This is a genomic window from Sphingomonas pruni NBRC 15498, assembly GCF_001598455.1.
Classification (GTDB): domain Bacteria; phylum Pseudomonadota; class Alphaproteobacteria; order Sphingomonadales; family Sphingomonadaceae; genus Sphingomonas; species Sphingomonas pruni.
On the sequence record NZ_BCYZ01000009.1, the window covers coordinates 1 to 100,903 of the forward strand.

Consider the following 100,903-nt stretch of genomic DNA (forward strand, 5'->3'; position numbering starts at 1 on the left):
GGGGGGGGCGGACGGCAACCAACTATCGCCGGTGCTTCCTCCCCCTCCGCCACGCTTCGCGTGCCACCTCCCCCTGGCGGGGGAGGATTTATTCTACCAAACAAAAAGGGCCTGGGAAGGCGATCGCTTCCCACGCCCTTTTCGTTTCAACGAGCAATCAGCGGCGGATCGTAACCGGCCGCCCGTCATAGGCCACCTCGCGCGCCGGATTGGCGGTGAAGTCGGGAGCGGTAGCGCCCTTCGGCCCATAGAAGCGCACCGAGATCGACCGCTTCGCCGCCATCCCGTCATAGCCGCCGGCCCGCGCGCCGATCGTCAGCGTGCCGCTCTTGTCGTCCCAGCGGATCGGGATGCGCGCATATTTGCCCTTGGCATAGCCGTCGCTGAGGCCGTCATCCTCGTAGAGCGAATAGGTGCCGTTCGCGCCGGTGAAGACCTGGAGCACGATCGGCCCGCCCGGCTGTTCGCTGGTCGTCTGCACATCGGGGCCGGTCGGCACGATCGCGCCCGCCCGGACGAACAGCGGCATGCGCTCGTACGGCGCCGCCGCGGTGATCGACTGGCCGCCGGCGTAATAGGTGCCGCGATTGAAGTCGTACCAGTCGCTCCCGGCGGGCAGGTAGACCCGCCGGCTGCGTGCCTTGAATTCGGAAACCGGGGCGACGAGGAATGACGGGCCGAACATATATTCGTCGTTGATCGCCCAGGTGCGCCGGTCGGCTCCGAAATCCATCACCAGCCCGCGCATGATGCTGCCGTCGGCGAACCAGGTGTCCGCCGCGCTGGTGTAGATGTAGGGCATCAGGCGATAACGGAGCTTGTCGTACCAGATCATCGACGCCTGCATCGCCGGATCCTTGGCCGAGATCTCGTAGATCTCGCGATACGGGAATTCGCCGTGACTGCGGAACAGAGGCGAGAAGGCGCCGAACTGGAACCAGCGCAGGTTGAGCTCGCGCCATTCGGGCTGATCGGCGGGGCGCTGCTGGGTGTAACGGTCCTCGACCGCGAAGCCGCCGATATCCTGGCTCCAGTTCGGCAGCCCCGACATCGACAGATTGACCCCGGCCGAGATCTGGTCGCGCAGATTGTCCCAGCGCGCCGCGACATCGCCCGACCAGACCGCCGCGCTCGACCGCTGGATGCCGCCGAACGCCGAGCGCGTCAGGATGAACGGCCGCCGTCCCGGTTCCACACGGCGCAGATTGTCGGCCACGCCCTCGACATGGACGAGCGGATAGGTGTTGAATTCCGCCGCGCCCGGCCCGCGCACGGTCGGGCCCATCTGGAACGCGCGTTCCTCGATCGACAGGTTCGAATGCCAGTCGGGCTCGTCCGAATCGAGCCACCAGCCGTCGAACCCCTTCGACACCAGCTTGTCGTTGACCTGGTCGAAGAACAGGTCGCGCGCACCCTTGGTGTAGGGATTGTAGAAAGTGTTGGCATAACCGGGGCCGACCCAGTCCTTCTGCCCCGCCTCGAGCGGGCGGCGATAGAGATAGCCCTTGGCGTCGAGTGCCTTGCCGTTGGCGGTGTTCGGATAGAATTTTCCCCAGACCGAGATCATGATGTGCGCGTCCATCGCATGGACGTCGTCGACCATCTTCTTGGCGTCGGGGAAGCGGCTGGTGTCGAAGTCGTGGCTGCCCCATTGGTCGTCGACCCAATAGCGCCAGTCGAGCACGATATTGTCGAGCGGGATGCCGCGCTTGCGATATTCGCGCACGACGCCGACCAATTGGTCCTGTGTCTCGTAGCGCTGACGGCTCTGCCAGAAGCCATAGGCCCATTTGGGCAGCAAGCTCGCCTTGCCGGTGAGCGCGTGATAGCCGGCGATCGCGCCATCGATACTGCCGCTGCCGCCGACGAAATAATAATCAACGTCCTTGCCGACATCCGAGGTCATCCACAGCGAATGACGGTCGGCGGTGGGCAACGGGTCGTTGTGGACCAGCCCGATATAACCGGCATTCGGGTCCCATTCGACGCGGATCGCGACCGGCTTGCCTGCGGTCATCGGCAGATCGAAATTATGGTACCAGGGATTCCAGTTCTGCCGCCAGTGCGACATCACCAGTTTCCCGTCGGCATAGACCTTCATGTAGCTCGATGCGTAAAGCCTGAACTTGTGCATGCCGCTCTTGTCGGCGGTCACATTGCCGGTCCACACGACGCGCTGCTCCTCGGTGTTGACGCCGGCGGTGTTCTGCCCGCTCTCGCCTGATGCCTTGGTCGTCGCCTTCGCTGCCGCGGGCCATTTCTTCTGGTCGCGGATATATTGATAGTTGATCGTCGCTTCCTGGCGGCTGACCGCGAGCTTGCCGCCCAGGTAATAATCGGCCTTCCAGCCGGGCTTGCCGCCGCTCGTCACCTTGAGCTCGTCATTGCCGACCAGCGCGTAGGAGCGCGGATTGCCGAACCGGGTGATCCCGTCATTGTCCCAGAGCAGCCCGTAGCCGCGCGTCGACACCAGGAACGGGATCGCGATATCCATATTGTGCTGGGCGAGTTCGACGTCTTCGCCATTGTAATTCATCTGGCGGTTCTGGTGCTGGCCCAGCCCGTAAAAGCCTTCGTCGGTGCCGCGGTTGAATTGCTGGCTGACCGAGAAATAGGGTTTGCCCTCGACCGATACCGGCCGGAACGGCCCGCGCGGCGCCTCGGCGAGCAGGGGCTTGCCGGCGGCGTCGAGGAAGCTGACCGAGCCATCGGTCAGGCGAATCCGTGCGCTGGCCTTGGGTAGTTTTAGGGTAACATAGCCGCCGGTCGTGGAGACCACGGGGTCGCCATCGGGTTTGGCGATCACCATCAGGCTGTTGGGGACGTCGTCGAAATCGGTGCCGGGTACGGCGGTCACGCGAAAGCTCGCGTCGCCATAAGCGAGCACGCGAACGCGCTTCGCCGGTCCGGATAAGGGCGTGACCACGACGCCGTGATCGACTTTCGTCACCGATCCATCCGCCGCCGCTGCTGCCGCGACTGCGTCAGCCGCCAGCGCCGCTACGCTTCCGGCTCCCGCCAGCGCGAGCGCCGCCGAGCTCATCATCAACCAGCGCATCGCCGTCATTTCCACGTCCCCATCGTTACCTTGAGCCACACCGGCGTGGCGGTGAAGTTGAGCCCGTAATCGGTCTGATCGCCGTTCCAGACGCGCTCGAACACCCAATTGCCCTGCGCGTCGAAATGGCCTTCCTCGACCCGCAGCATCATGCCGTTGCCGCCGCCGGCATCGTCGACGCGCAGGCGGACATCGGATCCGGTCAGCAGGAATTGGTCGGGGCCCAGCTGCGCGACCAGCGCGCCGCCGACCGGCTTGCCTGTGGTGGGCGCCGGCCCCATCTTGATCCAGGTCCAGTCGCGTTCGCCGAACTGCCATTGATCATACTGGACGGTGATCTTCCACCGGCCGAAGCTCGTCGTCTGATCGGCGGCGTCGTCCATCTTGGCCGCCCCCCAAACCGGGTGCTCGAACGCGACTCGCGCCCAGCCCCGAGCCGCGGGTGCCAGCAGGCGATATTTGGCGGCAAAGGCATCGATCGTCGCGTCGTCTAGCTCCTTGGCGCCGAGCGGATAATTGACGTAGCCGGTGGCGTCGAAGCCGAAAGGCGAAAAGCCGATCGCGCCCTTGCCCAGCACCGGCCACAGGAAGCGCGCATATTCCGCGGCGTTGCCGGTTTCCGGCACCATCAGCGGATTGTCGGGCCGCGCATAGAGATCGAGATATCTCGCATAGGCCTTGGGGTCGCGATTGTAGATGTCGGGCGCGACCAGGGCGATGTGCGGTGCGGCGGCACGCCACACGTCGATTACCGGCCAGTCCGGGCCGCCGCTGGCGCCGCCCGAAACCGCGGGGCCGAACGGGTCGCTGAGCGCCGCGTTGCAATACATCGGCAGGTTCTTGATCGCCTGGCCGGCGGCGGCGACTTCGTCGACATAGCGCGCGACGTACCAGGCGTTGAAGGCGGTATCGGCGAGCTTGCCGAACGCCTGCGACCACGTCCCCGATTTGCCGGTCTTGGCGGCCAGCGCCGGCGGGATCGGCTGCGCGAACAGCTTTTGCGCCTCGGGCGAGTAATCGCGAGCCGAGCGGTAGCTGCCACTTTCGTTCTCGACCTGCACCATGATCACATTGTTGTCGGGGTCGTCCGTCTTCAGTCGCTCCATCAGCGCCATGAACGCGCGTTTGTCTGCGTCGAGCGTGGCACGAGCATGCGGGCTCAGCGCATAATGCGCCTTGCCGTCACTGGTCCGCATCCGCGGAAAACGAACATTGTTGGTCTTGACCCAGGCCGGCGCATAGTTCGGCGACGTGTTCTTCCACGCGCCGAACCACAACAGGACAAGGCGGACGTGGTGCTCGCGGGCGCCCTTCAGCAGCGCGTCGAGATAGGAGAAGTCGAACTTGCCTTCGACCGGTTCAATCTGTTCCCAGGCGACCGGGATTTCGAGCGTATTGGCGTTGAGCCGCTCCAGCATCGGCCACACCTTGGGCAGGGCCGCCGGATAATTGCTCGAATTGTTGGCTTGGGCACCCAGCATCAGCCATGGGGCGCCATCGACGAACAAGGCCGAGCGCCCGTTCTTCGTCACCACGCGCGGCAATTCCCCGGTGGCGTGCGCCGGGAACGTCAGCCCCGCAAGCAGCAACGGCAGGACGCGAGCCAGGCGACGGTTCATCGCGCCGCTTCCGGGCACACAGCGCCGCTGGGGTCGCTGGCGAGGTGAATGTCGGCGACCGACAGCGTAAACGGCGCGCTCGCGGCAAGCGACCACAAGCTGGTCACGCCGGTCATGTCGGCGCCGCGGTCACGCAGGCATTTGAGCCCGATGCGCACCGTCCGCCATTGCGGACCAGGAGCGAAGAAGGCGGTAGCATCGACCTTTGCGCCGCCGAAGCCCATCGTCACTGGGCCGGTCGGCGCAGCGTCGACGCGATAGGTCATTTCGAGCACCAGGTCGGCATTCGTTTCGCGCGTCAGGTTGAGCGCCGCGCCCTTGATTGCGACCGCCGCGCTACGCCCGGCGGGCCAGATCAGCCGGGCCGCGCCCTCCTGGGTGTGCGGCCCGTCGACCGGCACGGGTACTACGCCCGAATCCGGTGCCCAGGCGAACGGCGCCGGGACCTTGCCCTTGGCGAAGAATTGGCTGGTATTGGCGAGGCCAGGGTCGATCCCGGCCACTTCGCCGAGCATTCCGACCTTGCCGGGCTTGGCGTAGCTCAGCCCGTAGCCAAAGGCGAACAGCGGGTGGTAGCCCGGTTGTCCGGTGTTGAGCGTGAATTGACCCGCGGTCTTCGGCCAGCTGTACGACAGGCGGCCGGTGAAATCCTTGCGGGGCTTGCCGTCGCGCGTGCCGATCAGCACGTCGGCGATGCCGCCACCCTCGCTGCCCGGCAGCCAGGCCGCGACGAACGCGCCCGACTGGTTGAGTTCGGGATTCACCCAGAGCGGCCGGCCCGACAGGAACACCGAGACGGTCGGGATACCCGCGGTGCGCAATTTCTTGAGCAAGGCCAGCGCCTGCTTGTCGCCAGGCTGGAACTCGAGCGTCTTCACGTCGCCGCGCATCTCGGCATAAGGCCGCTCGCCGAACACGACGATCGCGGCGTCGGGCTTTTTGCTGAAGCTGCCGTCGATCGACAAGGTTGCCGATCCGCCCCCCGCCTTCATCGCTTCGGCGATCCCCGAATAGATGGACTGCGCGTTGGGAAAATCGGCATTGGTGTTGCCGTCGCCCTGCCAGCTTAACGTCCAGCCGCCCGACTGCATCGAGATGTCGTCGGCCCCCGGGCCCGCGACCAGGACGTTGGCCGACGCCTTGAGCGGCAGCACGCCGTCATTCTTGAGCAGCACCAGCGTTTTGGCCACCGCCTCGCGCGCCAGCGCGCGGTGCTCGGACGAGCCGAGCACGCCGGCGCGCCCTTCCCACGGCCGCGCGGCGTCGAACAGGCCGAGCGCGAATTTGACGCGCAGGATACGGCGCACCGCGTCATCGATCCGGCTCATCGGGATGACGCCCGATTTTGCTTCCTTCAGCGTGTTGTCGAACAGGTCGCGCCAGCTGTCCGGCGCCATCGCCATATCGAGTCCGGCGTTGAACGCGATCGCGCAATCGGTGTTGCTGCAGCCGGGGACTTGGCCATGGCCGTTCCAGTCGCCGACGACGAAGCCGGCAAAACCCATCCGCCCTTTCAGGACATCGGTCAGCAACGATTTGTTGCCGTGCATCTTCTGGCCGTTCCAGCTCGAATAGGACGCCATCACGGTCATCGTTCCGGCGTTGATCGCAGGCGGATAGCCTTGCGCGTGGATGCGGATCAGCGTCGCCTCGTCGATCTGGTCGTCGCCCTGGTCGATCCCGTCCTTGGTTCCGCCGTCGCCCAGGAAGTGTTTGGCGCTCGCCGCGACATTGCCCAGCTGGATGCGGCCCTTGCCGGGTTTGCCCTGCAGGCCGCGGATCATCGCGCCGGCATAACGTGCGGTAATCGAAGGATTCTCCGAATACCCTTCATAGGTGCGACCCCAACGGTCGTCCTGCGGCACCGCCAGCGTCGGCCCGAAAGCCCAGTCGATGCCCGTCGCCGCCGTCTCCTCGGCGGTAGCGCGCCCGATCCGCGTCATCAGCGCGGGATCGTTGGCGGCGCCGAGACCGATATTGTGCGGAAACAGCGTCGCGCCGACCACGTTCGAATTGCCGTGGACCGCGTCGATGCCGAACATCAGCGGGATCGCGACATGGTCAGACCGCGGTTCGTTGGCGACCGCGGCGAACGCCCGGGAGGTCGCGACCCATGGCCCCTGCGGCGAGCGGTCGGGACTGCCCAAAGGCGGCGAGCTGCCGCCGGCGAGGATGCTGCCGAGCGGATATTTCCTGAGATCCTCGGGTTTGATCGAGCCGATATCCGCCTGGATCATCTGCCCGATCTTTTCCTCGAGCGACATCTTCGCCATCAGCGCGGTGATTTTCGCCTCGGTCGCGGGGTTCACCAGCCCGCGGCTTCGCGCTGCCGGCCATAGCGCCGGGTTGGCAATACCCGGCGCGTCCGGCGCGTCCGGCGCGCCAGCAACCGCGGTCGCGCCGATCATCGTCGCGGATAAAAACGCCACCAACCCGATCCTTGCCCTCATCTTGATCCTCTGCACCGACTGTTCTTTCCCTGAATTCATTGGCTGGTGGCGATGGCGCGGAACGAATGCGGCGGCAGGTCGAGCACGAAGCGCGTCCAGCCCGGCTGGGCGTCCTTGCCGCCGGGCACCGGCGCGGCGGCGGCGATCGGCTTGTTGCCGGCTAGTTCGACCGCTTTGACGCTCTCGCCCTTTACGATCAGCGTCGCCGAGACCGGCTGGTCGCGGAAATTCTCCACGACGTACGATCCGTTGTCATAGGCGAAGAGAGAGACATTGGCCGGCGCCGCGAGATGGGCGGGGAAGTCCTGCATCGTCATCGCTCGGATATGGTCGAGCGCGGCGGTCGGCAGGGTGTAGAGGTCGCTGGGATTTTCGGGCGTCGCCAGCATCATCAGCGTGCCTTGCGAATATCGGTTCATCAACAGGATCGGGAATCCCTTCTGCCCCGACACCCCGCGCACGACCGCCCAACTGTCATTGGTGTAGAAGCGCATATCGGGGAACAATATCGGCCGCGCCGCACCGCCCGGATCGTCGAGCAGGCGGCCGTTGCCGGCGCCGAATCCCTCGACGAAATGATCGACTGCGACGATCCGCCCGGTCGGCGTCCATTCGGCGAGATCCGCGAAGCGCGTGCCGAGCGCGGACACGAAGCCCGACGTCACGACGACCGTCGCGCCGCCTTTCAGGCTCGCTTGTACTTTCGCGACGATCGCCGGATCGGCTGCGGCGGATTCGGTCAGCAGGATCGTCCTGGCTCCGGCGGGATAGGTCGGCGCCAGCTCGATCGGGATGCCGATATTGCCGAGATAATTGTGCAGGAAATCGTCGCCGCTCGATTGATAGGGCTTGTAGCTCGCCACGCCGATCGGCTTGCCGAGCGACCCGAGCACCGAATCGACAGCGTCGAGCGACAGCCCCGCCGCGCGTGCCCAGCCCGCCGGCGTGAGCGATCCCGACTGTCGCCAGGCGCGCATGGCCGCCGACCAGTCGAAACTCGTCCCCATCGTGGCCCAGGGCCGCTCACCCTCGTCGGCGCCAACGTCGGACGCCATCGGGCTCCAGTTGAACAGCGTGATCTCCGGCGCCTTGGCCAGCATTGTGTCCCACAATTGCTCGGCATAGCGGTCGAGGTAGCGCGTGCTGAACGTATCGACCCAGCCGCCGCCGTTCGCGCCCGGACGGATGTTCGCGTAATAGCGATAGACCGAATAGCTCTCATATTGCTGGAGCAATTGGTCGGTGATCACCGGGTCGCGCGTCTCGGTGCCGGTATAGATGCCGTCGAACGCCTTGGCTTCCTGGTCGAGGTCGTAGCCCAACCCCTGAAAATGCTCGTACCAGTTCGGATATTTGATGATCATCCGAACCTTGGGGTTTTCCGCCTTGGCGGGGCGCAGGACGAGATCGCGCGCGACGCCGCGCATCGTGTCGAGCCGGTATTGCGTCCAGCTGCGCTTGCCCTTGGCCGCGATGTTGGCGTCGCTCTTCGAGGTGAAGAAGAAGAAGTCGTCCAGGATGACCTGATCGAAATGCCGCGCCGCGAGCCGGACCGCGCGCTCGCATTCGGCGCGGTCGTCGCGATCCTCGTAATCGAACGTGCCGAACTGACCGTTCTTGCCCCCGGCCGCGAGCGTGATGCCGCCGGCGACCTCAATGCCCTGCTCGCGGAAATAGGACGACACCTTGGCCAGTTCGTCATCGGTCGCGAATTGGTGGTCGCGATAGGCCTCGACATAGACCTTGTCGAAATGGAGCTGGCTGGCGACGCGGGCATATTCGCGGTCGAAGGTCGCACGGTCGGCGAGTGCGCGGACGTTGCCGACGACGACGTAGATCGCGACCTTGAAGTTGCGATACGGGGCGGGGGCGGAGGAAGGCGCCGCCTGCAACAGGGGAGGTGTCGCGGCGGCCGGTGTTGCGCTCAATCCCGCGGCCGCGGCGAGCAAGATGGCGCGCGCGATCGGTCCAGAGCGTCGCCGGCGGGCAATTTCAGGCACGCATATCTCCCCTCAATGCCGGGTTTTCCCCGAGTCATTGGGAGCGCTACCATAAGAATTGTGCCGCTGGCAATCGGGACGTGTCGGAATATGGCGAAAGGATTTTGTCTGGGCTTGGCCCGTCCTGCTGCGCTACACGCCCGCGGATGAGCGCGGGAACAACGCAGAAGCGCAAGGGCCGTGGCGGCGATGCGCCGAGGATCGAGGACGTCGCCAAGCGGGCCGGCGTTTCCCCGATGACGGTGTCGCGCGTGATCAACGGCGCGAGCCATGTCCGCCAGGCGGCGCGCGACGCCGTCAACGAAGCGATCGCCGCGCTCAATTACGCTCCCAATCGCGCGGCGCGGAGCCTGGCCGGCGGCGGTCAGGTGCGCCTCGGGCTGCTCTACAGCAATCCCAGCGCCGCCTATCTCAGCGAATTCCTGGTCGGCAGCCTCGATCAGGCGAGCCGCTCGGACGTTCAATTAGTGGTCGAGAAATGCGACCGCGGAGAGGGCGAGGAGACGAGCGCGCGCCACCTGATCAAGAGCGGGATCGACGGCATCCTGCTGCCGCCGCCTTTGTGCGATTCGCAACCGCTGATCGATCTGCTCGCGGCCGAGAACGTCACCGCCGTTGCCGTCGCCACCGCCCGACTGGCGGACGGGATTTCGACCGTCTCGATCGACGATTTCGCCGCGGCGGAGACAATGACCCGCCACATCATCGCGCAGGGCCATCGGCGAATCGGCTTCATCATCGGCAATCCCGATCAGACCGCGAGCGCGCGGCGGCTCGAAGGCTATAAGGCGGCGCTGGCCGAGGCCGCGATCGCGGTCGACGAGGCGCTGATCAGGCAGGGGCTGTTCACCTATCGCTCCGGGCTCGAGGCGAGCGAGGCGCTGCTCGATTTGCCGCAGCCGCCGACCGCTATCTTCGCCAGCAACGACGACATGGCGGCCGCCGCGGTCGCGGTCGCGCACCGCCGCGGGCTGGACGTACCGGGTGACGTGAGTGTGTGCGGGTTCGACGACACCGCGCTGGCTACCGCGATCTGGCCCGAACTCACCACCGTGCGCCAGCCGATCGCGGCGATGTCGCGCGCCGCGATCGAGATGCTGGTCGCCGAGGTCAATGCGCGGCGCCAAGGCAAGACGCCGGAACCGCGACGGCTGGTGCTCGACTTCACATTGGTCGAGCGCGAATCGGACGGGCAGCTGGGGGCCTAGGTTCGCCCTATTATCGCCCGATCGGTAAGCGGAACCCTGTCGCGGGCAGGCCATCCGGATTGTAGAGGTTCACAACTGGGCTCGCCTGCCACAGATAGCGGACCTCGCTGGCCTTGCCGTCGTCGGGCACCAGCACCGTGTCGCCGCTCGCGACCGCATCGGCGTAATGACACTGTCCGCCGGCGTCGCACAGTTCGAACCCGATGACCTGACCGCCGCCGACCGTCACCAGCGGGCCGTGCGCGAAGCGGATCGCGATCTTGCCGTCGCGGCGGACCACCGTGGTCGGGGCCGGCCCACGCGCCTCGACCTTTTCGCCCAGGGCAATCGCGCGCGCGCCGAGCGCTAGGCGATGGCCAACGTCCTCCTTGTTGGTCGGGTGGATGTCGGCGACCTGGCCGATATCGAGCGCGCTGGCCAGCCCCACCTCGGGATCGGCATCGGCGACGCGGCGCTGCACGTCGCGCAATTGCGCCCAGGGGTCGTCGACGGGTTGCGAGGTCAGCGGCCCGAATCCGGCAAGCTGGACCATCAGGAACGGCTCGGCACCGAAGCGCTTGCGCCAGTCGGCGATCAGCAGCGGCATCAGCTGGGCATATCCTGCGGCGTCGGTGACGTTCGCCTCTCCTTGATACCAGGCGAAACCCTTGAGCGGATAATTGTCCAGCGGCGCGATCATACCGTTGTAAAGCGTGGTCCGCCCGCTGCCGCCGAGCCAGGGCACGCTGGGCGGCATACCGGTCACAGCCAGCGCATCGCCGCGGGCGAACTGCCAGTCCTTCAGCGGCAGGACCGTGCCGTCGGCGAGCGTCAGGGTGCGCGGCGCGTCGCCCCACAGTCCGCCGCCCCCGCCGGTATCGATCGCGGCGACCTCGATCACATTGTCGCCGGCATGAAGCAGGCCGGGAGCGACCGGATAGCGGCGCGGCGCGTCCCATCCCTGGAGCGCGCCGACCGTGGTTCCATTGACGCGCGTAAGGTCGATATCGTCAACCGCGCCGATCGCCAGTTCGGCCTTGCCCGCCTGCGCGGTGGTGAGCGACACATGCGCCCGATAATAGCCGATGCCGTCGAAATTCGTGAGCGCGGCGTCGCCCCAAGTCTCCCACGCCGCGGTCGAAGGGGCCGGACGCCAGGAGGCATCGGCCGGTGCAGACGCGCGCGCGCCGAGCCATTTTTCGACCATATTGCGCCATTGCAGCGATGCCGCCGCGGGGTCGCGTCCGTACAGACCCAACAAGTCTAGGTCCGGGCGATAGCGCGGCAGCGTGGCCAGCGATCCGCGGCTGATCCAGTCCTCGATCACCGACCCGCCCCAGGCCGAGGAAATCAGCCCGACCGCGATCCCCTGTCGTTGCTGGAGGTCGCGCCCCATGAAATAGCACGCCGCCGAGAAGTCTGCCGCGCTGGCGGGCGCCGAGACCTGCCAGCCGACCGGCGCGCCGAAGCCCATCTGCGGCGTCGCGCTCGACTGGCGCGGTACGTTGAACAGTCGCAGCAAGGGATGAGCCGACTGCTGAACCTCGGCATCGGCATTCGTCGCGTGGCGGAGCGTGAACTCCATGTTCGACTGGCCCGAACAGAGCCAGACGTCGCCGACCATGACGTCGCCGAGCGTCGCGCTCGTGCCGCCGCTCGACGCGACGAGCGAATAGGGACCGCCGGCGGGCTTGGCCGGCAAGGCCGCGCGCCAGGCTCCCTTGGCGTCGGCCACGGTGCGGACGGTCGCGCCTGCAAAGTTCAGCAGGACCTCCGCCTTGGGCGCGGCATGGCCATGCACCGCGATCGCACGATCACGCTGCAGCACCGCATGGTCGGTGAACGGCGCGTCGAACGTCACCTGTGCCGCGGCCGGCACGGCGGCCAACATGCCGAATGCCCCGATAAACCAACGCATCATCTTCCCTCTCCCGATTATTTCGATTGCAGCACCGCGGCGATCATGCGGTGCAGATCACGTCGCATTTCGGGCGAGATCGGGCCCATTATCCCGCGCGCGTGCTCGGGCAGGTGGGCCGCCTGTCCGGCATCGTCGGCGAACACGAGATGGTCTAGCAGCGCGCGCCACGCAGCCCGGCGTGCTGGTGGCAGATCGCGGAACGCCAGCAAGGCGTGCAGCATCGCCTGGACCGGCGCGGTCGGCAAAGCGTGATCGCTCCACCAATAATTGACCAGGATACTGACCGGATCGAGCGACCGCACCGCGTGCCACCAAAGATAGGGAATGAAGATCGCGTCGCCCGGTCCGAGCTCGGCGGCGCGCGCATGTTTCTCCGCTTCGGCGTAGCGCGGATAGAGATCGCGATCGGGCGCATCGACGTCGACCATGCTGACCGGCGTGCCCGCCGGGGTCAGCTCGAACGGCCCGAGATAGAGATTCGCCGCCTGATCCGGCGGAAACAGGGTGAACCGTCGGCGACCGGCGACGACGCAGGCGACATTGTCGTTCGAATCGTAATGCGTGGCGACCGACACGGCGTTGCCGATCCAGATCCGCGCCGCAACCGACCGATCGAGCAACGGCATCGGATGTCGCTCGGCGAATCCTGGGAGCACCTCGCACACCGGGGCCGATTGCATCGCGATCGCCAGCGGGTGAGCATCGTTCGCCTGGTGCACCAGCTGGTCGAGCAGATCGCCGACGGTCGCGTCGCGGCGCCCGAAATTGAGGCCGGTCATATCGCGCGTGTAGAAAAAGCGGCCGCGAATCGATGGGTGACCGGCAACGCAGCTGGCGACGCCGCCGCGATCGAACGCCTTCAGGAAGGCGACCAGAGCGGCGCTCCCGTCTCCCGCCGCCGCCACGACAGGCCAATCGCGCACCAGTCCGCGCAACACCGCCGGCTCTGCTGCTGCTACCAGGCCGGCAAACTGCTCGCCCGCAACGTTGTCGTCGCGGTCCAGCACGATCTCGCGGATGGCGGCCGTCACGCCTTCCGCCCGCCTCGACGCCGATCGGTGCTGCCCTCCATGTGCCGACTCCTGCCCATCGCATTGTTTAACAAGGAAATGCCGATTCCGACGGTGCGGCGCCCGGAAACGCCTAGCATTCAAGAAGCATAAAAAAAATTGGTAGCGCAAACATTTTTGGTTGAGGTAGCGTTATCACAGTGATATTCACACAATCAGCCGAGGCACCAGACCACGGCGGCAGAAGGCACCTGGGAGGTGCACGTGGAGGGGAACCGGATGCTATCCGATCTGTCATTCACGCGCTTCCCTGATCTGCGTTCAGGAAGGGAAGTTTGATGTTCCAGTCGAATATGCTTGAAGGCGCGACGCAGCCGGCCACCGATCGCCGCAACTTGCGCGGGGGGGCTTCGGTCCTCGCTTTGGCCTTTGCCGCAATGCTCGCCGTCCCGGCACATGCGCAGACGACCGTTAATGCCAGCGCGCCGGTCGATGCGGCTGGGGCCGACAAGCCCGTGGACGGTCAGGCGACCGGCGACGAATCGACGATCAACACCCAGACCAAGGGCGATATCATCGTCACCGGCATTCGCGCGTCGGTGCAGAACGCGACCCAGCGCAAGAAGAACTCGGAACAGATCATCGACTCGATCACCGCGACCGATATCGGCGCGCTGCCCGATCGCTCGGTGTCGGAGGCGCTGCAGCGCATCGCCGGCGTCACGCTCCAGCGCACCAATGAGAATCGCGATCCGGCACGCCTTTCGTCCGAAGGCGGCGGCGTCTTCATTCGCGGGCTTTCCTTCGTCCGCTCGGAGCTCAACGGCCGCGACGTCTTCTCGGCGAATAACGGCCGCGGCCTGTCGTTCGAGGACGTCTCTTCCGACCTGCTCGCCGGCGTCGATGTCTACAAGAACCCTTCGGCCGAACTGGTCGAAGGCGGGATTGGGGGCATTATCAACCTGCGCACGCGCAAGCCGTTCGACTCGAAAGGCCTGGTCATCGCCTTCTCAGGCGATGCCAATTATGCCGACCTGCGCAAGAAGACCTTCTTCTCGGGCAATATCCTCGCCAGCGACCGCTGGCAGTCTCCGCTTGGCGAAATGGGCCTGCTGGTTTCCTACAGCCTCGGCAATATCGGCAACCGCACCGACAGCATCACTGGCGGGCGCTATGACCCGCAGCCCCTGACCGCGCCGCAAGGAGGGTTCGCGACGGGCACCAATGTGTACGTTCCTGCCGGAATGGGATTCCGTCGGATCGATTGGCAGCAGCGCCGCACCGCGATCGACGCGGCGTTCCAGTGGAAGCCGAGCGACACCCTGCTCATCACGCTCGAAGGGTTGATCGCCAAGGCGACACCGCAGGATATCGAAAATGCGGTCGGCGATTACGATACGCCCAACGCCAACGACACGGTCAACAACACCAATCTAAGCTATGGTCCGCAGGGTCAGCTGCAATCTGGTACGCTGGCCAATCGCAACCTCAACTTCGATACGCGGTCGGGCAAGCAGACCAAGAAGACGCAGGACTATTCGTTCAATCTGCGTTGGACTCCCAATGCCAATTGGGCGGTCAGTGCCGATGTCCAATATGTGAAGTCGACGGCTCAGGTTTACAGCATGACCGCCTTCACTCAGGTCGGCATTCCATCGACGATCAAATTCGACTTCAGCGGCAACGATCCGTCACTCACCATCTCGCCGACCGCCGGCGGCAGCTACAGCGACAAGAGCGCTTATTGGTGGGCGGCCGCGATGGATCACATCGAGGACAATGAGGCGCATGAATGGGCCGAGCGCGCCGACGTCGAATACACTTTCACCGACTCGCCGTTCCTCAAGTCGTTCCGCCTCGGCGGCCGGGTCACGGACCGTAACGCGATCACACGCCAGACCGGTTACAATTGGGCCTTGCTGTCGGCGCAATATTGGGGCGGCGGCGCGCCGGTCTATCTCAACCAGACCGGCTTCGACGCGACGCACCAGAACGCTTTGCTGCCGCAGCAATCCAACCTTTTCAATTACACCAACTTCTTCCGTGGCAAGGTGCCGTCGGTCGGCGGATATTGGTTCCCAACCGCGGCACTAGTGCAGAATGGCACCGCCAATGCCTATAATTATCTCAGCAACACCGAGTCCGCCGGCTGGGGCTGGACGCCGCTGACCGGTGATTATTCTCAGGCTGCTCCGGGAGCCGACAATGTCAGCGGCGGCATCAACAATCAGACCGAGCGCACCTACGCCGGATATGCCTTGCTGCGTTTCGGCCAGGACCAGGGCAGCGGCTTTCATTTCGACGGCAATGTCGGCGTGCGCGTCATCCGCACCGAAACCGGCGCTTCGGGATCGGCGATCCGCGTGGCCGCGCCAGCGACAGGGTGTGGGCCTACCACGACGGCGGCCAATTGCGCGATTATTACACAAGCGATAGCGTTCGCCGGGGGTAACATCGGCGGGCTCACCCAAAGGTCGAGTGGTTCGTATACCGACGTGCTGCCCAGCCTGAACCTGCGCTTCTTCTTGAATGACCAGGTCCAGCTCCGCCTTGCTGCGGCGAAGGCAATCGTTCGCCCGACCTTCGCGCAGCTCAATCCATTCACGTCGCTGGGCTTCAGCTTCGACGCGAACGGCGCACCCAACGGTGTCGGGGTCGGTGGGCGCACTACGGCCTTCACCGGGACGGCGGGCAACCCGGATCTCAAACCGACCCGGGCGAACCAGTTCGATGCCAGCCTCGAATGGTATTTCGGCAAATCGAACAGCCTGACCTTGGCCGCCTTCTACAAGGATATCAGCAACTACATCTTCGCCGGCGTCGCATCGCAGACCTATACCAGCGGCGGCCAGACGCTCACGTTCGACGTGACGCGTCAGACCAATGGCGCGCACGGCAAGATTAAGGGGTTCGAGCTCGCCTATACGCAGTTCTTCGACGGACTGCCTGGTGCGCTCGGCGGCCTCGGCTTCCAGGGCAATCTAACCTACGTCGACTCCAGCGGCGGTGCCAACACGGCCGTCAACGTGTTCGACGCCAACCAGACCACCAACGCCAAGATCTCCAACCTGCCGCTCGAGGGCCTGTCGAAATGGTCCTACAACATCGCGGGAATATACGAGAAATACGGTGTGTCGGCACGCGTCGCCTATAATTGGCGCTCGCATTACCTGCTGACCACGTCGGCGGCGAATATCAATTATCCGGTCTGGTCGGAAGCCTATGGCCAGCTTGACGCGTCCGTGCTCGTGACGGTGTTCAAACACTATAAGGTCGGGGTGCAGGCAACCAACCTGCTCAATTCGCGGACGTATCTCGACGTGGGCGATTCCAATTTGCGGCCGCGCTACAGCTGGACCGATACCGACCGCCGGTTCGCGTTCATCCTGCGCGGCTCGTTCTGAGCTTCGCTGAAGCCATCGAGGTTCCCACATCTTGCGGGAACCTCGCTCTTCGCCGATGAACATTCATCGGCCGGCGGCAGAACGACATGAATGAAGCGGCGCTCAGGAAGATCGTCATCGTCGGCGGAGGTTCCGCGGGGTGGATGGCTGCCGCGATCCTCGGCCACTTTCTTCCCCCGCCTGCCTGCGAGATCGTGCTGATCGAATCCGACGAGATCGGAATCGTCGGCGTGGGCGAGGGCACGGTGCCCCTGATGACCCATTTCAACGGGCTGCTGGGGATCGACGAGCGCGACTTCGTCGCGGCCACCAACGGTTCGTTCAAGCTCGGCGTGGAGTTCCGCGATTGGGGCGAAGTCGGCAATTCGCATTTCAACGGCTTTGGCGATTACGGCGATACGATCGAGGGGATCTCGCCGCACCATCACTGGCTCAAGCTCCATCGCTTGGGCGACCCGCGACCGATCGAGGATTGGTCGATGCCTTGGGCCGCCGCCCGGCGGGGGCGCTTCGCCCCGGCCGAGACGCTGCCGGCCGAAGATGCGTTCTTCAAGCACGCTTATCATTTCGACGCCACGCTCTACGCCCGCGTTCTTCGCGCCCATTCCGAAACCCGCGGCGTGCGTCGCCGCGAGGGCCGTATCACCGGCGTCGATCTCGATCCCGAGTCCGGCTTCGTCAAGAGCGTGACGATGGCCGATGGCGAGACGATCGGGGGCGATTTCTTCATCGATTGCTCAGGCTTCGTCGGGTTGTTGATCGACAAGGCGCTCGGCATCGGCTTTCGCGACTGGTCGAGCCTGTTGCCCTGCGACCGCGCGGTCGCGGTGGGATCCGAGCCGGTCGAGCACCTCACGCCGTTCACGCGCTCGACCGCCAAGGCGGCGGGCTGGCAGTGGCGCATCCCGCTGCAGCATCGCACGGGCAACGGCCATGTTTATTGCAGCGATTTCATCTCCGACGACGAAGCGGCGGCGACGCTGCTCGAAGGGCTCGACGCGCCAGCCTTGGGCGAACCGCGCCTGCTCAGGTTCAAGACCGGGCATCGCCAGCGTTTCTGGGAAAAGAACGTCGTCGCGGTCGGACTGGCGGCGGGGTTCATGGAACCGCTCGAATCGACCAGCATCCAGCTGATCCAGACCGCGCTCGCGCGCGTGATCGAGTTGATTCCGGATCGGCGGTTCGACCCGGTGATGATCGAGGAATATAACCGGGTCACCCAAGCCGAGTGGGAGCGGATCCGCGATTTCCTGATCCTGCATTATTGCCCGACCCGGCGGTCCGAGCCGTTCTGGCGGCACTGTGCGCAGATGCCGATTCCCGACACGCTCGCCTATAAAATCGCGGTCTTCGAAAGTTGTGGCCGCGTCGCCTTGTTCTCCGAGGAATCGTACCAGGAACCCAGTTGGGTGGCCATCTTCCTGGGCAACAACATGCTCCCGCGCCGCTACGATCCGTTGGTCGACCGGCTGCCGCTCGAGCACCTGCGCGGCGGCATGAACCAACGCGCCAATGCGATCGCACGCGCCGCCGAGCATATGCCCGTGCAGCGCGCGTTCATTGCCAGTTGCTGCGCGGCGCAGGCGGCATGAACGAAACGCCCGCCCCGATCCGCTCGATCGTCATCGCCGGTGGCGGCACCGCGGGTTGGATGGCGGCGGCCGCACTGTCGCTGGCGATGGGCGCGAGCGACTGCACCATCACGGTGGTCGAATCCGAGGAGATCGGTACTGTCGGGGTCGGCGAGGCGACGATCCCGCCGATCCGGCTGTTCAACGGCATGCTCGGGATCGACGAGAACGAGTTCGTCCGGGCGACCGGCGGCACGTTCAAGCTGGCGATCGAGTTCGTCGACTGGACCAGGCTGGGGCATCACTATTTCCACCCGTTCGGCCGGTTCGGCGACGATTTCGGCATGACCGCATTCCACCAGCAATGGCTGCGCTGCCGCGCGGCGGGGAACGATGCACCGCTCTCGGCCTTCTCGCTGACCGAGCAGGCGGCCTTGGCGGGGAAGTTCGACCGGCCACCGGGATCTCCCGGCGTCTTCTCGACCTTTTCCTATGCCTATCATTTCGATGCCTCACTCTACGCGCGCTTCCTGCGACGCTATGCCGAGGCGCGCGGGGTCACGCGGATCGAAGGCAAGATCGCGGACGTCCGGATTGGGTCTGAAAGTGGGCTGATCGAGCGGCTGACGCTCGACGATGGGCGTGAGGTCGCGGGCGAGCTGTTCATCGACTGCACTGGCTTTCGTGGGCTGCTGATCGGCCAAGCGCTGGGCGAGCCCTATGAGGACTGGAGTCGCTGGCTGCCGTGCAACCGGGCATTGGCCCTTCCGAGCGAACGATTGGCCGATCTGCCTCCCTTTACCCGTTCGACCGCGCGCGGCGCCGGCTGGCAATGGCGCATTCCGCTGCAGCACCGGACGGGCAACGGTCATGTCTATTGCAGCGACTTCATCTCCGATGACGAGGCGGCACGCGTTCTGATCGAGGATATCGGTGCCGCCGCCACCGGCGACCCACGCCCGCTGCGCTTCACCACCGGGCGCCGCCGCAACACCTGGGTCGGGAATTGCGTATCGCTGGGGCTCGCCTCGGGCTTTCTCGAGCCGCTCGAATCGACCAGCATCCACATGATCCAGACCGGCATCACCAAATTGCTCGCCTGGTTTCCCGATCGCGGCTTCGATCCCGTCAGCCGCGCCGAATATAACCGCCAGGTCGGCGCCGAATATGAGAGCGTGCGCGACTTTCTGGTGCTCCATTACAATCGCGTCGAGCGCGACGATTCCGATTTCTGGCGGATGTGCCGCGCGATGGAGATTCCCGACACGCTCGCCGCAAAGATTGACGCGTTCGAACGCACCGGGCGGTTGCTCGATCGGGGCAAGGATCTGTTCGAGGCGCCGAGCTGGCTTGCCGTGCTGCTCGGGCAGGGCGTGACGCCGCGTGCCTACGACCCGATGACGCTCGCAGTGCCGGAAAACGACGCACAACGCGTGCTCGCGGCGATGCGCAAGGTGATCGCCGACACCGTGACGCAGATGCCGTCGCAGGCCGCGCATATCGACCGCCATTGCCGGATGCCGGCGGGCCAGGCGTGAAAGGAGACTGGAGATGAGGATCGCACTTCCCCTCGCGGCGCTGCTGGCAATAACCGTCCCTGCCGCCGCGCAGGACGTCGCGCCGGTTGACGGCAAGCCCGGCACCGACATCGTTTCCGCCGGCACGATCGGCGACGTCCATGTGGTCGCCGAGACCACTTTGGCCAAAGGCCGCCTTGTGCTCCATGTCGTCGCGGTCAACCGCGGCAAGGCGAACGCCCCGTTCGGGCCGGAAAACATTGCGCTCGCCGCAGCCGACGGCACCGCTATCGCACTCCTTCCGCGCGACAGGCTCCTCGCCGAGGCCGGTGCCCCCGGGCCGGTCGCCGGCAGCACCGCTTCGTCGGGCTATGCCGCGCCAACGCTGTCGACCAATGGCGCCGGCCAGCTCGATACGACCGGTTATACCGGTGGGATGGGCGCCGTGTCGGCGAGCGGCGTGCCCCAGGATACGCTCGATCGGTCCCGGGCAGCGCCGCCGAAGGTCGATGTCGGCAAGCTCGACGAAGTATTGCTCAAGCAGGTCGAGGTGAAGCCGGGCGCCGTTGAGGGCGGGCAGGTGGTGAGCGACAAGCTCAAGCTGCGCGGCGACCGCATCGTGGTCGTGACCGTGAATTTCGCCGGCGAACGCCATATCGTTCGCCTGCCTGCGCCCAAGAACTAGAGTGCGCACGCCGGCGGCGCTAAGCGCGGGACCTTGGCAGGCAGGGCTCCTTCCCGAATTGGGCGGCACGATCGCCTATCTGACGCGCGATGGCCGCGACGTGCTGCGGCGCGCGCCGGATGGTGTCGATGATCCGCTTGAGACCGGCTGCTTCCCGCTCGTCCCTTATGCCAACCGCATCGCGCATGGACGCTTCTTCTTCGCCGGCGAAACGTTTCGGCTGCCGCTCAACTTCGGCGACCATCCGCATAGCCTGCACGGCATCGGCTGGCAGTCGCGCTGGACGCTACGCATGGAGGGGAGCGCCGACGCGGTGATGGACTTGCGGCATGCCGGCGGCGGCGGCTGGCCCTGGCCGTTCCGCGCCGAGCAGCGCCTGGCACTGGACGATGATGGCCTGACGATCAGCCTGGCGCTCGCGAATGAGGGTGATCGGGCGATGCCCGCGGGCCTTGGCCTGCATCCCTATTTCCCGCGCGACGCCTCGACGCGGCTGACGATGGCGGCGGAGCGGATGTGGGAAGGCGACGAGACGATGATCCCAACCCGGACGGTCGCCGCCGGCACGTTCGGTGACTGGCGCGCGGGCGCGGGTTTTCCCGATCGCCTGATCGATAACAGCTTCGATGGCTGGACGGGTCAGGCCGTGATCGACGGCGCGGGCGGCGTCACCCGGATCGGTGCGATCGGCGCGCGCGCCGTCCATCTCTACGCACCGCCGGGCGAGCCCTTCTTGTGCGTCGAGCCGGTGTCGCATCTGCCCGATGCGCTCAACCAAGGTTTCGCGATCGATACGCTCGAGCCAGGCGAGACGCTCACGCTGACGATGCGCATCACGGACTGAGCCATGACATTGCGATCGATCGTCCTCGGCGTCGTGCTGGCGCTTGCGTCGCTGACGCCCGCCGCGGCCCGCGGCCCGGCGCCGGCGCCTTATCGCTGGACCAACGTGACCGTCGGAGGCGGAGGGTTCGCGCCGGGGATCGTGTTCAGCCCGGTCGTCCGCGGGCTTGCCTATCTGCGCACCGACATGGGCGGTGGCTATCGCTGGGAGGACCGCGCCGGCGTCTGGGTGCCGCTTATGGACGGTTTCGCGCAGGGCAGCTTTTTCGGCGTCGAGAGCATCGCTCCCGACCCGGTCGACGCCGATCGTGTCTATGCCGCGGTCGGCATGTATGCGCGCGATCCTGCGGCGATCCTGCGCTCCGACGATCGCGGCGCACATTGGACGATCGTGCCGGTGCCGTTCCGCATGGGCGGCAATGAGCCGGGCCGCGGTCTCGGCGAACGGCTCGCGGTCGATCCGCGTCACCCGCGCTCGCTGTTGTTCGGCTCGCGCCACGACGGATTGTGGCGGAGCGACGATGCCGGTGCGCATTGGCGGCGCGATACCGCCTTTCCTTATGCCGGCGGCGGTTCCCCCGCCCCGAGGACGACGCATCCGGGCATCGCGTTCGTGCTGTTCGATCCAACGTCGCCGCGCATATTCGCCGGGATCGCCGATGCCGGCGGCGCCGGGTTGCTCCAGTCCAATGACGATGGCGCGCACTGGGTGCGGGTAGCGGGCGGGCCGGAAGGGCTGGTGCCGGTCAAGGCTGCGCTCGACGGCGCCGGACGGCTCTACGTCACCTGGGCCGACGGCATCGGCCCGAGCGGCGTGACGCGCGGCGCGATTTGGGCTCTGGAGCGCTCCGGCACGTTCCATGACATCACCCCCGAGCGCAGCGCCGCGGCACCGCCGGGAGGCTATATCGGCATTGCCGCCGATCCCGCGCGCGACGGCGTCGCCTATGCCTCGACCTTCAACCGCTGGAAACCGGGCGACACCTTGTGGCGTACCGCCGATGGCGGCCGGCACTGGACCGACCTCGGTCCGCTCAGCCGTCGGGACACAAGCGCGACGCCGTTCCTCAACTGGGGCCGGCCGGAGGCTGCCCTCGGACATTGGATCGCCGGGCTGGCACTGGACCCGTTCGATGCCGGACGGCTGGCCTATACGACCGGCGACACCGTCTATGTCACTAACGACGCTCCCAAGCCTGCGTTGCTCTGGATGCCCTGGACCAAAGGCGTGGAGCAGACGGCGATCATCACGCTGACCAGCCCGACCGCTGGTGCGTCTTTGGTGTCGGGCTTCGGCGATCTTGGCGGGTTCGTGCATCGCGACCTTGGTCGTTCCCCACCGGGCATGTTCCTGTCGCCGCGTAACACCAACACCAATACGCTCGATTATGCCGGCCGCGACGGGCTCGTGCTGGTGCGCAGCGGCAATGTCCATGACGGGCAGGCGGTCGAGGCCGGCCTCGGTTGGTCCGATGATGGCGGTGCAAGCTGGCATCCGCTGCGGACGCCGCTGTGGAACGATGGGTATGGTCGGGAAGCGGAAGGCAAGGCGCCGATCGCCGTCTCGGCCGACGGCCAGCGTTTCTTCGTCGCCGCGGAGCGTCCGTTGCTGACGCGTGATCGCGGCAAGAGCTGGGTCGAGATCGCGGGGTTGCCCGGCAATATCCGGATCGTTGCCGACAAGGTCGATGCGCGGCTTGCCTGGGCGATCGATCCCGATAGCCGCCGGATCTTCGCCAGTGTGGATGGCGGCGAGCATTTCGCGCCGATGGCGACACGCGGCCTGTGCCCCGATTTGTCGCTCGCGCGTCCCCGTAACCGCGAAAGCCAGTCCGCCTTGGTCGCTTCGCCGTTCGCACCGGGCGACTTGTTCATACTATGTGGTACCGAACTTTACCGCAGTCGCGACGGTGGCCCAACCTTCCAGCGGCTCGCGCCAGAGCTCGATATAGCCTTGTTCGGCTTGGGGCTCGGCAGCTCGCCCGCAAGCCCTGCTGTCTATGCCGTCGCCACGCACGCCGGAAAGACCGGCATTTGGCGATCAGCCGACGGCGGCGCGCGCTGGTCGCGGATCGACGATGATGGGCACCGCTGGGGCGGCAGGTTCCGCGTCATTTCGGGAGATCCGCGCCGCCGTGGCCGCGTCTATCTGGGAACTGACGGCCGGGGCATCTTCTACGGCGACCCAGCGCGCTGATCAGGCGGCGGCCGCCGGTCGAAAGGCGAATTCGGCGAGCGTCCCGGCTTTCATCTCGATCGAATAGCCGGGCGCTTCTGGCACGCGATAGGCGCCGCCTTCCACCATTGTCGGGGCGACGAAATGCTCGTGGAGGTGATCGACATATTCGGCGACGCGGCCGTCTTTCGTGCCGGCGAAGCAGAGATAGTCGATCATCGCCAGATGCTGGACATATTCGCACAATCCCACGCCGCCGGCATGCGGACAGACCGGCAGATCGTATTTCGCCGCCATCAGCAGCACCGCCAGCACTTCGTTGACGCCACCCAGCCGGCACGCATCGATCTGCACCACGTCGATCGCGCCACGCATCATGAATTGTTTGAACAAGATGCGGTTCTGGCACATTTCCCCGGTCGCGACCTTGACCGGCGCGATCCCTTCGCGAATGCGCCGGTGCCCTTCGATATCGTCGGGGCTGGTCGGTTCTTCGATGAACCAGGGCTTGGCGAAAGCGAGCCGACGGACATGCGCGATCGCCTCCTCGACTTCCCAAACCTGATTGGCGTCGATCATCAGCTGGCGATCCGGCCCGATCGCCTCGCGCGCCAGAGTCACCCGGCGGATATCCTCTTCCAGCGAGCGACCGACCTTGAGTTTGACGTGATTGAACCCCGCGGCGACCGCTTCGTGGCAGAGCCGGACCAATTTATCATCTGAATAGCCCAGCCATCCGGCGGATGTCGTGTAGCAGGGATAGCCGTTCGCCTTGAGGTCGGCGACCCGCGCCGCCTTTCCCCCCGCGCGCTCGGTCAGCAACGCTACCGCTTCCTCGGGTGTGATGCAGTCGGTGATATAGCGGAAATCGATCAGCCCGACGATCTCTTCGGGACTCATCTCGCCGATCAGCCGCCACAAGGGCTTGCCGGCCTGTTTCGCCAGCAGATCCCATACCGCATTGACCACGGCGCCGGTCGCGAGATGGATCACGCCCTTTTCCGGCCCGATCCAGCGGAGCTGGCTGTCGCCCGTCACGTGCCGCCAGAAGCGCGCGCCGTCGGCCCGGATCCAGTCCAGGTCCAGCCCCTCGACCAAAGGCGCCAGTGCCTCGATCGCGGCGCAACAGATATCGTTGCCGCGGCCGATCGTGAAGGTCAGGCCGTGGCCGGTGAGGTCGGGCCGGTCGGTCTCGAGGATGCAATAGGCGGCCGAGTAATCGGGATCCGGGTTCATCGCATCCGAGCCGTCGAGCTGCGACGAGGTCGGGAAACGGATGTCGAGCACACGAAGCTTGACGATGCTGGTCATGGCGTTCGCGTTCTGCCCCCGAGGTGTTGCCGACCGATGTTTTGCTGGTGTAGTGTATTTTCATATGTGCCAATTGCCGCCGGTGCAAGTGCGCTTTACGGCTTTTGGGCGCAAGCCGGCGCGGAAGCGGCTGTCAGGAGGGAAATGTGGAAAGTAGCGATCCACCCATGTCCGCGGCGGGCACCCGGCGCTTTTGCTACGCGCTCGACCTGATCGACGACGCAGCGCTGATCGCCGAATATGAAGCGCGCCATGCGCCCGGGTCCGCTTGGCCCGAAGTGGTCGCGCATATCCGCGCGCAGGGCGCCGAGCATGTGGAGATCTGGCGTGCGGGCGATCGCCTGATGATGATCGTCGAAGCGGTGCTCGACTATCCGCGGCCGCTTCCCGCTCCGCCCGAGATCGACCGCTGGGAACGTCTGATGTGGCGTTTCCAGCGCCCGCTACCGTTCGCGCCCGCCGGTGAGAAATGGGTGCGGATGACACAGATCTTCGACCTGGACGCGCAATGACCGGACTGACATTGCCCCCGATCGGTTTCGGCACCGCTCCGCTCGGTAATCTCTATCGGCCCGTCGATGACGAGACGGCCGAGGCGACGATCACCGCCGCCGTCCGGGCCGGGCTGCTTTATGCCGATACCGCCCCTTATTACGGCTTCGGACTGGCGGAGACGCGTTTGGGCCAGGCGATCGCCGGCAACCGCGACGTCGTAATCTCGACCAAGGTAGGCCGAGTGCTGGAGCCGCTGGCCGGGTCCGCCGAACGCGAGCGCCACGGTTTCGTCGACGCGCCCGCCCTCGCGCCCGTCTATGACTATTCGCGCGACGGCATCTTGCGGTCGCACGAGGCCAGCTTGAAACGGCTGGGCCGCGATCACATCGATATCCTCTATGTCCACGACATCGGGCGCCGCGTCCATGGGGCAGCCCATGACGCCCGAATGAGCGAATTGCTGGACAAGGGCGGCTTCGCGGCGCTCGAGGAACTCCGCGAGCAGGGAGCGGTGTCGGCGATCGGGGTCGGCGTCAACGAGACGGCAGTGTGCCTCGAACTGATGGAACACGTGTCGCTTGATATCATCCTGCTCGCCGGCCGCTACACCTTGCTGGAGCAAAGCCCGGTCGACGAGCTTTTCCCGCGCTGTGCGGCCACCGGAACCGCGCTGGTTCTGGCCGGCGTCTACAATTCGGGAATCCTCGCGCTAGGGGCAGACGCACCCGCCGCGCATTACGATTATGCAGGCGTGCCGGAGGCGATCCGCCAGCGCACGCGTGCGATCGAGCGGATATGCGCGGCGCATGACGTCGCCTTGCCCGCCGCCGCGTTGCAGTTCGTCCTTGCCCACCCTCAGGCGGCGAGCGTGATCATCGGCCTCGCCAGCGCCGATGAGGTGCGGGCGACGATGACCAATATCGCCGCGCCCGCCCCCGACGGGCTGTGGAGCGATCTGAAAGCGGCGGGCTTGCTGCGGGCGGATGTGCCGGTGCCCGCGACGACGGAATAAAGCGGGATCGGCAGCTCAGACGCGGCTGTCGCCCTCGACCAGTTGTTCGGAAATCGCCTCCGCCGCCTTGCGCACCAACGCTGCCGTCTCGCGCGCGGACACCGACGGCAGGATCTTCTTCAGATAGGGAACGGTGAGCGCCGCCGCCGCGCTGCCGCCGCGCATAATGGGTGCGGAAATGTCGGTGATCCCGGCGACGAAATGGCTTGGTGTGTGTTCGACATGGCGTTCAGCGATTTCGTCGGCGCGGGCGCGCAACGCCGCCATCTCGGCTTCGGGAATCGGCGGGTCGAACATCGCTTCCCAACGGCGGCGCACGTCCTTGGGCTGATGCGCGTAGAGGATCATCCCCGACGCCGTCTGCATCAGCGGTCGGCGATAACCGACGCGGACCGAAAAACCGATCTGCTCGCCCGATTCCATCCGCGCCACGACCACCATCTGCCCGCGCGTATGCAGCGCGAGGTGACACGACTGGCCGATCTCGAGCGCGAGCTGACGCATCACCGGTAAGGCGATTTCGATCAGGTTGGCGGTGCGCGGCTGCTGCATGCCGAGTGAGAACAGCCGGTCGGTCAGGCGATAGCCGTCCTGGGCCGGATCCTGTTCGATATAGCCGCGCTGTTCGAGGACCTGTACCATGCGGAACAGCTCGCCGTGGGAGCGGCCCAGCGCATGGACGATTTCGGTCAGCGTCATCGCGTCGGTTTGGGCCGCGAGCAATTCCAGCACGTCCAGGCCCTTTTCGAGCGCCGGTGCGCGGTACCGCGAATCTCCGCCGCGATCCTCATCGTCAGCCATCGTTAACGTCCTCGCCCCTTCATGGCTGTCTTTGGCATGATGGCTTCCTCGCGTCGATCCATCTATCTTTATTCACTAGTAAAAAACATCTTTATCAGCAGAAAAATTGCTCTAGGTTCTCAGCTATAGATCGAAGCGAATACGCTCGTATTGTGCTGCGGATCGACGGGAGGGGATTGGTATGAGCGACGAACCTCCGGTGCCGACGACACGCCTGCTGCCTTTTGCGCTGATCGTCGCATTGTTCTTCCTGTGGGGAATCGCAAACAATCTCAACGATATCCTGATTGCCCATTTCAAGAAGCTGTTCGTTCTCGGCGACCTGCAAGCCGGTCTCGTCCAATCGGCCTTCTATCTAGGATATTTCTGCCTCGCCATTCCGGCCGCCTTGTTCATGCGCGCTTACGGCTATCGCGCTGCGGTGTTGCTCGGCCTGTGCTTCTACGGCGCCGGTGCATTATTGTTCTGGCCGGCAGCCAGCCTGCAGAGCTATCCGTTCTTCCTGGCCGCCTTGTTCGTCATCGCCAGCGGCCTTTCGTTCCTCGAAACGTCGGCCAACCCGCTCATCGCACGGCTCGGACCGCCGGAGAGCGCGGCGCGCCGGCTCAACCTCGCCCAGGCGTTCAACCCGCTCGGCTCGATCACCGGGATCGTCATCGGCAGCCAGTTCATCCTGTCAGGCGTAGCGCACAGCCCCGCCGAGATCGCCGCGATGCTGCCGGACGTACTGGCCCGGTGGCGCGCGGGCGAAGCCGCTGCAGTCCAGCTGCCCTATCTGCTGATCGGCCTCGGCGTGCTCGCCTGGGCAGTGCTGATCCGGTTGACCGCTTTTCCCGTGATCGCGACGCAGCGCGACGTCGAGGAAGATGTCGGCGCCCTCGACGATTTTCGCGCCCTGCTCCGCGATCCTCGCATCCTGCTCGGCGTTCTGGCGCAGTTCTTTTATGTCGGCGCGCAGGTTGGCGTGTGGAGCTTTCTCATCCGTTACGCCGAAGTCGCCGTGCCCGGCACGCCCGAGCGCGTCGCGGCGGGCTATCTCACCATCTCGCTCGTCACCTTCATGGCGGGGCGGTTCGTCGGCTCGGCGCTGATGGGCGTAGTGCGCGCGCCGTCGCTCCTCGCCATTTTCGCGGTGGCGGGCGCCTTGCTGTGCCTCTTCGCGACGATCGCGGGAGGCATGGGCGGTATCATTGCGCTGATCGCGTCGAGTTTCTTCATGTCGATCATGTATCCGACCATCTTCGCCGAGACGGTCGAAGGCCTCGGAGCGCGGACCAAATCTGCCGCCGCGCTGCTGGTCATGGCCATTATCGGAGGAGCGGTCTTTCCCGCAGTGATGGGGTTGGTGTCCGATCGTACCGGGTCGATGGTCAACGCGATGGCTGTGCCGGCCTGCTGCTTCCTCGTCGTGCTCGCCTTCGCATCAAGGGTGCGGAAGCCTGTGTGATCGACGCCCATGTCCATCTCTGGCGGATCGGCGAGCATGGCTGCACTTGGCCACCCGCCGACCTCGTCGCGATCCATCGCGATGTCGAGCTGGCCGAGTTGCGCGCGCTGGCGGTCGCCAACAGGATCGAGGGCGTCGTGCTGGTCCAGAGCCAGGATAATGCCGTCGACACCGAGTGGCTGCTGTCGCTTGCCGATGATCCGCTGGTGTTGGGAATAGTCGGCTGGAGCGATCTGCGCGGCACGCTCCGGTCGCACCCCAAGCTCAAGGGTCTGCGCCCGATGGTGCAGGACCTTGCTGCGGACTGGTATGACGATCCTGCGATCGAAGCCGCCCTGATGGCCATGGCCGATCGCGGACTGGTGCTCGACGCGCTGGTCCGTCCGCGACACCTGGCCGCATTGCGTCGTTTGGCGGCGCGGCATCCGGCGCTGCCGATCGTCATCGATCATGCCGCCAAACCCGATGCCGGCGATCTCGCCGGATGGGAAGGCGCGATGCGCGCGATCGCCGAACGGCCCAATGTCGCGTGCAAGGTGTCGGGGCTGGTTACCGAACCCGGTCTGACACCCCGCCTCGACGAGGTCGCGGAGATAGTGATCGACGCATTCGGAACGGACCGCCTGATCTGGGGGAGCGATTGGCCTGTCCTCACCTTGGCCGAGGATTATGCGGCCTGGCTCGATCGGGCGCAGGGCCTGATCGCGGCGAGCGACCGGGGCGCAGTGTTCGGCGGTAATGCACAACGTATCTACGCCCTTTCCGGTAATTCCACCTCTTCCTGACAACGAAACGGCGCGCCCGGCTTGGTGCCGGACGCGCCGTCAGGATGCGGGCCGCGTGCTATCCGGGGGGTGCGACCCGCACCGGTGACTATTGAGCGGCGTCCTTGACGTCGCCCTTGCCCATTGCGGAGACCAGCGCGCTACCCGAGCCCGAGAAGTTGGCGGCCGGCAATTCCGCCGTCTTCTTGCCGACGCGGACCAGCACGCTTTGCACTTTCCCCTGCGCTGTCGAGCGCACGGACTGGACGGTCCCGATCACTCGGCCCTTGGCGTCGGTCACCGCCATTCCTGGGTTCACCGGGAAAGCCCCCGCGCTCGCCGCGCCGCTACCGGCCAGGGCCAGGTTGCCCGCGCCCGACGCCGTACCGCCAAGTCCGGAGAGCGTGCCTGAGCCGGCGGCGCTGCCGCTGCCCGACGCACTGCCGCCGAGCGACTGAGCGCCGGACGATAGATTGCCGACGGCACCGCGCGCGCGCCCGGCAGCCGCACCAGTGGCGTTCCGAGCGCGTCCGGCCACATTGCGGGTCGCCTCGGTCGCGCGTGAGGCGGTCCCGCGAACGGCATCCGTGCCGACCAGTTGCGCGTCGACACCGGTGCCGGCGCTGCCCGCTGCCGATCCGCTGCCGGTCAGTGCGCGGTTGCCGATCAGGCTGCTGTTGCTGGCGGTCGTATCGGTCGAGCTCGAATTGGACGCGCTGACCTTGCCCTTGCGGGTATCGACGCTCTTGTGCGTCCTGCTCGAACTGTGTGTCGAAGTGGCGGTGTCGGTATCGACCGGCATGCGATCGATCATGCCGCCCAACGACCCGTTGCCCGCGCCGCCGAGCGATCCGGTGGCCCCGCCGAGCGTACCCCCGAGCGTACCGCCCAGACTCCCGCCGAGACCACCGCCGCCGCCCAGCAGCTGCGCCGAAGCCGGGGTCGCGGCGACCGCGATCGCGAGCGTTGCCGCACCAAACAGGATCTTCATCATGACCGTTTCTCCTTGTTTCTGCCCGGAGAACGGAGCCCGACGCGGTTTTAATCCCGAGGCGCGGAAATTATTTCGCGAGCGTCCGGCAATCGCCGCAGACCAGGCCGCGGCCATAGATCCTGTCGGGCCCGCGCGGTCCAAGGTCGCGGGCGAGCGCGTCGACGCGTTTGAGCGCGGCACCGACGGCGGCGGGCGAGGGCGATGGATAGAAGCGCGCTGTCGTCGCCGCGACCAGGGGCGCCGCAAAGGACGTCCCCCGCACCCGGAAGACCCGGCCGGCTATACCCGCCGCCAGCATGTCCGCACCGGGGGCCGCATAATCGAGGTGGCTCGCGCGCCCGGCTTCGATCAGCGCGCGGTTGCGCCCGTCGACCCCGGTCACGGCGATCACGCCCGGATAGGAGGCGGGAAAGCCCGGCGGCGCGGCGGGCCCGTTATTGCCGACTGCTGCCACGATCACGAGTCCACGCGCCTGTGCCGCCGCCACGACCTTGGCCAGCAAGGGGTTGGCGGGGCCGACCAGGCTGATCGTCACCACCGACACGCGCTGTTGGACCATCCAGCCCAGTGCTTTCGCGATCGCGGTCGCGTTGCCGCCGGCAGGATCGCTGCCATAGACATCGGCCGAGGCGATCCGCGCGCCAGGCAAGCCGCCGCGTACCTTGCCCGAACCGCCGATCAGCGATGCGACGGCGGTGGCATGGTCATTGTCGCGCGGCGCGCCGATTGCGAATCCGGTCGAGATGGCCGCCCCTGCAACGCCGCCATCTATCACGCCGATCAGCGTGCCGCCGCCGTTTGCGACCGAGGCGGGTCGACCGTCCGTAGCTCCACTCGGCATGTGGAGTTGGTCCGCGCTCACCTCACCGCCAAGCTTGCGAATTTCTCTAATCGCCGATGGGAGAGATTGTTGGCCGGGAACCGCAAGGCGAACGTAACCCACGCCCAGCACGTCGCCCCGCTCGATCACCCGATACCCCTTGGCGACTGCGGCGGCGATCACGGCATCCTTGGGGTCGTCGATGACGACTTCCCCGGCGCGCGCCGGAAAGCCTTCCGGGTCGAGCGCGATGCTGTGGGGATTATCGCGGACCAACCGCGCGATCGCGGCGCGGCGCGCCTGATCGAGCATGCGTGCCGCGTCCGAAGGCGCGCGGAGTACGTCGTCGGCCAGGCCGCGCGCGGCCGGCAGGCCCGGCACGTCGATCGGCAGGGCCGGAAGCCGGGGCACGAGTTGCGCGCCCGCCGCTGTCGCGCCGACAAGCACGATCAGGGCAATGAGCATGGGACGGAGCACGCAAATCCTTTCGCCTGGCAAAAATCACTCTGCGTGGATTAAACGGGCGGTGCCATCCGTTTCATCCATACGAAGAAGGAATTGGCTTGGCCGCTTTCGAAAACGAGATGCTCGCCTTGCTGCCGCGCCTGCGGCGGCTCGCGCGTGCGCTCGCCCGCGACGCGGCGGACGCCGACGATCTGTGTCAGATCACGGTCGAGAAGGCGTTGCTGGCGCGCGGATCATGGCAGCCCGGAACGAGATTGGACAGCTGGATGTACCGGATCATGCGCAATGCCTGGATCGACACCGCCCGTGCGCGCGGCCGGGCGTCGGAAACTTTTGTCGATGCCGAGGCCGGGGTGGGAATTGGCAGCGACGGTGGGGGCGAGGCGCGCGTCGCGCTTGGCGAGGTCGAGGCAGCGATGCGTCGCTTGCCGGATGAGCAGCGAGAGGCGGTGGCGCTCGTGCTGGTCGAGGGCCTTGCCTATAAGGAAGCGGCCGAAGTGCTCGATATCCCGATGGGCACGCTTACCTCGCGGCTGGTGCGTGGCCGCCAGGCGCTGATGCTGGACCTGGGAGAAGCGGCGTGACGATCGAGCCTGAAATGTTGATGGCCTATGCCGATGGCGAGCTCGATCCGCTCAATGCCAAGCGGGTCGAGCGCGCGATTGCCGGCGATCCGGCGCTTGTCCAGGAAGTCGAACGGCATCGCGCGCTGCGCAAGCGGATCGCGGACAACTTTGCGCCTGTTGCCGACGAGCAGGTTCCCGATCGCCTCGCGGCCTTGCTGAAAAGCAGTGTCGTCGACTTGCCGTTGCCCAGGACGCGTCCGATCGTGACGCGGTGGCGCGAGGCGACGGCATTGGCGGCGTGCCTTGTGCTTGGTCTGGTGATCGGCATTGGGCTGCCGCATGGTCCCGTCTCTGGAGGAGCAGGTGGGCTGTACGCCTCGGGATCGCTTGCCAGAGCGCTTGACGATCAGGTCGGTGGTGCCGATGGAACCGTGAAGGTGGCAGTCAGCTTCCGCGACAAACAGGGCTCCTATTGCCGGGTGTTCAGCGCGCGCGTGACGGACGGCATTGCCTGTCGCGACGCCTCCGGCTGGGTGCTGCGCCGCACCCAGCAGGGATCGTCGACACAGCATGGCGACTATGCGCAAGCCGGATCGCCCGATCCCGACCTCATGGCAGCCGCGCAGGACATGATGGCCGGCGAGCCGCTCGACGCGAAGGCGGAAGAAGCGGCGCGGGGCGCGGGCTGGCGCTGAGCGCGCGCCGGGAACACCGCGCCCTTCTTAAGCGGGCGGCAGCGGCGGCGTGTCAGTTGCGCCGCACTGCGACCAGCCGCGCGCCGCGTACGGTGGGAATACCCGACACCTTGTTGAGCAATATTTCCGCGCGCGCTTCCTCCAGTCGACCCAGGTCGATCGAGAGCTTGAGGCCAGCCGGAAACCGGGTGAGCGCGATACCATAGGGAATTTGGTCGAATTGCGCGACGAGGCCGAGCAGGCGCGGCAGCAGATTGGGACAGACGTCGCCGCTGACATGCAGTCGGACGAGCGTCGGACGAACGGTTTTGGGCGCACGTTGGGCGCGAGTTTGACCATGAAGCACGCTGAATGACTTTCGAGAAACTTGGCAGGAACGGCGGGGGCGTTCGCTCACGCCCGGCCGACGAGGCGCCGGATCAGCCGATCCGGCTGATGCTAATTCGTGCCAGAGAATCCCGCATTCGCGCGCTAGCAAGGTCCGGGCGAAGGCGCCCGGCCGTTGCATCGAGACTCGCGCAGATGGTCATAGCGATCGTGTATAACCGCGTTTTGGTTTTGGCTAGCCGGACTAGCAGGGCAGGGCGGACCATGGCCGATCATCCGATCCTGATCGGCCTCGACCTGCTCAGAAAAAACAGGAAGATTGCCGCGATCAGGACCGATGACGCGCCCAGTCCAAAGAACGATGTCGCCGGTATGACGCCCCAATAGGCACCCATTGCGCCGGCGAGCAGGCTGCCCAGGAACTTCGCGATATACCAGGCGCCCATCGCCATGGCCGCGACCTGAACGGGCGACAGCGCGCCGACCAGGGTCAGCCCTACCGGAATGACGAGCAATTCGCCGATGGTCAGCAGGACGAAATAGGCGGTCACCCATTCGACTCCGACCGGGCGGCCGGTCCTGGCGTTCAACGCCGCCGCCACTACCATCACTACCATCGACAGAGCGGCGATCGCGCAGCCCAGGCTCATCCGCGCCAACAGGTTCGCCGGTCCGTTGCGCGCGGCGCGCTTCGCCCAATGGCGCATCAGTAACGGCGTCAGGACGATGATCAGCAATGGGTTGATCGACTGAAACCAGGTCGCGGGAATTTCCAGGCGCTGACCGAACAGATCGACGCTGCGGTCGGTCTGGTGCTCGACCCATAGCGCGATGACGTTACCGCTCTGCTCGTACCCGATCCGAAACAGCACGACGACCGCGATGATCGCGACCAGCATGCGCAGATTGCCCCAATCCTTGCTGGTAAGCGCGATCCGCGCGCTGGTTTGGGTCTGCGATCGGCTGGGCGGGTCGGCCGGCAAGAGATGCCTGAAGCGGAGATAGATGACGAGCCCGGCGAACATCCCGACTCCCGCTGCGGCGAAACCCCAATGCCAGCCATAGAGCTCGCCGAGCGTGCCGCACACCAAGGGTGCCAACAGGCCGCCGAGATTGATCCCCATATAATAAGCGCTGAACGCCTGGGCCTGGCGCGGATCGTCGTCGGCATAGAGCCCGCCCACTTGCACGGCGAGCGGCGGCATGAAGAGACCATTGCCCAGCGCGACCAGCGCCAGCGCCGGGAACAGCAACGGCTCGAACGCCATGGCGAAATGGCCGCACATCATCAACACGGCGCCGGTCACCACGCTGCGCGTGCGCCCCAGCCAGCGATCGGAGATGATCCCGCCGAAAAAGGGGCTGAAAAAGGCCGCCGCCCCGTACGCGCCATAGATCAGCGACGACTTCGCCTGGCTGAAGCCGAGATGCTGGGTCATGTAATAGACCAACAGCGCTTGCAGGCCGAAATAGGAGAATTCGGCCCACATCTGCGTCATGAACAACACCGTCAGGCCCGGCGGATGGCCGAACAGCGCCTTTGGGCGAACCGCGGGTTCCACGCCGGCCAGCGTCCCCGTGGCCATTACCGGACCCGCATCGTTTGACGACGGCGACCGAGCTCTTGCAACGGGTGGCGGCGATCAATTGCCATGCTCAGAAATTCAGGCTCGGCGTCAGCGTCCGCATGTCGAACATCACCCAGACCAGGAACAGCGCGGACAGTGCCACGACTACCGCCCAGCCGGTCCTGAACCACCGGCTGTCAGGGCCGGTCGCAACCACCCGGACGTTCCAGATCGCAAGCCCCGTGCCGATGATCGCACCCAGCGACAGGAGCTGAAGTAGCCGCATCCAGATGTCGAGACGCCCGTCGAAATTGCCGACATCGCTGCTCAGCGCGGCAATCATCGCCATCCAGCCGGCCGCCACGATCACCATCAGCCAAGCCGTGAGCCGGCTCGCGCGGTAGAGCATCAGCGAGCGCTTCGCGATCGTCGGATGATAGCCATAGCGGCGGCGGGCCAGCGCCACGATCGGCCAGCCGAGCGCAGTAATCAGCATGACTGCCAGCGCCGCCAGCAAAAGCGGCATGATCCAGCCGGCGTTCATCCCGGTCGATGCGGGGACGAAGAGGATGATCGGCGCAAACTCGGCCGGCGCGAACGCCGTCACCTTGCCGTCCTTGACCGCCGCGCCCAGGCGATCGGTTCCCCCGACTTCCTGCCATTGCCACGGCGCCACCTCCCGCCATTTCTTGGGCACACCGGCGGGATCGGTAAGGGCGGAAACGGTGATCGTATTGTCGTCGTTCAGCGACACGACGGGCTGGCCGATGAGATTGGCGATGCGCAGCCAGTTGGTCACCGAACCACGGCTGCTGACATAATTGCCGGCCATCGCGCGGCCATGTTCGGCCGCGGTGGGAAGAGTCGGCAGCGCCGGCGCCTTCTGCGGGAAGTAGCGGTCGGTGAAGCTGTCGAATATCCGCTGGCGCAGGACATGCGCCGCGCCGTCCTTACCCGCGCTGTTGAACGACAGATACAGCCCCACGCCCTTGTCGAGATAGAGATGCAGGTCGGAATGGAACCAGTCGGTATCGCCACCATGGCCGATGATGTTCAGCCCGTTGCGATCCTCGTGATAGAAGCCCAGCGCCATGCCCGGGAGGCCGGGGATGGGGGTGTTGGCGGTCGCATACATCAACGCCGCGGTCTTCCCGTCGAGCAGCGGATTGGTCGCGGACAGATGCGCGATCATGAACTTGGCCATATCCGCGCCGCTCGATGACAAAGCGCCGGCCGGCGACAGCGGGATGATCTCATAGGGCTGAGGATCTTCCGAGCCACGGGCATAGCCGCTCGCGAGCAGTGGCCCGAGACTAGACGGCAAGGGTTGCACGAAGCTGGAGTGCGTCATGCCGAGCGGGGCGAAGATGTGGCGCTGCACATATGCCTCGAACGGCTCGCCCGACACTCGCTGGACGATATAGCCGGCAAGTGACGCGCCATAGTTCGAATAGGACGCCGTGCTGCCGGGGGCGTAGATCCGCGCCGGCACCGACCGCTTGAGCGCGGCATCGAGCGGCCGGTTATCGGCCAGCTTTGTGGCGATCAGATATTTCGCCGTTTCTTCGAACCCGGCGGTATGCGTCATCAGGTTGCGCAGCGTGATCGGCTTGCCGAAAGCGGGCGGAATCTTGAAATCGAGATAATCGTTAATGTCTCGATCGAGGTCGAGCTTGCCCGCCTGGACCTGTTGCATGACCGCAGTCCAGGTGAAGAGCTTGGAGATCGAGCCGGGCCGAAACAGCGTGGTATCCGGGTCGACCGGCTTGCGCGTCTTCATATCGGCATAGCCAAAGCCGCGCTGGGTCAGTACCTGGCCGTCCTTGACCACGACGATGACCGCGCCGGCAATGTCGCCGGTATCGAGTCCGTAAGGGATCAATCCGTCGAGCCAGCTGTCGACATCGGCTTTGGTCAGGGTCGGCGCACCGGTCGCCGTCGCCAGCGCGGCCGTTTCCGCCTGGCCGCTTTTCACCGACGCGACCGGGCTGGCCGGGTTGAGCGTTGGCGTTTGCGCGGCGATCGGCACCGCCACCAGCAGAAATGACGAGAATACGGCCTTGAACAGGCGTGTCGGGCGGGCAATCCATCCGGTGCGCATCAGAATTCGACCCCCGCTGTAAGGCCTATCGTCCGCGGCCGAATGGTCGCGACGTCGATCAGGCCGGCATAACGCCCACCATAGGGACCGGCATAGGTTTGTCCGCCCGAATTGGTGATATTTTTCGCGTAGATACTCAACGTTACCGGTTTCATTTCGATGCCCGCGCGCAGATCGACCGTGGCATAACCGTCCAGGATCAGGCGGTGGCCGAACGTGGCCTGATACGCGGCATCGAAATCCGCCGGCCGATCGCTGACCATCGAGACCGACCCGCCAACAAAGGCGTTGGTTTTGCCGCCGAGCGACCAGTCATAGTCCGCGGAAAGACTGGCGTTCCAGCGCGGTGCGTAGGGAAGCTGGTCTCCGTCCGACCCGCCGACCAGGATGTTCCCCTTGAGCGCGGTGTCATTGTAGGCGACCGACCCGAGCATGACCAAGCCCCGGATCGGTCGCAGCGTCAGCGTGACCTCGCCGCCATAGCTCTTGGCGCCCTCTCCATTGCCGTCCGCTGTGACCGGACCGATCGAGGTCTGGAATGTCGTCGTGATCTGGGTGTTCTTCCAGTCGAGATAATAAATGGAAGCGTCGATGCCGAACGTCCGGTCTTGCGTCTCGGCGCGGACGCCCGCCTCGTAGCTGATCAGGGTGTCGGCCTTGAACTGCGCCGGATAATCGGCCGGAGCTCCCGGCGGGACGACATTGGGGCCGCCGGGCCGATAGCCCTTGGCGATGCGCGCGTAGATCGCGACCCGTTTGCTGATCTCGTATCGCGGCGACACCGACCAAGTCCACACGCCTTCGGAGGACTTCCCGAGCAGCGTGCCGTCCGCGCCCTGGACGACGACGAAGCCCCCACCCAGGCTCTGGGACGTGCGCTGTTCATTGCGGCTGTACCGGATGCCGCCGGTGATATCGAAAGCGCTGGTCACGTGCCAGGTCGCACTCCCGAACCCGGCATATTCCTTATAGGTCGAGTCCAAGCTCGCGGTCAGGAAATGGTCAAAGGGAAAGGGCGCGGCGGGCACGCCCGGGCCGAGCAGGTCCTGCGGAATAGTGCCCGCTTCGGGCAGAAGGGCGCCGGTGGCCGGATCGAAGGGCCGGTAGAGCTGGAAAATCCGGCCGGGTTCGCGGGTATAATACCCTCCGATCAGCCATTCGAATTTGTCCGACTTCGCCGAGGTCAGGCGGATTTCCTGGGCGAACTTCTTCTGGCTGATGTTGGAAGGCTCGTCCGTGCCGAAGGGCGTGGTCGCGCCGTAAAAGGGACTGATGTCGCCCAGTTGGGGCGTCACGTCGATATCCTCATGCTGGCGCAGCGTCGCGTAGCTGGTGACCGAGGTCAGCGCCACCGGCCCGAAATCATATTCGATCGTGCCCGAATACAGGCGGTAATCGACATTGTTGCGTTCGGGCAGCGTTTGATAGCGAAGCAGGCCGGTGCCCGTCGCCCCGGTGAAGGGATCCGCCGTAATCGGCGACAGCGTCGCCGGATCGACGTCGATCGTGTCGCGGCCATGCGCGCGGATGTTCTGTGCGATCGCGGTCAACCGGATCGAGAAACGGTCGCTTGGCTTGAACAGCAGGGAGGCGCGGCCGCCATAGCTGTCGGAATAATTGGTGTTGTGGGCGGGAATGCCGACGCTGTCGATATAGCCCGGCGTGCGGCGATAAAAACCGCTCGCGCGGAACGCCAGCGTGTCGCTGAGCGGCACGTTGATCACGCCGTTGCCCGACCAGCCGGTGCCGCCGCCATCGACCGTTTCCACGCCGGCCTGGGCGCGCAGCGAGAACCGGTCGAACTTGGGCGGAGTGGTGACATATTTGAGCAAGCCGCCCAGCGAATTCGCGCCGTACAGCGTTCCCTGCGGGCCGCGCAGCACCTCGATGCGCTCGACGTCGAAGGAATCGATGTCGCCCGCCAGATGTGCCGCATTGGTCTGGCTGGTGCTCGATCCGAACGGCGTGTCGTCGATATAGACGGAAACGGTCGGGCTGGCGCCGCCGGTATTGATGCCGCGCAGGATGATGCGCGATTCGCCCGCATTCTGCTGCTGGATGCTGAAACCGGGAACGAGTGACGCATAGTCGAGCAAGGTGGTGGCGTGGCGCTGCTCGAGCACCTGGCTCGACACGACGGTGATCGACTGCGGAACGTCGATCAAATTCTGGCTGCGCTTCTGGGCGGTGACGATGATGTCGTCGTCGAAATTCGCGGTACCGCTTGTCTGTGGTTGCCCGGTAGCGACCGGAGCGTCGCTTTGCGCCTGCGCGGCGGGCGCCCATATCGCCATCGCGGCACCGGCCAGCCACAAAGTTCTTGATCGAGCCACGATCGCCATCGCCAAACCCCTTGAAATGCTCCGGCATCATGAACACTGTTTCATAATTAGCAACTGTTTTCTCGAACGTGCACGGCGGTTCCCTGAGGCAGAGCTTTGCGCTAGGCGGGGGCGGGGAGAGACTATGACCAAGACCGCTCGCGACAATCATCCCGGCCGTCTGCTCCGTGCGGCACGCATCGAGCAGGGGCTGACGCTCAGAGCGCTTGCGACGCGACTGGACATGCCGTTTTCGACGCTGTCCAAGCTCGAGAACGGCAAAATGGCGATGACCTACGACAAATTGGTCAGGCTCGCACAGGCTCTCGGTCTTGATCTGGGCAGCCTGGTGGCCGGGGCGGTTCCGGCGGAAAAGCCGCCCGCCGCGCTCGGCCGGCGCAGCGTGTCTCGCGCCGGCGAATGGCAGGGCGCCACTACCGAACGTTACACGCATCTCTATCCGGCCGGCGACTTGCTCGACAAGATGATGGTGCCGATCATCATCGATGTAAAAGCCCGCAATATCGACGATGTCGGCGGCCTGATCCGCCACTCCGGTGAGGAATATCTGCACGTATTGTCGGGCGCGATGGAACTGCATTCGGATCTCTACGCGCCGCTGCCGCTGGCTCAGGGCGATTCGGTCTATTTCGACAGCGGAATGGCGCATGCCTATGTGCGAGTCGGCGATGAACCCTGCCGAGTGCTGTCGGTTTGCGCCGGGCCGGGCATGCAGCGCTTCGCCGAACTGGCTTCGCGGAGTGCCGATCCCGCCGCGGAAGACGTTTCAGGGCACTAGATGGAAACATGTTTCTTATATTGAAACATTGCTGAATTCGTGTGATGTGGCGGTCATGACGACCGCCCTGACGCTCAGCCATCGCCGCGATGCCATGGCATTTCGCGAACCCTTCCGGATCTCGGGCTATCTCTTCGAGTCGATGCCGGCGGTGATCGCGACGATCTCTGACGGAGACGTCACAGGGCGAGGAGAGGCGGCGGGGGTCTATTATCTGGGCGACGATCCCGACCATATCGAACGCGAATTGGAGCGGTGCCGGGCACAGGTCGAAGCCGGAATCGACCGCGAGGAGTTACGTGGTCTGCTCCCGCCGGGAGGGGCGCGCAACGCGCTCGATTGCGCATTGTGGGAACTGGAGTCGCTCCGCAAGAATACGCCCGTCTGGAAGCTTGTCGGTGTGGCTCCGCCGAAGCCTCTGGTCACGACGTTCACGCTTCCGGCGGAAGATCCGGCTGAGATCCTTCGCAGGCTCGCCGACTTGCCGGCGTTGAAGGCTCTCAAGCTGAAGTTAGAGGGCGATCTCGCCGGCGATTCCGAGCGGGTCCGAGCGGTGCGCGCGGCGCGACCGGATGTCTGGCTCGGTGTGGATGCCAATCAGGGTTATGGCGGTGACGATCTCGACGAGCTGGTCGCGATGCTCGTCAGGGAAAAGGTGCTGTTGCTGGAGCAACCCGTTCGTCGCGGCGAAGAGGCTTTGCTCGACAATTGGCAGTCACCGATCCCGGTGGCGGCCGACGAGAGTATCCAGGACTTGGTCGAACTAGAAGCCCAGCACGCTCGCTTCCAGGTTTTGAACATCAAGCTCGACAAATGCGGCGGCCTGACCGAAGCGCTGATGATGGCCAAGCGCGGGCGACAGCTCGGGATGAAGATCATGGTCGGCAACATGGCGGGCGCCACGCTTTCGACCGCCCCCGCCTTCGTCCTTGCTCAGCTGTGCGATGTCGTCGATCTCGACGGTCCCTGGTTCGTCGCTGACGATCCACTCGCGGCGAGCCTCTATGCCGACGGCGAGATCATGCTGCCTGCAAACCTTTGGGGCGCGGGCTAGACACGCGCCCAGAGAGGTCAATGGCGGCTGCCGGGATCACCAATGCGGAAACGGTCGCCCGCGTCACCAAGCTCGTGGCGCAGAGCCGATGCGTGCGGCGACCGCTGCCTCGATCTCATTCAATTGTGCTTGCGACAAGGTGCCGGCCAGCAGCAATCCGCGCATCAATTCGTCAACCAATGCGGCCAGAAAATGCACCTCGGCACGCTCAGCATGCGTGTCTTCGCCATCCGCGTTCACGTCACTAGCCATGCATCTCTCCTCCGGTGCAGCGTCCACGCACGCGTGAACGATCGACCCGCCCCATTCGACGCAAGCCGTTGGCCCGCGGTTCTTCGGGTAAGGCGGTGCGCCGGCATATCAGCGAAAAACTACCCGTTTCTTCCATGAGAATCTCGTAAGTCTGGCGCACAACGGCCGACGGGCGGCATCGCCCTTTTGATAATCATCCTGGCTTATAATAGTCGATCGGCAAGGAGATTGCTGATGATGGATGGGCGGGGGCCGATTCTCGCGATGACGATGCTGGTCGCGCTGGCGGGATGCGCATTGCGTGCAGGCGTGGAGCCCGCAGTCGCGATCGCGCCAATCGCGGTATCGGGCAGCACCGCGACGATCGAGATCGCGCCCGTCCTGCTGGCGGCGCGCGATCTGTATCCGGGCGCGATGGTCAGCAATGGCGGCATCCCCAATCTGTTCGAAGCGGGCGGCACTGCCGATATCGCCACGCATGCCGAGACCCAGGCCTTGCGCTATTCGGTCGCGCATCCCGACCTCCGTATCATCCTGACCGTTACCGAAGGCCGCTACCGCATCGTCGCGCGTCGTTCTGCCGGGATCCGGCGGATCGCCGATCTCAAGGGCAAGAGGATCGCGACGCTGGCGACGACGTCAGCCGGCTATTTCCTCGCGCGCATGCTCGCGCAGGAGGGATTGAGCTTCGCCGACATCACGCCCGTGCGCATCTCTCCGCTCGAGGGTATCCCCGCTGCGCTCGCACGGCGCGAGGTCGATGCGGTGGCGATCTGGGAGCCGCATGGCGGTAATGCCGACCGGGCGCTTGGCGACGATATCGTCATCTTCTCCGGCGATGGCGTCTATCGCGAATTGTTCAACCTCAATACCAACGCGGCGAATCTCGCCGACCCGGCCAAGCGCCGGCGAATCACCGCATTCGTCCGGGCGGTGATCGCCGCAAGCGCGCGGATTCGTCGCGACCCGGCGCCGGCCCAGGCTCTCGTCGCGGCGACTGCGGGCTTTGGTGCGGCGGAAGTAGCGCACGCCTGGCCGACACTCTCCTTTCCGGCGGCACTGCCTGCGGATCTGCTCGATGAACTAGTCGCGGAGGAGAAGTGGCTGGCCACGCAGGACAAACGTCCCGCGCGGTCACGCGAAGCGCTGTCGCGACTGATCGATTCCAGCATCTATAACGAGGCGGCGGCGATGGGGCCGATCGCGGAGTGATACGTAATAGCGAAGACGGTAAATCAGCTAGGCTGCGATTTTAGGTTGTCAGCCTGTCTTATGTGGCATAAACAACTGGCGTTCGTTAATCCGGAATGGATTGCGGACCCATAGGAAGCACCGGGCGTCACCCGGCGCGGATTGGAAACAACAAGCAAGCATCTTGCGATGCAGCGGGAGCAACGGCGCCAAAGCCGGCCTCGCAATTGCCCGGAGAGGGGAGGCTGATATGGCAGTTCTTATGAAACGTGGTCCCGCATCATGGCTGCAGCGCATGATGGTCACCACCGCGCTCACCACTGCCACTTTTGCAGGCGGCGCCGCTTTCGCGCAGACCAGCCCGACGCCGGCCAGCACGGCGCAAGCCGAGCCGGCTCAGGCTGCCACCGATAACAAGGCCGAGACGCAGGAAGGCGAAATCGTCGTCACTGCGTCGCGTACCGCCACCAATGGCCTCCAGGCACCGACGCCGACCCAGGTGGTCGGCGCCGAAGTGATCTCGAAGCAGGGTGCCACCACCGTCATGGAGGTGCTCAACCAGAATCCGGCGTTCAAGGCGACACGATCGCCAGGCGCCAACGCCACCAATACCTCGAGCCCCGCGCAGGCCACCGCCGATCTGCGCGCTCTGGGTGGCCAGCGCACGCTGGTGCTGGTCAATCAGTCGCGCGTCGTGCCCTTCGCGCCGGCCAGCAACCTCGGCGTGCCGACCACCACCGACCTCAACCTGTTCCCGACGCTGATGATCGAGCGCGTCGATGTCGTCACCGGCGGCGCCTCGGCGCTGTACGGTTCGGATGCCGTCTCGGGCGTCGTCAACATCGTCATGAAGAAGAAGTATCAGGGCGTCGAAGTCACCGCGCAGGCGGGTGTTTCCCAGCTAGGCGATTATGGCACTCGCCGCATCGGCTTCATCGCCGGTACCAGCTTCAATGGCGATCGGGGCCATATCGTCCTCAGCGGCGACTATTCGGACAATGACGGCGTCGGCGACATCTACACCCGCGACTGGGGTCGCGACGAATATATGATCGTCAGCAATGGCCAGCGGACGACTCCCGGCACGCCTGGCTTCGGCCAGCCGGCCTTCATCCTGGCCAAGAACGTCCATAATAATCTCGGCGCGGGCGGCGTCATCATCAGTTCCATTCCCGGGCTGACCAACATGACGTTCAATCCGGACGGTTCGATCCGTCCGTTCCAGCGGGGCTCGATCTCTGGCGGCTCGACGATGATCGGTGGCGAAGGCGGCTCGATCATCACCGGCACCGCGTTGGTTCCCAAGGTCGAGCGCGAGACCGCCTATGGCAGCATCTATTATGATTTTTCGGACTCGCTGACCGGCTATATCGAAGGAGGATATTCGCGCTCCGTCGGGATCCTCGATGGCGTTCCGATCCGCCTGTCCAGCCAGGTGATCCGTCGCGACAACCCCTTCATTCCGGCGCAGGTCCTCGCCTTGCTGCCGGCGACGACGCAAAGCTTCAACATCAGCCGGATCGGCATCGATATCGGCATCAATCGCTACGAAATCACCAACGAGACGCCGCACGGCACCGTCGGTTTGCAAGGTAAGCTCGGCGGGTCGTGGAAATGGGATGCGCACGCATCCTATGGCATCAATTACTATTCCTCTGCGACCTTTAACAACCCGGTCACCGCCAAGCTGGGCTACGCGATCGACGCGGTTCGCGACAGCTCCGGCAATATCGTCTGCCGCGGCGTTCGCGACGGCGTCGCCGCCGCCGCCGGTTGCCAGCCGCTCAACCTGTTCGGCGAGGGCAACACCACTGCGGCCGCGCGCAATTATATCTGGGGCGAAGGTCTCGCCAAGGTGAAGTACGACCAGTTCACCACCGCCGCCAACATCGTCGGCGAGCCCTTTTCGACCTGGGCGGGTCCGGTGTCCGTGGCGTTCGGCGGCGAATATCGCCGCGAAACCGAAAAGCTGACCGCCGATGCGGTGGGCGCCAACAACGGCTTCCTCACCGCAGGCAACGCGGTGCCCTATGCGGGCGCATTCAGCGTCAAGGAGGGTTATGCCGAGGCGACCGTCCCTCTGGCTAAGGGTCTGCCGGCCCTCCACAATCTGAGCGTCAACGGCGCCTTCCGCTACGCCGATTACAGCACCGTCGGCGGCCAGACCGCGTGGAAAGCGGGCGCGGTGTGGGAACCGGTCGACGGACTGATCTTCCGCGTCGCGCGCTCGCGCGACATCCGGGCGCCTGCGATCAACGAACTCTATAGCCCGGGCAGCAACGTCACCAACGCGGTGACGATGGTGGTCGACGGCGTCACCAAGAGCCCGGTGATCCCGCAGAACACCAGTATGGGCAATCCCAAGGTCGGGCCCGAATTCTCGAAGACCTTCACGGTCGGCGCGGCCTATCGCGGTCGCGGCGCGCTGCGCGGTCTCGGCTTCTCGGTCGACTATTACAATATCAAGATCGACGACGCGATCACCAACCTGTCGACGGCGAACATCGCATCGTTATGCAGTGCGGGCGAAGCCTATTTCTGCAACCTGTTCACCTATGGGCCCGATCTCTCCACTCCCAACCCGAACGATCGGATTCATACCGCGCTGAATGCGGGCTCGCTCAATGTCGGCGCCTTCGCTCAGAAGGGCATCGACATGACCCTGACCTACGGCACGTCGCTCGGTTTTCTGGGCTCGGGCGGCCGCGGCAGCATCGCCGCGAGCGGCACCTACGTCCTCCACGCGCTGGTCGATTCGGGCACCGGCGCCGCGCCGATCGATCGCGCCGGGGAGAATGGCTGGGCCAATCTCGGCGCGATCCCGCATTTCCGGGGCAATCTGTCGACGACCCTGGGCACCAATGCGTGGGAACTGACGCTGCAGACGATCTTCATCAGTAAGGGCGTCCAGGATGTGACCTACAATACGTTGCCGAGCAACACGATCAACGACAACAGGGTGCCGGCGGTTACCTATTTCAACCTGTTCGGAAAGATCTTCGCCGGAGAGAATAAGAAGTTCGAATTCTTCTGGGCGGTCAACAATCTGTTCGACAAGGATCCGCCGCCCACCCCGTATATTATCCTCAACGGCCCGGTGAACGGTCAATATTACGACAAGGTCGGCCGCGCCTTCATGTTCGGAGCGCGTGCGCGCTTCTGATCCGCCGCCGACAAACGAAAGGGCGCCCCACCCGAGGGGCGCCCTTTTTGCATTATGGGCAGAAAGGCTTTTCAGTGGGCGATATCGTGCGGGTGGTCCTGGTTCCGCAGGGTGCTCAGGATGCCGCCGATCGGCAGATCATGCTCGATCTGACGGTCGACGCCGGGGGCGCGGCGGTCGGCCCGTTTCCCGCCTTTGGCCGCATCGGCGATTTCAAACGGCCCGAGACGCTGTTTCCGTTCACGCTGATGGGCGACGGGCGGCTCGATTACGGCGCGCATGCCGGTCCTGCGCCGGCGGAGGACAAGCTAGCGATCCGCAATGCGGTGCTGACCCCCGGGGCCGAAATCCTGCGAACCGTCGGCGACCGCAGCGAGGCGTTCGTGATTGCGGCGGTGACGTCGCTCACTGCTTGACGCGACGGCTCAGCTGAAGTTGAGCTGGTCGCCGCCGCGGAACAGATTCTTGAGTTCGCGGAGCGTGCACAGCCAGCGCCCCTCGGTTTCGTCCCAGCGAAACGTCTCGGTCGCCTGGCTGATCCGGGTGGGCACGCGGCTTTCGAGCGGCGCCTCGCCATCGGCAGCCCATAGCAGCATGAACCATGTCGCGGTGGCACCGCCCTGGTCGTCGAATTCGGCGCGGAAATTGGTGAAGGCATGGATTGAGACGCGCGCGCCGCGGCCTTCGCGCCAACTGTAGAAACCCTGGATCGCCTCGCGTCCCTCGAGCTTGAGCCCGCCCGAGCGATAGACGGCCTCCGGGGCATAATAGTCGCTCGCCTGGCGGCCCCAATTATTGTCAACGTCATGCCAGAAATCGGCGAGGCCCATTTCGAGCTCGGCGGTGGCGATGGCGCGCTCGCGACGATTCATGGGATGTGGCTCCGTATGTCGAAATAAAGGTCGAGTGCAGTGGCGTCGATCGCCCGGCGGGTTGCCGCGTCGGGGACGAGGCGATGATACAAAGCCAGCGTGTCGGCATAGCTGGTATCCGCCTCATGGTTCACGAACGGCGCGTCGCTGCCCCATAACAGGCGCTCCGGTCCCGCTTCGGCGAGCAAGCGCGCGGCGCATTCGCTGGCAATGGCAGGTGGCAGGCGGAAGCCCGCCGAAATCTTGACCCAGGTCCGGCCACCGGCCACCGCGCGAAGCAGCGCGTCGGTGCCGGCGCGGCGCTCGCCCTCGTCGCGCGACGGGACGCCAAAATGATCGACCACCAGCGGCACGCCTGCGAGGTGCGGCAGTAGCGCCGGCAATTGCGCGCTGCCGGCGAGCAACTCGACATGCAGCCCGCAGTCGGTGATCCGATTCAGGAAGCCGCGCCATGGCTCGTTCGCCAGGTCGGGAAGATCGGCAAGCCGCCGCCAGGTCAGCCGCACCCCGACCACGCCTTGCTCGGCCAGTGCCCGCAACTGCTCGGCGCTGGTCTCCGGCGTGGCCAGCACCGTCGCGCGCAGCCGGGGATGCGCCGCCAGCGCCGCGAGCGTATAGGCGTTGTCGTCATCGAACAGACTGGCCGCCGCGATCACTCCGCGGCCGATGCCATGAGCGTCGAGATCGGCAAGCCACGCTTCGACCGGATAGTCATAGTCGGGCCGCGAATGCGCGTTCGCCGCGAACGGCATTCCCCGGGTAAAGACATGGGCATGGGCATCGACGGCCGGCACGGTCGTTTCAGCCGCGCCCGTGCCCGGCCGTGATCACCTGCGGCGCGTCCTTCAGGCTCATCAGCCAAAACGTGAACAGCCCCCCGCATATCAGCGGCACCCCGAGCATCGCGAAGATACCGATGGGGCCGAAGCCTTCGCTCAGCACGAACGTGCCGAACAACGGCGCCCAGATCGATACCACGCGGGCGGCGCCATAGGTCCAGCCGACGCCGGTAGCGCGGCTGCGCGTGGGATAGAGGGCAGTGGCCAGCGCCGGGATGCTGGCCTGGCTGCCATGCTGGCACATCCCCATGAAAGCGACCGCGACGTACATGCCAATGCCCGGGGCCAGCAGGCCGACCATCGTCGCGCCCAATCCCGCGAGCAGGAAGGCGCCGGTCATCACGCGTTTGAACCCCAATCGATCGATGAAGAAGCCGATCGTGAGCATGCCGATGAAGCCGGCGGCGGTGTTGATGCCGTTGATCAATGCCACCTGTTTGAGCGACAGTCCGATCACGTCCTTGAAGATCGTCGTCTTCCACACCCCCGCGGTGATGAACACGAAGCTCGAGATCGCGATTCCCCACATGAGGAATGTGCGCAGCAATTGGCCGCGCCCGAAAATATCGGAGAGCAGGATCGCGAGCGGTGGGCGGTCGGGCTTGGGCGCGACGGTGAGTATGACCTCGGCGTCGCCGGACACCGACGGCCGCATCCGCTTGGTCAGTGCGGAAATGGCGGGATCCTGCGGGTTGCGTGCGACCAGCGACCGCAGCGATTCGGGAAGGAAGAAATAGATCAAGGGAAGCATGATCGCGGGCAGCGCGACTGCAATCCAGAACGCGCCGCGCCAGCCGAACGGGGCCAGGACAAAGGCCTGCATCAGCGAGCCAAGCATCGCACCTATCATCGTGCCGCTGACCGTGATTGTGCTGACGGTCGCGCGCAGCCGCTTTGGTGCGGTCTCGGCGGCGAGCGTGACCAGGATCGGGATCATCGCGGTACCGCAAAAGCCGGCGGCAAAGCGGCAGATCGTGAAGGGCAGCAGCGACTTGGTGGTCAGGATCGCCAGCGCGCTGAGCATCATGCCGAGATAGCAGAACAGCAGCACGCGCGGCCGTCCGATGCGGTCGGCAAGCGGGGGAATGACGAATGCGCCGGCGAGCATGCCGACCTGTTGCGCGACCAGCGCCGAAGTGACTGCCGTCGTCGCGACGCCGAAATCCTTGGCGAGCACCGGCAGCACCCAGCCCACGACATACAATTCATAACCGTCGATCGCCGCCAGGGCCGTGCACAGGACCAGGACGATCAGGTGAAAGCGGTTGAATTTGAGCCCGTCCAGGAACGTATCCACGTCGATCGGCCGAGCGCCAGTGTCCGTCATGCAAACCCCTCCCGGTGCGGCGATCGGTTGAATACCCATCCTGCTCGCCAATCGGCTTTATCATATGTCGTTCGCTATGTACAAATGCTCAAGCGACGATATATGTCAGCTTGGCTTAGGAACGAGCGGACGTCTAGGCTGGTTTTTGGATAATCCGTCGAGGAGTGAAATGCCGGCTATGGCAACCGGGACAGCGCCTGCGTTCGACGTGATGGCCGATTGGGAACGCCTGCCGGCGGGCGTCTCGCATCGCGACGTGACCGGGGTCGCCGTCGATTCGCAGGATCGCGTCTATCTGTTCGTCCGCTTTCCGCATCGCGTGCTGGTCTATGAGCGCGACGGCAGCTTCGTCCGTAGCTGGGGCGACGATGTCTTCACCATGGCGCACGGTCTGACGATCGGCCCCGACGACCGGGTCTATTGCGTCGACAATGGCGATCACAGCATTCGCGTCTTCAGCCTCGAAGGCGAGCCGATCATGACCCTCGGCGTGCCCGGCCAGGCATCGGATACCGGCTACGATCCCAAGCCCCCTTACGAAGTCCATGCCTGCGAATGCATCGCCTATCCCGGGGGGCCGTTCAATCGCTGCTGCAACCTCGCGGTGGCGCCAAGCGGCGAGCTCTATGTCGCTGACGGCTATGGCAATTGCCGCGTCCATCGCTTCAGCGCTGCCGGCGAACTGATCCAGTCCTGGGGTGAGATCGGCACCGGTCCCGGTGAATTCCACCTGCCGCACGGCATCGGCTGCGACGCGGCCGGGCGCGTATTGGTCTGCGATCGCGAGAATGACCGTATCCAGGTCTTCACCGCCGACGGCGACTATCTCGAGCAATGGACAGACGTGCAGCGTCCGTGTGACATCGCAATCGACCGTGATGGCATCATCTATGTTGCCGAGCTGTGGCGGCCCAAGGGCAAGAAGAGCTTCGTCCTCGGCGAAATGCTGCAGGACCATCCCGGCCGCGTCACGATGCTCAGCCCCGAGGGCAGGGTCCTGGATCGCTGGGGCGGCTCGTCCGAGCATCGCCACGCGCCGGGCAATTTCATCGCGCCGCACGGTATCGCGGTCGATAGCCATGGCGACGTCTATGTCGCCGAAGTGCCCTACAGCTTTGCGATCCGCCCCGGCTGGATCCCCGAGGAACAGGGCGACCACCAGATCCAGAAATTCGTGCGCCGAACATAAGCCGGCGACACCCACTTAGGAGAAGACACGATGCGGCGTTCCACGGACCATATCCTGACGACTCATGGCGGGAATCTGCCCCGCCCGGCCGATCTCGACGCCCTGCTCGTCGATGCCGACGCCAATCAGGCCGAGATCGCGGTGCGCCTGCCCAAGGCGGTGCGCGAAGTCGTCGAGAAGCAGATCGAATGTGGCGTCGATATCATCAACGACGGCGAATATGTGAAGGCCGCCAACATGGGCAGCTACACCAGCTATATCCAGCAGAGGGTGACCGGCTGGGAATCGCTGCCGCGTGACCCTGCGGCGCCGTCCAAACGGGCTGGTCCCGGCGAGCGCGACCGCCGCGATTTCCCGGGCTTCTATGAATCCGGCCTGTGGTTCGCCGGCGCCGGCGGCCCGGTCCGCCCAGGCTTCATGACGCCCGGCAATGTTCCCAAGCGCCCGACCACCGAAAAGGTGTGCACGAGCGCGCTGACCTATATCGGTCAGGCCGAGATCGCGAAGGATATCGACGCGCTCAAGAAGGGGCTCGAGGGAAAGAGCGGTGTCGATGGCTTCATCGCCGCTCTCGGGCCGCTCAGCGCCGGCGCCGGCGCGCGCAACGCTTTCTATCGCGACGAGCGCGATTACATGATGGCGGTCGGCGCGGCGATGCGCGAGGAATATAAGGCGATCACCGATGCCGGGCTGATCGTCCAGATCGACGATCCCGAATTCGCGACGAGCTGGATGTTCTATCCCGATTGGTCGGTCGACCAGTATCGCGACTATCTGGAATTTGCGGTCGAGGTGATCAACCATGCGGTCGAGGGTCTGCCCGAGGAGCAGATCCGCTTCCACATGTGCTGGGGCAGCGGCCATCGCCCGCATGTTCACGACATCGAGTTCAAGAACATCGTCGACCTGATGCTCAAGATCAACGCGCAATGCTACACGTTCGAGGCGAGCAATGTCCGCCACGCGCACGAATGGCGCATCTGGGAGGACGTCAAGCTTCCCGCCGGCAAGATCATCTGCCCCGGCGTGGTCGGCCATATGACCGACCTGGTCGAGCATCCCGAGCTGGTGGCCGAACGGCTGGTCAATGTCGGTAAGCTCGTCGGCATGGAGAATATCCAGGGCGGGACCGATTGCGGCATCGGCTCGCGCGTTGGTCATCCCGAAGTGGTGTGGGCGAAACTGGCGGCGATGGCCGAAGGCGCGGCAATCGCCACCAAGAAGCTCAAGGGCTGAGCGTCATCACGATCTCGCGGGCGGCGCGGCGAAGTGCCGCGCCGACTCTGGACAGTTCCGGCACGATCGGACACTAAGGGCGGATGGGTAAAGCCGCTCGCACAACTACCGATCGACATCCGCCTTCGATCCTGCATCTGGTCAAACAGGTGCAGTATAAGGCGTATGTGCGGCTGGAATCGGTACTCAATCCGCTCGGCGTGACCGCCGTCCAGTTCCGAATTCTTACGACGCTCTCGACGCGGCCCAATATGTCTTCGGCCGAATTGTCGCGCCTCTACGACGTCAAGCCGCAGACGATGATCAAGCAGATCGCCTTGCTCGAATCCAAGGGGCTGATCGATCGCCGCGTCAGCAGCGCCAACAAACGCCTGCTCGAATTGAGCCTGACCGCGGCCGGCAAGGATGCGCTGAAGAAGCTCCAGAAGGACACCCGCGCGCTCGAAGCCGAATTGCTGACGCCGCTGGATGGCGATGAGTTGGAAATATTGCGCGGCTACCTCACCCGCCTGCTGGAGTCGCTCAGCGCCCCGAACGGGAATCACGGCGCGGATATCGAGGAGTTCACTCCCGAATATAGCCGGCCGGGAGTGCAGCGGCCCTAATCTCGACTGGCGTTCTTCGGTATTACCGAATAGCGTTCGTTCTATGCTGCAGTCGCTCGGCTATATCGGAGTCACCACGGCGCGGGTCGATGCCTGGGCGAGCTTCGCCGCGGACCTGCTCGGCATGCAGCTTGCCGATCGCGACGTGCGCGGTTTCGCCTTGCGTACCGACGATCGTGCGGGTCGCCTGTTCCTCGAAAGCGGCGCAGGCGAGGGCGTCAGCGCGATGGGCTGGGAAGTCGCCGATGGCGATGCCCTGGCGCGGCTGGCGACGCGACTATCCAATGCCGGCCATCCGGTCGTTCAAGGCACGCCGCTCGAGGCCGAGCAGCGCCGCGTCGCTGAGCTGCTCATCGCCCATGATCCCGCCGGCAACCGCCTCGAATTCTTCCACGGTCCCACCGTGGCGCCCTCCGCCTTCGTGCCCGGCCGCGCGCTCAGCGGCTTTCGCACGGGCGCGCTTGGACTCGGCCATGTCGTACTGACCGTCCGGTCGCTCGACGCGGTGCTGCCTTTCTATGTCGACCTGCTCGGCTTCCGGCTCAGCGATTATGCGCTGCGGCCGTTCAAGGCATTCTTCTTTCATCTCAACAGTCGTCATCACAGCTTCGCTGCTATCGAGACGGGCGTCGACGGCTTCCATCACCTGATGGTCGAGCTCGATTCGCTCGACGATGTCGGCCAGGCCTATGACCTCGCCCAGCTGGAGGAAGGGCGCATCGGCGTGACGCTCGGCCGTCACACCAACGATTTCATGACCAGCTTCTACGCCCGCACGCCGTCGGACTTCATGATCGAACTGGGCTGGGGCGGGCGCTCGATCGATCCCGCGACATGGCAGCCGTTCGAATGCGATTACGGCCCCAGCCTATGGGGCCACGAACGCTCATGGTTCGACGACGCCAAGCGCGCCGAAGCTCGCAAGCTCCGCCTCGACGCCGCCGCGGCCGGCCGCCGCGCGCCGGATTTCGTGCGCGGGGCGGCCTAGGGTCGCGGACTGGCGTCAGCCTTTCGCAGGCTTTTCTGCGGGCTTGGGAAGCGCGCCCATCCGCTCCGACACGGCCTCAGTCGATGCCAGCAGCATCTTGCTGAAGTCCTTGAGCCGAGTCTTGCTCATGAAGTCGGTGGGGCCGAGCAAAGTGATGGTCGCGGCGATCTTGCCGCTATGGTCGAAGATCGGCGCGGCGATGGCCGCGAAGTTGCGGTTGAGCATCCCGGCGCTCGACGAATAACCCTCGCGGCGGATTCGCTCACCGCTCTCCGCCAGCTCTTCCTTGGTCGGCGTGGGGATATCACCGCGGGTGGCGTCATAGGCGGCCTGCGCCGCCACCGCGCGAGCGACCTCAGCCTCCGGCAGATGGGCGAGGAACACCAGCCCGGTCGCGGACGTGGTCACCGGCAGGATATAGCCGAGCCGGATCAGGAACGCGCCTTGCAGCCTGCCGTCGGCCTTGGCGACGATGCACGGGCCGCGGTCGCCCCATAGCGACAGGTAGATCGCGCAGTCGGTCTTGTCGCGAAGCTCGGTCAGAGTCTCGGCGGCGAGCCCGACCACGTCGAGTTGGCGGATGGCGGCCAGCCCGAGCTGGATGGCGAAGGTGCCCAGCCCGTAATGGCCATTATGGGGGTCCTGATAGGCCATATTCTCGCGCACGAAGCTGACGAGATAGAGATGCACCTTGCTCGGCGGCATGCTGGCGCGCGCGGCAATCTCGCGCAGCGGCAGCGGCCCTTCGGCCATGCGCAGCACCCGCAGTACGCGGAACCCCACTTCAATCGACTGGACACGCCGGCGCGATTGTTCGGTGTCTGCCATGCGTTTGATTCCTCTCGTCACATTTCCCCGCTGCTCTCCTGCCGTCCAGCCGCCGATCTGTCCATTCGACAATGATCGGCAACGGGGCGGAGCGCGGTGACGAGAAGGCGATCAGCCGGCGGCGGGCGCGCCGTGCTTGCGCATATTCCATGCCTCGAGGACTCCATGCGCCTCGCTGGCAGCTTCCTCCAGAAAGCCCGGCGCCTCGGTTCGCGCCGCGACTTCGAGGCGCAGGCCGTTGGGGTCGAAGAAATAGATCGACCGTACGAACTCGTGATCGACCAAGGGCGTGGTCTTGACCCCATGTTCGGCAAGCCGCAGCCGCATCGCCTCGACATCGTCGACCGAATCGGTCTCGATCGCGAAATGCTGGACCCATTCGGGTGTGTTGGGAGACGGTGCCGGCTTCTCGTCGCCGCCCAGGTCGAAAAAGGCGATGTACGAGCCGTCGCCCAGCTGGAAGAAGAAGTGCACATAGGGCTGCTCCTCGCCCGTGCTCGGCACCTTTTCGGACATCATGCAATTGACCAGCGGCAGCCCCAGAATGTCCTCGTAGAAATGGCGCGTCTCCTCCGCATCGCGGCAGGGATAGGCGAAATGATACAGGCCCTTGAGTGGCGGCGCGTCGGTCATCCTTCTCTCCTCTTGCCTGCGACGTAGCAGGATCGAGCGCCAACTTTTGTCACCCCGCGGGGAGGACGCCCGCATGGTGGATCATCATGTCGATGAAGCGCTGCAGCGCCGGCGAGCGGTCGCTCTTGCGCCACACCAACAGCACCTCGAACTGGAGCCCGAGATCGCTGATCGGCACCAGCTGGATATTGTGCGCCGGCGACGACTGGCTCGACGCCGTCACGAAGCCGACGCCCATGCCCACCGCGACCAGGCTCAGCAGGATCGAATTCGTCGTGCATTCCTGGACGATGCGCGGCGTGCTGCCGCTCTCGACGCAGGCCGTCATCAACCGGTCGTAATAGCCGGGTGCAGTCAGCCGTGCCGGGCCGAGCGCGGGCTCCTCGGCGATCTCGGCCATCGTTACCGAGGCTCGACCGGCCAGCCGGTGGCTTTCGTGCACGGCCAGCATCGTCTCGCCATGGCCGAGGCAGATGCGGTCGAGCACCTCATAGTCGCGCTCTTCGAGATGCGCGTCGTAGATCAGCCCGACGTCGAGCGTGCCTTCCTTGAGCGCGGCAATCTGGTTCACCGATCCCATCGACTTGAGATCGAGCGCCACCGACGGCTCGCTCTCGCGGAAATTGCGCAGCCCGTGCGAGATGAAGTCGTGCGCCGCGATGATCTCGCTGAGCCCGACGCGGATCGTGCCGAGATGGCCGCTGCCCAACCGCTGCGCACGATCGACGGCGCGGTCGACCTGCGACAAGATCTCCTCGACGTCGCCCAGGAAGACGCGACCGGCGCTCGACAGGCGCACTCCTCGCGGCAACCGCTCGAACAGCTCGATGCCGAGCTCGGCCTCAAGGTCGCGGATCTGCCGCGTCAGCGCCGGCTGCGCGACCCTCAACGCGATCGCGGCACGGCCGAAATGCTGCTCGCGGCCGATCGCGCGGAAATAGCGAAGATGGCGTAGCTCCATCCCATTTCCATACCTTCCGGGCATCAAAGCCTCAAGTACAAAGAATTGGACGTATCAGTCGCCGGGCAACACTCTGAAGCTCACAAAGAAGAGACGAGTGGAGAGCGATGCAGCCCCAAGGCCTTGAAGAACTGAGCTTCGGCACTGTGTCGGCACTCGACGTGCTGGGCACCGAGCTCGAAATCTTCGAGGCTGGGGACGGTCCGCCGCTTCTGTTCCTGCATGGGCTCGACGGGATCGAGGGGGCCGCGCCGCTTCAGCGCGAACTGGCGAAGCATTTCACCGTCTACGCGCCTTCGCATCCTGGTTTCGGAGCGTCCGCCGGCTCGCCGCGGATCGACCGCGTCGACGACCTCGGCTATTTCTATCTCGACCTGCTCGACCAGCTCGGGCTCGACCGGCCGGTCATCGTCGGCACGTCGTTCGGCGCCTGGGTGGCCGCGGAAATGCTGACCAAGGAGCCGGGCCGCGCCGCGCAGCTCGTGTTGGTTTCTCCGCTCGGCCTGCCGACCGCCAATCGCCGCGAGCAATATGTTGCCGACATATTCATGCTGTCGCGCCAGGAGCTCGGCAAACGCATGCAGGTCGGCGAGCCCGCGCTCGGCAGCGACATGAAGACGCTGGCGACGCTGCCGGAACACCGTCTGCGCCGGCTGATGCGCAATGACGAGGCAGCGAGCCACTTCGGCTGGACCCCGTACATGTCGAACAAGAAGCTCGGGTACCGCACGCACCGCATCGCCAGCCCGACTCTCGTCATTTGGGGCGAGGCGGACGGCATCGTCAGCGCCAAATATCGCGACGACTGGCGCAAGGCGCTGCCCCAGGCGGACGTCGAGTCCTTCGAAGACGCCGGACACCGTGTCCACGCCGACCAGCCTGCCAAGCTCGCCGCCCGCATCGCCGCTTTAGCTGGCCGCTGAACGACCGCTCGGAGACAAAGATGAAGATCTGGCAATTCAGCGAACAGGCCTATCACCCCGCCTTTCAGAAGCCGGGCGCGATGCGCGTGACGTTGCCGCAGCGCGAATGCGATCCGGTCGAGGCCGGGCAGCTGCTCAACCGCTATCTCGACGAATATATGCTCGCCGACGAGGTCGGGCTCAACATCATGGTCAACGAGCATCACGCCGCCGCGACCTGCATGTCGACGTCGTGCATGACGACGCTGGCGATCCTCGCGCGCCAGACCAGCAACGCGCGCCTGCTTGCCTTGGGCATCCCGCTCGCCAACCGCTCCAACCCGCTGCGCGTCGCCGAAGAGATCGCGATGGTCGATTGCCTGTCGGGCGGGCGGCTCGAAGTCGGACTGGTCAAGGGCGCGGCATATGAATTGTTCATGTCGAACCGCCAGCCGACCGGCTTCATGGACCGCTTCTGGGAAGCGCATGACCTGATCTTGGAGGCGCTTTCCAACACCGGCGATAATTTCTCCTGGGAAGGCGAGCACTTTCATTACCGTACGGCGAGCCTGTGGCCGCGCCCGATCCAGCAGCCGCATCCTCCCATCTGGATGACCGCGTCGAGCGCGAGCAGCGCCAGCGAATATGGCAAGCGCGGCTATACCTGCGCGACTTTCCTGTCTGGAGCCGTCGCCCGCTCGGTATTCAGCGGCTACCGCGCGGCGTATCTGGCCGCGCACGGCGTGCAGCCCGACCAGGACAGACTCGCCTATCTCGCGCTGGTTTCCTGCGCCGGCGACCGCGCCACCGCCTTCGCCCGCGCCGAGAAGATGAAGAGCTACTTCACGACCGCTGCCCGGCTCGATCCGCAGTTCCGCAATCCGCTCGGCTTCAATCCGGTCGAGGCGAATATCCGCATGCTCCAGGCCGGCGCCAATGCGATGCGCCCGCGCCTGCGCAACGGCGAGGCGCTGCCGGTCGATGGCACGATCGAGCAATATATGGAGGCGGGCCTGTTCTTCGTCGGCACTCCTGACGAAGTCTACGAGCAATTGGTGACGTTTCACGAGGAAACGGGCGGCTTCGGCAATCTGCTCATGATGGCGCAGGCCGGCGAACTCGACCACCAGGAGACGGTCGACAACTTGACGCTGATGGGCCGCGAAGTCGCGCCGCGGCTTGCCGAACTGGCGACCCGGACGGTCGAGGTGCGGTATGAGGCCGTTGCCTGAACCCGCCCTCGCGGACGGCATAGACCGCTACGTCGCGCTAGTCCGCGCGACGCCGCCGGCTGCCAGCATCGAAACCACGCGGCTGGTCGGCGACCTCACAGGCCGGCGTTACGCCGAGGACCATGCGCCGCAAGTCGCGCGCTTCGACACCTTTATCGCCGCACCTGGGCGCGAGATCGCGTTGCGCATTTTCGATCCGGGCGGGGAGGGGTTGCGGCCGGCGATCTGCTATTTCCACGGCGGGGGTTTTGCGTTCGGCAGCGTCGAGAGCTTCGACATCGTCGGCGCGGCGCTGGCCGAAGCGACCGGCGCGGTCGTCGCCAGCGTCCAGTATCGCCGCCTGCCCGAAACCGACTATGCCGGAGCGCAAGCCGATTGCGATGCGGCGTTCGCCTGGCTCGGCCGTCAGGCCGAAGCGCTCTCGGTGGATCCGGCACGGATCGCAGTGGCCGGGGACAGCGCCGGCGCGCTGTTGGCGCTGGCATGCGGCGCCACCGCGCGCCCGATCTGCCAGCTTCTCTTCTACGGCACGTTCGCGATGAATCCGGAAGCGCCCGCCTATTGCAACACGCTCGATCCGCTGCTGACCGCCGATCGCGTCCGCCAATATATCGCATTGTTTGCTCGCTGCGGCGGCCTCGATGCCAACCCCGCGCCGGTCGATCGCCGCGACCTTGGCGCGCTTCCGCCGACGCACATCGTCGCGGCCGAACATGATCCGCTCTGCCCCGAAGCAGTCGCGTTTGCCGCGCGGCTCGAAGAGGCCGGCGTGCCGACGACGCTTCGTATCGCCCCGGGCATGATCCACGGTTTCCTGCGCGCGGTCGGCGTCTCGGCCGCGGCGCGCGCCGAACTCGTCGCCGCAGCCGAGGCGATCCGCCCGTTGCTGTCGGCGCCAGCACCTATCGAAATGAGGAAGGCCATCGCGTGAACAAAGACGAGTCCTACGACCGCGGCCGCGCGATGCGCTTCGACATGTTCGGCGAGCCCGGCGTGCGCAGCCTCGACAATGCCGACGACTTCAACGAGCCGCTACAGGATCTGGTGACGCGGTTGTGCTTCGGCGACGTGTGGAGCCGCCCGGGGCTCGACCGCAAGACCCGCTCGATGCTGACGATTGCGATCCTGATCGGTCAGTCGCGGCCAGACCAGCTGCGCAACCATATCAATGGCGCGCTCGCCAACGGCGTCACTAAGGACGAGATCAGGGAGATCCTGCTCCACGCGACGCTCTATGTCGGCCTGCCCGCCGGAACGGACAGCTGGCGTCATGCGCGCGAAGTCCTGCAGGAAAACGATGTCTATTGAGCTGATCGCGCCGGCGGCCGATCGGCTGCACAATGCGATCTCCTCGACCGAGGAGATCATCGAAGCCGCACGTAACGGCCTGCCCTACATTCTCGTCGATGCCGAGGATCGCGAGAATGAAGGCGACGTCATCATCCCGGCGCAGTTCGCGACGCCTGCTCAGATCAACTTCATGGCTCGCCATGCGCGCGGGCTGATCTGCCTGGCGATGACCGAGGAACGGGCGCGAGAATTGCGCCTGCCGCCGATGGTGACGGAGAACAATTCCGGCCATGGCACCGCCTTCACCGTCTCGATCGAGGCGCGCGATGGCGTCACCACCGGCATTTCGGCGTACGACCGGGCGCATACCGTGGCGGTGGCGATCGATCCCTCCAAAGGCTGCGACGATATCGTCTCGCCCGGCCATGTCTTCCCGTTGGTCGCGCGCGGCGGCGGGGTGCTGGTCCGTACCGGCCATACCGAGGCGGCGGTCGACGTGTCGCGGCTGGCCGGCCTGATTCCGGCGGGCGTGATCTGCGAAGTGCTGAACGAAGACGGGACGATGGCGCGGCTGCCCGATCTGGTCGAGTTTTCGCGCGAGCACGATATTCCGATCGGCACGATCGCCGACCTGATCAGCTATCGCCGCCGCACCGAACGCTGCGTCGAACGCGTCCATGAGGAAGCGTTCGAGACCGTCTATGGCGAAGGCTTTCGCCTGTCGGTGTTCCGCAACACGATCGACAATGTCGAGCATGTCGCTTTGTCGCGCGGGCGCATTACCCCGGACGTGCCGACTTTGGTGCGCATGCACCGTCTCGACTTCGTCTCGGACATGCTCGGGCCGCCGACCGACCGCCGCGAATATGTCTCGCGCGCACTGGCGCGGATCGGCGCGCAGGACGGCCCCGGCGTGATCGTCTTCATCCGCGACCCGTCGGTCAGCGCGATATCGGAGCGGCGCAGCAGTCCGGGGCCGACGCGCGATCAGCGCATCCGCGATTACGGCGTCGGGGCGCAGATCCTCCTCGATCTGGGCGTCAAGGATCTGATCTTGCTGTCGGACAGCGAAGCGAAGCTCTCGGGTATCGAAGGCTACGGATTGCGCATCATGGGCAGGGAAGGGCTGGGTGCCGATGAGTGAAGTGCAAATGCCCGAGCTGGACATCGCCCGCGAGAGCGTCGCCGAGCAACTCAAGAAAGGCCTGCGCCGGCTAGGCAAGGCCGTGGTGGTCATCACCGCCTGGCATGAAGGCAGGCGCTGGGCGATGACCGCTACCGCGGTTAGCGAATTGAGCATGGACCCGCCGTCGCTATTGGTCTGCGTCAACAAGAGCGCGAGCCTGCATGGGCCGCTGACCGCCGGCGCGCCTTTCTGCGTCAACATCCTCCATGCCGACCAGCTCGCCGTGTCGCAGACCTGCGCGGGCCAGCTGAAGGGCGAAGAGCGGTTCGCCGAGGGCCGCTGGGGCTCGGGGGCATGCGGTTCGCCGCACCTGTGCGACGCGCAGGCCAGCTTCTTCTGCGAATATGAGACGCATATCGAATATGGCACCCACGCCGTGGTGATCGGCGCGGTCAAGGAGGTGTATATCTCGGGCGACGTCGATCCGCTGATCTATCTCGACGGCGGCTATGCCCGCGCAACGCGATTGTCCGCCTGAGCGATGGACGACACCCAGGCCCTTCTCGAGCAGATCGAGCATAGCTGCCGGCGGCTCAAGATGGCGCAGTCGACCTTCGGCCGGCTGGCGGTCAACGACGGCAAGCTCGTGCAACGGCTGCAGCAGGGCGGACGGGTGACGGTGCAGACTGTCGAGCGCGTTCATCGCTTCATCGAGGAGCAGGACGGCACCTCCGCCAGCGCGCTGCGTTCGGGCATCAAGGGGCTGCGCGCCGAAATGCGGCCCGAGCATAATTTCCGCTTCTACGACAATCGTCAGAAGTATCTCGCCTTCGTCAACACCACCAATGAGAAGCAGATCATCGCGGATCGTGCGGTGCATGAATTGTCTGACACGCAACCGGTCCCGCCGGCGATCCGGTTGTTCGACGGAGGTGCCGGCGACGGCACCGCGTTGGCGCGGATGCTCCGCGGGCTGCACCGGCGCCATCCCTGGGTGCCGTTCTACGTGGTGGCCAAGGAGATCAGCATGGAGAATATTCGGCTGACGCTCGAGAAGATGCCCGACCGGCTGCGCGAGCATCCCGGCACCGTGCTGGTGCTGACCAACCTCAAATATGGTGAAGCGCCCACACTGCAGCCCGAGACGCCGGCGGGGGCAAGCGCGATGGTGTGGCACGAAGTCGCGCTCGATGGCACGTCGGCGGGGCAATTCGAGGAACAGGTCCAGCAGCTCGATCCGTTCCTCGCCAAGCATTGGCAGGCAAGCATCGCGCCGAGCGGCAACCCTATGTACAAGACGCCGACGGTGCTTGTCCTGTATCGCAAAGACCATCACTTCATGCTCGACCCGATCATTCCGCGGCGCGGCTACGCGCAGGCGGACTTCGATTTCGTCTTGCTGTCGCAGCCCTATCGCGCACACGCACCGCTCGAGTTCAAGAGCTCGCGCGTCGTCACGCCGCTCGTCCGGGCACTGCGTCCCAACGGCAAGTTGATGGGCGTGCACAGCCACGGCAACGATCCCGGACTGGAGATCATCCGCGCGATCTGGCCGGACGAGGACCCGTTCGATACCGGCCGCGAGGACATCATGCAGGCGGTGCGCGAGGACCTGGGCGCGGCCGCGCGCGACTATCATTTCCATTCGCTGTCGGACGAAGAAGCGCTGTTCCGCTACCACATCCGCACGCTTCCGACCGAGATCGACGCCCATACCCCGATCGGCAGCTCGACCCTGTTCGCCGCCTGGAACGCGGCCAGCTATGTCGCGCAGATCGAGGATGGCCGCTTCGCCAAGGCGCTGTCGAACGACCAGTATCTCGAAGCGACGCGCGAGGCCCTGCAGCGCCACCAGGGCCTGTGGTTCAACGACGAGATCTATCTCATCTCGCGGCGTTCGCGGTTGAACTGATCTTACGCCCCTCTCTTGCCGAGGCGGGGAATCAGTCGGCCAGGAACGCCTTCAAATCCGCTTGCGGCCGTGCCCCGAAATGGCCGATCGCTTCGCCGGCCGCCGCGCAGCCCAGCCGCCCGCATTCGGCCAGCGGCAGTCCGCGACTTAAGCCGTACAGCACGCCCGCCGCGTAGAGGTCGCCGGCGCCGGTGGTGTCGACCACCGTCGCCACCCGCGAGGCGGGCACTTCGACCATACCGTCCGCATCGATCAGCAGCGCCCCGGCCGGGCCGCGCGTCACCGTCACCAGTTCGACGTGCTGCGCGGCGATCTTCGCTGCCTCGACTATGTCGTCGACGCCGTAGAGCGCCCGGATCTCGTCCTCATTGGCGAACAATATATCGATATGGCCGTCGACCAGTTCGAGGAATGCGTCCTTGTGGCGGTGGACGCAGAAGCTGTCGGACATGGTCAGCGCGACCTTGCGTCCGGCGGCGTGCGCCAGCGACGCGGCCTTGCGGAAGGCGGCCTTGGCGGGGGGCTCATCGAACAGATAGCCTTCGAGATAGAGGATCCCCGCCGAGGCGACGAGGGCTTCGTCGATATCGTCCTCATCGAGCCCGGTGCAGGCGCCGAGAAACGTGTTCATCGTCCGCTCGGCATCGGGCGTGACCAGCACGAGGCAGCGCGCGGTGGCGGGGCCGGTGGTGGTCGCCGGTGTATCGAAGGCGACGCCGATCGCGCGCAAATCGTGACGGTAGATATCGCCGAGCGCGTCGTCGCGGACCTTGCCGATGAACGCGCCGCGGCCGCCGAACGCCGCCACGCCGGCAATGGTATTACCGCCCGACCCGCCCGAGATTTCCATGCCGGGACCCATCGCAGCGTAGATTCGCTCGGCGCTGTCTTCGTCGATCAGGGTCATGCCGCCCTTGGCCATGCCTTCCCGGATGAGGAAATCGTCGCTGGCATGGGCAATGACATCGACGATGGCATTGCCGATGGCGAGGACGTCGTAACGGACGGGTTGCATGCCTGCTTGTCTCCGTGTCGAGGATGAGGAATGCGCGAAAGGCGCTGGATAATGATGGTAGACGTTATATAAAGACGAACAGCATTCAACAAGATGCATGTTGATGGAGAAGATGAGATGAGCGAGGGCGACGGTGCCACCTGCCCGTTTTGCGGAGCGGCGTGGAGCGAGGACATGCTCGCCCAGCTCGATCGCTTCACAATGCCTTCGGGTTGTGCCTGTTGCGGTGGGGCGCCGGGCGCGCACGCCACCGCCGCCCCGCTGCCGACCGAGGACATTTGCTGCGCCGCGTGCGGCCGCGCAATCTACCGCGGCTTTAAAGCACAACAGGAATCGCAATCGTGAAGAGCGCCGACTTCGACATCATCGATGCCCAGATTCACCAGCCCGCACCCGCAGTGCCGTTCGGCGACGACGTGCCCGACGCGGTCAAACTGGCGATTAACGTCGAGCTGGCGCGCGAGGCGATGGACAGCGTCGGGGTCGATGCCACTCTGGTGGTCGCGGCGCTGCCCTATATCGACGCGTGCGTAACGCGCTATCCTGGACGCTTCATCGGCGTCGAGACGTTCATGGCCGGGAACGCCGAACTGGGCGCGGCGGTGGAGCGGGCAAAAGGCGACGGCCGCGTCATCGCCGGCCGGCTGCTCGTCACCGATTTCCGCACCACCGAACTCTCCGAGGCTTTCACCAGCGGCGCGATGGATGCCGGGTTTGCGGCCGCGGCCAGGGTCGGCCTGCCGCTGTTCCTGTCGACCCACGGCCAGGCCGCGGCAATGCGGCCGCTGATCGAGCGCCATCCCGACCTGAAGGTGATCATCGACCATGTCGGGGTCAGCCAGCACCCGGTGTCGCCGGCGCGCGACGATCCCTGGGATCGGCTCGACGGGCTGCTCGGCCTTGCCGATCTCCCGAACGTTTCGGTCAAATTGTGCGGGCTGCCGTTGCTGTCGCGCCAAGCCTATCCGTTCGCCGATGTCTGGCCCAATCTGCGCCGCGTCATCGCGGCGTTCGGGGTCGATCGGCTGATGTGGGCGAGCGACTATACGCGCCTGCGCATGGCCGAAGCCGGCGGGCCGAACCGCAATCGCGGCTGCCTGTACAGCGAGAGCCGCGACATGCTGCTCCACAGCGACGAACTCGACCGCGATGCCAAGGCGGCGATCTTCGGCGGCACCGTAAAGCGCGTGCTCGGCTGGCAACCGCCAGTCTAGATATGCAAGTCAGTGCCCGACGGTGCGGGTCGCCGGGTCGAGCGGCTTGAGCGTCAGCAGCATCCAGATCACCACCCCGGCCAGGGCCAGTGGCGCGGCGAGCAGGAAGAAATAGCCGATCGCCCCCCAATGAAAATGCAGCGCGAGCATGCCGTACCAGGGCCCGACGATCGAGGCGGCGCGCCCGGCGCCATAGGCCCAGCCGACCCCGGTAGCGCGGTTGCGCGTCGGGTAGAGTGTCGAGGCAATCGAGGCCAATCCGGCATGCGCGGCATGCTGTGCCAACGCATTAAGCGCCAGCGCGACGAACATTCCCCAGCCCGGTGCGAACAAACCCATGCCGATCGCGGCAGCGGCGGCGACGATGAAATAGGTCGGCACGATCGCCTTGAAGCCGAACTTGTCGATCATCAGTCCGATCGTCAGCATACCCGTCGCGCCGAATGCCGTACCGATCGCCGTGGTGATGCCCACCTGGCTCCAGTTGAGCCCGATGGCGTCGTGGAACACAGTTGTCTTCCACAGCGCGGCGCTGATGAAGCCGAAGCTGCTGACGAAGCTCAGCCACAACAGAATCGTCGGCAGCGCCAGCCCGGGTTTGAACAGATCGCGCACCAGCGACGCACTGCTCGGACGCTTCTCACGCACCTCGCGCTGCGACAGGATCACCGCTTCGCCTTCGCCCTCGGGCATCAAGGCCAGCACCATCGCGCGCAATCGGGGATCGTCGGGATTGCGCGCCGCCAGGAATTTGGGCGATTCGGGCAGCAGGAAATAGATCACCGGCACCAGCAACAGCGGCATCGCCGTGCCGATCCAGAACGCGACGTGCCAGCCATAGGGCTCGAGCAGGAACGCCTGCATCGCCGATCCGAGCAAGGCGCCCGGCATCGCGCCGGCAAGCACCACCGTTACTATTGTCGAGCGCTGCCGCGCGGGCGCGAGTTCGGAGGCCAACGCGACCATGTTGGCGATCACCGAACTGGCGAACATGCCGGTGAGCAACCGGCAGATCGCCAGTGCCCAGATGCTGTCGGTAAAGATCGTCACGAAGCACGTCGCGGCGACGCCGCCCAGGCACAGCACCAGCAACGTCCGCCGCCCGATCTGGTCCGCGAACGGCGCGATCAGGAAGGCGCCCAACACCATCCCGACCTGCTGCATCGACAGCACCCAGGTCAGCGAAGTCCGCGCCACCCCGAACTGGTCCGAAATCTTGGGAAGGACCCAGCTCAGCACGCCGAGGTCGAACCCGTCGACGAGCATCGCCAGCGCCCCGATCAGCATCACTTTTACGTGGAACGGGCGGAACTTTACGCCATCGAGAAACGTGTCGATGTCAACGGTCGGCCGGGCCAATGCGCGATCCTCTCCTGGTGATTGCGTGCCCGCTCGAACGGGTCGGCATTTCGCGCCATAAGAATATAAGCCTGGCTGTCTGTCAACGCCGCAAATCGTTTCCAATTATCAGCGACGCTGGTATAAGTGAGGCTGTCATGTGCGCCCGAAAGACCTGAAGTCGAGGGCGGGGAGAGGAAAGCAACAATGCCCATCGAACGACTCGATCCGCGATTGGACGCCATCGTCGGCCCGGATGCGGATTGGGAAGAGCTCGGTCGCGGCTTCGGCGGGCCGACCGGGCCTGCCGAAGGGCCGGTCTGGATCGCGGAGGGCGGCTATCTGCTGTTCAGCGACATCCACAACAGCCTGCGCATGCGCTGGCACCCCGAAGACGGTATCACCGTCGACAAGCACGACACCAAGAATGGCAACGGCCAGACCCGCGACCAGGCAGGCCGGCTGATCGTCTGCCACCATTTCAGCCGCTGCGTCGATCGCGAGCATGCCGACGGCACCGTCACCATGGTCGCCGACAATTATCGCGGCATGAAGCTCAACCGGCCCAACGACGTCGTCGTCAAATCGGACGGCGCGATCTATTTCACCGATCCGCCACCCAAGGTGCCGTTTACCCCGCCGGAACATCCCCCGGAAATCGATTGCGCCGGCGTCTATCGCGTCTCGCCCGATGGCGAGCGTCTCAACATGGTCGTGCGCGACCTGATCAATCCCAACGGGCTGTGTTTTTCGCCCGACGAGAAGATCCTCTACGTCAACGACAGCAACCAGCATCGCAAGCTGATCATGGCGTATGATGTCGAGGCCGACGGCATGCTCGATCTCGGCAGCGCTCGCTTGTTCTGCGACATGCGCGCCGACACCCGCATGGGCGGGCCCGACGGCATGAAGGTCGACGTCGAAGGCAATGTCTATTGCACCGGCCCGGGCGGCATCTGGATTCTGAGCCCAGCCGGCAAGCATCTCGGCACGATCGCCATGGAGGGGCGCACGTCCAACATGAATTGGGGCGATAGCGACTGGCGCACGCTCTATTTCACCGGCGCGCGCTCGCTCCACCGCATCCGGCTCCTGATCCCCGGCATCCCGGTGCCGCGTGGCACGCTGGCGGGCGCCGGCTAGAGTTCGTTTCGACAACCGATCCGGCGAAGCTGAAAACGACTTTAAACGCCGCGCGGCGGGCTCACGCTCAGAGCGTCGCGCGCACCAAGGCGGCGCCCTCGACCATTGCCTGCATTTTGGCGAAGGCGATGTTGCGGGGCACATATTTGAACCCGCAATCGGGAGCGACGATAATCTTGTCGGCGGGTACGACGGTCATCGCCCGGCGGATTCGCTCGGCGACCGTCTCGGGCGTCTCGATCGCGGGATCGTTCAAGTCGATCGTCCCGACCATGATGTGCTTGCCGCGCAACGGCGCCAACTCCGCGGGATCGAGCTTTGGCTGCGCGGTCTCGACCGACACTTGGTCGACGCGCGTGCCGGCAAGCTCGCCCAGATAGTCATAGCCATGCGGCCGATCGCCATGGATGATCGCGGCATAGCCGAAGCAGACGTGCAGCGCAGTGACGCCGTCGACATCCTGCAGCGCGCGATCGATCGCCTTGGCGCCATATTGCCGCGCCTTCTCGGGCCGGGCCTGGAGATAGGGCTCGTCGATCTGGACGATATCGGCACCCGCGGCGAACAGGTCGCGTATTTCCTCGTTGACTGCCGCGGCATAATCGAGCGCCATCTCCTCTTCGTTCGCGTAAAAGTCGTTCTGCGCCTGCTGGGTCATCGTGAACGGGCCGGGCACGGTGATCTTGATCCTGCGATCGGTGTTGCGCCGCAGGAACTCGACATCGCGGACCTGGACGGAATGCCTGCGGCGGATTCGGCCGGTGACGCGCGGCACCGGATTAGGGTGACCGCTGCGGTCGAGCGCGACGCCCGGATTGTCGAGATCGACGCCTTCGAGCGCTGTCGCGAAGCGATTGGAATAGCTTTCCCGGCGCATCTCGCCGTCGGTGACGATATCGATTCCGGCCCGTTCCTGCATGTGGATGGCCATGATCGTGGCATCGTCTTGCGCTTCCTCGAGATGGTCGGGGGCCGGGCGCCAGAGTTCGAGTGCGCGCACCCGCGGCGGGAAACGGCCGGCGAGTCGCGCCCGATCGATCAGCCATTCGGGCATCGCATAGGATCCGACCAGGGTCGTGGGCAGCAGCGTGTTCATCGGCATATCCCCTCATTCCCGTCCCTTGACGGCGAGCTGCGACCATAAGCAGCAACTGTCGAATTGTGAACGGTTTTCGACTATGACGAATATCGGCCAGGCGCGCTTAGCAGAATCCGATCGCCGGCATCTTCCCTAATGTCAGATAGGCTGTTATAAGACAGGCTGTTAAATATGCCGCATCGGAATTCCGGGCGGGAGAGGAGCCGGAGAGGGAGCTCAATGCAATTCGGTCTGTTTTACGAGCATCAGTCGCCCGCGCCGTTCACCGCCGCGAAGGACATGCAGATCTTCCACAACGCGCTCGGCGAGCTCGAGCTCGCCGACAAGCTGGGCTATGATTATGCCTGGCTGGTCGAGCATCATTTCCTCGAGGAATATTCGCACAGCTCGGCGCCCGACGTGTTCCTCGGCGCGCTCAGCCAGCGCACCAAAAGGATGCGGCTCGGCCATGGCATCTGCGTGATGCCGCCGCGAATCAACCATCCGGCGCGCGTCGCCGAGCGGATCGCGACGCTCGACCTGCTGTCGAAGGGCCGCGTCGAATGGGGCACCGGCGAGAGCGGCACCGCGATGGAGCTCGAAGGTTTCGGCGTCGATCCCGATCTCAAGAAGGACATGTGGCGCGAGGCGACCGAGCAATGCGCGAACATGCTGACGATGACGCCCTATCCCGGTTTCCAGGGCGAGCATTTCTCGATGCCGACGCGCAATATTGTCCCCAAGCCGATCCAGGCGCCGCATCCGCCGCTATGGGTGGCGTGCTCGCGTCGCGACACGATCCTGCATGCCGCGCGCAACGGCATGGGCGCGCTCGTGTTCGGCTTCGCCGCGCCGGAGCAGGCCGGCAAATGGGTCCAGGAATATTACGACATCATCAAGTCCGACGAATGCGTGCCGATCGGCCATGCCGTGAACGCCAATTTTGCCATCGTGACCGCGCTGTCGGTCAACGAGGACGAGCAGGTGGCGATCGACCGCGGCACTGAAGGCTTCAAATATTTCGGTTATTCGCTGGGATTCTACGCCTCGTTCGGCAAGCTGAAGCCCGGCCATTCGAGCGTTTGGGAGGACTTCAAGAAGGCCGAGGCAGGGATCGAGGACAATCACGGCAATGGCGGCATCGGCACGCCCGACCAGGTCCATGACCATTGCAAGGCCTATGCGGATGTCGGCGTCGACCAGATCATCTTCGTCCAGCAGACCGGCCCCGCCAATCACGACCATATCTGCGAATCGCTCGAACTGTTCGCGACCACGGCGATGCCGCGGCTGAAGGTCGGCGAGGAGGAGCGCCTGGCGAAGAAGCAGGCCGAGCTGGCGCCCTATTTCGAGGCAGCGCTGGCCCGCAAGCCGAAGATGGCGCCGCTTGCCGTCGAGGATATCGAGATCGTCAAATCCTATGGCCTTCGCAAGAAGGAGGCCGGCACCTACGAGAATGTCCGCTCGGATCGTGGCGGCGGGCTGGCGGTGGTGGCGGACGACCCCCTGGCGCTGGTTTCGAACCAGGCGGAAAAGGCGTCGCAAGGGTGAGCATCCTCGACGGCCGCGTCGTCGTGATTACCGGCGCCAGCTCGGGGATAGGCGCGGCCTGCGCCGTCGCCTTCGCCGAGAAGGGCGCCAAGGTCGTGCTCGCCGCGCGCCGCACCGAGCGCCTGGGCGCACTGGTCGATCAGGTCGAGGCGATCGGGGGTGAGGCGCTGGCGGTGGCGACCGACGTTACCGACGAGGACGCGGTCGCCAATCTCTTCGCGGAAACGCTGGCGCGGTTCGGCACGGTCGACGTGCTGATCAACAATGCCGGCATTGCCGACAGCACGCCGGCCGAACTGACCGACCTGGCGCTGTGGCGCCGGGTGATCGATACCAACCTCACCTCGGCATTTCTGTGCGCGCGATCGGCGATACCGATCATGCGGGCACAGGGCAGGGGGCGGATCATCAATGTCGGATCGATTTCCGCCAAGGTGCCGCGCAAGGACAGCCCGGCCTATACCGCGAGCAAATGGGGGCTCGCCGGCCTGACGCGCGCGCTGGCGGTCGATTGCCGCGCGGGCAATATCGCGGTTTCGGCGTTCCATCCGGGCATCGTCGCGACGGAGTTGGGCGGCGGCCCCAGCACGAAGCCGGTCGAAATGACCGCGCGGGCGGAGGACGCCGCGGGTATTATCGTCCACATGGCCGACATGCCGGATCACCTGAATTTCTACGAAGCGCTAATGGTGCAGAACAAGATCCCATTTCTGGGACGAGGGTAGGGGCGACTGTCCCGCGCCTCAGTGGGCGCGGGTTATCTTTGCGTCAGCGCGTAAGCAGAGGAGGCCGTGCGACCCACGCTGTCGCCGGGGTGGAAGCATTTCGGTGTCAGGCCCGCTCGCTCTTTGCATCGACGATATTCTTGAGCTTGCGCGCCGCGCTCACCGAAACCGGCCAGCCGGCATAGAAGGCGATATGCGCGATCGCCTCGCCGATTTCCTCGACCGTGAGGCCGTTCTCCAGCCCCAGTTCCATATGCCCCTGTGCCTGATCGCGGTTGAGCGCGATCAGGCAGGTTATCGTGATCAGGCTGCGGTCGCGCTTCGAGAGTTCGGCGCGCTCCCAGACCTTGTCGTAGAGCACGCTCTGGGTGATTTCGTCCAGCAGCGGTGCCACTCCCGCCAATTCCCTGCCGCGTCCGCCCGATGGTCGCTTCACTTCGACTCTCCCCGATAGGCTTTGAAATTGCTTGCCGCGGCGTTGAGCGCACCGCGCAGCATGCCGAGCTCGGAAAGCCAGGCGATGTAACGGACGCCGCGCGCGACATAGGATTCGAGCTGGGCGGCATTGGCGACGACGGTGCCGATATGCTTGCGGCCCGCGGCCACCTCGATCACGCGGTCGATCGCCGCGACGACGTCGGGATGTGCCGCATCGCCCGGGTGGCCGAGCGACGCGCTGAGATCGCCGGGGCCGATGAACAGCACGTCGAGCTCGTCGACCGCGCACAGGGCCTCGATATCCTCGACCATCTCCTTGTTCTCGACATGGACGCTGACCAGCGTCTCGCGATTGGCGCGCTGTTCGTAATCGGGGAGGGTGCCATAGGCTGCGGCGCGGCATGCGCGTGCCGAGCCACGCTCGCCGAGCGGCCAGTATTTGGCCTTGCGGATCACCTCGCGCACTTCCGCCGCGCTCCTGAGCGAGGGCACCTGGATGCCGCTCGCGCCGCTATCGAGGACGTGGAGGATATTGGCCTCGCCGGCATCGGGGGTACGCACCACACTGCTCATCCCCATTCGTTCGCAGGTGCGGATCATGTTCTCGAGGCCGGCATGCGTGTAGCAACCATGCTCGGCGTCGAGGATCACGAAATCGAACCCGGCGATGCCGTACAGCTCTGCGATGGCGGGCGCGTCGAGCTTGACGAAACTGCCGAAGACAACCTCTCCGGCCTCCAATTTGCGCTTCACGTCCCCATTGAACATCGCTGCATCCCTCTCCCGATCCGCCTGGCGGAGTTGCTATTTACAAATGCCATTCAACATGGCAGCAGTGCGGCTATAAGCCAAGCTTTCATATGCGAAGGCGGCAACCCGGTCCGCCACCAAGGCGGCCAGCAACAGGAGATGATGTGAGGCGCAGCACAGATCGCATCCTTACGACCCATGTAGGCAGCTTGATCCGGCCGCTCAACGTGCTTCAGGGGATGATGGCCAAGGTCCTCGGTGAGCCCGTCGACGAAGCCCAGTTCCAGCGCGACGTCCGTCAGGGTGTCGCCGATGTCGTCGCCAAGCAGGCCGAGATCGGCATCGACATTCCGAGCGATGGCGAAATCTCCAAGCCGAGTTTCCACAATTATGTGGTCGAGCGGCTCGGCGGTCTGGAAAAGGTCCCGCCCTCGGAGCGAGGTGCCTATTATGCGGCGCTGACCGAGGAATTTCCCGGCTTCATGACCCAGTACAACGCCATGTACAAAACGATGTGGATGCCGCCCGAGCTCGACGCGGAAAAGGTCCGCAAGGCGGCCAATACGCCGCCGGCGCGTGTCCGCGTCGCCGCGCCGATCCACTATGTCGGGCAGGATGCGCTCCAGACCGATCTCGACAATTACCAGGCGGCGCTCGCCGGCAAGGACTTCGTCGAGGCGTTCATGCCCTCGGCCACGCCGGCGCGCGACGATGCCGATGCCGGCACGGTGTACGCGACCGAATCCGAATATCTCTACGCGCTCGCCGATGCGATGCACGTCGAGTACAAGGCGATCGTCGATGCCGGCTATGTCGTCCAGCTCGACCTCGGCCTTCCGGCGCGCAATCAGGTGCTGCCCGGCAATCCCAATCCGACGCCGGAGGATCTGCGTCGCGCCTCCGAGCGCCAGGTTGAAGCCTATAACCACGCGCTGCGCGGCATTCCCGAGGACCGCGTGCGCTATCACATGTGCTGGGGCAGCATGAACACGCCCCACACCACCGACGTGCCGCTGCGCGAGGTCATCGACATCATCCTCAAGATCAAGGCACAAGCCTATGTCATCGAAGGCGCCAACCCGCGCCACGAGCATGAGTGGATGGTGTGGAAGGATGTGAAGCTGCCCGACGGCAAGATCCTCGTCCCCGGCGTGATCAGCCACCAGACCAATGTCGTCGAGCATCCCGAGCTCGTCGCGTGGCGAATCTCGAATTTCGCGAGCGTGGTCGGGCGCGAGAATGTCATCGCCGGCACCGATTGCGGCTTCTCGCAGGGCTGGAACATGGCGCGGGTCCATCCCGAGGTGCAGTGGGCCAAGCTTTCGGCACTGGTCGAGGGCGCCGCCTTGGCCTCGCGGCAGCTATGGCAATGAGATGAGCGACAATGCCAGGCTCGCCGCCGGATTGGCCGAGTATCTGAATGCCGTCCGCGGCGCGCCTGGCACCCCGCTCGAAACAGCGCGCCTCCTGGCCGATCGCAATGCGCATCGGATCGCGTACCCGCTGCCGACCGGAATGACGGTCGCCAACAGCTTCGTGGTACGCGCCGGGGACGAGGTCCCGGTGCGCATATATCGTCCGGCGGGGAAAGGGGCGCTGCCCGCTATTGTCTATTTTCACGGCGGCGGCTTCACGACCGGCAGCATCGAAACCTATCAACCACTGGCGATGGCGCTGGCTGAGGCGACCGGCGCGGTGGTGATCAGCGTCCACTATGCCCGCCTGCCCGAAGCCACGCCGCGCGCGACGGTCGAGCAATGCTATGACGCGCTGGCCTGGACGGCGCGGATGGCGTCCGCCCTCGCGATCGATCCGGCGCGGATCGCGATCGCCGGCGACAGCGCCGGCGCGTTCCTCGCGGCGCAGGTCGCGATTCTGGCGCGCGATCGCGGCGGCCCTACGCCGGTCTGCCAATTGCTCGCATACGGCATGTTCGACGTCGACGGCGGGCGCGCGGGTTATGCCGCCGTTCGCGATCCGGTGCTGACGCTGCCGGTGATCAGGGCCATCATCGCTGCCTATCGCAGCGCCGACGCCCGCGATCCGGCGCTGTTCGAGGTGCCGCTGCGCAGCGATCTTGGCGGCCTGCCGCCGGCGATCCTGCTGGAGGCCGAGCACGATGCCCTGGTCGATGAGGGCCGCGAATTCGCCGAGCGGCTGCGCGTTGCCGGCGTGCATTGCGAATTCCGCATCGCTCCGGAGATGTGCCACGGCTTCCTCCGTGCCGTCCGTTTTTCCGCCCCCGCCCGTGCCGAAATGCGCTGGCTCGGCGGCGCCTTCCGAACCCTCACGCAACCAAGGAACTAGACCGTGGCGCTCAAGACCGAAGACCCCGCATTCCAGGCCGGCCGCGAGCTGCGCAGGCAGATGTTCGGCGACGCCAGCATCGAGCGCCTCGACAATGCCGACGATTTCAACGAGCCGCTCGAAAATTACGTCACGTCCGCCGTTTTCGGCGAAACCTGGACGCGGCCGGGCCTCACGTTGCGCGAACGCTGCCTGATCACGGTCGCGATCAGCGCCGCGCTCAACCGCCAGATCCCCCTGAAGCGCATGGTCAAATGCGCGATCGCGAACGGCGCGACCAAGGAGGAAATCCGCGAAACGCTGTTCCAGACGACGATGTATATCGGCGTTGCCGGCGGCGTCGAAAGCTGGGCGCTCGCGGCCGAAGCGCTCAAGGAAATCGACGCTTACTGAGTCTGACTAGCCGCGGGGACAGGCTTGGCTGCCTTGAGCCCCGCGGCCTCGATGCCGGCGGTGCCGCAGGCGGCATCGTCGGCTGGCTTGCCGCCCGACGTGCCGACGCCGCCCAGAAGTGTGCCGTCGGCTGAGTAGATCGGCACACCGCCCATGATCGTCGCGACGCTCGGCATGTTCGCCGGCGGATTGAGCGCGGCGGTATCGGCAGTGGCGCGGCCATATTTGGCGGCCGAGGTCGCCTTCCACAACGCGATCTCGCCGACGCCCATCGACACGCCGTCCATATGCGCCAGCGTCACCGCCATGCCGTGATTTTCGAGCACGAACACCGCGACCTTGAGATTGTGCGCGCGCGCATAATCGAGGCACGTGTCGCGGATCTTGGCGGCGCTGGCATAATCGAGCACTGGCCGTGCGGTCTGGGCGGAAGCCGGCATGCCGAGCAACAATGTCGCGGCGAGGGCGAGGCGGCGCCTCATTTCAGCGTCTCGAGATAGCTGATGATTTCGCTGCGCTTGGCAGCGTCCTTGATGCCGGGGATCATCATCTTCGTGCCGGGCACGATGGCCTTGGGATCGGCGAGATAGGCGTCGAGCTTGGCTGGGGCCCAGCGGATGCTCGATCCTTTCATGGCCGGCGAATAGGCGTAGCCCGGCCTCTTGCCCGCCGCTGCACCGACTATGCCGAACAGATTGGGGCCGACACCGTTCGCCGCGCCTTTGGCGGTGCTGTGGCAGGCATTGCAGGTCGCGAAGGCCGGGGGCGGTGCGACGGCTGCAGGCATCGGCGCCGCCGGTGCAGCCGGGTGGCCGGCGCCGTGCGCCGATACGCCGATCAATAGTAGCGCGGCGCCGGCCATGGCAGCGGTCAGATAGGCGTTTGCGTGGGTCATCGTACTTTCCTCATGCCGGAACAGGCTCGGATTGTTGCTGCGCCGCGCGCAATCGCGCCATTAGCGTTGCCGCCGCGGGGAGGACCATCAGTCCGCCGAACAGCAGCATCACCGAGAATCGCCCGACGCCGGCGCCGATCACATAGCCGCCGAGCAGCGGTCCGACGATCCCGCCGATGCGCGAGCAGCCGAGCATGATGCCGAGGCCCGCATTGCGCGTGGCTACGCCGTAATAATTCAGCGTGACCAGAATCAGTGCCGTATAGGCGCCGACGTTGAAAAAGCCGCACAAGGTCGAGGCTCCGACCAGCGCCCAGTTCGCGCCGTCCGGTACCACGCCGAGCAATGTGAACGACGCTGCCATCGCCAGCAGGAAGATCGCCGCGATCCGCACCTCGCCGACGCGGCGCGACAGCGCGCCGACGATCAGTTGCGCGATGATTCCGGCACCGTAGGTGGTCACGCCGGCAACGCCGTTCCACTGCATGCTCATGCCGGCCATCGAAAGTATCTGCGGGCGCCAGCCGGCCATGAAGCCGCCGCTGATCGTGAACGCGAAGCCGGCCAGGCACAGCAATGCGGTGCCGATCCACAGCGAGCGCGGGATGATCGTCAGGCTCGCCCGCTGCTTCCCCAGGACGGTGGGCACGTCGGGCAGCGCCGCCACTTCGGGCTTGCGCATCCGCCGCATCAACGCGTTGATCCGCGCGAGCGCGTCCGGAGGACGTCGCGCCATCAGGAAGACTGGGGAGTCGGCGAGGATGAACAGGCCGAGGAGGAACGCGGTCAGGTTGAGCGCCGCGGCACCTAGGAAGATCGATCGCCAGCCATAGGGCTCGATCAGCAGCCCCGCCATGGCGCCGCACAGCATCCCGCCAAAGGCATAGCCCGAATGGAGGATGCCGATCAGCAGGTTGGAGCGCTTCTCGTTGCTGAATTCGGTGACGGTGACGTTCAGGCACACGACCAGCGCGCCCAGGCAAATGCCGGTCAGCAGGCGCAGGATCATGAGCGTGGTGATCGTGCCGTTGGTCGCTGTGACCAGCAGCAGCACGACCAGCGAGCCGAGCAGCGTTAGCGTCAGCGCGCGCCGTCCGATCCGATCGGCCAGCGGCGCGACGAAGATCGATCCGATCGCGACGCCCACGGGCGTTGCGCTCGACGCCAGCCCGAACCCCTGGATCGAAAGGTGGAGTTCCTTGATCATCACCGGCGCCGCATAAGACAGGGTGACGACGTCGAGCCCTTCCGCGGCATAGGCCAGCATGCAGATCGCGACGATCGCATATTGATACCCGCTCATCGCCGATTGTTTGATGATCTCGTTGGGGGTGACCGGCTGGCTCATGCGGGCTGCCCTTCGCCGGAATGGCGATACGGCAGTCTGGCGATCGGCTGTCTACGCACACGCACCCCTTATTAATGCCAAGTCAATTCGACGATTACAAACGCTATTGTGGATGCGCGAATGGCAATGGATGAGGTTCGTCGCGTTTCGGCCGCCACGAAATCCCGGCGCGTTCGCGGCGCGCCGGGATATTGCGAGTCGACCGACGCGCGGGTCAAAAGCGGATACGGACGCCGCCGACATAGTAACGGCCGACCTTGTCGTACATCTGCGAATTTGACACCGTCGGCGCTATGATGCTGTTCGGCGCAATCGGCGGATCCTGGTTCAGCAGATTGTCGATCTTGCCATAAAGCTCGATATTCTTGGTGATCTTGTAGGACGCCGACAGATCGACATAGGCGCGCCCCTTGACTCGGTTCTGCGACGCCGGGAGATCGACATTGTCCACGTAGATCGTCCGGAATTTGCCGCCGCCGATATAGCGGACATACGCGCCCAGGCGGAGCGGGCCGCCCGAATAGGTCAGATCGAAATTGCCCTTCCAGCGCGGCTGACCGCCCGGATCGGTGGCGATGTCGCCGAGCAGGATCGTCGTGACATTCGATGCGGTCAGTTGCAGCTTGTCGACATAGTTGACGAGCAGGCGGCTGCCGATCGACCCGGTCGTTCCGAACCACGACACCGGACGGCGATAGGAGAGCTCGAAGTCGATTCCGGCGGCTTCGATGGTCTGGGCGTTGATCAGTGTCGCCTGGATCGACGTGATCTGATTGCTCGAATTCTGGGTAATCAGGCTGCAGAACGAGTCGATCTTCAACGTGAAGCAATTGTTGACGATCGTCTGCGGCGCAATCGCGGTGATCGCGCCGTTGATCTTGATCGAGTAATAATCGATCGAAGCGTTCAGGCCGGGAATGAAGCTGGGCTGCAGTACGACGCCAATCGCCTTGGTATCGGCCTTTTCGGGATTGAGATTGCGGTTGCCGCCGGTCAGCTGCAGCGTGTTGGCGGTGACGTTGGTGCGCGGGTCAGAGATCGAGTTGATCACCTGGTTCTGGCCGGCATAGAGTTCGTTGATGTTAGCCGCGCGGATGTCACGCGAGATCGTGCCGCGGAAGCGGATGTCGGAAATCGGCGAATAGTTGAAGCCGATCTTCCACGTCGTCACGCCGCCGCTCGAACTGTAATCGGCGTAGCGGACGGCGCCGCTGACTTCGAGATTCTTGGCGAAGGGCGTGTCCTGCGCCAGCGGGATCGCGGTCTCGGCATAGACTTCCTTGACCGTGAGCTGGCCGGAGAATGGCTGCTGGTTGATCGAGCGCCATCCCGAGATCACCGAGACCGGATCGGAGACGCTCTTGATCGTCTCCTTGCGATATTCGGCCCCGACCGCGAGCTTGACGGGGCCTGCCCAGGTCTTGAACGGCGAGCCCGACAGGTTGGCGCCGGCAGTGTTCTGGGTCATCCGGGCGTCGTACCAGGACGTGCCGCGATACCAGGCCAGCGCCTGCTGGCTGATCGACCCCGCGCCGAACACGTTGATCGGCACGCACGCCGGGTTGTCGTTGGTGGTGCTGGCATCGGCGTTGATCCGGCATACGGGCTGACCCGTAACCGGGCTGATCACCGAATCCACGCCCTGGAACCAGCGCGACTGAATGCGGTTGTTCACGCTTTCCTGGCGGAAATGGTTGTCCGAACGCTGCACATGGACGTCCCACGACCAATCACCGATCTTGCCCTCGGCGCCCACGGCATAGCGTAGCGCGCGGGAGACGCTGTTGTTCTGCGAATTGCCGTCTTCGAGGTTCATGCGGCCAAAGGCGAACGATTTGATATTGTTGGCCGCCATCGTCGCGGCGATCGACACCGGCAGGAAAGCATTGTCGCGCTGAATGGTCAGCGTGCCGTTGTCATAGTTCGGCGCGAGGTCGGACAGCACTTCGACCCGTGACCACAAGCCCTCGGCCCATAACGAAATCCCGTCGGTCAGGTCATAGGTGGCGCGGCCATATCCGGAATAGCGGGTGATATGCGGCAGGATATTGCCATCGTCCTCGATCGATACGCCGCTGCCGCCCAGCATGAAGGTGGTGTTGACCGGGCTGCCATAGACGAACGGCTGGGGCGTGCCGTTGACGCCGAACTGGATGCCGTAAAGCGGGCTGGTGGCCGGCACGACGGTGACGCCGCCGAACGTCATGCGCGAATATAGCGCGTCATACGCGATATAGTTCTTGGTCTGGCCATTGGTGGCTGTGTAATTCGGATTGTTGAACAGCACCGGTCGGCCACGGCCCCAGTCGCGCGTACTGACAGCGGTCTGGCCGGTGTTGCGATAGAAATCACCCGCCACCGTGATGTTGAGCCGGCCAAAGGTCTTGCCCGCCGCGGCGGAGATCACCGGACGGTTGAAATCGTTGTAGTTCGAAATGCCGTACGAGGCGTCGATCTTTACCCCCTCGACCTTCTTCTGCAGCGAGAAGTTGACGACGCCCGCGACGGCATCCGAACCGTAAGCGGCCGAGGCACCGCCGGTCACGACTTCGACGCCGCTGATCAGCGACAGTGGAAAGATATTGGTGTCGACGCCGCCGAACGGACTGGTCGCCGCGAGGCGACGGCCGTCGAGCAGCAGCAGCGTGCGCGCGCCGCCCAGCGCGCGAAGATCGGCGACATTCTGGCCGACCGGCTCGCTCGACTTGCCGATATTCTGATTGATGCGCAGCTGCGGGATATCATAGGCCAGCTCGGCGACGCTGGCGAGCGCGCGGTCCTTGATCTGCTCGGGCGCGATGGTGGTGACTGGAGTCGGAGCGGTGAAGCCCGCACCCAGGCGCGAACCGGTGACGACGATTTCCTTGTCCCCAGGCGCCTGCCCGGCCGCTTCGGGAGCGGTCGGGGCCGTGTCTTGCGGGGAACTGACGCTAGTGGCGTCGCCGGGCGCGGGCGCGGGCGCGGGCGTGGTCTGGGCGAACGCGGGCGCGGCGGTCGCCGAAAGCATCAGCGCAATGGCCGCCAGGCTGGGATCCCTGAGTCGCGACGAGAGCGCGCGGCCCGATAGTGAAGATGACTTTCGCATTGCTTCCTCCCCAAATCGACGCGGCCTTCGGGCCGTCATCCGGATTTCGCGGCGATGCCGATGCACCGACGTCTCGACGCTCGCGTGTTCGCAGTCGTCTTGCCGACATTCTAAAATGACGAACGCTAGTTGCTTATGACATATATTCGCTAGCCGACAAGCGAAAAATCGGATACTGTCGAACGACATTTGGTATAAACACCACAGAACCACACGGCCGCCCTGGCCGATAGCGGGTCGAAAAACGGGAGAGAGCGGGATGGCAGCAGCCACGGAACCGAGCGGCGCGATGGCTGCGCCTCCCAGCATGACTCGCTATCAGTATCTGGTCGTCGCTCTGTGCTGCGCCGCCAATATCGCCGATGGCTTCGACGTCGTGTCGCTATCGGTCGCGGCGCCGGTTCTCTCCAAGCAGTGGCATATCAATCCGGCGGTGCTCGGCACCTTGTTCAGTGCGGTTGCGGTCGGGCTCGTGATCGGCGCGTTCCTCGTCGCGCCGTTCGCCGACAAGGTCGGACGCCGCCCGGTCATGCTGGCTGCGCTCGGCTCGCTCGCGGCATCTCTGCTGCTGACCGGCGCCGCGACCGATATCTGGCATTTGCTGGCATTGCGCTTCGTCACCGGGATCGGGCTGGGGACGCTGGTGGTGTGCCTCAATACGACCGCCGCCCAATATTCGAGCGTCAAGTTCCGCAATATGGCGATGGCCACGGTCCATATCGGTTTCACGCTGGGCATGATGCTCGGAAGCGGCATCGCGGCCGCGGTTCTGGGCACCGGCGGCTGGCGCAACATCTTCCTTGCCGCCGGGCTGCTCAACGCCGTCACCTTCACGCTGGCGCTCTTCATCCTTGGCGAGTCGCGCGACTTCCTGGTGCGGCGCCAGGGACCAAAGGACCTCGCCGCGCTCAATCGTCTCCACCGGCGCATGACGCTGCCCGAATTGGCGGCGATGCCGCCGCGGCCGGCTGCCGCCGAAAGCAGCGCCAATGCGATACGCGCGATGCTTGCCGGTCCGATGCGCAGCCCGACGATCCTGATCTGGATCGCCTCGCTCACCTATGCCCTGGTTGGTTATTTCCTGCTCAACTGGAAACCGACCGTGCTCGCCAATGCGGGGCTCAGCCCCAGCCTGGCGGCGGCAAGCGGCATCATCACGGGCGCCTGCGGCGCGGTCGGCCATCTCGCGATGGGCTTGCTCGGCCGGCGCGTCGGGGAAGGGCGACTGACGGCGTTCTTCTTCAGCATGGCGGCGGTTACGTTGATCCTCTTCGGAATCATGCCGGCCGCCCCGATTCCGCTACTTGCGATGGCCGGGCTGACCACGTTCTTCGTCGTCGGCGCCTATACCGGATTATTCCTGGTAACCGCGGTGATGTATCCGACGGCGATCCAGAACACGGCGCTTGGCTTCGTCGTCGGCTTCGGGCGGATCGGCGCGATCATCGGCCCGATGATCGGCGGCTTCCTGTTCAGCGCCGGGCTGACGCGGATGGATACCTATATCGTGTTCTCGATCATCGCGGTGATTCCCGCCGTGACGATGTCGCTCGTCAATCGCCTCGCCGCGCGCGCGGCCAGCAAACCCGGAGGAGATTTCAGTGCCGAACCAGCGGCTGTTTGACACCCACGCGCATTTCTTCACCGACGATACCAAGCGTTTTCCGATCGACGTGACCGGCGCGCGCGAGGGCGAGGCCGAAGTCCGCGCGCGCATCGCGCGCGATCCGGCGACGGCGGAGCGACTGCTGGCTCTATGGGATCAATGCGGGGTCACCGGCGGCGCGGCGGTGCAATATAATACGATCTACAAGACCGATAACAGCTACACGCTGTCGGTCGCCGACGTGAACCACCACCGCGTTTCCGCGGTGCTGATCCTGCGCGCCGATTTCCCCGACACGCCGGAACAATTGCGCGCGCTGGCGACCCGGCACAATGTCTGCGGGCTGCGGCTGTTCGGGTATCCCGATGCCGACGGCAGTTATCCCTGGCTCGACTCGCCGGCGGCGCTGGAGACGTGGGAAGTCGCCGCGTCGCTGGGGCTGACGATGGTGATCATGTACGCGCCGGGCAAGCCGACCAGGGCTGCGCTGCACCGGATCATCGCGCTGGCCAAGCGCTTTCCCAAGACGGTGATCGCGCTCGATCATTGCGGCTGGCCCGGCGTCGAAAACGGTGTCGCCGGTACGATCGGGCCTGAGCATCTCGAACTCGTCGACGTCCCGAACATCTTTTTCAAATTCACCCAGATCAACCTCAACCGCTTCCGCGAAACGGGGATCGACGCGGCGCGATTCGTGCGACTGATCGTCGACACCTATGGCGCCCGCCGGGTGATGTGGGGGTCGGATTACGGCAACACCAAGGATGCCTATCCCGACATGGTCGCACAGGCGATCGCCGCAACGAGCCTTCTGAGCGCAGCCGAGCGCACTCAGGTGCTGCATGACAATGGCGCCAAATTGTTTGCCGATCGCCTGTGAGCGCAGCACCCGAACCGCCCGTGATCGATGCCCATGCGCACGTCTTCACCAGGCGCATGCCGTTCACCGATACGGCCTGGACGCGGCCCGATTACGACTATCCGGTCGAGACCTATCTCGCCGAACTCGATGCGCACGGCATCGCCTTCGGCGTGATCACCGCGGCCAGTCTGTTTGGAGACTATAACGACTATTCGCTGGCCGCGCTCGCGCAGCATAAGCGACTGCGCGCGACCGTGATGCTCGATCCCGACACAGCGCCGCGCGAGCTCGCCGAGCTCAAGGCACAGGGTGTTCGCGGGGTGCGCTTCCAGCTTCCGCTCAAGGCGGAATTGCCCGACCTGAGCGGCTATCGCTTCCGCCGTTTCACCACCCGCCTGGCCGATGCCGGCATGCATCTAGAGCTCAATCTCGGCGGCGAGCAGCTTGGCAACATGCTGCCCGCGCTGGCCGATCACGGCATCCAGGTGGTGGTCGACCATTTCGGGTTGCTGCGCAGCGAGAACGAGATGGAGGGGCCGGGCTTCAAGGCCATGCTCGCAGCGATCGACCGTGGCCGGACGTTCGTGAAAATCTCCGCCGGTTTCCGCCTGCCGCCGGAAAGCCTAGCCGGCTATGCTGCGCGGTTGCTGCAGGTCGCCGGACCCGATCGACTGTTTTGGGGCAGCGACGCGCCGTTCGTCGGCGCCGAGGATCGGATGACCTATGGCGAGGCGCTCGCCACCCTCTACCGCATCGTCCCTGATGCCCGCGACCGCCGCCGCATGTCCGATGCGGCGCTGCGCTTCTATTTCTTCTGATTGGCGGCTTTCACCGTATTCGCCAACAGGCACGCGATCGTCATCGGACCGACGCCGCCCGGTACCGGAGTCACCGCGCGCGCATGCTGGACCTCGTCGAACGCGACGTCGCCGACCAGGCGCGTGCGCCCATCATCCTGAGGCACGCGCGTGATGCCGACGTCGATGACCACGGCGCCTTCCTTGATCCAGAAACCGCGCACCAGTCGCGGTGCACCGGCGGCAGCGATGACGATGTCGGCCTTGCGGACGATATCGGCGAGCCCGCGCGTCTCGATATGCGTCACCGTCACCGTCGCCTCGCGTTCGAGGAGCAGCATCGCGATCGGCTTGCCGACGATGTTCGACTTGCCGATCACCACCGCGTCGAGCCCTCTCAGATCGGGCAGCACGCTATCGAGAAGCATCATCACGCCGAGCGGGGTGCATGGCACCAGTCCGCCCGTGCCCGTCGAGAGTCGGCCCACATTGACCGGGTGGAAACCATCGACATCCTTGGCCGGGTCGATCGCGCCGAGCACGATCCCGGCATCGATATGCGCGGGCAGGGGTACCTGGACCAGGATACCATGGACGCGCGGATCGGCGTTGAGCCGCGCGATCAGCGTCAGCAGCGCGTCCTGTGGGGTATCGGCGGGCAGGCGGTGCTCGGACGAGGCAATGCCGACCCGCGCGCAGGCCTCGATCTTGCGTTTTACATAGACCTGGCTCGCCGGATCCTCGCCCACCAGCACCACCGCCAGCCCCGGCGCGATCCCGTCGCGTGCGACGATCGCGGCGACTTCGGCGGCAGTCTCGGCATCGAGCCGTGCGGCGATCGCGCGTCCGTCGATCCGCTCGGCCACCCTTGGCCGCAATGCCGCCAGCGTCACGCCGCGTCGAGCGCCACGGCGTTGATCACGTGCGGCTGGGTATATTCCTCCAGCCCCTCTAGGCCCATTTCGGTGCCCATTCCCGATTGCTTGAGTCCGCGGAACGGAATGCGCGGATCGATCGCCATCAGCTGGTTGACCCACACCGTGCCCGATGTCACGCGCGCCGCCACCTGGTTGGCGCGGGCCAGATCCTTGCCCCAGACGGTGCCGCCCAGCCCATAATCAGTCCCGTTGACGCGTTCGATCAGTTCGTCGACGTCGGAATAGCTGAGCACCGGCAGCACCGGCCCGAACTGCTCCTCGCGCACCAGCGGCGCTTCGTCGTCGATATCGCGGACGATGGTCGGCGAGATGAAATAGCCAGGCCGGTCGAGCGGCTCCCCGCCGGCGATCACGATGCCGCGCGCTTTGCTGTCCTCGATCAGCGCCGACACCTTGTCGAACTGGAGCTTGTTCTGAACCGGCCCGATCTGCGCGCCCTGGTTAGCGCCGTCGTCGACGACCATTTCCTTGGCCAGCCGCGCCATCTCGTCGCAGAATTCGTCGTACATCGTGTCGGGCACGTAGGCGCGCTTGACCGCCACGCAAATCTGCCCGGCATTGCGCATCGCGCCTTCGAAGACCTTGCCCGCGGCATATTTGGCGTCGACATCGTCGAGCACGATCGCGGCGTCGTTGCCGCCCAGCTCGAGGGTCACGCGCTTGAGGCTGTCCACGGACGAGGCGAGCACCTTCTTGCCGGTCGCGGTCGATCCGGTGAACGAGATCTTGGCGATGTCGGGATGTGTCGTCAGCGCCGGGCCGAGCTCGTTCTGGTCGCATAGCGTGTTGACCACGCCGGCGGGCAGGATCTGTTGGCACAGCTCGCCGAACAGCAACGTTGTCAGAGGCGTCGTCGGCGCCGGCTTGCAGACCATCGTGTTGCCCGCCATCAGCGCCGGCCCGACCTTATTGGCGAGCAGGATCATCGGGTAGTTCCATGGGGTGATCGCCGCGACCACGCCCAACGGCGTGCGATGCTCGGTGACGCGGTTCCCGCCTTCGTCGCGCAGCACTTTGGGCTCGAGCCGCATCGCCGCGAAGGCGCGAAGGACGAACACGGAGCCGTAGATTTCCTTGGTCGCCTGGTCGAGCGGCTTTCCCTGTTCCGAGGTCATCAGCGCAGCGAATTCGGACACCCGCGCTTCGAGCGCCGCCGCCAGTGCCTCCACCTTGGCACCGCGCGCGGCCATCGGCGTCGCGGCCCAGGCCGGGAAGGCGCGCTTGGCCGCCGCGACCGCGGTCTTGAGCATCGCCGCATCGGCCTTGGGGCATTGCGCGAACGGCGCGTCGAGCGCCGGGTTGATCACGTCGAAGCTGCTTGCTCCCGCGACCAAGGCACCGTCGATGAGCAGGCGAAATTCGTGGTCCATGGGTTTTCCTTGTCGGGAGGTCAGGCGGACAGCGCCTGAGCCAGCACGCCTTCCGCGGCCGGCTCGGCATCGTCGAGGCCGACGAGCCGGGCGGGATTGTCGCCGATCATCGCGCGGATCTCGGTATCGGTATAGCCGATGTCGATCAGCATCTGGATGACGTAGCGCAGCCCCTCGACTGGGGAAGGATTGCCGACCTGCCCGAGGTCCGATCCGATGATCGTGTTGGCGACGCCGCCGGCATCGACGCACATCTTCAGGCTGTCATGGCTGTAGCCCTTGCTCTGGACGCCCGCCCACATGCAGCAGCTATGTTCGAGATAGGCGCCCATCTTTGCCAGCTCGGCCATGTCGGAGACGGTGCACCCGATCAGGAAGGTCGGGTGATTGACCAGCAAGCGGGTGACGCCGCGTTCCTTGGCCTCTGCGAACAATGGCCAGATTTCGCTGATATGGAGATGTCCCGCCGACAGCACCGCGTCATAGGCGGCGATCTGGTCGAGGATCTGCTTGACCTCGTCCTTGAGCTTGCCGCGCTCGTCGACCACCGTGAGCATCGTCGGCGCGAGCATCGCGTCCTTGGTCGGCAGGAACTGCCGACGGTGCGAATGACGGATATGGTTGGCCGCCGAGAAGGTCGGCATCCACACCAGCCGCGCGCCGAGCTTGAACCCATGCTCGACGGCATAAGGGTTGAGCCCGCCCGTGGTATTGTTGAGCGGCACTCCGGTCAGCAACTTGACCGAGCCCGGCATGATTTCGTCGAGCAAGGCCGCGACCGGCGTGACCGAATAATAATGGTCCTTGAACAGGATCGCGCGCAGGCCGGCCGCCTCGCCTTCCTTGATCGCCTCGACATGGTTGAGGCTGCGCGGCATCACCGATGGCCCGCTGTGGCAATGCAGGTCGATCGCCCCTTTGAGGAGGTCGCTGATCCTGTCGCTCATGCCGCGATCTCCTTATCTTCGGGCATCGGATAGTCGGCCGCGTTCAATACCCAGCCGGGCTTGTCGGAAAAGTCGCGGCGAGGCGGGCAGAAGACGTCGAGCAGGCGGTTGAGCCCTTCGCCGATCCCCTGCGACGTGTGCGTTGCCGGGGGCGGGATCACCGCGACCGAGGGTGCTGCGCAGCGTTCGTGGTCATCCTCGATCCACTGCGTCGAATCGCTGATCCACGGCCAGCGTAGATGATGGATATAGTCGCCGTTGAGTACGACCGAATATTGCTCGAAATCGTCATGATGGTGCGGCGAGAGATTGTCCGCGGCGCGCGGGCCGACGCGGCCGTCGCCGAAATTGACCATGATGTTCGAGCCGCGATAGATTCGCCCGAAACGGCCTTGTTCGGGGGCGACGTCGCCCGAATAGACCCGCACCTTGCGGCCGCCGACCGGATCGGGCCAGGCAGCGAACGGCGGCACGTTGGGATCCGGCTCGGCATAATCGGCGACGTTCGAACAGAGCGCGGCCAGGTCGGCGGATTGCACGGTGAACAGGCGGAGGATGCGGCCGCCTTTCAGCACGGTGATCGTGCTCGCGCCCGCCGGCACGAAGCTGACCGTCTTGCCACTGGCGATCGTGCTACCCTCGGCGATGCTGATCTCTATCTCGACCCCATCGTCCGGGATCACCACGGCATATTCGTCCGGCTGGTCGCTCCGCTCGAACACCGCGCCCGCTTCGACGTCGCTATAGCCCACGATCATGGTTGCGCCGCGCGCATACCAGCTATTGGCAAGCTCGGTCCGTTGCTGCGGCGGCTCGGCATAAAAGCGCGCGTAGCTCGCATGCTTGAAGCTTTTGGGCGAGGGGGCCTTTTGCGCGGTGGCCAGCGTACTCCGCAAATCGTTCTGCCCGTACATCGGCGCTCCTCGTCCAGCATTGCTGCTATCGCAGCTTGGCTGTTATATAGCGCCGGATTTGCCGGTTCGTCTAATTCCTAATCGCGGCCGGCCTGATACCGCATAGGTATCGGAGTGACGAAGTTGAGACCCATAGCGTGATACTATCGTAACGGGCCAAAATTGGCATTGGACCTGCGAAGGGGGCGGGACAACATGCCGCCAAAGCACTGCCCGCGAGGGGCTTGGAGAGGAACTGGACTTGGCGGACTCAGCGCAAGCTCTGCTACAAAGCGTGCCGGCAACTGACGCGACGGCATCCTCCCTCGCACGTCTCCTCAAGCCGCGTTCGATCGCCATTGCCGGAGCCTCGCCCGATCCGGCGACGATGGGCGGCGTCGTCCTCGCCAATTGCGAACGCTTCGGCTTCGACGGACCGATCCACCTGATCAGCCCGACCCGCGACGAAATCAACGGCCGCCCCTGCGTGAAGTCGGTCGATGCATTACCCGAAGACGTCGATGCCCTGGTGCTCAATGTGCCGCGCGCGGCGATCCTGCCCGCGGTCGAGGCGGCGGCGGCGCGCGGCGTCGGCGGCGTGGTCGTCTTCGCCTCGGGCTTTGCCGAGGGCAGCGATGAGGGCCGCCGCGAGCAGGAAGAGATCGCTGCGGTTTGCAACCAGGCCGGCATGGCGCTGCTCGGCCCCAATTGCATGGGCTATGTCAATTATGCCGGCGGCGCGGCGCTGACTTTCGAACCCGCGCATCCCCAGCCGCTCGGAGATCGCCGCAACGTCGCGGTGGTCGCACAAAGCGGTGCGACCGCGTCGGGCATCCGCGCCGGCATGCTCGGTCGCGGCATCGCGGTATCGCTGTCGGTCGCTACCGGGAACGAAGCCGTGGTCCATGCCAGCGATCTGATCGAGCTGATCGTTGCCGAGGGCACCGCCAACGCGATCGCCCTCTATGTCGAGCAGATCCGGAACCCGCAGGCGTTCCTGCGCGCGGTGCGCAACGCGCGCGCCGCCGGCGTGCCGGTCATCATGATGCACCCCGGCCGCAGCAAGCGCGGCCAGGAAGCGGCACAATCGCACACCGGCTCGATGGTCGGGGATTACGCACTGATGCGTACTTCGGTCGAGAACGAGGCGGTCGTCGTCGTCGATACGATGGACGAGTTGTTCGACACCGTCGCGATCCTCCACCGGTTCCCCACGCCCGGCACCGGCGCGCTGGGCGTCGTGACGAACTCCGGCGCGATCCGCGGCATGGCGTTCGACTTCGCCGAGGATATCGCGCTGCCGATCGCCGACCTTTCGCCCGAGACGCTGGCGCGAATTGCGACGCTGCTTCCTGCCGGCATGGAGATCGACAATCCGCTCGACGTCGGCACCACCGGCTTCACCAATGGCGGCATCTTCGGCCAGGCGACCCAGGCCATGCTCGCCGATCCGAACGTGGGAGCGGTCCTTCTGCCGATGGCTGGCGGCGGCCCGTCGCAGCAGCGCTCGAAGGGCGACTCGATCATCCCGGTGGCATTGACCGCGACCAAGCCCGTTGCAGTCGTCATCACCGGCGACGAATCGGCGCTCGATGCCGATTTCGTGGCGGCGATGCGCGCGAGCGAAACCCCGCTATTCCGCTCGCCCGAGCGTGCGATGCGCGCCTTCGCCGCGGTTGCCCGTTACGCGGCCGCGCTGGACAGCGTCGATGATCGCACACCGGCCGCGATCGGTCTGACCGGCTTGGGCGCGCCCGGTGTGAAACCCGAATATGTCGGCAAGGATTTTCTGCGCCGCATCGGCGTCCAGGTCCCCGCCGGCGACCTTGTGGCTACGGTCGATGAGGCCCTCGTCATCGCCACCCGCATCGGCTTTCCGGTCGTGCTCAAGGCGCAGGCGGTGGCGCTGTCGCACAAGAGCGACGCCGGCGGCGTTATCCTCAATCTGCGCGACGAAGCCGCGCTGCGCGAGGGCTGGGCGACGCTGATGGCCAATGTCGGCGCGGTGACGCTCGACGGCGTCCTGGTCGAACAGATGTCCGCGCCTGGGCTAGAGCTCGTGGTCGGCGCGCGGAATCATCCCGAATGGGGGCCGTCAGTGCTGGTCGGTCTGGGCGGCGTGCTGATCGAGGCGCTCGACGCCGCGGAGCTGCTCCCCGCCGACATCTCCCATGCTCGCGCGGTCGAGCGCATCCTCGGGCTGCGCGGTGCCAAGATGCTCGGCGAGTTCCGCGGCAAGCCGGCGCGCGACGTTCATGCCGTCGCCGATGTGGTGGTCAAGGTCGGTGCGGCGATGCGCGCCGGGCTCGCCATCGAAGAGATCGATATCAACCCGCTGATGGTGCTGGCCCAGGGCGAGGGCGCCGTCGCGCTCGACGCGCTGATCGTCACCGGCGCATAATTACAGGATCTGACAGATGGAAACGACCATGGCAACCACCGAAGAAAAGCCTATCCCCGGCGGCAACACCGTCCTCGTCCAGTTCGAGGACGGCATCGCCTGGGTCCATCTCAACCGGCCCGAAAAGCGCAACGCGATGAGCATGGAACTCGCGCGCGAGATGAACCAGGTGCTCGACGCGCTTGAGATCGACGATCGCTGCTCGGTCATCGTCCTTACCGGCAGCGGCGAAGCCTTTTCGGCGGGTATGGATCTCCAGGGGTTCTTCCGCGCCTCGGACGCGGTCAGCGATGTCGAGCGCCATCGCGCCTATCGCGAGACGCGTGCCTGGCAGTGGCGGACCTTGATGTATTACGCCAAGCCGACCATCGCGATGGTCAATGGCTGGTGCTTCGGCGGCGCCTTCACGCCGCTGATCTGCTGCGACCTGGCGATCGCCGACGAGAAAGCAGTGTTCGGCCTATCCGAAATCAACTGGGGCATCATCCCGGGCGGCGTGGTGTCGAAGGCCATCTCCACGCTGATGGGCGACCGCGAGGCACTCTATTATGTGATGACCGGCGAGAATTTCGACGGCAAGCGCGCTAAGGAGCTCGGCCTCGTCAACGAAGCGGTGCCGGCCGACAAGCTCAAGGAGCGCACCCGCGAGCTCGCCAAGGTCCTGATCGACAAGAACCCGACGACCCTCCGCCAGGCGCGCATGGCGTATAAATATGCCCGGGAGATGAACTGGGAGCTCGCCGCCGAATATCTGACCGCCAAGGTCGACCAGACCACCTTCGTCGACCGCGAAAAGGGCCGCGAAAAGGGCATGGTCCAGTTCCTCGATGAGAAGACCTACAAGCCGGGTCTCGGCAACTACAACCGCGAAGGGAAGTAAGCGCGATGCGCCGACCCAGCGCCAAGAAGGGCGATGAACTGGGGGCAGTCGCCCCCGGCCTCGTCGAGATGACCGACCGGATTCTCTATAACGAGGTATGGGAGCGCAAGGAGCTGTCCAAGCGCGACCGCTCGCTGCTGACCGTTGCCGCGCTGATGACCGCCAATCGCCACCAGCAGCTCGAGGCGCATCTCGGCTTGGCGCTCGATAACGGGGTTACCCAGGAGGAATTGGGCGAAGCGATGCTGCATCTCGCCTTCTATGCCTCCTGGCCCGCATCGATCACCGCCTCGCGGCTGCTCCTGAACGTCGTCCAGAAGCGCGAGGGCCAAGGCGACGACGAGGAGTGAGATAAGTCCTCCCATTGGGGCTCATCCCGCTCTAAATTGCGGGTCAGTTTTCCGGCGCGAGCGGTGGCAGGCCGCGGATCAGATCCGCGGCGCGTTCGGCGACCATGATCACCGCGGCGTTGATGTTGGCGCCCGGTACCGTCGGCATCACCGATGCGTCGACGACCCGCAGCCCGGATATGCCTTTCACCCGCAACTCGCTGTCCACGACCGCGCCGGGATCTTCGCCCATCCGGCAAGTGCCGCTCGGATGCTGGGTGATCTTGAGATTGTTGCGGATAAAATCGTCGAGATCGGCGCCGCTGCCCGGTGCGATCTCTTTCTCGACCATTTCGCGCAATGGAGATGCCGCGAAGATCTTGCGCACCGCGGCGATGCCCTCGCGGATATCGGCAAAGTCGGTGGGGGTGGAGAGCAGGTTGAGATCGATGCGTGGCTTGGCGAGCGGATCGGATGAGCGCAATTCGACCGTGCCGCGGCTCTCGGGATGCAATTGCATCACCATGACCGACAGGACGTGACTTTGCCGCTTGCCGAACGGATACCACAGCTTGGCATCGAGCCGCACCGGAAGGAACACCAACTGGATGTTCGGGCGCTCCAGCTCGGGCCGCGTGCGCAGCATCTGCACGCCGCTGGTGATCTGGCTGGCAAAGGGGCCTTTCCCGGTCGCGATCCAGCGCAGTACCGACCATGCCGCACGATCGAAGCGGAGCGCGCTGAGAAAGCTGGTCTCGCGGGCCGCGAAGGTCATGTAGACCAAGGGATGCTCGGACAGGTCGCGGCCGACCCCCGGCGCATCGACCTCCACCGGAATGCCCAGCGCGTCGAGTTGCGCCGCGGGTCCGATACCCGACAGCATCAGCAATTGCGGCGAATTATAGGCCCCGCCGCTCAGCACCACTTCCTTGCGCGCGCGTACTTGCGAAAGCGTGCCATCCTGGCTGACTTCGACGCCGACGGCGCGCTTGTCCGCGATCAGCACCCGGGTCGCCTGCGCACCCGACAGCACGGTCAGATTGGGCCGCTTCATCGCCGGCTCGAGATAGGCGCGGGCCGTGCTGGCGCGCCGGCCCTTGCGGTCGACCGTCACTTCGCACCCCGAAAAGCCTTCCTGCCTGTCCCCGCTCAGGTCGTCGCTTTCCGCATAGCCCGCGGCGACCACCGATCGCCGGATCGGTTCCTGGAACAGGCGGCTACCATCGACCGGCGTGACGCTGAGCGGCCCGCTGCCGCCATGATATTTCCCGGCGCCGCGCCAGCTCGTCTCCATCTTGCGGAAATAGGGCAGGACGTCGGCATAGCTCCAGCCGCGAGCCCCCATCTGGGCCCAGCCGTCATAGTCGCCCGAATGACCGCGCATGTAGATCATGCCGTTCACCGAAGAGGAACCGCCATGGACGCGCCCACGCGGTAGCGGCATCGATCGTCCGGCCAGTTTTGCGTCCGGCTCGCTGGAATAGCCCCAGTCATAGATCGGATTGGCGGCGGTCATCATGAAGCCCAAAGGCATCCTGAACAGCCAATTGTCGTCCTTGCCGCCGGCCTCGATCAGCAGCACCGATTCCGTGCCGCTCTCACTCAGCCGATTGGCGAGCACGCAGCCGGCCGATCCCGCGCCGATGACGATGTAATCAAATTCGCGCTCTCTCTCAGGCATGCCGTCTTTCCGTCTTTCGGAAGCGCAAACGCCCCTGACGCATGATGATTTTGGGGCGCGAAAGCCCGTCGCGGCCCGGTCGATTGCGTTGTGACATGGCAAATAGCATTCGACAAGATATAATGTCGTTGGTTATGATGCACGCTACAGGCGAAGCTCGGCGAACAAATGTGACCCGTCTTCCGAGCGTGAATTGTGCTGAGAGGGGCCCAGGAAATGACGAGCGTGGCAACGCTGGAACACCCGCAAGTGCCCTCGCTGGACAAGGCGCAGGCCTTTGCCGCTGGGACGCAAAGATTGTTCATCGGCGGCCAGTGGGTCGATCCGCTCGAAGGCAAAAGCTTCGCGAGCCACAATCCGGCGACCGGCGCCAAGCATGCCGATATCGCCGAAGCGAGCGCGGCCGATGTCGATCGGACGGTGGCCGCCGCGCGGGCGGCGATGGACGATCCCGAATGGAGCGAGATGAAGCCGTCGCGGCGCGCGCGCCTCATCAATCGCCTCGCCGATGCGCTTGAGGCCAATATCGACGAATTCGCCGCATTGGAGACGCTCGACAACGGCATGCCGGTGCGCGACGCCAAATTCTTCCACATCCCGCACGCGATCGAATCGCTGCGCTACAATGCCGGCTGGGCGACCAAGCTCAACGGCGAGAGCATCGCATTGTCGGGCATGGGTATTTGGCACGCTTACACGCTGCGCGAACCGGTTGGCGTCGTCGCCCAGATCGTCCCGTGGAACGCGCCGCTCGCAATGGCCTGCGCCAAGATCGGCCCGGCGCTTGCTGCCGGTTGCGCCGTGATCCTCAAGCCCGCGGAGGAAACCTCGCTGACCGCGTTGCGCCTCGCGCATCTGGTCGAGGAAATCGGCTTCCCCGCCGGAGTGTTCAATCTGTTGACCGGTTTCGGCGAGCCTGTCGGCGCGGCGCTGACCGTGCATCCCGGCGTCGACAAGGTCTCCTTCACCGGATCGACCGAAGTCGGCCGGCTGATCCTTCGCGCCGCCGCCGGCAATTTCAAGCGCGTCACGCTCGAGCTTGGCGGCAAGACCCCGGTGATCGTGCTCCCCGATGCCGATCCGCTCAAGGCGATCGAAGGCGCCGCGCGCGCGATCTTCACCAACGCCGGCCAGGTCTGCAACGCGGGTTCGCGGCTGTTCGTCCATGAGCGCCATTTCGACCAGGTCGTCGAGGGCGTTGGCAAGCTCGCCGACGCGATGAAGCTCGGTTCGGGGCTCGATGCTGATACCAGCATGGGCCCGCTGATCTCGCAAACCCAGCGCGACCGCGTCCGCGGCTATGTCGAGAGCGGCGTATCGGACGGTGCCACGCTGCATGCCGGCGGCCGCGAGATCGACGGCGAAGGCTATTTCGTCGCGCCGGCGGTCCTCACCGGCACCAGCGCCGAGATGGCGGTGCGCCGAGAGGAGATTTTCGGCCCGGTATTGTGCGCGATGTCGTTCGCCGACCAGGACCTCGATCGCATCGCCGCCGATGCCAATGCCAGTGATTATGGCTTGGGCGCGGTGGTGTGGACCAACGATCTGTCCGCCGCGCACAAACTGGCGCGCAAGCTCAAGGCCGGCACCGTTCGGGTCAATGGCGGCGGGCTCGACCCCGCATTGCCGTTTGGCGGCTTCAAGCAGTCAGGCTGGGGCCGCGAGAACGGCCGCGAGGGCGTGGATGCCTATACGGAGGTCAAGTCTGTGGCGATCGCGCTCTAAACATTTGTCCCATGCGTTCGTGACGAACGCCGTTTGTTATAGTTAAGCCACTGAGGTGGAGGGGTAATTTTGAAGAATAATCCGGGAATCGGAATCATCGGCGGGGGCATTGGCGGGCTGACCGCCGCGCTGGCGCTGCTGCGCAAGGGGTTCGACGTTACCGTGTTCGAACAGGCCGGCGTGCTGGCTGAAGTCGGCGCAGGGCTGCAGATCAGTCCCAATGGGGTTCGCGTGCTGTGCTTGCTGGGGCTCGAGAAGGAATTGCTCGAGATCTCCTTCGAGCCCGAGGGCAAGGAAATCCGCCTGTGGAACACGGGCGATACCTGGAAGCTGTTCGACCTCGGCGTCGAATCCTCGGTACGCTACGGCTTTCCTTACGTCACCGTTCACCGCAACGATCTCCACCAAATTCTCGTCAAGGCTGTCGAGCAGGCATCGCCGGGTTCGATCCGCCTCGATCATCGCGTCTGCGCGGTCGAACAGAACGCCAACAAGGTGACCCTGTCGTTCGAGACCAAGCCTTCGGCGACGTTCGACATCGTCATCGGCGCCGACGGCGTCCATTCGAAGACTCGCGAACTGCTGTTCGGCGCGGGGCCGGCAAAGTTCACCGGCATCGTCGCCTGGCGCGGCGTGATTCCCGTCGAATTGCTGCCCGAGCGGCTGACCCGGCCGGTCGGTACCAACTGGGTCGGGCCGGGTGGGCACGTCATCCATTATCCGATCCGCCGCGGCGAATTGATGAACTTCACCAGCGTCATCGAGCGCCAGGACTGGACCACCGAAAGCTGGTCGAGTGCCGGCACCAACCAGGAATATCATGACGATTATCCCGGCTGGCACGCGGATGTGCACGCTTATATCTCGGCGATCCCGCAGCCGTTCAAATGGGCGCTGATCGCGCGTCCGCCGATGAAGGAATGGGTCAATGGCCGCGTCGCCCTGCTCGGCGATGCCTGCCATCCGTCGCTGCCGTTCCTGGCGCAAGGCGCGGTGATGGCGCTCGAGGACGCGTGCATCCTCGCTCGTGCGTTCGAGGAATTCGACACTATCGACGAAGCGCTCGACCGTTACCAACAGGCCCGCATCCCGCGCACCACGCGCGCGGTGATGGGCGCCTATGCCAATACCGAGCGCTTCCACAATCCGGCCCTCGCCGATCCGCGCAACGGCCAGGCCTATATCGACGAGCAATGGGCAGCCGATAAGGTCGTCGAGCGCTACGAATGGCTGTTCCGCTACGATGCCACCAAGGTGTCGCTGACCGAACCCGAAGCGGGCACGGCCTGACATGACGAGCGAAAAGACCGAATGGACGCGTCAGCCGCTGATCCTGTCGTTTGCGGACAATCCCAAGTTCAACGAGACCTATGGCTTTGCCGGCAATTCGGGGCACGTGAACCTTGAAGGCCAGTTGATGCGCAGCCCGACCTCGACGGCGCGCACGGTCTATATTTTCATGCACCCGACCTCGGTGCTGCATCTGTTGCCCATGCCGGTGTCGCTCGCCGATGCCGGCCTCGACGTGCTGTGCGCCGCCAGCCGCTATCCGCGCAACGACGCGGCGCTGATTCAGGAAAAGGTCGCCATCGATCTCGGCAAGTGGATCGCCTATGCCCGCAGTGAACTAGGGTATGAGAAGGTCGTCCTGCTCGGCTGGTCCGGCGGCGGATCGTTGTCGCTCTTCTATCAGGCCCAAGCCGAGACTCCGACGATCACCCATACCCCGGCGGGCGACCCGGTCGATCTGGTCAATGCAGGGCTCCAACCAGCTGACGGGGTCATCTTCATCGCCGCCCATCTGTCGCGCGCCGAGACACTGACCGAATGGCTCGATCCCTCGGTGATCGACGAGCTCGATCCCGACAATCGCGATCCCGAGCTCGATATCTATTCGCCGGATTGCCCCAATCAGCCGCCCTATAGCGCCGAGTTCGTCGCGCGTTTCCGTGAGGCGCAACGCGCGCGCAACCGCAAGATCACCGCCTGGGCGCAGGACATGCTCCAGACGCTCAAAGCCAAGGGCACGGCTGAGCAGGAGCGCGCCTTCGTCGTTCACCGCACGATGTGCGACGTCCGCTGGTTCGATCCGGCGGTCGATCCCTCGGATCGCCGTGTCGGTTGGAGCTATATGGGCGATCCGATCGCGGTCAATGTCGGGCCGGTCGGCCTCGCGCGCTACACCACGCTACGCTCATGGCTCAGCCAATGGAGCTATGACGAATCAAACGCCAAGGGTCCGCTCAACGCCGCCAAGATCCACAATTCGCCGGTGCTCTTGATCGAAAATACCGCCGACGAAGCCGTGCCCGCGACACATAATCCGGCGATCTTCGCGGCGCTGGCCACGCCCGACAAGGAATATCTCCAGCTCAAGGGAGCGACGCATTATTATCTCGGCCAGCCCGAACTGCTCGCCCAGTGCATTGATGCGGTGATGGACTGGAGCCGGCGCAAGGGCCTGCTCGCACAATGACCGCGACGCCGGCCAGCGAGCAGGCAATTGCCGGCGCGCTGGCCGAGCTGGTCGGCGCAATCGGCGGCACCGCTTTTCCCGGCAGGTTCCTGAGTGCCATGCGCGCGCTCGCGGGCGTGGAGCTGTGCTCGGTCTTCCGCTGCGATCGCGGTCGGCCCGTCGAATTGCTGTTCGCCGAGGGCACGCCGCCCACGCCCGATTTCCCGATGCGCGCCTCGCTCGATTACGCCCGCAATTACTGGCATTCGGACCACCAGATCACGCGGCTTGCCCGCTCCGCGCGGGCCGGGCCGGTGGTCGTCCGCAAGCGCGCCAGCGATATCGCCGATCCCGCCTGGCGAGCGGCCTGCTACGAGCGCGCCGGGGTCGCCGAGCGGCTGTCGATCGTCCTACCCGGCGCGTCGATGCTCGTCGCCAACGGCTATCTCACAGCCGCCCGCGCGCCCTTCGCGACCGATGACATTCTCCGGCTCGAAACCTATGCCGCACTGCTGATGGCCGCGGTCGAGCGCCACCAGCACGCCGCCAGGTCGATGTTCGATGAAACGGCCTTGGTTCAGTCGTTGATGGGATTGGACTTCGGCCTCAGCATCCGCGAGGCCGAGATTTCGGCCGCGATGATTCTGGGCGAAACCCAGGACGAGATTGCCGCGCGCACCCGGCTTTCGCATGGCAGCGTCGTTACCTATCGCCGCCGCGCTTATGGCAAGCTCGGGGTCGCCAACCGCCGGGATCTGTTGCGCCTGCATCGCCGCCTGGTCAGCGGCGAAATCCCTTCCTCCGTCGCTGCGACTTAGATATCATACAGGCTTATAAACAGGATCGCGCGGAGCGGCCGCATAATCAGGAGTAGGGGATGGCGAGTAAATGGTTGCGGATCGCGCTCATGGCCGGCCTAGCGCTTGGCGCAGCGCAGATCGGCCAGGCCCAGAATGCCGCCAATGTCGATCACAAGCGCATGGTCGACGCCGATCGGACGCCCGGCGAATGGATGGGCCCCGGCCGCACCTATGACGAGCAGCGCTTCAGCCCGCTCAAGCAGATCACCGACGCCAATGTCGGCACGCTCGGGCTCGCTTGGTATGCCGACCTTGCGGTCGATCGTGGGGTCGAGGCATCGCCGCTGATGATCGGCGGAGTGCTTTACAATATCGAGCCCTGGAACGTGACCGTCGCTTACGACGCGGCCACCGGAAAGGAATTGTGGCGCTATGATCCCAAGGTCGATCGCGACAAGGGCCGGCTGGCCTGCTGCGACATCGTGTCTCGCGGTCTCGCCGCCTGGCAAGGCAAGATCCTCATCGCCACGCTCGACGGCCGCCTGATCGCGCTGGATTCGAAAACCGGCAAGCCCAAGTGGAGCGTCAATACCTTCGATAAGGTGTGGCCCTACACGATCACCGGCGCGCCGCGCGTGTTCAACGGCAAGGTGCTGATCGGCAATGCCGGCGCGGAGGGCGCCGCGCGCGGTTATGTCACGGCCTATGACGTCAATACCGGCAAGCTGCTCTGGCGCTTCTACACCGTTCCCGGCGATCCTTCGAAGCCGCAGGCGAATGCGGCGCTCGAAATGGCGGCCAAGACCTGGAAAGGCGAATGGTGGACGCGCGGCGGCGGCGGCACCGTTTGGGATTCGATCGTCTACGATCCCGATCTGGACCTGATCTATATCGGTGTCGGCAATGGCGGTCCCTGGGCGCAGGCCTATCGCAGCCCCGGCGGCGGCGATAACCTGTTTCTGTCATCGATCGTCGCGCTCAACGCCAAGACCGGCGAGTATGTCTGGCATTACCAGACCACGCCGGGCGACGAATGGGACTTCACCGCCACCCAGTCGATGATCCTCGCCGACCTCACCATCGACGGCAAGCAGCGCAAGGTGCTGATGCAGGCGCCGAAGAACGGCTTTTTCTACGTGCTCGATCGCACCAACGGCAAGCTGATTTCCGGCCAGCCTTATGTGGCGATGAGCTGGGCCAACGGCATCGACATGGCGACGGGCCGCCCGAACGTGAATCCTGAAGCGCATTACGGCGTGACGCCGGTGATGATCACTCCCGGCGCGGGCGGCGGGCATAACTGGAATCCGATGGCCTACAGCCCAGTCACCGGGCTGGCCTATTTTCCGGTTACCGAGATGTACATGGCGTATGCGCTCAACCCGAATTTCAAGCCGACTCCGGGCAATATGAGCCAGCTTGGCATCGCCACCACGGGCTATGAGCTGAACCGCAAGGCGATCAACGACTATGCCGCAGCCAACAACAAGACATGGCTGACCGCCTGGGACCCGGTCGCGCAGAAAGAGCGCTGGCGCGTGCCCTATCCGGTGCGCGGTAGCGGCGGCGTGCTCGCCACTGCCGGCAACCTCGTATTCCAGGGCACGGTCGGCGGGACGTTCGCGGCCTATCGCGCCGATACCGGGGCGAAAGTCTGGGAAATGCCTGTTCAGCAGGTGCCGATCGCGGCGCCGATCAGCTACATGGTGGGCGGCGTCCAATATATCGCGATCAATGCCGGCTGGGGCGGGGGACTTGCCCATTCGACCAGTGCCAAATCGCTCGGTTTTCCGTTGTCGCCCTCGCCGCGGCTGCTGGTGTTCAAGCTTGGCGGCACCGCGCAATTGCCGGCGATCAAGGGCAGCGGCCCGGAGCTCGTTCGGCCCGCCGAAACCAATGCCAGTCCCGCGACAATCGCCCGCGGCGAATTGGTCTATGCCCAGCAATGCTCGGCGTGCCACGGCGAGCAGGCGCGTGGCGGGGTCAAGGACCTGCGCCGGATGAGCCCGACGACGCATGACGAATTCCTCGACATCGTCCTTGGCGGTAAGCGGCGGGAAAAGGGAATGGCGAGCTTCGCCGACCTGGTTTCCAAGTCGGACGCCGAAGCGGTCCACGCCTATCTGATTCACCGCGCCAATGAGGATTGGGCCAAGATCCAGGCCGGGGAATAGCCGCCCCGGCTCCGGACAGCGCGTGACGAGCGAGCGGCGCGGCCGCCCGCTCACGCCATCATGCTCTAATTCCGGAACACGACCGTCTTGGCACCGTTGAGCAGCACGCGGTCTTCCAGGTGGAGCTTGACCGCCTGCGCCAGCACCCGCCGCTCGATGTCGCGGCCCTTTGCCACGAGGGCGTCCGGGCGGTCGGCGTGAGTGATCGGCTCGACATCCTGCGCGATGATCGGGCCTTCATCCAGGTCGGAGGTGACGTAATGCGCGGTCGCGCCGATCATCTTGACGCCACGGGCATAGGCCTGGTGATAGGGTTTGGCGCCCTTGAAGCCGGGCAGGAAACTGTGATGGATATTGATGCACCGGCCTGACAGATAGGCGGCCATGTCGTTCGACAATATTTGCATGTAGCGGGCGAGCACGATCAGCTCGGCGCCGGTCTCCTCGATCAGCGCCTTGATCCGCGCTTCCTGCGCCGCCTTGGTGGCTGCGTCGACCGGCAGATAGTGGAATTGCAAATCCTCGATCAACGGCGTCGCCAATACCTCGCGCGGATGGTTCGAGACGATTCCGACGATATCCATCTCGATATCGCCCGTGCGTCGGCGATAGAGTAGGTCGACCAGACAATGGTCGAATTTCGAGACCAGGATCAATGTCCGGCGGCGTTCGGCGCGGGGCCGCATTTGCCACTCAATCTCGAACCTGCGCGCGAGTGGGGCGAACTCGCGGTGGACCTGATCGTAGGGGGTCGTGCCGCTCAGCGCGAACTCGACCCGCATGAAGAAGCGTCCGGTTTCGGCATCATCGAACTGCTGCGCCTCTAGGATATTCCCACCCCTTTCGGCGAGGAAGTTGGAGATCGCCGCGACGATGCCGGGGCGGTCGAGGCACGAAAGGGTGAGAAGATAGGAATCGTTCACGGTCATTCGGTCACCTGGAAACCCGATGCTGAGCCACGCAGCTGGAATGCGCCGGCGGCGACCGATCCCATCCACTGCGCGGTCCGATCGAGGCCGCCGAAGGGAAACAGATGGAAGCCCATCGGCTGAAGCTCGCGATAGGCCGATGTCTCGGCGAGATCGCGGATGATCGGATCGGGCGCGGTTTCGCTGAGCAGCCTCGCGATCGACGACCCGCGCGTGATCAGCGCCTTGGCCGACGTTCCCACGCCGCAGATCGCGGCGAAGCGCAGCAGCGTGCGGATGCCGGCCGGGCCGGCAAGGCCGATGCGCACCGGTACATCGGCATTGCGCCGGCGAAAAGCGATCATCCAGCGCAGGATCGGGTCCGCGTCGAAACAGAATTGGGTGATTACCCCCGGCGTCATTTCAAGGCTGCGGATGGTTTCGATCTTGGCGTCGAGGGTCGCGTCGAGCGTCGTATCGTCGACCTTGGGATGCCCCTCGGGATAGCCGCCGAGCCAGATATGCCGCAGCGCCGCCTGCCTGAAGGCAGGACTGGCGATCAGCGCGGCGCTGTCGTCGAACGGGCCGCTCGCCTGATTCACATCGCCGCTGATCACCAGCAATTGCGTGACCCCGGCATCGTCGCACAGCCGGCCGACCAACCGCTGGAGATGGTCTTCGCTATTCACCATCCGCGCCGCGATATGCGGCACCGGCTCGAACCCGGCATCGCGCAACTTGCGCGAAGCAATGACGCGATTGTCATCGTCGTCGGCCGGCAGCCAGGTCACCGATACCCGTGTGCCGGGCGCCAGCCGCGCGTTCGCCGCGTCGATTCCCTTGTCGTCGCGCGCGGAGACTTCGTACGAAGCCTCGCGCGCGAGATCGACGATGCGCTCGCGCACGGTCCCGGCCGGATCGGCGGCGCTGGAGGGCGCCGTGAGCGAGCTCTGCATCGACGCTGCCTCAATACCGATAATGGTCGGGCTTGAACGGTCCTTCGACCGGCACGCCGATATAGTCAGCCTGTTTCTGGGAGAGCTTGGTCAGCTTCACGCCGAGTTTCTCAAGGTGCAGTTCGGCGACCTTCTCGTCGAGATGCTTGGGGAGCACATAGACGTCGTTCTTGTACTGGTCGGCCTTGGTGTAGAGCTCGATCTGCGCCAGCGTCTGGTTGGTGAACGACGAGGACATCACGAACGACGGATGGCCGGTCGCATTGCCCAGGTTCACCAGGCGGCCCTTCGACAGGATGATGATCTGCTTGCCGTCCGGGAACTCGACCAGGTCGACCTGCGGCTTCACTTCGGTCCATTTGTAGTTGGACAGA

Annotated in this window: 86 protein-coding genes; 48 read left to right on the plus strand and 38 right to left on the minus strand. The window is 65.1% G+C overall.

Features of this window, described 5'->3' with window-relative positions; translation table 11 throughout:
• Positions 1 to 157: 157 nt before the first annotated feature.
• From SPR01S_RS04100 to SPR01S_RS04115, 4 genes are read right to left on the minus strand one after another with little or no spacing between them, the layout of a single operon-like run.
• Positions 158 to 3,067: a glycoside hydrolase family 31 protein gene (locus SPR01S_RS04100; protein WP_245661856.1), complete on the minus strand. Its 2,910-nt coding sequence runs from the start codon at positions 3,065 to 3,067 to the stop codon at positions 158 to 160.
• Positions 3,064 to 4,677 carry a DUF5597 domain-containing protein gene (locus tag SPR01S_RS04105; protein WP_066585524.1) on the minus strand — a complete coding sequence of 538 codons (1,614 nt, stop codon included), beginning with the start codon at positions 4,675 to 4,677 and terminating at the stop codon, positions 3,064 to 3,066. Before SPR01S_RS04105 ends, SPR01S_RS04100 begins: the two co-directional genes overlap by 4 nt.
• Positions 4,674 to 7,127, minus strand: a complete 2,454-nt coding sequence (locus SPR01S_RS04110) for a glycoside hydrolase family 3 protein (protein WP_066585522.1) — start codon at positions 7,125 to 7,127, stop codon at positions 4,674 to 4,676. Before SPR01S_RS04110 ends, SPR01S_RS04105 begins: the two co-directional genes overlap by 4 nt.
• 35 nt (positions 7,128 to 7,162) lie before the next feature.
• Positions 7,163 to 9,127 carry a putative glycosyl hydrolase gene (locus SPR01S_RS04115; RefSeq protein ID WP_157081931.1) on the minus strand — a complete coding sequence of 655 codons (1,965 nt, stop codon included), beginning with the start codon at positions 9,125 to 9,127 and terminating at the stop codon, positions 7,163 to 7,165.
• 146 nt (positions 9,128 to 9,273) lie between these two features.
• Here SPR01S_RS04115 and SPR01S_RS04120 point away from each other — a divergent pair, with 146 nt between their 5' ends.
• Positions 9,274 to 10,335, plus strand: coding sequence for a LacI family DNA-binding transcriptional regulator (locus SPR01S_RS04120; protein ID WP_084250922.1), 1,062 nt, complete (start codon positions 9,274 to 9,276; stop codon positions 10,333 to 10,335).
• A gap of 10 nt (positions 10,336 to 10,345) precedes the next feature.
• On the opposite strand, the gene SPR01S_RS04125 is transcribed toward SPR01S_RS04120, so the two are convergent.
• Both SPR01S_RS04125 and SPR01S_RS04130 read right to left on the minus strand, forming a co-directional pair.
• A complete protein-coding gene (locus tag SPR01S_RS04125; protein WP_066585346.1) occupies positions 10,346 to 12,235 on the minus strand; it encodes a sialate O-acetylesterase in 1,890 nt (629 codons plus the stop codon).
• Positions 12,236 to 12,249: 14 nt separating this feature from the next.
• Positions 12,250 to 13,266, minus strand: a complete 1,017-nt coding sequence (locus SPR01S_RS04130) for a cupin-like domain-containing protein (protein ID WP_066585354.1) — start codon at positions 13,264 to 13,266, stop codon at positions 12,250 to 12,252.
• 317 nt (positions 13,267 to 13,583) lie between these two features.
• Here SPR01S_RS04130 and SPR01S_RS04135 point away from each other — a divergent pair, with 317 nt between their 5' ends.
• From SPR01S_RS04135 to SPR01S_RS04160, 6 genes are all read left to right on the plus strand, one after another.
• Positions 13,584 to 16,649, plus strand: a complete 3,066-nt coding sequence (locus tag SPR01S_RS04135) for a TonB-dependent receptor (protein ID WP_245661858.1) — start codon at positions 13,584 to 13,586, stop codon at positions 16,647 to 16,649.
• A gap of 86 nt (positions 16,650 to 16,735) precedes the next feature.
• Positions 16,736 to 18,241: a tryptophan halogenase family protein gene (locus SPR01S_RS04140; protein WP_066585357.1), complete on the plus strand. Its 1,506-nt coding sequence runs from the start codon at positions 16,736 to 16,738 to the stop codon at positions 18,239 to 18,241.
• On the plus strand, positions 18,238 to 19,758 hold the full coding sequence (locus SPR01S_RS04145) for a tryptophan halogenase family protein (RefSeq protein WP_066585532.1): 1,521 nt from the start codon (positions 18,238 to 18,240) through the stop codon (positions 19,756 to 19,758). The genes SPR01S_RS04140 and SPR01S_RS04145 overlap by 4 nt, the downstream gene beginning before the upstream one ends.
• 13 nt (positions 19,759 to 19,771) lie before the next feature.
• Positions 19,772 to 20,422 carry a hypothetical protein gene (locus tag SPR01S_RS04150; RefSeq protein WP_066585360.1) on the plus strand — a complete coding sequence of 217 codons (651 nt, stop codon included), beginning with the start codon at positions 19,772 to 19,774 and terminating at the stop codon, positions 20,420 to 20,422.
• A gap of 1 nt (position 20,423) precedes the next feature.
• Positions 20,424 to 21,266, plus strand: coding sequence for an aldose 1-epimerase (locus SPR01S_RS04155; RefSeq protein WP_066585362.1), 843 nt, complete (start codon positions 20,424 to 20,426; stop codon positions 21,264 to 21,266).
• 3 nt (positions 21,267 to 21,269) lie between these two features.
• The gene (locus SPR01S_RS04160; protein ID WP_245661859.1) at positions 21,270 to 23,462 is read left to right on the plus strand and encodes a WD40/YVTN/BNR-like repeat-containing protein; all 2,193 of its coding nucleotides are present in this window, start codon (positions 21,270 to 21,272) and stop codon (positions 23,460 to 23,462) included.
• On the opposite strand, the gene SPR01S_RS04165 is transcribed toward SPR01S_RS04160, so the two are convergent.
• Positions 23,463 to 24,752, minus strand: a complete 1,290-nt coding sequence (locus tag SPR01S_RS04165; RefSeq protein ID WP_066585363.1) for an L-fuconate dehydratase — start codon at positions 24,750 to 24,752, stop codon at positions 23,463 to 23,465.
• A gap of 146 nt (positions 24,753 to 24,898) precedes the next feature.
• Between SPR01S_RS04165 and SPR01S_RS04170 the strand changes: the two genes are divergently transcribed.
• Together SPR01S_RS04170 and SPR01S_RS04175 are read left to right on the plus strand one after the other, a co-directional pair.
• A complete protein-coding gene (locus SPR01S_RS04170) occupies positions 24,899 to 25,264 on the plus strand; it encodes an L-rhamnose mutarotase (protein WP_245661860.1) in 366 nt (121 codons plus the stop codon).
• Positions 25,261 to 26,259: an aldo/keto reductase gene (locus SPR01S_RS04175; RefSeq protein WP_066585370.1), complete on the plus strand. Its 999-nt coding sequence runs from the start codon at positions 25,261 to 25,263 to the stop codon at positions 26,257 to 26,259. The genes SPR01S_RS04170 and SPR01S_RS04175 overlap by 4 nt, the downstream gene beginning before the upstream one ends.
• Positions 26,260 to 26,274: 15 nt before the next feature.
• On the opposite strand, the gene SPR01S_RS04180 is transcribed toward SPR01S_RS04175, so the two are convergent.
• Entirely contained in the window at positions 26,275 to 27,060 is a 786-nt protein-coding gene (locus SPR01S_RS04180) for an IclR family transcriptional regulator (protein WP_066585373.1), read from the minus strand.
• Between the two features lie 181 nt (positions 27,061 to 27,241).
• Here SPR01S_RS04180 and fucP point away from each other — a divergent pair, with 181 nt between their 5' ends.
• Both fucP and SPR01S_RS04190 read left to right on the plus strand, forming a co-directional pair.
• Positions 27,242 to 28,507 (plus strand): L-fucose:H+ symporter permease, encoded by a 1,266-nt coding sequence (gene fucP / locus SPR01S_RS04185; RefSeq protein ID WP_066585376.1) that lies wholly within the window; start codon positions 27,242 to 27,244, stop codon positions 28,505 to 28,507.
• A complete protein-coding gene (locus SPR01S_RS04190) occupies positions 28,504 to 29,292 on the plus strand; it encodes an amidohydrolase family protein (protein ID WP_066585379.1) in 789 nt (262 codons plus the stop codon). Before fucP ends, SPR01S_RS04190 begins: the two co-directional genes overlap by 4 nt.
• 88 nt (positions 29,293 to 29,380) lie before the next feature.
• Here the strand turns inward: SPR01S_RS04190 and SPR01S_RS04195 are convergent, their stop codons facing one another.
• A complete protein-coding gene (locus tag SPR01S_RS04195; RefSeq protein ID WP_066585382.1) occupies positions 29,381 to 30,265 on the minus strand; it encodes a hypothetical protein in 885 nt (294 codons plus the stop codon).
• 67 nt (positions 30,266 to 30,332) lie between these two features.
• On the minus strand, positions 30,333 to 31,562 hold the full coding sequence (locus SPR01S_RS04200; protein ID WP_245661861.1) for a S8 family serine peptidase: 1,230 nt from the start codon (positions 31,560 to 31,562) through the stop codon (positions 30,333 to 30,335).
• 107 nt (positions 31,563 to 31,669) lie between these two features.
• On the opposite strand from SPR01S_RS04200, the gene SPR01S_RS04205 reads away from it, so the two are divergent.
• The gene (locus SPR01S_RS04205) at positions 31,670 to 32,134 is read left to right on the plus strand and encodes a sigma-70 family RNA polymerase sigma factor (protein WP_066585542.1); all 465 of its coding nucleotides are present in this window, start codon (positions 31,670 to 31,672) and stop codon (positions 32,132 to 32,134) included.
• Positions 32,131 to 32,811, plus strand: a complete 681-nt coding sequence (locus SPR01S_RS04210; protein WP_245661862.1) for an anti-sigma factor family protein — start codon at positions 32,131 to 32,133, stop codon at positions 32,809 to 32,811. Before SPR01S_RS04205 ends, SPR01S_RS04210 begins: the two co-directional genes overlap by 4 nt.
• 52 nt (positions 32,812 to 32,863) lie before the next feature.
• On the opposite strand, the gene SPR01S_RS04215 is transcribed toward SPR01S_RS04210, so the two are convergent.
• The 4 genes from SPR01S_RS04215 to SPR01S_RS04230 form a co-directional block, all read right to left on the minus strand.
• A complete protein-coding gene (locus SPR01S_RS04215; RefSeq protein WP_066585391.1) occupies positions 32,864 to 33,157 on the minus strand; it encodes an ACT-like domain-containing protein in 294 nt (97 codons plus the stop codon).
• 253 nt (positions 33,158 to 33,410) lie between these two features.
• Positions 33,411 to 34,724 (minus strand): peptide MFS transporter, encoded by a 1,314-nt coding sequence (locus SPR01S_RS04220; protein ID WP_066585393.1) that lies wholly within the window; start codon positions 34,722 to 34,724, stop codon positions 33,411 to 33,413.
• 70 nt (positions 34,725 to 34,794) lie between these two features.
• A complete protein-coding gene (locus tag SPR01S_RS04225; RefSeq protein WP_084250925.1) occupies positions 34,795 to 36,807 on the minus strand; it encodes a serine hydrolase domain-containing protein in 2,013 nt (670 codons plus the stop codon).
• Positions 36,807 to 39,149 carry a TonB-dependent receptor gene (locus SPR01S_RS04230; RefSeq protein WP_066585395.1) on the minus strand — a complete coding sequence of 781 codons (2,343 nt, stop codon included), beginning with the start codon at positions 39,147 to 39,149 and terminating at the stop codon, positions 36,807 to 36,809. Before SPR01S_RS04230 ends, SPR01S_RS04225 begins: the two co-directional genes overlap by 1 nt.
• 124 nt (positions 39,150 to 39,273) lie before the next feature.
• Here SPR01S_RS04230 and SPR01S_RS04235 point away from each other — a divergent pair, with 124 nt between their 5' ends.
• Positions 39,274 to 39,927, plus strand: a complete 654-nt coding sequence (locus tag SPR01S_RS04235) for a helix-turn-helix domain-containing protein (RefSeq protein ID WP_066585397.1) — start codon at positions 39,274 to 39,276, stop codon at positions 39,925 to 39,927.
• Positions 39,928 to 39,982: 55 nt separating this feature from the next.
• A complete protein-coding gene (locus SPR01S_RS04240; protein ID WP_066585400.1) occupies positions 39,983 to 40,981 on the plus strand; it encodes a dipeptide epimerase in 999 nt (332 codons plus the stop codon).
• 63 nt (positions 40,982 to 41,044) lie between these two features.
• Here SPR01S_RS04240 and SPR01S_RS04245 read toward each other — a convergent pair whose 3' ends face one another.
• Positions 41,045 to 41,233 (minus strand): hypothetical protein, encoded by a 189-nt coding sequence (locus tag SPR01S_RS04245; RefSeq protein ID WP_066585405.1) that lies wholly within the window; start codon positions 41,231 to 41,233, stop codon positions 41,045 to 41,047.
• A 234-nt stretch (positions 41,234 to 41,467) separates the two neighbouring features.
• On the opposite strand from SPR01S_RS04245, the gene SPR01S_RS04250 reads away from it, so the two are divergent.
• The 3 genes from SPR01S_RS04250 (at position 41,468) to SPR01S_RS04260 (ending at position 46,003) form a co-directional block, all read left to right on the plus strand.
• Complete coding sequence (locus SPR01S_RS04250) at positions 41,468 to 42,445, plus strand: ABC transporter substrate-binding protein (RefSeq protein ID WP_245661863.1); 978 nt, start codon at positions 41,468 to 41,470, stop codon at positions 42,443 to 42,445.
• A 229-nt stretch (positions 42,446 to 42,674) separates the two neighbouring features.
• Positions 42,675 to 45,587, plus strand: coding sequence for a TonB-dependent receptor plug domain-containing protein (locus tag SPR01S_RS04255; protein ID WP_245661864.1), 2,913 nt, complete (start codon positions 42,675 to 42,677; stop codon positions 45,585 to 45,587).
• 74 nt (positions 45,588 to 45,661) lie between these two features.
• Entirely contained in the window at positions 45,662 to 46,003 is a 342-nt protein-coding gene (locus tag SPR01S_RS04260) for a hypothetical protein (RefSeq protein ID WP_066585412.1), read from the plus strand.
• A 9-nt stretch (positions 46,004 to 46,012) separates the two neighbouring features.
• Here the strand turns inward: SPR01S_RS04260 and SPR01S_RS04265 are convergent, their stop codons facing one another.
• The 3 genes from SPR01S_RS04265 to SPR01S_RS04275 are packed head-to-tail and all read right to left on the minus strand — an operon-like array spanning position 46,013 to position 48,625.
• The gene (locus SPR01S_RS04265) at positions 46,013 to 46,459 is read right to left on the minus strand and encodes a hypothetical protein (RefSeq protein ID WP_066585414.1); all 447 of its coding nucleotides are present in this window, start codon (positions 46,457 to 46,459) and stop codon (positions 46,013 to 46,015) included.
• The gene (locus tag SPR01S_RS04270) at positions 46,456 to 47,253 is read right to left on the minus strand and encodes an amidohydrolase family protein (RefSeq protein ID WP_157081933.1); all 798 of its coding nucleotides are present in this window, start codon (positions 47,251 to 47,253) and stop codon (positions 46,456 to 46,458) included. The genes SPR01S_RS04265 and SPR01S_RS04270 overlap by 4 nt, the downstream gene beginning before the upstream one ends.
• A gap of 7 nt (positions 47,254 to 47,260) precedes the next feature.
• Positions 47,261 to 48,625, minus strand: coding sequence for an MFS transporter (locus SPR01S_RS04275; RefSeq protein ID WP_066585419.1), 1,365 nt, complete (start codon positions 48,623 to 48,625; stop codon positions 47,261 to 47,263).
• A 169-nt stretch (positions 48,626 to 48,794) separates the two neighbouring features.
• Between SPR01S_RS04275 and SPR01S_RS04280 the strand changes: the two genes are divergently transcribed.
• The 4 genes from SPR01S_RS04280 to SPR01S_RS04295 all read left to right on the plus strand — a co-directional run bounded on the left by SPR01S_RS04280 (position 48,795) and on the right by SPR01S_RS04295 (position 52,643).
• Complete coding sequence (locus tag SPR01S_RS04280) at positions 48,795 to 49,814, plus strand: peptidyl-alpha-hydroxyglycine alpha-amidating lyase family protein (RefSeq protein WP_218016697.1); 1,020 nt, start codon at positions 48,795 to 48,797, stop codon at positions 49,812 to 49,814.
• A 30-nt stretch (positions 49,815 to 49,844) separates the two neighbouring features.
• Entirely contained in the window at positions 49,845 to 51,050 is a 1,206-nt protein-coding gene (locus SPR01S_RS04285; RefSeq protein ID WP_066585424.1) for a hypothetical protein, read from the plus strand.
• An 83-nt stretch (positions 51,051 to 51,133) separates the two neighbouring features.
• Complete coding sequence (locus tag SPR01S_RS04290) at positions 51,134 to 51,655, plus strand: MarR family winged helix-turn-helix transcriptional regulator (RefSeq protein ID WP_066585426.1); 522 nt, start codon at positions 51,134 to 51,136, stop codon at positions 51,653 to 51,655.
• A gap of 43 nt (positions 51,656 to 51,698) precedes the next feature.
• Positions 51,699 to 52,643, plus strand: coding sequence for a VOC family protein (locus tag SPR01S_RS04295; protein WP_066585435.1), 945 nt, complete (start codon positions 51,699 to 51,701; stop codon positions 52,641 to 52,643).
• Positions 52,644 to 52,658: 15 nt separating this feature from the next.
• Here SPR01S_RS04295 and SPR01S_RS04300 read toward each other — a convergent pair whose 3' ends face one another.
• From SPR01S_RS04300 to SPR01S_RS04310, 3 genes are all read right to left on the minus strand, one after another.
• Positions 52,659 to 53,471: an IclR family transcriptional regulator gene (locus tag SPR01S_RS04300; RefSeq protein ID WP_218016698.1), complete on the minus strand. Its 813-nt coding sequence runs from the start codon at positions 53,469 to 53,471 to the stop codon at positions 52,659 to 52,661.
• Positions 53,472 to 53,582: 111 nt separating this feature from the next.
• Positions 53,583 to 54,104: a VOC family protein gene (locus tag SPR01S_RS04305; protein WP_066585437.1), complete on the minus strand. Its 522-nt coding sequence runs from the start codon at positions 54,102 to 54,104 to the stop codon at positions 53,583 to 53,585.
• A 49-nt stretch (positions 54,105 to 54,153) separates the two neighbouring features.
• On the minus strand, positions 54,154 to 55,065 hold the full coding sequence (locus SPR01S_RS04310; protein ID WP_066585439.1) for a LysR family transcriptional regulator: 912 nt from the start codon (positions 55,063 to 55,065) through the stop codon (positions 54,154 to 54,156).
• 107 nt (positions 55,066 to 55,172) lie between these two features.
• On the opposite strand from SPR01S_RS04310, the gene SPR01S_RS04315 reads away from it, so the two are divergent.
• From SPR01S_RS04315 to SPR01S_RS04345, 7 genes are read left to right on the plus strand one after another with little or no spacing between them, the layout of a single operon-like run.
• Complete coding sequence (locus SPR01S_RS04315; RefSeq protein ID WP_066585441.1) at positions 55,173 to 55,988, plus strand: alpha/beta fold hydrolase; 816 nt, start codon at positions 55,173 to 55,175, stop codon at positions 55,986 to 55,988.
• A gap of 20 nt (positions 55,989 to 56,008) precedes the next feature.
• Positions 56,009 to 57,199: an LLM class flavin-dependent oxidoreductase gene (locus SPR01S_RS04320; RefSeq protein WP_066585445.1), complete on the plus strand. Its 1,191-nt coding sequence runs from the start codon at positions 56,009 to 56,011 to the stop codon at positions 57,197 to 57,199.
• Positions 57,192 to 58,130, plus strand: coding sequence for an alpha/beta hydrolase (locus SPR01S_RS04325; protein ID WP_169803373.1), 939 nt, complete (start codon positions 57,192 to 57,194; stop codon positions 58,128 to 58,130). The genes SPR01S_RS04320 and SPR01S_RS04325 overlap by 8 nt, the downstream gene beginning before the upstream one ends.
• Complete coding sequence (locus tag SPR01S_RS04330; RefSeq protein ID WP_218016700.1) at positions 58,127 to 58,507, plus strand: carboxymuconolactone decarboxylase family protein; 381 nt, start codon at positions 58,127 to 58,129, stop codon at positions 58,505 to 58,507. The genes SPR01S_RS04325 and SPR01S_RS04330 overlap by 4 nt, the downstream gene beginning before the upstream one ends.
• Positions 58,497 to 59,633, plus strand: a complete 1,137-nt coding sequence (ribB, locus tag SPR01S_RS04335; RefSeq protein ID WP_066585450.1) for a 3,4-dihydroxy-2-butanone-4-phosphate synthase — start codon at positions 58,497 to 58,499, stop codon at positions 59,631 to 59,633. Before SPR01S_RS04330 ends, ribB begins: the two co-directional genes overlap by 11 nt.
• Before the next feature lie 7 nt (positions 59,634 to 59,640).
• Positions 59,641 to 60,153 (plus strand): flavin reductase family protein, encoded by a 513-nt coding sequence (locus SPR01S_RS04340; RefSeq protein WP_066585554.1) that lies wholly within the window; start codon positions 59,641 to 59,643, stop codon positions 60,151 to 60,153.
• 3 nt (positions 60,154 to 60,156) lie between these two features.
• Positions 60,157 to 61,527 (plus strand): hypothetical protein, encoded by a 1,371-nt coding sequence (locus SPR01S_RS04345; protein WP_066585454.1) that lies wholly within the window; start codon positions 60,157 to 60,159, stop codon positions 61,525 to 61,527.
• A 31-nt stretch (positions 61,528 to 61,558) separates the two neighbouring features.
• Here the strand turns inward: SPR01S_RS04345 and SPR01S_RS04350 are convergent, their stop codons facing one another.
• Positions 61,559 to 62,542: an adenosine kinase gene (locus SPR01S_RS04350; protein ID WP_066585457.1), complete on the minus strand. Its 984-nt coding sequence runs from the start codon at positions 62,540 to 62,542 to the stop codon at positions 61,559 to 61,561.
• Positions 62,543 to 62,659: 117 nt separating this feature from the next.
• Here SPR01S_RS04350 and SPR01S_RS04355 point away from each other — a divergent pair, with 117 nt between their 5' ends.
• Both SPR01S_RS04355 and SPR01S_RS04360 read left to right on the plus strand, forming a co-directional pair.
• Positions 62,660 to 62,887, plus strand: coding sequence for a hypothetical protein (locus SPR01S_RS04355; RefSeq protein WP_066585460.1), 228 nt, complete (start codon positions 62,660 to 62,662; stop codon positions 62,885 to 62,887).
• On the plus strand, positions 62,884 to 63,756 hold the full coding sequence (locus SPR01S_RS04360; RefSeq protein ID WP_066585463.1) for an amidohydrolase family protein: 873 nt from the start codon (positions 62,884 to 62,886) through the stop codon (positions 63,754 to 63,756). Before SPR01S_RS04355 ends, SPR01S_RS04360 begins: the two co-directional genes overlap by 4 nt.
• Before the next feature lie 9 nt (positions 63,757 to 63,765).
• Here the strand turns inward: SPR01S_RS04360 and SPR01S_RS04365 are convergent, their stop codons facing one another.
• Entirely contained in the window at positions 63,766 to 65,115 is a 1,350-nt protein-coding gene (locus tag SPR01S_RS04365; protein ID WP_066585465.1) for an MFS transporter, read from the minus strand.
• A gap of 186 nt (positions 65,116 to 65,301) precedes the next feature.
• Between SPR01S_RS04365 and SPR01S_RS04370 the strand changes: the two genes are divergently transcribed.
• Positions 65,302 to 66,237 (plus strand): SMP-30/gluconolactonase/LRE family protein, encoded by a 936-nt coding sequence (locus SPR01S_RS04370; RefSeq protein WP_066585467.1) that lies wholly within the window; start codon positions 65,302 to 65,304, stop codon positions 66,235 to 66,237.
• 67 nt (positions 66,238 to 66,304) lie between these two features.
• Here SPR01S_RS04370 and SPR01S_RS04375 read toward each other — a convergent pair whose 3' ends face one another.
• Positions 66,305 to 67,333 (minus strand): uroporphyrinogen decarboxylase family protein, encoded by a 1,029-nt coding sequence (locus tag SPR01S_RS04375; protein WP_245661865.1) that lies wholly within the window; start codon positions 67,331 to 67,333, stop codon positions 66,305 to 66,307.
• Positions 67,334 to 67,555: 222 nt separating this feature from the next.
• Here SPR01S_RS04375 and SPR01S_RS04380 point away from each other — a divergent pair, with 222 nt between their 5' ends.
• Together SPR01S_RS04380 and SPR01S_RS04385 are read left to right on the plus strand one after the other, a co-directional pair.
• Positions 67,556 to 68,866 carry an LLM class flavin-dependent oxidoreductase gene (locus SPR01S_RS04380; RefSeq protein ID WP_084250928.1) on the plus strand — a complete coding sequence of 437 codons (1,311 nt, stop codon included), beginning with the start codon at positions 67,556 to 67,558 and terminating at the stop codon, positions 68,864 to 68,866.
• A complete protein-coding gene (locus SPR01S_RS04385) occupies positions 68,863 to 69,591 on the plus strand; it encodes an SDR family oxidoreductase (protein WP_066585472.1) in 729 nt (242 codons plus the stop codon). Before SPR01S_RS04380 ends, SPR01S_RS04385 begins: the two co-directional genes overlap by 4 nt.
• 106 nt (positions 69,592 to 69,697) lie before the next feature.
• Here the strand turns inward: SPR01S_RS04385 and SPR01S_RS04390 are convergent, their stop codons facing one another.
• The gene (locus tag SPR01S_RS04390) at positions 69,698 to 70,027 is read right to left on the minus strand and encodes a carboxymuconolactone decarboxylase family protein (RefSeq protein ID WP_066585473.1); all 330 of its coding nucleotides are present in this window, start codon (positions 70,025 to 70,027) and stop codon (positions 69,698 to 69,700) included.
• Complete coding sequence (locus SPR01S_RS04395; protein ID WP_066585475.1) at positions 70,024 to 70,797, minus strand: HpcH/HpaI aldolase family protein; 774 nt, start codon at positions 70,795 to 70,797, stop codon at positions 70,024 to 70,026. Before SPR01S_RS04395 ends, SPR01S_RS04390 begins: the two co-directional genes overlap by 4 nt.
• 146 nt (positions 70,798 to 70,943) lie before the next feature.
• Here SPR01S_RS04395 and SPR01S_RS21795 point away from each other — a divergent pair, with 146 nt between their 5' ends.
• Genes SPR01S_RS21795 through SPR01S_RS04410 form a run of 3 tightly spaced genes read left to right on the plus strand, consistent with a single transcriptional unit; the run spans position 70,944 to position 73,479 of the window.
• Complete coding sequence (locus SPR01S_RS21795; protein WP_169803374.1) at positions 70,944 to 72,152, plus strand: cobalamin-independent methionine synthase II family protein; 1,209 nt, start codon at positions 70,944 to 70,946, stop codon at positions 72,150 to 72,152.
• Between the two features lies 1 nt (position 72,153).
• Positions 72,154 to 73,086 carry an alpha/beta hydrolase gene (locus SPR01S_RS04405; protein ID WP_066585477.1) on the plus strand — a complete coding sequence of 311 codons (933 nt, stop codon included), beginning with the start codon at positions 72,154 to 72,156 and terminating at the stop codon, positions 73,084 to 73,086.
• Positions 73,087 to 73,089: 3 nt separating this feature from the next.
• Positions 73,090 to 73,479 (plus strand): carboxymuconolactone decarboxylase family protein, encoded by a 390-nt coding sequence (locus tag SPR01S_RS04410; RefSeq protein ID WP_066585481.1) that lies wholly within the window; start codon positions 73,090 to 73,092, stop codon positions 73,477 to 73,479.
• On the opposite strand, the gene SPR01S_RS04415 is transcribed toward SPR01S_RS04410, so the two are convergent.
• The 4 genes from SPR01S_RS04415 to SPR01S_RS04430 form a co-directional block, all read right to left on the minus strand.
• Positions 73,473 to 73,961 (minus strand): GlcG/HbpS family heme-binding protein, encoded by a 489-nt coding sequence (locus tag SPR01S_RS04415; protein ID WP_066585483.1) that lies wholly within the window; start codon positions 73,959 to 73,961, stop codon positions 73,473 to 73,475. The genes SPR01S_RS04410 and SPR01S_RS04415 overlap by 7 nt on opposite strands.
• Entirely contained in the window at positions 73,958 to 74,374 is a 417-nt protein-coding gene (locus tag SPR01S_RS04420; protein WP_245661866.1) for a c-type cytochrome, read from the minus strand. The genes SPR01S_RS04415 and SPR01S_RS04420 overlap by 4 nt, the downstream gene beginning before the upstream one ends.
• A 10-nt stretch (positions 74,375 to 74,384) precedes the next feature.
• Positions 74,385 to 75,722, minus strand: coding sequence for an MFS transporter (locus SPR01S_RS04425; protein WP_066585485.1), 1,338 nt, complete (start codon positions 75,720 to 75,722; stop codon positions 74,385 to 74,387).
• A 214-nt stretch (positions 75,723 to 75,936) separates the two neighbouring features.
• A complete protein-coding gene (locus SPR01S_RS04430; RefSeq protein WP_169803375.1) occupies positions 75,937 to 78,807 on the minus strand; it encodes a TonB-dependent receptor domain-containing protein in 2,871 nt (956 codons plus the stop codon).
• Between the two features lie 259 nt (positions 78,808 to 79,066).
• Between SPR01S_RS04430 and SPR01S_RS04435 the strand changes: the two genes are divergently transcribed.
• From SPR01S_RS04435 to SPR01S_RS04445, 3 genes are read left to right on the plus strand one after another with little or no spacing between them, the layout of a single operon-like run.
• Entirely contained in the window at positions 79,067 to 80,431 is a 1,365-nt protein-coding gene (locus SPR01S_RS04435; protein ID WP_066585487.1) for an MFS transporter, read from the plus strand.
• Positions 80,409 to 81,293, plus strand: coding sequence for an amidohydrolase family protein (locus SPR01S_RS04440; protein ID WP_066585489.1), 885 nt, complete (start codon positions 80,409 to 80,411; stop codon positions 81,291 to 81,293). The genes SPR01S_RS04435 and SPR01S_RS04440 overlap by 23 nt, the downstream gene beginning before the upstream one ends.
• Entirely contained in the window at positions 81,290 to 82,093 is an 804-nt protein-coding gene (locus tag SPR01S_RS04445) for an amidohydrolase family protein (RefSeq protein WP_066585491.1), read from the plus strand. Before SPR01S_RS04440 ends, SPR01S_RS04445 begins: the two co-directional genes overlap by 4 nt.
• Here SPR01S_RS04445 and folD read toward each other — a convergent pair.
• Genes folD through SPR01S_RS04465 form a run of 4 tightly spaced genes read right to left on the minus strand, consistent with a single transcriptional unit; the run spans position 82,081 to position 86,241 of the window.
• Positions 82,081 to 82,938, minus strand: coding sequence for a bifunctional methylenetetrahydrofolate dehydrogenase/methenyltetrahydrofolate cyclohydrolase FolD (gene folD / locus SPR01S_RS04450; protein ID WP_066585493.1), 858 nt, complete (start codon positions 82,936 to 82,938; stop codon positions 82,081 to 82,083). The genes SPR01S_RS04445 and folD overlap by 13 nt on opposite strands.
• Before the next feature lie 23 nt (positions 82,939 to 82,961).
• Entirely contained in the window at positions 82,962 to 84,380 is a 1,419-nt protein-coding gene (locus SPR01S_RS04455; protein WP_066585494.1) for an aldehyde dehydrogenase family protein, read from the minus strand.
• A gap of 20 nt (positions 84,381 to 84,400) precedes the next feature.
• Positions 84,401 to 85,327, minus strand: a complete 927-nt coding sequence (locus tag SPR01S_RS04460; RefSeq protein ID WP_066585496.1) for a DUF6282 family protein — start codon at positions 85,325 to 85,327, stop codon at positions 84,401 to 84,403.
• Positions 85,324 to 86,241: a cupin domain-containing protein gene (locus tag SPR01S_RS04465; RefSeq protein ID WP_066585497.1), complete on the minus strand. Its 918-nt coding sequence runs from the start codon at positions 86,239 to 86,241 to the stop codon at positions 85,324 to 85,326. Before SPR01S_RS04465 ends, SPR01S_RS04460 begins: the two co-directional genes overlap by 4 nt.
• 241 nt (positions 86,242 to 86,482) lie before the next feature.
• Between SPR01S_RS04465 and SPR01S_RS04470 the strand changes: the two genes are divergently transcribed.
• From SPR01S_RS04470 to SPR01S_RS04480, 3 genes are read left to right on the plus strand one after another with little or no spacing between them, the layout of a single operon-like run.
• Positions 86,483 to 88,621, plus strand: a complete 2,139-nt coding sequence (locus SPR01S_RS04470) for an acetate--CoA ligase family protein (protein WP_218016701.1) — start codon at positions 86,483 to 86,485, stop codon at positions 88,619 to 88,621.
• A 28-nt stretch (positions 88,622 to 88,649) separates the two neighbouring features.
• Positions 88,650 to 89,501, plus strand: coding sequence for a p-hydroxycinnamoyl CoA hydratase/lyase (locus SPR01S_RS04475; protein WP_174531865.1), 852 nt, complete (start codon positions 88,650 to 88,652; stop codon positions 89,499 to 89,501).
• Between the two features lie 5 nt (positions 89,502 to 89,506).
• Positions 89,507 to 89,851: a carboxymuconolactone decarboxylase family protein gene (locus tag SPR01S_RS04480; protein WP_066585502.1), complete on the plus strand. Its 345-nt coding sequence runs from the start codon at positions 89,507 to 89,509 to the stop codon at positions 89,849 to 89,851.
• Between the two features lie 43 nt (positions 89,852 to 89,894).
• On the opposite strand, the gene SPR01S_RS04485 is transcribed toward SPR01S_RS04480, so the two are convergent.
• Entirely contained in the window at positions 89,895 to 91,511 is a 1,617-nt protein-coding gene (locus SPR01S_RS04485) for a GMC family oxidoreductase (protein ID WP_066585505.1), read from the minus strand.
• Positions 91,512 to 91,727: 216 nt separating this feature from the next.
• Here SPR01S_RS04485 and SPR01S_RS04490 point away from each other — a divergent pair, with 216 nt between their 5' ends.
• The 5 genes from SPR01S_RS04490 to SPR01S_RS04510 all read left to right on the plus strand — a co-directional run bounded on the left by SPR01S_RS04490 (position 91,728) and on the right by SPR01S_RS04510 (position 98,665).
• Positions 91,728 to 93,236, plus strand: a complete 1,509-nt coding sequence (locus tag SPR01S_RS04490; protein ID WP_084250932.1) for an aldehyde dehydrogenase family protein — start codon at positions 91,728 to 91,730, stop codon at positions 93,234 to 93,236.
• 69 nt (positions 93,237 to 93,305) lie between these two features.
• Positions 93,306 to 94,526: an FAD-dependent monooxygenase gene (locus SPR01S_RS04495; protein WP_066585508.1), complete on the plus strand. Its 1,221-nt coding sequence runs from the start codon at positions 93,306 to 93,308 to the stop codon at positions 94,524 to 94,526.
• 1 nt (position 94,527) lies between these two features.
• Entirely contained in the window at positions 94,528 to 95,712 is a 1,185-nt protein-coding gene (locus tag SPR01S_RS04500; protein ID WP_066585510.1) for an alpha/beta hydrolase family protein, read from the plus strand.
• The gene (locus SPR01S_RS04505) at positions 95,709 to 96,509 is read left to right on the plus strand and encodes a helix-turn-helix transcriptional regulator (RefSeq protein ID WP_066585513.1); all 801 of its coding nucleotides are present in this window, start codon (positions 95,709 to 95,711) and stop codon (positions 96,507 to 96,509) included. The genes SPR01S_RS04500 and SPR01S_RS04505 overlap by 4 nt, the downstream gene beginning before the upstream one ends.
• Before the next feature lie 59 nt (positions 96,510 to 96,568).
• The gene (locus SPR01S_RS04510; protein WP_066585515.1) at positions 96,569 to 98,665 is read left to right on the plus strand and encodes a PQQ-dependent dehydrogenase, methanol/ethanol family; all 2,097 of its coding nucleotides are present in this window, start codon (positions 96,569 to 96,571) and stop codon (positions 98,663 to 98,665) included.
• A gap of 65 nt (positions 98,666 to 98,730) precedes the next feature.
• Here SPR01S_RS04510 and purU read toward each other — a convergent pair whose 3' ends face one another.
• The 3 genes from purU to SPR01S_RS04525 all read right to left on the minus strand — a co-directional run.
• Positions 98,731 to 99,594: a formyltetrahydrofolate deformylase gene (gene purU, locus SPR01S_RS04515; protein WP_066585517.1), complete on the minus strand. Its 864-nt coding sequence runs from the start codon at positions 99,592 to 99,594 to the stop codon at positions 98,731 to 98,733.
• Positions 99,591 to 100,529, minus strand: coding sequence for a methylenetetrahydrofolate reductase (locus SPR01S_RS04520; protein WP_066585519.1), 939 nt, complete (start codon positions 100,527 to 100,529; stop codon positions 99,591 to 99,593). Before SPR01S_RS04520 ends, purU begins: the two co-directional genes overlap by 4 nt.
• Before the next feature lie 10 nt (positions 100,530 to 100,539).
• Positions 100,540 to 100,903 (minus strand): adenosylhomocysteinase (locus SPR01S_RS04525; protein WP_174531866.1); only part of this gene is annotated, 364 nt, incomplete at its 5' end.

Coding starts and splice junctions, on each gene's coding strand:
- SPR01S_RS04100 (WP_245661856.1), bottom strand. CDS start 3,067: ATGACGGCGATGCGCTGGTTGATGATGAGCTCGGCGGCGCTCGCGCTG.
- SPR01S_RS04105 (WP_066585524.1), bottom strand. CDS start 4,677: ATGAACCGTCGCCTGGCTCGCGTCCTGCCGTTGCTGCTTGCGGGGCTG.
- SPR01S_RS04110 (WP_066585522.1), bottom strand. CDS start 7,127: ATGAGGGCAAGGATCGGGTTGGTGGCGTTTTTATCCGCGACGATGATC.
- SPR01S_RS04120 (WP_084250922.1), top strand. CDS start 9,274: ATGAGCGCGGGAACAACGCAGAAGCGCAAGGGCCGTGGCGGCGATGCG.
- SPR01S_RS04125 (WP_066585346.1), bottom strand. CDS start 12,235: ATGATGCGTTGGTTTATCGGGGCATTCGGCATGTTGGCCGCCGTGCCG.
- SPR01S_RS04135 (WP_245661858.1), top strand. CDS start 13,584: ATGTTCCAGTCGAATATGCTTGAAGGCGCGACGCAGCCGGCCACCGAT.
- SPR01S_RS04140 (WP_066585357.1), top strand. CDS start 16,736: ATGAATGAAGCGGCGCTCAGGAAGATCGTCATCGTCGGCGGAGGTTCC.
- SPR01S_RS04145 (WP_066585532.1), top strand. CDS start 18,238: ATGAACGAAACGCCCGCCCCGATCCGCTCGATCGTCATCGCCGGTGGC.
- SPR01S_RS04150 (WP_066585360.1), top strand. CDS start 19,772: ATGAGGATCGCACTTCCCCTCGCGGCGCTGCTGGCAATAACCGTCCCT.
- SPR01S_RS04160 (WP_245661859.1), top strand. CDS start 21,270: ATGACATTGCGATCGATCGTCCTCGGCGTCGTGCTGGCGCTTGCGTCG.
- SPR01S_RS04165 (WP_066585363.1), bottom strand. CDS start 24,752: ATGACCAGCATCGTCAAGCTTCGTGTGCTCGACATCCGTTTCCCGACC.
- SPR01S_RS04175 (WP_066585370.1), top strand. CDS start 25,261: ATGACCGGACTGACATTGCCCCCGATCGGTTTCGGCACCGCTCCGCTC.
- SPR01S_RS04180 (WP_066585373.1), bottom strand. CDS start 27,060: ATGGCTGACGATGAGGATCGCGGCGGAGATTCGCGGTACCGCGCACCG.
- fucP (WP_066585376.1), top strand. CDS start 27,242: ATGAGCGACGAACCTCCGGTGCCGACGACACGCCTGCTGCCTTTTGCG.
- SPR01S_RS04195 (WP_066585382.1), bottom strand. CDS start 30,265: ATGATGAAGATCCTGTTTGGTGCGGCAACGCTCGCGATCGCGGTCGCC.
- SPR01S_RS04205 (WP_066585542.1), top strand. CDS start 31,670: ATGCTCGCCTTGCTGCCGCGCCTGCGGCGGCTCGCGCGTGCGCTCGCC.
- SPR01S_RS04220 (WP_066585393.1), bottom strand. CDS start 34,724: ATGGCCACGGGGACGCTGGCCGGCGTGGAACCCGCGGTTCGCCCAAAG.
- SPR01S_RS04225 (WP_084250925.1), bottom strand. CDS start 36,807: ATGCGCACCGGATGGATTGCCCGCCCGACACGCCTGTTCAAGGCCGTA.
- SPR01S_RS04230 (WP_066585395.1), bottom strand. CDS start 39,149: ATGGCGATCGTGGCTCGATCAAGAACTTTGTGGCTGGCCGGTGCCGCG.
- SPR01S_RS04235 (WP_066585397.1), top strand. CDS start 39,274: ATGACCAAGACCGCTCGCGACAATCATCCCGGCCGTCTGCTCCGTGCG.
- SPR01S_RS04240 (WP_066585400.1), top strand. CDS start 39,983: ATGACGACCGCCCTGACGCTCAGCCATCGCCGCGATGCCATGGCATTT.
- SPR01S_RS04245 (WP_066585405.1), bottom strand. CDS start 41,233: ATGGCTAGTGACGTGAACGCGGATGGCGAAGACACGCATGCTGAGCGT.
- SPR01S_RS04250 (WP_245661863.1), top strand. CDS start 41,468: ATGATGGATGGGCGGGGGCCGATTCTCGCGATGACGATGCTGGTCGCG.
- SPR01S_RS04255 (WP_245661864.1), top strand. CDS start 42,675: ATGGCAGTTCTTATGAAACGTGGTCCCGCATCATGGCTGCAGCGCATG.
- SPR01S_RS04265 (WP_066585414.1), bottom strand. CDS start 46,459: ATGAATCGTCGCGAGCGCGCCATCGCCACCGCCGAGCTCGAAATGGGC.
- SPR01S_RS04275 (WP_066585419.1), bottom strand. CDS start 48,625: ATGACGGACACTGGCGCTCGGCCGATCGACGTGGATACGTTCCTGGAC.
- SPR01S_RS04280 (WP_218016697.1), top strand. CDS start 48,795: ATGCCGGCTATGGCAACCGGGACAGCGCCTGCGTTCGACGTGATGGCC.
- SPR01S_RS04285 (WP_066585424.1), top strand. CDS start 49,845: ATGCGGCGTTCCACGGACCATATCCTGACGACTCATGGCGGGAATCTG.
- SPR01S_RS04290 (WP_066585426.1), top strand. CDS start 51,134: ATGGGTAAAGCCGCTCGCACAACTACCGATCGACATCCGCCTTCGATC.
- SPR01S_RS04295 (WP_066585435.1), top strand. CDS start 51,699: ATGCTGCAGTCGCTCGGCTATATCGGAGTCACCACGGCGCGGGTCGAT.
- SPR01S_RS04300 (WP_218016698.1), bottom strand. CDS start 53,471: ATGGCAGACACCGAACAATCGCGCCGGCGTGTCCAGTCGATTGAAGTG.
- SPR01S_RS04305 (WP_066585437.1), bottom strand. CDS start 54,104: ATGACCGACGCGCCGCCACTCAAGGGCCTGTATCATTTCGCCTATCCC.
- SPR01S_RS04310 (WP_066585439.1), bottom strand. CDS start 55,065: ATGGAGCTACGCCATCTTCGCTATTTCCGCGCGATCGGCCGCGAGCAG.
- SPR01S_RS04315 (WP_066585441.1), top strand. CDS start 55,173: ATGCAGCCCCAAGGCCTTGAAGAACTGAGCTTCGGCACTGTGTCGGCA.
- SPR01S_RS04320 (WP_066585445.1), top strand. CDS start 56,009: ATGAAGATCTGGCAATTCAGCGAACAGGCCTATCACCCCGCCTTTCAG.
- ribB (WP_066585450.1), top strand. CDS start 58,497: ATGTCTATTGAGCTGATCGCGCCGGCGGCCGATCGGCTGCACAATGCG.
- SPR01S_RS04340 (WP_066585554.1), top strand. CDS start 59,641: ATGCCCGAGCTGGACATCGCCCGCGAGAGCGTCGCCGAGCAACTCAAG.
- SPR01S_RS04345 (WP_066585454.1), top strand. CDS start 60,157: ATGGACGACACCCAGGCCCTTCTCGAGCAGATCGAGCATAGCTGCCGG.
- SPR01S_RS04350 (WP_066585457.1), bottom strand. CDS start 62,542: ATGCAACCCGTCCGTTACGACGTCCTCGCCATCGGCAATGCCATCGTC.
- SPR01S_RS04355 (WP_066585460.1), top strand. CDS start 62,660: ATGAGCGAGGGCGACGGTGCCACCTGCCCGTTTTGCGGAGCGGCGTGG.
- SPR01S_RS04370 (WP_066585467.1), top strand. CDS start 65,302: ATGCCCATCGAACGACTCGATCCGCGATTGGACGCCATCGTCGGCCCG.
- SPR01S_RS04375 (WP_245661865.1), bottom strand. CDS start 67,333: ATGAACACGCTGCTGCCCACGACCCTGGTCGGATCCTATGCGATGCCC.
- SPR01S_RS04380 (WP_084250928.1), top strand. CDS start 67,556: ATGCAATTCGGTCTGTTTTACGAGCATCAGTCGCCCGCGCCGTTCACC.
- SPR01S_RS04395 (WP_066585475.1), bottom strand. CDS start 70,797: ATGTTCAATGGGGACGTGAAGCGCAAATTGGAGGCCGGAGAGGTTGTC.
- SPR01S_RS04405 (WP_066585477.1), top strand. CDS start 72,154: ATGAGCGACAATGCCAGGCTCGCCGCCGGATTGGCCGAGTATCTGAAT.
- SPR01S_RS04415 (WP_066585483.1), bottom strand. CDS start 73,961: ATGAGGCGCCGCCTCGCCCTCGCCGCGACATTGTTGCTCGGCATGCCG.
- SPR01S_RS04420 (WP_245661866.1), bottom strand. CDS start 74,374: ATGACCCACGCAAACGCCTATCTGACCGCTGCCATGGCCGGCGCCGCG.
- SPR01S_RS04425 (WP_066585485.1), bottom strand. CDS start 75,722: ATGAGCCAGCCGGTCACCCCCAACGAGATCATCAAACAATCGGCGATG.
- SPR01S_RS04430 (WP_169803375.1), bottom strand. CDS start 78,807: ATGCGAAAGTCATCTTCACTATCGGGCCGCGCGCTCTCGTCGCGACTC.
- SPR01S_RS04435 (WP_066585487.1), top strand. CDS start 79,067: ATGGCAGCAGCCACGGAACCGAGCGGCGCGATGGCTGCGCCTCCCAGC.
- SPR01S_RS04455 (WP_066585494.1), bottom strand. CDS start 84,380: ATGGACCACGAATTTCGCCTGCTCATCGACGGTGCCTTGGTCGCGGGA.
- SPR01S_RS04460 (WP_066585496.1), bottom strand. CDS start 85,327: ATGAGCGACAGGATCAGCGACCTCCTCAAAGGGGCGATCGACCTGCAT.
- SPR01S_RS04465 (WP_066585497.1), bottom strand. CDS start 86,241: ATGTACGGGCAGAACGATTTGCGGAGTACGCTGGCCACCGCGCAAAAG.
- SPR01S_RS04475 (WP_174531865.1), top strand. CDS start 88,650: ATGGCAACCACCGAAGAAAAGCCTATCCCCGGCGGCAACACCGTCCTC.
- SPR01S_RS04480 (WP_066585502.1), top strand. CDS start 89,507: ATGCGCCGACCCAGCGCCAAGAAGGGCGATGAACTGGGGGCAGTCGCC.
- SPR01S_RS04485 (WP_066585505.1), bottom strand. CDS start 91,511: ATGCCTGAGAGAGAGCGCGAATTTGATTACATCGTCATCGGCGCGGGA.
- SPR01S_RS04490 (WP_084250932.1), top strand. CDS start 91,728: ATGACGAGCGTGGCAACGCTGGAACACCCGCAAGTGCCCTCGCTGGAC.
- SPR01S_RS04500 (WP_066585510.1), top strand. CDS start 94,528: ATGACGAGCGAAAAGACCGAATGGACGCGTCAGCCGCTGATCCTGTCG.
- SPR01S_RS04505 (WP_066585513.1), top strand. CDS start 95,709: ATGACCGCGACGCCGGCCAGCGAGCAGGCAATTGCCGGCGCGCTGGCC.
- SPR01S_RS04510 (WP_066585515.1), top strand. CDS start 96,569: ATGGCGAGTAAATGGTTGCGGATCGCGCTCATGGCCGGCCTAGCGCTT.
- purU (WP_066585517.1), bottom strand. CDS start 99,594: ATGACCGTGAACGATTCCTATCTTCTCACCCTTTCGTGCCTCGACCGC.
- SPR01S_RS04520 (WP_066585519.1), bottom strand. CDS start 100,529: ATGCAGAGCTCGCTCACGGCGCCCTCCAGCGCCGCCGATCCGGCCGGG.